Here is a 115,343-nt window from a genome sequence, read left to right on the forward strand (position 1 = left end):
AACATCATTGCCTTCTCGCAAGAGTCTTTCGCACAGGAACGATCCCAGAAACCCGGTACCGCCGGTTACCATAATTCGCTTGTGTCCGTGCATTGGTGTGCTCCGTTGTTGATGGTTGCCTCGCAGAACGAGGATGGTCAGTAAGCTCCCCTGCGTTTGAAGACTGCAGGGATTGTGCTGAGAAGAATTTGGCAGTCGAACCACAGGGACCGGTTGTCGATGTAGAACTCGTCGAGTTGTTGCTGCAGCTCGATATCCGCGTTGCTTCGTTCGGAGATCTGCCAAAGGCCCGTAAGCCCCGGCGTCACCGAGCGCCGCTTGTCGCGAAACTCGCCATCCATCGCCAGGAGGTGGTATTCCGGAAAGGGACGCGGTCCGACGATCGCCATCTCGCCTGCGATGATGTTCGCCAATTGGGGGAGTTCGTCGAAGCTCGAAGAGCGCAGGAGATGGCCGATAACCGGCAGAACGCGGGGATCGTTTTTGAGCTTGAAGTGGGCCAACCACTCGGCCCGCATAGCCGGGTTCTCCCGGAACAATGCTTCGAGGCGCTGTTCCGCATCTTGGTACATCGTCCTCAATTTCAGGACGTGCACCGGTTTGCCGGACAGACCTTCCCTAGCATGACGGAAGAAGACAGGGCCTGGATCGATGGCGTAGATCGCCGCGGCAGCAATCGCGATGAAGGGTGCAACAACGATGGTTGCAGGAATGGCGATCGCGAGATCGAGGATCCGGCGAACCAGGTCCGAATTGACCGAAGTCCCACCGCTGGTGAGACGAACTCCGATCTCTCCGCCGACATCCGCCGGTCGCAAGCCGTTTATCTTGAGGCTCGGCGTATCCGACAGAAGAATGACTTCGGAGAACTTTCGCCGCATCGCCGCCAGATCGGCAACAAGCGAGGAGGTGTCACCGGCAATCAGGGCAATGGATGGCGCGCCGTCAGGTGATACTTCCGACGTATCCGAGGAAAAAGGTTCCGGCCTTATGCCATACTGCCAGTGGTCTCTGAAATGCGCCATGAGTGCCGGGGTAAGATTGCGGCCCCCTATGATTACCGCACGCTCTCCCCAGATTCCAAGTCTCCAGCACAGGCCTCGAGCGAGCCAATGCATGACAGGCTGGACAATTAGCCCGAGGCCGAGGAAGCCGATGACGGCGAGCAGCAGTCGTTCCCCTTCCGGCAGGAGGATTGCTCCGAGCGCAGCAAGAACGGCCACCTTGAAGGCGCCGATCGTGCGACGCCGCAGATGTTCGTGGTCGTGAAGACGATAGCCAGGGTAGAGGCCGGCCGATGCATAGAGAACGATGGTTGCCAATGCCGCGACGGCGAAAGCACGCTCCAGTACCGTGCCCGCCGAACCATCGGGAAGGAAGGAAAGGAGAGCAAAATAGGCGGTCAGATAGGCGGCAATGTCGCCGGCAACCAAGACCGACGATGTTGCAAGCCGAGGAAACCGGCGCCGTAGCGCAACTGGCATATTCAGCCCCGCCTGCCTTAGCGGTTCGACGGTCTTGGCGGCCGTTATGGGGGGAACAGAGCCTACCGGCGCTGCTCGCGAGGACGCGTCATTTGTGTTGGCTACCTTCGACGGACCCGATGTCATTGCTGACGGCGCAAGTAAGGACATGGTGGGTTACTCCTCTACAGCCTTTGTCCCGACGCACTCGCTCCAGAAACCGCGTCTTCGATCGGAAATTTCCGAAGCCCCAGTCTCTGAAAGGCCGTCAGTGAGATGAAGGTCGGCACGACGAGCGCATAGCGCCGCCACAGCCGTTTCGGCTCGCATAAAAGACGAAACGCCCATTCGAAGCCGCTTCTTTGAATGACCCTTGGAGCCTGCCGCTTAAGGCCGGCGTGAAAGTCGAAGGCAGCTCCGACTCCGATGAGAACCGAAGCGTCCAGGCGGTCGCGCATGCGCGCCATCCAGTGTTCCTGCTTGGGACTGCTCAGTCCGACCCAGATGATATCCGCGCCTGACAGATTGATCTGGTCAGCAATATCCGTTTCCTCTTGCAGCGAGAGGTCACGAAAGGGCGGCGCATAGGAGCCGACGATCCGGGCTTCCGGGAATTTTGCGATAAGTCGAGCCTGTAGCTGCTCCAGCGTCTTGGCGGTTGCGCCGTAGAGGAAGTGACGCAAGCCTTTGGATCTGCCCGCCTCGAAAACTGATAACATTAGATCCGGTCCGTAGACCCTGTCGCTTTCCACATGGCCAGCATGTTTCAGCGCCCACACCAACGGCATGCCGTCGGGGGTCACGAGGAATGCACGGTTATGTATGGACCGAAGTTCGGGATCTTTTTGACACCGCACGATACCGTGCGCGTCGCGAACGCATACATATTCTTTCCTGCCGTCTTCAATCGCCTTTTCGATCAGTCCGGTCGCGCTTTTGAGATTGACTGCCGAAACTCGAACACCAAGAACATTCGTCCACTCCAGGGAGCCCTTTGGATCAAGGTCTGAAGTTTGGTTTCTGTCTGCCGATGAATTTCTCATGACCTACGCTTTTGCCAACTGAAACTGTTGTCAGAATATGCTGACAGGCCGATTGCCTCTAGACTTTCATCTCCAGCTATTGGACGTAGAAAGACTTCACATTTCTGCGTCCCGCATAGAAATGAATTACAATATTCGAAGTAAGGCAGTATCCCCCGGGTATGCCGCATTGCCCTTTTTGATAAGCGTTACCCCGAAAAGGCGGTTTGACCTTCGCGGAGTCGCAGAAGACATTCGCTTCAGCGCGACCAAAGCTGGGAGGTTTGAGCGCGATAAAGTGAGGGGAGAGACAATGGTGAATTCAACAGGGTGAATTCAATAAACGAATTGTCGGTGCCGGGGCCGCCATCGCCATCCCGGTGTTCGAGGCACGCTCAGCGCAGAGGTAATGGCGCAGCTCGCGGTCAACAACGTTGTCCCGCCCACTATCGGGGTCTCCGTATTGCACTGAACCGCCGGGCCGGGGAACGAGCGCATCGTCACCGGTTACCGCATGCCGGCGCGAGCCACAGCTCATGCGGCTCCGTTGCCGGTCATCCCGGCGATATCAATCATTGGGACGAGTGAAGACACTGTCCCTGTCCGCACCGGCTCTCTGAAGATCGGCCAGGCTGCCAAAAACACCCCACCGCATGATCGCCGGATCGATCCGGAAGCTCTTGTTGTTCAGATTGCCGCTGTAGCGGTTGCGCGCGAACTGCACGGATCCAGTCCCGTGATCGGGCGCGTAGACGAAGGCGGCGACCCCGTTGCTGTTATCGATCGAGACGATATTGTCCTCTATCCGGTTCGGGACGGCCCACGGTGGATGCCATCCCCAACCGGTGCCGTCGTCCACGCGGAAGGCCGCGCCCGAGCCGTTTGAGATGGTGTTTCCGGTCACCAGGTTATTCCAGCCGCCGTTGATCCCGATCGCACAGACATTGCCGGAAAGAGTGTTTCCTTTGATGCGCACCCCACTCGCCTTGCCATCAGTGTATATCGCCCAGCTGATCGGAGACGGCCATTCATTGATATTTTCGTATCCCAGAGGCCAGAAGGTGCCATCGGCCCTGTTCATGAGATGCCCTGTCCCGGTGACGAGATTATAGCGGATGGTGCTGTTCAGGAGGTCGGCCTGCTCGCCCATCATCTTGATGGCACCGCCGTCGGCCGTCTGCTGATTGGCGTTGCGCACGACATTGTGTTCGATGATCGCGTCGTGGACTGCGTCCTGGGCACCCCAAAGGGAGCCGCCGGCGATCCCGAATTGTGCGGTATTTTCGATCAGGTTATTGCCGATCCGCATACCGTCGCCTGCCTGGAACCATATGCCTGCCGTCTCGAAATAGACCTTTCCGATGTCATGGATATGGTTCGACAGAATTCTGACGCCGTTCGATTTGCCGAAACCACCATAGGTGGTGCCGACATAGATGCCGTTGCCGGCGATATCTCCGATCACATTGCCGGCGATCAGAACATCGCTGCTCTCAGTCACATGGATGCCGACGCCGACATTTTCGATGAGATTTCCGAGCAGCCTGACACCGTTGGCGTGTTCAAGCCGTATGGCGCCGAACCCTCTGGTGTCGGTATAGAATTTACCGCTGCCTTCAGGCGCTCCGTCACGAAACTGGAGCCCTGATACGACCATGTTATCGGCACCCTCCAGCCGGAAGAATGTCGGCAGCATACCGGCCACAACAGTAGAATTAGGTGACAGTCCCTCGGCCGGGATATAGTCGAGCTGGCCTGCTGCAACATTGTAGCGCCATTCTCCGGGCGCATCGAGAAACGCTGCTCCTGTCAGGAAATAGCGGCTGCCTTCTGCGGTGAAGAAATAGCTGGTGCCCTTGGTTTGAACGGTCCGCGTTGCAGCGTCGATCGAAACGACCGGCAGTGTGTCGCTGCCCCATTGGCTTCCAGGCTTGAAGCCACCGACAATGTTGACGACAAGCCCTGATGCGCCTTCAAGCGTCGGGACGTCGCCGGCATGATAGCAAAAGCGCGTATTGCCTTCCCATTGGTCAATCGCCGGATTGCATTTGGCGGCAAACAGCCATCCCTTGCGCGGATCTCCGTCGGAAGGAGCGTTCGGAAAGCGGGACAGGGCCTGGCGAACCCCGTTGACGAAGAGATCGCCGACGGCCTCGTCCGTCGGCAAGCGCAGTGGCGCCCTCCAGCGTCCGGCAGTCTGTGACACCCAGTTATTCACAAGCCGACCGCCATGCAAGACAGGTGTCTGGTTGCATCTCGCCGTGATGACCAGGCCCTTGTCTCTGGCATCAAAGACAACGGGGCGGGCTAGATAATAATCTCCACCCTCCATGGCAATCATGCTCTGGCCGCCTGCTTCCCGCGCAGCATCGCGCGCGCGCTCGATGCTGGCAAAGGGTCCGTCGGTGGCATTCGGCTCGGGATGACGGCCGCTCCAAGTGTCTTTGCCGGCAGGCGACACATAGAATATCGCGCGTCCCGCGGCTGTGCCGGTCACCGCATCGCCAGGGAGAATTCCGTTGAGTTCGTCGGATAATGCGCCTGGCGCGGCCTCGGCGCAGGTCGCTGCCTGGATTGCCTTATGCATGATGTCGGGCGCGTCTTTGTCCGAACTCACCGGCGCAGAATTGCCCAGGCGTGGTGAGAGCGCTGCAAGCAGTACGCAACAGGACAGTGTGAAACGAGGTCTCATGGGATTGATGGATCCGGCGCCGTCATGGGCATCCGCCACCCTTGATCGGCCTCTGCCGAAACGACGGGCACATGCAGCGAGAACATGATGATAGCCGTGCTGAACAGAATGAAAATGGCGTCATTCTGGATTAGAAAAATGCTCTCGGTCAGGTTCATCACCAAGATCATGACGGTGAAGACATTGAGCCAGAGCCAGCCATATTGCGGATCGCGGCATTGAAGAATCGCCCCCTGGCGCACTGCGCGCAAAAGCAGCAGAACAAAGAAGGCCGTGCCGATGATGCCGAAACTGAGCATCGCGTCGCGGTAACCATTATGGGCGTGAGGCGCCATCCACAGGATTTCGGACCAGATGGACCATGCTCCGGGGTTAGCTTCCGTCCAAAACGCCTGATAGCCGAAGCCGAACATCAAGTGGCTGGCAATCTGGCGGTCGACCAGCTCCCACAACGGCACGCGACCTGTCAAAGTGGCGTCCTTACCGAGCGCTTCGAGGAACGGAACCAGGAACTCGTGAAGCGAGATGAGAAGGCCAGCCGCGAGCTGAACGAACAGCAGGATGAGGAGGATGCGGCCGATGCCGCTGCTTCTCTGCAGGGCTGAATAGAATCCAATCAGGCAAAATGCCGAGGCGATCGCAATCGTCGCAGTCATCGATCCTGAAGCAACAAGACAAATCCCGCTCGCAGCCAGCAGGATAAATGCGGTTCGCCGCAAGCCGAGAGTGCCGTCGATCAGCACGACAGCCGCCGCCAGTATCATGATGCTCGAATACCAGCCGAGGCTGTTCTTGTTGATGAAGATGCCTCGCATCTCGCTGTCCATGGGCATACGGGCAAGATGAGGCGCCACCGCGAACATCGCCAGGCTCAGTACGATACACGTTCCCAAAGTCGCAAAGACCAGCAAAAGCAGCTGTCTCGGCGTGAAGCGCATTGCAAGCACGTAGGCAAGAAGCACGGTAAACAACAGGCCGATGGCGCGCCGCAGACTCAGCGATGGACTGATCGACCACAAGATGGACAAAAACGGCAACAAGATGATCAGCGGGAGCAGCAGATTGCGTCTCAGCGCCACGAGGAAGAGCGGTAAATTTCTTATCAGGATCAGTATTGTAAATGCATAGACGGGTAGGCTGACGAGGCGCAGCAGCGACTTGGAGTGATCGCTCAACCCTCCGTCCGGATCTGATAGCAAAAGCGGAAAAAGCGCACCCGTCTGCAGGAACAGGCATATACCGGCTCCCCAGCATTCTATGCTTCGCCAAGTGATGGCCGGCCCGCTTGTAGTTCTAAGACCGTATACGCTCATTGTCGGTCCTTGCCGAGCTGGCCAAAGGAGCGGCTGTTGATCGCGTCAGTCTGGAAAGGCATGTATCTCCTTTCACAGCTACGCTGCTACACACAAGAACAACCATCCAAACATCCGCGCAGTCAACTCACGCAAATGACGGCGCGGCTACGCCTAATGCAGACACCCATCACCCAAAGACGTGGTTACGCTTAAGCAGGCGTCTGGAACCTACCCCAAAGGATAGGCCCTAAGCCTGCGGGATTGCCCATAAGAGCAGATTTTACCCATCTCCATTCGCCGGTAGCTTGCAAAGGTGCGGACAGCAAAGCACGCCACGTTGCGCCACGGTTTTTTGGCGAATTGAGGGTTCCGACGCAGGCTGTCCGCAGCGATGCTTGGAAGGTTGGGATTGCTATGGTTTCGCGTTATGATCCTGGTTCGGCATGCTCCACGACGAGAGCTTCACCGGTCGCGGCGGCGTCAACGCCTGCCTCACTGTCTCTACCCCAAAAAAACCAGATTGGGCGCGTGAGCGCTCCTGATATAGCCATCCGCGAGGTTCCAGGTGCTGGGGGCAATGGCGGGGCCGGTCTCCCGGACGATAGCACGACCATGCTGCTGCGCAGCCTTGTCGTGCTGCAAGCCGCTTGAGGGCGTCATGGAGCAGTCAGGGATCAGCGTTCTCATCAACAATTACAACTATGGCCGTTTCGTCGGACGCGCGATCGACAGCGTCCTGAGCCAGGATATCCCCGACGTCGAGATCATCGTCGTCGATGATGGATCGAGCGACCAGTCGCGCTCCGTACTAGAAGCCTATGATGACAGGGTGAAGGTACTCTTCCAGGAAAATTCGGGACAGGCAGCCGCGATCAATGCTGCGGTAAAGCTCAGCAGCGGCGGTATCCTTTGTTTTCTGGACGCGGACGACTGGTGGGCTCCGGGCAAACTGTCGGCGACACGCGCTGCCTTTCAGTTGGATTCTGCGGTATCGCTTGTCTATCACCGACTTCAGCCGGTTTCGATCGATGGATCGTCAATCCTCAAGCCGATCCCCCGGACGCTATGTTCCGGAGATCTCTCGGCACTGCTGACCAGATCGGCCGGCTGGTGGCCCTTCCCGATGACCTCAGCCATCTCGGTTCGGCGCAGCGCGTGGGATGCTGCAGGACCGATCCCGGATCAGTTCCGTATTTCGGCCGATGCATGGCTCACGGGGATCTATCCGTTTCTCGGGGACGTCGCTTCTTTGCCGGATTCACTCGGCTTCTACCGGATCCACAACAACAACTGGTATCGGCCGGTCGATGATGCCGCGATGTTGCGACGGAGAATGGCCCATTGGCAGCGCACCGTCGAAGCGACAAACAGGTTTCTTTCAATCCACGAGATACCGGCACGGTTAAGCCTGACGGATCACTATCCCTACTGGGTGGCATCGGCGGAGCTGGCCGGCGCTGATGCGCGTACCCGCATCAAGCTTGCCTTCGAAGGGCTGTTATTCGCTGGCGAACCAAACGTGCTCAGACGCACACGCGACGCATTGCGTTCAGTCCGCAATCTCCCCCGGTTCGGCCGGGACATCGGCTTATCGGAGGCAGCGAAATGAAGGCGCTGCTGCTCGTTTCCGAACTGGAAGATTACACGATCGCCTTCGCCGGCGGTGTCGCGCGGCACCTTGATGTCGTTCTCGGCGTCCCGCGCCGACGCTACGCGCATCTTGCATCCTGGTTCGATCCGGCAATCGATTTGCACCTGCTGGACTGGCCGCGGCACCGTTCGCTCGCCAATCCCTGGTTCCTGCATCAGTTGACCCGACTCATCCGGAACGAAAAGCCGAACCTTATTCATCTTCTCAGCAATAGCACGCTCTGGCTGAATTTCGCCGCTCCGTTCTGGCGGCCGATCCCGCTCATCACGACCGTCCATGATGTCGATGTACATCCGGGAGATTCCGATACCCGCACCCTGCCCGGCTGGGCGCCGGAATTGATGGCAAGACAATCCGGACACCTCGTCGTTCATGGTGAAGAGCTGAAGCGGATGGCGCTCGATCGATATTCGAAATCTCCAGACTGCGTCCATGTCTTGTCGCACCCCGCCATACAGCGTTACGCGGAACTCGCCCGGCAGCAAAATCTGACGCGAGGCCAGGCCGATGGAACTCTGCGCGTCCTGCTTTTCGGACGGATCTTTGCTTACAAAGGCCTGGAACATTTGATCCGCGCCGAAGCGATGCTCAAGGATGCGCTTCCGAACCTGCGCATTACGGTCGCGGGCCGCGGTGACAACCCCTGGCTGTTCCAGCCGCTGATGGGGGACGCCGGTCGCTATGATATCCGCAACCGCTTCATCGAAGATGCTGAAGTTGCGCAGCTTTTCCTCGATGCCGATATCGTTGTGCTCCCCTATACGGAAGCTTCTCAAAGCGGGGTACTCAACCTTGCCGCTGCCTTCGGCAAACCTGTCATCGTCACCGACGTCGGCGAATTGCGCACGACAGTTCAGCCGAATGGGCTTGGAATGGTGGTCTCGCCCGGGGATGCGGAAGACCTCGCAAAGGCCATCCGCACATTGGCTGAAAACAGCGAACTCAGAAACAATCTCGGCGCCAACGCGCTTGCCTGGGCCAGGGGACCGAATTCACCCGAGCAGGTTGGAGCTCAGGCTGCAGCCGTCTATCGCGAGGTCGTCCGATCATGCTGATGAAGGCATCGGCGGAAAGAGCTCAAATGGCAAGTGTACGCCACTATGTCCCGGGCGGCTGCGAGAACGGCGGCGGGATCGGCAGGCTGGTCGGTTATATAACCAGCACAGCAAGGCAGGCCGGCGCAACGCACTTCGTCACCGACACCAGAGGGCCTCGATGGTCCGCGGCGACGTCGTCCCTGCGCCTGCTGGGCGCCATCCTGACGATGGCTAGGGATCGGGTCGTTGCTCCCACGCGTATTCACCATATCCATGTCGCAGGTCGCGGCAGCACATCACGAAAGCTGATCCTGACGGAGGCCGCCCGTGTGCTGGGCTGCTCTAACATATTGCACTTGCACGACTATGATTACGCCAGCGATTTTGCTGCCCGTTCTCCACGCCAACAAGCGCTCATCCGGCGGATGTTTCAAAATGCCGATTGCGTGGTGGCACTTGGCCAGCGTGATCACGTGACGCTGACGACGCTTCTCGGCGTAGACGGTCACCGCGTCGTCGTCGTCCACAATTGTGTCCCCGATCCCGGCGCGCGGCGCAGGCCTCCTGCTGGCCAGACGCCACTCATCGTCTTTCTCGGCCGTTTGAGCGAACGCAAGGGCGTGCCGGAGCTGTTGCTGGCGCTCAGCCATCCGATGATGAAAGAGTTACAGTGGCGAGCCGTGCTGGCAGGTGATGGGCCGGTCGAGGACTACCGCCGCCAAGCCGCCGCGATGGGGCTATCCGACCTGGTGGAGATGCCAGGTTGGCTTGGGGCCGACGAGATCAAGGACTTATGCGCCCGCGCCGATATTCTCGTCCTGCCTTCGCATGCCGAAGGCCTGGCCATGGCCGTCATTGAAGGACTGGCCCACGGCCTTGCCGTCGTCACCACGCGGGTTGGAGCGCATGAGGAGGTCATCTCCGACGGCAAAACCGGTGTCTTCGTCCCTGTCGGGGACCAGGATGCTCTGGCTGCGGCCCTGGCAAAGCTGGTTACGGACCCCGAAATGCGCGCTGAGCTCTCCATCAAAGGCCGCGTCCACTACCTCAACCATTTCAGTATGACAGCATATATGCGGTCGATCGAAAAACTCTACGAGGCCATCTCCACGCAACCTCAAGCAAGGGTTAGCGCATCATGACAATCTCGACTTTTCCGCCAGATCGGAATGTTCCTATCAGAACGATGCACTATGAACCCCGGTTTCAGGCAGAGACGAGATCGGATGATTTCGATCTGGCATCCGGTTTGCGCCTGCTCCGCCGCAGGATGGTGATGATTGCATGCCTGGTGGTTCTGACGATGACGGTTGCCACCGTGATGATCCTGGGAATGCAGCCGAGCTATCATGCCGAGTCCCGGCTTATGATCCACGCGCCGCTGGCAAAATCGGTGAACAGCGACGACAGCGGCAATGACCCCTTGAATGTCGCATCGGAGGCGGAGCGGCTGCGGTCCAGGAGCGTGGCGGAACGTGTCATTCACGATCTGCGGCTCGACGAGCGGGCGGAATTCAATCCGGCACTGCGTCAACCGTCTCTGATCAGCGAGATCAAGGCTAGTCTGCGGCAGTTGATCGACAGCGGTAAGCCGCCCGTGCCGCAGCAAGACAGGCTCGAGCCGGTTATCGAGGAATATTACAGGGCGCTCCAGGTGATCCGGGACGGCCCGGGCGGTGTTATCCGAATCGGATTCGATACGCATGATCCCGAATTGGCGGCCGCTGTGCCCAATCGCCTGATCGATATTTACCTTGAAGAGCGGGAAGAGAGTGCTCGCAATCGTCTGGATGCTGCAGAAGGGTGGCTTCGACAGCGCATAGCGGAGCAGCAGGGCCGCACCGATGCGGCGCGCAATGCCGCCGACGAATATCAAAAAACCACGGGTATCGTCCCGAATGACGATGCTCAGAGCGAACAGATCAAATCCATTATGGAACTGAGCGACCGGCAGGCAAAAATTGAAAAGGACCGCGTCGATATAAAAGCAGTAATCACCACCCTGGAGGCGGCCGGCGACGCCTCGCTCGCCACGCAGAATGACTCCATCCCCGACAGTATCAGCGCAATGGAACGTGACTTTCGGGCACAGCAGCAGGATCTCGAGCGTCTTCTCGACATATATGGTAGCGACGCCCAGCCAGTCGTCGATCTGCGTGCAAAGATTGTCAAATCGCGCGCCGATCTCGGCACTGCCGTCGATCGCTATGTTCAATCGCTGCGCGCCAAGCTTGCTGCGCTTGATCGTGAAGACAGCACAGTCCGATCCGCCCTGACGGCGGCTTACAATCTGCGGTCTCACTCCACACTTGATAAAATCGAGCTGGCGCGACTGGAGCGCGTCGCCGATAGGGAACAGACAGCCCTGGACAGGCTGGAGGAACAGCGTCGCGTATTTGCGGCACAAGCCATGCTGCCTGGCGCGGAAGTTGAAGTTCTGTCGCCGGCTGCGGTACCGCTCATGCCACAAGGACGGGGCCGGCTTTTCTATCTGATCGGTGCTCTTGTGGCTTCGTCCGCGATCGCTGCAACGGCCGCTTTCGCGGTAGAAATGATGGACAAATCTGTCCGCAGCTTCGACCAACTGATCGGGATGGGACGCTTCGTACCTGCCGGTTTCATACCGCGCCTGAGTCAGGCAACCCGGCGAAATCCGTCGGTCCTCTTTGGGCAAATTCAAGGCGGCATGTTCGATGAAGCAATTCGCACCGTCATGATTTCGCTCAAACAAACCAATGGCGGGAAGCTTCCAGCCAGCATTGTCGTCACGTCCGCCCATAGCGGCGAGGGCAAATCGCTTGTCGCCGGATCGCTGGCCATCGAACTCGCAGCCAACGGAACCCCCGTGCTGCTCGTCGATTGCGACCTTCGGCGCGGAAAACTCGACTCGCTTTTCAAGTCGGGACTCAAGCACGGACTGAACGATTTCATGTGCGGACAGGCTGAAATCGACGACATCATCTATCATCATCCAAGCGGTATCGACTTCATTCCCGCCGGCAACCCCAGCCACCTTCGGCATACCCGTCTGGCCGATCTTGCGGAACTCATCGAAATGGCCCGGGCAAATGGCCAGGTTGTGATCTTCGACAGTGCGCCCGTGCTTGCCTCTACCGATACAGTGCATCTGACAGCGATCGCGGAGAGGACGCTCATGGTTGTCAGATGGGCAAAAACCAGCCGCCGAGCCGTCGATTTTTGCCTTCAGCAGCTGAGGGCTTCTTCACGCAGCCCGGAGATTTCCATCGCGATAAACGGCGTAAAGCCAAGAAAGCACGCCCTTTATACGTTCGGCGATTCCGAGTTGTTCTCGAGATCGTTGATGAAATACTACAAAACGACGATCTAAAGCAGCGAAAGAACGTCGGATTGCCAGAGAAATTCATCGGCGTTCGCGCCTTTCCTACACTACCAGCATTCAAAGATAGCGTTAGTATTCGAGTTGGAGAGCGACCATGGATACCGGAATGAGAAATAACAGGAAAGTTGCGCTGATCACCGGCGTGACCGGACAGGACGGTGCATACCTGGCCGAATTGCTCTTGGACAAGGGCTATATCGTTCACGGCATCAAGCGGCGCTCGTCGTCCTTCAATACCAATCGTATCGAGCACCTCTACGAGGATCCGCATGTCGAGAGCCCTCGCTTTATCCTGCATTACGGGGATATGACCGATTCAACCAATCTCATCCGGGTCGTTCAGGAAACGCAGCCCGACGAGGTCTATAACCTTGCCGCACAAAGCCATGTCCAAGTCTCCTTCGAAACGCCGGAATATACGGCTAACGCGGATGGAACCGGAACGCTGCGGCTGCTCGAAGCAATTCGTCTTCTGGGCCTGACCAAGAAGACCCGCTTTTATCAGGCGTCCACCTCCGAGCTGTACGGCAAGGTGCAGGAAGTTCCCCAAAGCGAAACGACGCCTTTCTATCCCCGATCCCCCTACGCGGCTGCCAAGCTCTATGCCTATTGGATCGTGGTCAATTATCGCGAGGCATATGGCATGCATGCCTCGAATGGCATCCTGTTCAACCATGAAAGCCCGATCCGCGGCGAAACATTCGTGACCCGAAAGATCACCCGGGCGGCCGCTGCAATCCATCTTGGCCTGCAGGACCGGCTCTATCTCGGCAATCTGGACGCCAAGCGTGATTGGGGGCATGCACGAGAATATGTCCGCGGCATGTGGCTGATGCTGCAGCAGGACGAACCGGAGGACTATGTTCTTGCGACCGGCGAAACGCACTCGGTTCGCTCCTTTGTCGAAAAGGCCTTTGTCAGGGTGGGCATGCCGATCGATTGGCGTGGGGAGGGTGTCGAGGAAAAAGGATATGATACGATATCCGGCCGCTGTGTGGTGGAGATCGATCCGGCCTACTTCCGCCCTACAGAAGTCGATCTTCTGCTCGGCGATCCGACGAAGGCGCATACGAAGCTTGGCTGGAAACATGAGACCAGTCTTGATCAACTGGTTTCGGAGATGGTTCGCGAAGACCTGAAAGTCATGGCACGAAATGTTCCGACGGTCGGTGCGAACAAAGGCTTGGTCCATGCCTGAGGTGATCTACAGCCTTGCCGGAAAAAAGGTCTATGTCGCGGGCCACCGCGGCATGGTGGGCTCGGCGATCATGCGACGTCTTGCCTCCGAGGGCTGCGAGATTTTGACGGCCACGCGCGCCGAGGTCGACCTGAGACGACAGGAGCAGGTGGAGGCGTGGATGGGAAATAACCGTCCCGACGCCGTCTTCCTGGCGGCTGCGAAGGTCGGCGGCATTCTTGCCAATGATACCTATCCGGCCGACTTCCTCTACGACAACCTGATCCTCCAGGCTAACGTCATCCACGCAGCTCATAAGGTTCGCGTCGAAAAACTGATGTTTCTGGGTTCGTCCTGCATCTATCCGAAATTCGCCGATCAGCCGATCGTTGAGGAATCGCTTCTGAGCGGATCGCTCGAGCCCACGAACGAATGGTATGCGATCGCCAAAATTGCCGGATTGAAGCTTTGCGCTGCCTATCGAAAACAGCATGGCAGTGATTTCATCTCGGCCATGCCTACCAATCTTTATGGACCGGGCGACAATTTCGACCTCGATTCGAGCCATGTCGTGCCGGCGCTGATACGCAAGGCGCATGAGGCCAAGATGAGCGGTCAGAAAGACATGCGCATCTGGGGTACCGGAACGCCGCAGCGCGAATTCCTGCATGTCGACGATTGCGCCGACGCCTGCGTCCATCTCATGAAGACCTATTCCGCCGAAAGTCATGTGAATGTCGGCTCCGGCGAAGACATTACCATCCTCGAATTGGCCGCGCTCGTTGCGGAGGTCGTCGGCTTCGAAGGCGAGATCACGCGAGACCTCACCAAACCGGATGGCACTCCACGTAAGCTCATGAGTGCCGACAAGCTCCGTACTCTCGGCTGGACGCCGAAGATAGGGCTGAAGGAGGGTATCGCAGACGCCTATCGCTCCTTCCTGACTGGGCATTACCTCGAACGCAGCAACGAGGCTGCAGAGTAATGGCGGCACGACTGTTGTCGCAGTGATCGAGCTAGCTGGCGGTTCTGATGGTCAGCGCGTCATCAAGGCTACGGACCGCTAGCGTTTCAAGTTTTGACGGAAGACCAGATGCACCTGAAACGCGCGCACGTCATCCAGTCCAAGACGGTCTGGCGATCGCCCGAAATAGCGCGAGAACTTCGACATTGCATGTAAATACGATCGTTGCGTCGCTGGTGAAAGATTGCGGATCGTCATGTCATTGATCATGCGCCGGCGTAGCGGGCTCATCTCACTCATCGTCATCTCCTGTACAAAGGTTGGGCTAAAACAGCCCAATCCTTCAAATCAGAAGCGCATCATGCAAATTCCGCGCTCCAAATGCCGCGAAAGCGGCTTCGTTCAATCCCCCGCAGATTCACAAAAGACGCCCGGGACTCTAGCCGCTTGAATTGATCCATCACGACGACGCCAGCAGAGCTGGGTTCATCCAGTTCCCGAATGTCTAGGGGCCGGGTGGATGCAAACGCGTGTCAAGCGCAAACGCTTCCTGGAATCTGAGCACATAGGCGCCTGCCGGGCCGCCCGCTAGAAAGATCAGGTTCCAGCTGTGCGTCGATACCGCACTGGGGATGGCGACGAAGCGGTGTTGGCGCAGCAACTCGTCTCCGAAGGCCTGTTGCCCCGCGCCGGGAATGCCCGGCCGCAGCCAGTTCGGATTTGGCACGGTCGTCGGATCGACAACGTGGACATCGGCGGGAGCGGAAATGACGGCCGCTGTCATTATGTGCGCAACCGTATCGAGCGCCCGGAAGCCTTTGTGGACTGCCACCTCCAGGATCGCCGTCGCCGGATCGAGGGAGCAGTAGACCGCGCGAACGCCCTTGCTGTTCCAGCGTCCACCAACCCGATACGCGCCCTCGCCACTATCCCATGTCTGCGCATGGACCGTCTGATCGAGTCGCCATGCGACAAGCTCGGTCCCGCCGAGCGCAATCGGCAGAAGGTTCATGCATAGACGCCGTAATCGAGGCGGTCGAGATGATCCTCCACCAGCTCGACGCCGGCCGGAGTGCCGAGAAGGTCGATCGGGCGACGCTGATCAAGCCCGACTGCGGGACGTTCCAGCCATTGCTCGGCCTCGGCCTGTGAGCCGAAGACGTCCGTCGCCTTAGCGAGGATTTCGGCGAATTTCCAGGCCCGGCCGCTCTGTTCTTGGCTAAGCGGCTTGGACGGCGTGTCCCTCCGTCGCTGCCATGTGCGCAAGCTCATGCCGACCGCCTTTTCAAGCGACTCGTTCTTGCCGATGACGACGAGATTGCCGACAAGGTGATCCAGCGCCGAGGCCGGTAGGCCGTGCAACAGCAGCTCATGCGCATCGAGCGCGCTGGTCAGTCGGCGCGCAAGCACCCGCGAGCCACCCAGCAGAGCTTCGATCTTTTGCAATTCGCCACCGGCGACCAGTGAGGAAGGGGGTTTTGCTGCGAGGGCCATTACCATTCTCCGCGTCAAGTGTCGCGCCTAACATGTCATCTGTCGTGATAAATTTCAAGTGCAGTGATCGGCCCCCGAACCGGTTTTACGGCGGCGGGGCGGATCATGTCCCAGGGAGTGATGTAGGTGGCGGCTGGGTCGCCGCGTTCTCCGGCATGGGCCGGGATGATCAGCGCGCCACGGCTGGCAGGCTGATGAGCGGATCATCGCTCATCTGGCTGCTGGTTTCCAGCGTCATGTATCTGGCGCGCCGGACAGCCCATTCGTCGTTCTGTTCGAGCAGGATCGCGCCGACGAGGCGGACGATGGCGTCATCATTGGGGAAGATCCCGACGACCTCGGTTCTGCGCTTGATTTCGCCGTTGAGGCGCTCGATCGGGTTGGTGCTGTGCAGCTTGGCGCGGTGCTCCTTCGGGAAGGTCATATAGGCGAGAACGTCTTCTTCGGCATCATCCATGATGGCGGCACGCTTGGGCACCTTGCCCATGGCCTTGACCACGCGACAAACTGCGTTTGCGCTGAGATCGTCAACCGAGCGGGTCGACATTCCCTGCACGTAGGCTTCCTGGATGACCGCCGTCAGGACCTTCTCGGCCATGCGCCGCGGCTCCAGGAAGCCTGGAAAGTAAGAGCCCTTCCTGAGCCTCGGAATGCGCAGCTCGACGGTTCCGGCGCGCGTCTCCTAATCCCGCTCGCGGTCGCCGTTGCGCTGGGCCGTCCGCAGCGGGTTCCTCTCGCCATAACCGGCACCGGTGGCGGCGCCCACCTCCAGCTCCATCAGCCGCTCGGCGGCAAAACCGATCATCTCGCGCAAAAGATCGGCGTCGGGGGACTTCTCCACGAACGCACGCAGGTTCATCATGTCGTCGGTCATCGGTGGTTCCTTCGAATCAGGTTGGTGTCAGCAACCCGACGCTACCGGAGAACATCGATGACCACCGCTCCGCCGCCCGCTCACTACGGCGCTGTTGAGGGCACGCTCGCGAGCGGCTTCGCTACCGCCGAGCTACATCACCTGGCGGGACACGATCGCGCATTCATGCAAATCCCGCGCTCCAAATGCCGCGAAAGCGGCTTCGTTCAATCCCTGACGATTCCGATAAGCGATGAACGGCTCTAGGCCTTTTGTCCCGCCTTGCTTGCCAGAGCGAAAGTATCAGCGCGCAACGCTTCGGTTGTCCTGTCGCGGTCAACCGGACGGCCAAACAGATATCCCTGTACATAGGGGCATCCGAGGCGCCGAAGACGGTCCGCCTGATCTTCGGTTTCCACACCTTCGGCCACGATGCGGGTGCCGAGACCGATCGACATGTCGAGAAGGGCTTTGACGATGACTGCGCCGGGTCCGTCCGACATCCGGTCGATGAAGGTCTTGTCGATCTTGATGATGTCAACCGGAAAATTCAGCAGATGCGTGAGAGAGGCGTAACCCGTGCCGAAATCGTCGAGTGCCACAAGCAGCCCTTCCCTGCGAAGTTCCTCGATCGCCTGTGCGACCTTACCGTCCTTTTCGTCCATATAGACCGTTTCCGTCACCTCGAGCACAACGTGCTTGAGGGGCGTGCGGTGGTGGGCAAAAACGCTTTTGATACGCTCGCAGAGGTTTCCCTGATTGAAATCCGCCATCGACACGTTGACGCTGACATATTGAAACGACATCCCAAGATCGAGCCAGTATCTAATGTCGCGCGCGACCTGCTCCAGCATTCGATCCGTCAGGAGGTGGCCCATCGACAGATCCTGGAGCGCCTCGGCGAACGCGCCGGCTGAGAGGATCTGCCCTCCGTCCAGACGAATGCGGCAGAGCGCCTCAAGGCCGACAATTTCCTGCGTTGCGAGGCTGACGATCGGCTGATAGTGCGCCTCGATCCGATCTTCGGCCAAGGCGCTCGTCACGGTCTGCAGCACCCGGAACCGGTTTGCGATAGCCCCGGCAAGATCGTCGCTGTACAGCACGAACCCGCCTCTGGCTGTCCGCTTGGCGTGGTGGAGCGCGAGATTTGCGTGTTGCAGAAAAGTCGGAACGTCGGGCGGCTGGGACGGTTCGGAGATTGCGCCTCCGCAGGTGACCGAGACCGGCAGGAGATGTTCGTTGCGCCGTGGTGTCCGGTTCTCGATGGCGCGTAGAATTTCCGCCGAAACCGCGGACAATTCCGTCGAACGATTTTCGATCAATACCGCGAACTCATCGGCGTCCACCCTGAAAGTGGCCACCGGCGCTGCGATCCGTGCAACCGTTTGACCAACCTCCAGGATCAGCCTGTCGCCGGTCGCATGCCCGAAGGCGTCGTTGACCCGGCCGAGATGATCGATATCGATGAGCAGAACCGAAAGAGGGCCAGCGCCGCCGTCGATGGCTGCCTCCAACGTCTTGAGAAAATTGGCGCGATTGCCGAAGCCGGTGAGGTTGTCAAAGAAGGCCAGCCTTTGATTGTCGGCTTTCACCTCCTCGCGCTCGAGCACCAGTGAGCAAAGGTCGAGATACTCGGCGACGATCATTCGTTCTTCGGGGGTGGGGCCGCGATTGTCCTTGTAATAAAACCCAAACGCCCCAAGCACGCGGCCATCACTGCGCAGGATGGGGCTGGACCAGCACGCCTTGACGCCATGTTCCTTTGCAAGGATGTCGGCAAGCGACCGATAGGGGATCCAAAGCGGGTCAGCAAAGATATCGGTGACGGCGATCGGCCTGCGGAAATGGGCAGCCGTGCCGCAAGAGCCGACATCAGGTCCAATCGGTATTCCATCGAGGGCGTTCGAATAGGTCTTCGCTATCGTTGGCCCCGCCAGGGGATGCAGGAGACCGTCACGATCAACGGTCACAATTGAACAAAGGACGCCGGCCGCAAGCCGTTCAGCATGCTCACAAATGCGATCGCAGGCGTCCTCGAGGGAAGAACCCCGTGCCAGCATATCCAGAATTTCTTGCTGAAGCTGTCTTCGCATCCTGGCCTCGTCATGTTGCTTGCGCTCAAACGGCCTCAAAGCCTGTTCGACCGATTACGATCGAAAACTAGCAGGTATCATGTTACGGGTTTGGAAATATATCGTCTACAATTCGAGCCCAAGATTGGGGCGTGTTGTGGCTGCGGGTATCGCCATCGGCGAGCCCGACATTGAAAAAATGATAGGATCGATTGCGAAGGAGAGGCAGCGATGGCCAAGCTTGCAGACATGACGAAGCACCGCGGCTTTCCATCCGGCATGCCGGGGAGCGGCATTCAGTTCACCATCCGCCGCGCGAACCCCAGGGGTGTGACGCCGATCAAGCCCCTTCCTCGCCGTGCGCGGCCGGGCTCATCGGAACACCGGGTCGATGCTGCCTTCCTGCATGCGCTTTGGCACCATTTCGGAGCGGAGCCTTTTGAGCGCGGCAATCTGGACGCCGCCCGACTAAACCTGCTCTTTGGGCGGGAAGTGGTGGCAGCGGACAAGGATTTCGATCCAACATCCTATGAGGCGATGCTTGTGATCAACGAGAAGGTGGCGCGCCAGACTTTCCCGGAATCGTTTGAAGACGTGATGGAGGTTTGAAGGTCACCGGGCATTGGCTCCATGTTAGCTCGCTTGCGGGTCTTCTTCGCGACCAACCGACGCTCTTCTCGTCAATCCGCAATCGCTTCCCAGAATGAAACCGTAGACCGATTCGGGCTGTCCGGGCGCGGTCGCCCTCAAGACCGGTGGAGCGTTCACTGATGCTTCGGCGATATCAGCAAGCATCGCCGGCGACATTCCGAGTGCGTGCGAAAAGGCGTCATGCGGGACTTTAGACAGTTGACGAAACAGCCCGACGGCGCGGCCGGCATGACGCATCGCCGGTGCGCGTTTGCCTTCGCGGATCTTCACACCGGCGGCAGAGAGCAGGATCAGCCCCTTGAGCAACGTGCGCAGCACGCTGCCTCTTTCCGCGACCTGCCAGATCCCTTCCCAGGCTTCATGCGCTTCCCAGTAATAGCCATGGTTGAAAAGGTCCGCTCCCCACGCAAATTCATCGGAATCGAGTGTCGGAAGAACCGGCACAGGTGCGATCTGGTAACTATGCCCCGCCGGATCCCGTACGGGATGGGGCATCCGGCCGGGCAAATAGGCGTAGCGCGGAAAGCTTCTCTGCGGCAGTAAACGAGGACGTTGCATAACCTCAATAGGCATCATGCCGGTGACCATGATCGCAAGCGAAGCACTACGCAAGCCGGCCGACGATCGACCCACTATCGGATCGGATGACATGACATCGTGAACGTCCGCAGTCGTTTTACGAGAGCGCCTCGTCTACGGCGATTTTTGCCATCGCAAGGGCTGCCTCCCGGGTCTTGGCGGCCGCGACGAAGCGTCCCTTGTGGCAGAAGGTTGCTCCTTCGACACCACAGATGCGCTCAAGCTCATGACCGGTAAGACCCGCCCAGGATGCCGGCAGGTCGGCGCGCAGTTCGAAACCCTCGTCAGCACGGCGTATGCCCGTCAGGCACCAGTCGTTTTCCCTGGGGTGAACGACGAAAAGCAGATGGTCGGCCTTCGCCTTTACGATCGCCGCCCGAAAGGGCATTCCCATCGGCAGTTCGAGAACGTGCTCCTGTCCTGTCTCGTTAATTGCATTGAGAACAAGGGCTTCCGCGCGCAGCTTTGCATCCTGCGTCAAGACACCTGCCTCTACGAAACTTCGCGCGATGGAAAGGGCGGCATGGAACGCACGGTCATCGGCCTCGGGATCCTTGGCATCAAAAACCGGCTTCAGGGTTTCCAGCAGAGCCGGCAGCGTGAGGCCAGCCAACTCGCCCGCAATGGAAGGATCAAGCGCGCCATTATCGTTCAGATCGACCGGCAAGACGAACTTGGCGTCGAAGGACGCATGTATCGACGAAACATGCGCATCGGGCACGCCCAATGCTGAGAGATAGTCCGCCCCGTAATGTTTCCAGACCAAGCCGAAGGAACTGTAGGGCCGTCCGTCCTCTCGCACGGGCGCGCCGCGCTGATGGTGGTCGAAAATGCCTGCTGCGGGATCATATTGCCCGCCCACATCATAGATGACGCGATCAGTGCTAGGCGTGATCCATTCGACATTTCGGCTGCGAACGACCTTGGCCTGTGGGAACAGCCGAGTGAGGATGACGCTCGAAAGCAGCTCATCGGCGTGGAATCCGCCGGAATGCGTAACCAGGTATAACGGGGTCATTTTGAGATGCGCCTCGGAGCCAATAATATGTTGCCCGTCCTGATAGCCCGCGTCGGTCGCCAGCTCAACAGTGGGCACGAAAGGCAGCCGCACAAATCTTTCGATCTGGATCGGTTTGAAAGGCTGTTCGGACCTGATGCAGCCACAATGCTGCGGTAGCGACTTTAACATCCGAGGGCCTTGCATCCTCAACGAAGCAGGCATTCGTCGTCCGATTGCCGACGCACGTTTGCAATCTTCCCTTTAGTGATTTGTAATAGCCGCAGTTGAGGATTGCTTCTGCGCATGGATCCCCTGCAAACCAGATCAGAATGACCCTATCTGTTGGCGGCAACGCCGCTTGGCCGATCGCTGACGCACCCGGCTACAGCCTCCCAAGACAAGGCATCAGTTGCAAGCTGTTATGGCGGATCATCGCCGAACAGAGCGATCGAACAACTATTTTCAGACGATCAGGAGCGAACCCTCGCGGTTCGGATTTATCATGAGAAAACACCATTTCGCCCGAGCCGATAGAAATGCTACATCATCGCGGCAGCGCCTGCTGGATCGATACAAGCAGTACCTTCAGTTTGCCGAGCTGAAGTCTTTGGCCGGCGACCGGATCGGCGCAGAAAATGACTACCAGCATGCCGAACACTTCTTCCGCAGCGCTGCTGAACAGAAAGACGCCGACCGACTATGAACGCAACGATGACGGCCGGCCAAGACGCCGGTGCCGAAAAAGCCTGGCTCAAGATTCTCTCGAATTACCGAAAACCCAATACAGGCCGAAGCCTGTACGAACTGGCCGTGACGCTGATCCCGCTTATCCTTCTTTGGGCGGCAGCGTCGGTTGCGATCCACTTCGGCTATTGGTTCGGCTTAATCCTCGTCGTCCCTGCCGCCGGCTTCCTGTTGCGGCTCTTCATGCTGCAACATGATTGCGGGCATGGCTCGTTCTTCGGACGACGTCAGTGGGATGACTGGACGGGACGCGCGATCGGCATTCTCACGCTCACACCTTACGATTATTGGCGCCGCGCGCACGCGGAACATCATGCCTCAGCCGGCAACCTGGATGAGCGGGGGGTCGGTGATATCACCACGTTGACGGTCGAGGAATATCGCGCTCTGACGGGTCGAGGAAAGCTCGCCTATCGCCTATACCGGCATCCACTGGTCATGTTCGGCATTGGCCCTGCCTATCTTTTTCTCTTCAAGCAAAGATTGCCGTTCGGCATGATGCGCTCCGGGGCGTTGCCCTGGATTTCCACGATGGCGACCAACGCCGGCATCGCTGCGCTGGCTGTTCTCCTCATCTGGGCCGTCGGCATCGTTCCCTTTCTGCTGATCCATCTGCCAATCGTTCTGCTTGCCGGATCGGCTGGTGTCTGGCTGTTTTATGTTCAGCACCAATTCGAAGACACCCACTGGTCCAAGCCTCCGGAATGGACGTTTCCCTATTCCGCCATGCACGGTGCCTCGCATTATGATCTGCCGCGCCCTCTGCGGTGGATCACCGCCAATATCGGCATGCACCATGTCCACCATCTGTCGAGCCGAGTGCCGTTTTACAGGTTGCCGGAAGTGCTGCGTGACTATCCGGAACTGGCGAAGCTTGGGCGCATCAACATTCGTGACAGTCTCAGCTGCGTGAAACTCATCCTCTGGGACGAGACGGCACGACGGCTGATTTCGCTGCGTGAGGCAAAGGCGCGCGCCTAACAGCAGTCCCGGGGCGTGTAGCCATCGGTCAGCTCAGATTCTTCAGATAGAGCGAGAGCAGCTGCGTCTGCGAGGAGATGCCGAGCTTGCGGTAGACGTTGCGACGGTGGACCTTCACCGTCCCCGTCGAAATATTGAGCTTCAGGCCGATCGATTCCGACGAATGGCCCTGCAGCACCAGTTCGACGATTGCCGTTTCGCGGCCCGTGAGATTGAGGTCATGCCAGACAGTATCAGCGCGCGGGATGCTCTCGCTTTTGCGGCGGCTTTTGCCTCTGGCCGCGAGCTGCACATCGAAACGCGGCGAGAGCCCGGCCCAATAATGTTTCACCATGCTGGCCACGAGCGGCTCGACCTTCTTCAGCGTGGCGAATTCGGCGGGTGGGAAAGCGCCGGTCTTTTCGCGCCGCATCAGCGACAGCACCACCGTGATATCGCCATCGACAGGTACGAAGAAGCCGATTTCCTCGGCAAGTCCGGTCTGGACGTAATAGGTGCGATAATATTCGCTGGAAAAGAACCGGTCCGGCGCCAGTTCACGCATCCGGAAGACGCCTTCGCGCCTCTCGCGAGCAGTGTGGTAGAAGGGATCAAGCAGGTACGGACCGGCCTGATAGAGCGTCACAAAAACGACGTGCTCTTCGCGATCGAAGGTGCTGTAGAGATCGATCGGCCGCTCTTTTCCGCGATAGGCGAAGACGACAACATAATCGAAGCGCACGAGTGCGGCCATCATCTGGCGGAATGTATCGCCGAAGCCCGCATCCGTCATGGCTGACTTGCCGACAGTAGCGTTGAAAGCAGCAAACAGCGTCTCCAGGTCGATACTCACTAGCCCTTCCCCTGTGCCATGCCGGGCAATTGCGCGCAGCCCGGATATACACCTTCCACGAAACGATGTGTGCCTAAATACCTCTCTCGGGGTATATACCGTGCAGGAAGCTCAGGCTTACTCTTTCCTTAACGACGGTGGCAATAAGGCAGCGACAGACTGCCATTCCAACCAACCGCAGGGAACAGACGTGGCATCCGCTTCGACGAACGATATCGAATTCCGTTCGGTCACAAAGAACTATGGCGCCGTGACCGCTGTAACGGACATCAACCTTACTGTGCCAAAGGGCGCGTTCCTGGCACTGCTCGGGCCTTCGGGCTGCGGCAAGACGACGTGCCTGCGCATGATCGGCGGTTTTGAACAGCCGAGCGAAGGCACGGTGCTGATCGACGGGGACGAGATGAATGGCGTTCCGGCCTATCGCCGCCCCGTCAACATGGTCTTCCAGCACTATGCGCTGTTTCCGCATTTCAACGTCGAGCAGAACGTCGCCTATGGGCTGAAGCAGATGCGCCCAAAGATCGCGGCGAAGGAGATCGACCGGCGTGTCGCCGAAGCGCTCGAGATGGTTCGGCTTGGCGGCTTTGCCAAGCGGCGGATCCATGAAATGTCGGGAGGCCAGCAGCAGCGTGTGGCGCTCGCCCGCGCCATCGTCAACCGCCCTTCCGTGCTGCTGCTCGACGAACCTCTGGCAGCACTCGACAAGAAGCTGCGCTCGGCGATGCAGATCGAGCTGCAAACCCTGCAGCGAGAACTCGGCATCACCTTCGTCCTCGTCACCCACGATCAGGAAGAGGCGCTTTCGATGGCTGATGTGGTCTGCGTCATGAGTGCCGGCCGCATCCGTCAACTCGGCAGCCCGCAGGAAGTCTATGACCGCCCGGCCGATCTTTTCGTCGCCGATTTCGTCGGCAAGACGAACCGTATCACCGCTGCGATGGAAGCCGACGGCACGACATTGCGGCTTGCGGACGGGTCGGCAATCCCCTCAGGCAAGCAGCTGGCGTCGGGCGACGTCATCGCTGCACTCCGCCCCGAGGCGATCCATCTGACACGCAAAGCGGCGTCATCAGGCACGTCGTTCAGGGGGACCGTGACGCACCGCATCTTCCTCGGCTCGTCCGCCGAATATGCCGTCAGCGTGCCGGGGCTCGGCGACTTCCTGATCACGGCCGACCGCCGCAGCATGAACGAGAGCGATCTCGTGGAACCTGGCGAAGAGGTTTTCCTCGGTTTCGACCCCGCCGCCATCCATGTCTTTCCAGCATCGAATGCATAAACCAAAACAAGGGAACAGCATCATGAGCAAGGATTATAAAGACAATCTGCCCATTTCTGCCGAAGGTTTTATGGACGAGTTCATGCGCCTGAAGCGCGGTTCCGTCAGCCGCCGGCACTTCCTCGGCATTACCGGCCTCGGTCTTGCGACCGCCGTGCTGTCGCGTTTCCCGGGTGCGCTGTCGACATCAGCCTATGCGGCAGAAGATCTCGGCACGCAGATGTCGATCGCCACATGGCCGAACTACCATGACCCGGCGACCTTCGAGAATTTCAAGGCGGCAACCGGCGTTGCCGTCGAGGTCAACGTCTTCGGTTCGAATGAGGAAATGCTCGCCAAGCTGCAGGCCGGTGCCTCCGGCTGGTCGCTCTTCGTGCCGACCAACTACACGATCTCGACCCACCACAAGCTTGGCCTCATCGACGAGCTCGACCTTTCGAAGATCCCGAACTTCAGCCAGGCAAGCGAAAGCCCACGCTTCACCAAGGAAGGCCAGATCGATGGCAAGACCTATGCCGTGCCAAAGAACTGGGGCACGACCGGCTTCTCCGTCAATACGTCCAAGATCAAGACCAAGCTTTCGAGCTGGAAGGACTTTTTCGAGATCGCCCAGACGGAAGCTGACGGTCGCGCCATGGTGCATGACTATCAGCTGACGACGATCGGCAGTGCGCTTGTTTCGCTCGGCTACGACTTCAATTCGATCAAGGCCGACGAACTTGCCAAGGCGGAAGAGCTGCTAATCAAGGTCAAGCCGCATCTCTTCGCCATCAACTCCGACTATCAGCCGTCGATGCGCTCGACCGATGCGTGGCTCACCATGTGCTGGACCAATGACGGCGCGCAGCTCAACCGCGACATGCCGGAGCTTGCCTATATCCTCGGCACCGACGGCGGCGAGATCTGGACTGACTATTACGCGATCCCGAAGGATGCGCCGAACAAGGCCGCCGGTTACGCGCTGCTCAACTACCTGATGGACCCGCAGAATGCGGTGAAGGAGCACATTGCCAACGGTGCGCCGACCACAGACAGCCGCGTCATCGCGCTGCTGCCGAAGGAGGTCACCTCCAACAAGATCGTCTATCCGGACGAAGCAGCACTGACACCGCTCGAGTTCGGTGCCGCCGTGACACTCACCGATCCGGGCCGCGCCGAACTGATGGCGCGCTTCAAGTCGGCATAAGACCATCTTGCATCCCGGCTTCCCCCGCCCTGCAGCGGGGAAGCCGGTTCAGCTTCCTGATCCGGTGGATGAAGATCAAGCCATGCCCCTGCCCCACGCCACCAAACGGCGCCTGATCACCGCGGCCCTGGTCGGCCCGGCCAGTGTCTGGCTGTTCGTCTTCCTGGTGCTGCCCTTCATCGCGATCATCGTCTTTGCCTTCGGCGAACGGGCGCCGGAAGGCGGCTATCAGGCGGCTTTCACCTTTGAACAGTTCGCCAATCTCGGGGCTCGCTCGGCAGCCTTCGTCAATACACTGATCCTGGCGCCAATCGGGGCGGCTGCCTGCCTCATCGTCGCCTATCCGGTCGCCTATTATCTGGCGGTCAAGGCGAGCCCGCAGCGCCGGTTGCTGCTTGTCTCGCTTGTCGTGGTACCCTTCTGGACCAGCCTGCTGGTGCGCACCTATGCCTGGATGTATCTGCTTGGCGCGCGGGGCATTCCGCACCTGCTTGAATTCGTCGGCATCGAAAATGTCAGGCTGATCAATACGCCGGGTGCGGTGCTGCTCGGCATCGTCTACGGCTACCTGCCGCTGATGATCATGCCGATCTATGTCAACCTCGAAAAGCTGGATCGCCGGCTGCTCGAAGCTTCGGCCGACCTTGGTGCAAAGCCTATCTCGACCTTCTTCGGTATTACCCTGCCCCTGTCGCTGCCGGGCGTGATGACCGGCGTTGCGCTGGTGACGATCCTGCTTCTCGGTGAGTACCTGATCCCGCAGCTTCTCGGCGGCGGCAAGGTGTTCTTCATCGGCAATGCGCTTGTCGATCTCTTCCTGCAATCACGCAACTGGCCGTTCGGATCGGCGATTGCCGTCACGCTGGTTGCCGTTGTCGTCATCGTGCTGCTTGTCGCCATGCGTATCGCCTGGCGCGTCGCCGGTACCCGGCAGGTGGACCTCATCTGATGCGCGCACTCGTCACCTTCGTCTACCTGTTCCTCTACACGCCGATCGCGCTCGTCGTGCTGTTCTCCTTCAATGCCGGCCGCAATGCCAGCGAGTTCACCGGCTTCTCCACGCAATGGTATGGGCGGGCGCTTTCGAACACTTTCCTGATGGAAGCGCTGCGCAACAGCCTGATCATAGCCTTTACCAGCGCTGCACTTGCAGCGATTTTCGGCACCATGGCCGCGATCGGCATGGAGCGGCTCGGTGCCCGGACGCGTGCGGTTTTCGACGCGCTCTTTGCGGCAGCAATCGTCGTGCCCGGTGTCGTCATCGGCATCGCAACGCTGGTTGCCCTCGTCGAGGTCTTCGGCTTCGTCAATCCTGTTATCGCCGCCCTCTGGCCGGGCGATCAACCGCCGAAGCTGGCACTCGGTTACGGCTCGATCATTGCCGCCCACGGGCTTTTCACCATGGCGCTGGTGACGATGATCGTGAAAGCGCGCATCGCGAGCCTCGGGCGCGATATCGTCGAGGCCTCCAGCGATCTCTATGCGACACCGTTCACCACCTTCCGGCAGATCGTGCTGCCGCAAATCATGCCGTCGATCCTGGCGGGTTTTCTGCTCGCCTTCACCTTTTCCTTCGACGATTTCATCATCGCCTTCTTCGTGGCCGGCTCGAATACGACGCTGCCGATCTATGTCTTCGCCTCCATTCGCCGCGGCGTAACGCCTGAGATCAATGCGGTCGCAACGATGGTGCTGATCGCCTCGCTTGCCCTCATTTTCATCGCGCGCTTCCTGATGCGTGAAAAGACAACGACAAACTGACCGGGGAAATGCATGATATTGAGAGATCGCGTTGCAATCGTTACGGGCGCAGGCTCGGGCATCGGTCGGGCCGGCGCACAGATCATGGCGCGCGAAGGCGCCCATGTCGTCGTTGCCGATATCAACTTCGCGAATGCCGAAGAGACTGTCGAGCTGATTGCTGAGGCCGGCGGCAGCGCCGAAAGCCTGGTGGTCGATGTGACCGACGACAGGGCGCTTGAAACCGGCATAACCGCTACTGCCGTACGCCATGGCCGGATCGACATTTTGCACAATCACGCGGGTGCTCAGGTCGCCGGAGATCTGGAGCAGGTCGCCGTGGAAGGCTTCGACAAGTCCTGGAGCCTGAATGTGCGGGCGCATTTCATGGCAGCGCGTTTCGTTATGCCGATCATGAAAAACGCCGGCAAAGGCGTTATCCTCAATACATCCTCCTCGTCGGGCGTGCTCTACGACCGCGAAATGATCGCCTATACGACCACCAAACATGCTGTCATCGCCATGACCCGGCAGATGGCGGGCGACTATGCAAAATTCGGCGTTCGCGTGAACGCACTCTGTCCCGGATGGGTCGACACGCCGTTCAATGAACCATTCATCGCGCAAATGGGTGGACGCGGTGCGATCGAAGGCTACATCGCCGAGAAGGTGCCGCTCGGCCGCTGGGCGGATGTGTCGGAAATCGCCGAGCCGATCCTGTTTCTCGTTTCGGACCGCTCCTCTTACATGACGGGGCAGATCCTCGTCGTCGATGGTGGCGAAACCATCGTTTAGGGCGAGTGGAAGGTCAATTGCACCTTGCAGGCCAGCGAACGGTCGCCGGCAATTTCGAAGGCTGAAACGGCGTCTTCGAGCGGCATTCTGTGGCTGATGATCGGCCGCACATCGATCTTCCGGCGCGAGATCAGGTCGACGGCGGTCGCGAACTCCTCATGAAAGCGCTGTGTTCCGTGGATGTGCAGTTCCTTGCCGACGATGGCGTTGAGAGGCACCGGTACGTCGCCTGAGACGCCCACCTGGACGATGGTGCCGCGCGGCCGGGCCGCCGCAATAGCGCTATGGATGGCTGGGGCGGCGGCGGAACATTCGAACACGAGATCGAAATAGCCTTTTCCTGACTGGAATTCGGCAAATGACTCTGCATCCCGGACCGCGTTGATCGTGCGGCTGGCGCCGATGGCTTTCGCCCGCGCGAGCGCCGCATCGGCAAGATCCGTGACGACAATCTCTGCCGCCTCATAATGACTGACAACGGCAACCATCAGGGAACCGATCGGTCCGGCACCTGTTACCAGGACTTTTTTGCCGGCAATGCCTGGCGCACGCGATGCGGCATGCAGGCAGACGGACAGAGGCTCGCTGCAGGCCGCTTCCGCAGCCGTTATCGAGGCTCCAACCTCAATGCATTGTTGGGCCGGCACCACCAGCCATTCCCGGAACATGCCCTGCTCATGCGGCAGGCGCATCGCACTGCCCATGAAGCGCATTTCCAGGCAGTGGATCGGCAAGCCTATGTTGCAATATTCGCAAGCACCGCAGGGCTGGCTCGGATTGACCGCGACCAGCGTGCCGGCCTTCAAGGTTACACCTTCACCTGCCTGCTCTACGGTTCCGGCGGCCTCGTGACCGGGTATCATCGGCTCGCGAATCCGGACCGGTCCGAAACCGCCATCCTGGTAATAATGCAGGTCAGAGCCGCAGATGCCTGCGGCTGCCATCTTCAAAAGCACCTCACCGGGGCCGGGGGCTGCGACCGGAGCGGTCTCGATCCGCAAATCGCCCTTCGCATAAAGCCGTGCCAGACGGGTCTGCATCGCACTCCCCTACTTCAGAAGCCCGAGCTGCTGTGGCAGCCACAGGGATACGGAGGGAACAAAGGTGATCAGGATCAAGGCGATGAAAAGCGGCGCAAGCCAAGGCAGGATCGCCATAGTCGTGCGCTCTACGGATAGTTTTGCCACCCGCGACAGTACGAAAAGTACCATGCCGAGCGGTGGATGCAAAAGGCCGATCATCAGGTTCAGGGTCATGATGAGGCCGAACTGGACCGGGTCGATGCCGAATTTCGCAACGATCGGCAGTAGGATCGGCACGAGGATGGTAATGGCCGCGATCGTGTCCAGGAAGCAGCCGACGAAGAGCATCAGCAGGTTCACGAGAATCAGGAACACCCATTTGTTGTCGGTGATCGACAGGATCGCGTCAGACAGAAGCTGTGCCGCCTGGCTCACCGTCAGCAACCATGCGAAGACCGAAGCGGCAGTGACGATGAAGAGAACGGAAGCCGTCGTCTCGATCGTGTCGAAACTCGCCTTGGCAAGAGTCGAGAGCGTCATCGTGCGGTAGCGCACAAGGCCGAGAAACAGCGACCAGAGCACAGCGGCGACGGCCGCTTCCGTCGGCGTGAACCAGCCCATGGTCATGCCGCCGATCAGGATGACCGGCGTCATCAGCGCCATGACGGCAGAAAAGCGAAAATACCAGTCGAGCGCCAGAAGCACGACAAGGGCAATGCCCGCCGCGGCGTTCATTGATACGCCTGATCGCATCATCACGTAAATCGACAACGGGACGAGCAGGACGACGACGATCTCCAAACCTGCGGAAAGGAGTTGCTTGACGTCGAATGGCGCATCGGAACCCCAGCGCTTCACGTAGGCAAAAGCTGCGACGGTGATCATCATCAGCAACGTCATGACGACGCCCGGCAGGATGCCGGCCATGAAAAGAGCTCCGATCGAGACATTGGCCATCATACCGTAGATTACGAAGGGCAAGGACGGCGGGAAGATCGGCCCGAGCGTGGCGGAAGCCGCTGTTACCCCGACTGCTGCCTCGACCGGATAGCCGTGATCCTTCATGGCCTTGATCTCGATCGTCCCGATGCCTGCCGCATCGGCGAGCGCAGTGCCCGACATGCCCGAGAAGATGACGGAACCGATGATATTGACCTGCGCGAGACCACCCTTCATCCAGCCGACGAGCGCGACGGCGAAGGAATAGATGCGGCCGGTGACACCAGCCGAATTCATGAGATTGCCGGCAAGGATGAAGAAGGGAACAGCGAGAAGCGGGAAACTTTCTACACCCGCGATCATTCGCTGGGCGACGATGATGTCAGGCGCAACGCCGTAGAGGACAATGTAGAGAACGGATGCGACGGCCATCGAGATTGCGACGGGCACGCCGATCAGCATCAGCAGCAGAAACGAGCCAAGCAAGAGCAGCATCAGGTCATCCTTCGACAGCGTGGAATTCTTCGGGGCGCTCCAGAACGGAATAGCCGCGGCGCATATTGGCGATGAAGACGATCACCGCGCGGATCAGCATCAGCACGAAGGCAGCAAGCACGCTGTAGAAGACGATGTTGCGCGGCAAATCGACGGTGACCATCTGCTCGTCGGCGACGATCTGCACGTAACGCCACATCAGATAGCAGCCGTAAGCGAAGAAACCGATGCGGACGATATCGACGAACGTTGCGAGAACGCGCGCGAGGCCTGCCGGCATGTAATGGTAGAAGACGTCCACCTGGATGTGGCGCGACGTGCGCACACACATGACGGCGCCCAAGAAAACGACGCCGATCAGGCAGTTCACGGCGATCTCCTCGGTCCAGGCATAGCTGTTGTTCAACACATAGCGGGTGAAGAACTGCAGGAAAACGCAGCCGGCCATCAGCCAGAAGACGATCAGCGTAATCCAGTCTTCGATGGCGTAGTCCGAGACATTGGCGGTGGGCGCATGCCCTTCGAACTCGTGGCCGATCTCCTCGGCGGTGATTTGCGTGTGGACTTCTTGAGACATGATCGGCCTTATTCCGATTGGGGAAGAAGGGCGCGCAGCGCTCCCGCGCGCCCCCGGGCTCTTACTGGATCGCGCGGATCGCTTCCCAATCGGCTTTCTCGTAGCCGAAGTCCTCGAACTTGACCTTTTCCGCAACCGTCTTCTCGAAGTCGGCCTTGTCGACCTCGGTGACGCTCAGACCCTTCTCCTTGAAGGTAGTGATCAGGCCGTTTTCCTTGCCCTCGATGGTCTTGGTCGTGCGCTGGGCCGCTTCCTGCATGACATCGCCGAAGATCTTCTTGTCCTCGTCGGAAAGGCTCGACCAGAGCGTCTTCGAGATCACCGTATTCAGGTGGTCGACGATATGACCGGTCAGAATGATATTCTTCTGGACCTCATAGAACTTCTTGGCCTCAATCGTCGTCAGAGGGTTTTCCTGGGCTTCGACCGTGCCGTTCTGCAAAGCGAGATAGACCTCGGCAAAAGCGATCGGCGTTGTGTTGGCGCCGCAGGCGCGCGGCATGGCGAGGTAGGCCGGAACGTCAGGCACGCGGATCTTCAGGCCCTGCATGTCGGCGCATTTGGCGATCGGCTTATTGGCTGTCGTTTGGCGTGTGCCGTAATAGCTGACGGCGGCGATGTGGTTGCCGGTCTTGTCTTCATAGCCCTTGGCGAGGCGCTTGAAGACGTCGCTCTTTGTATAGGCGATCAGGTGTTCCGGACTGCGGAAGATGTAGGGGAAATAGGTGACGCCGATCGGCTTGTAGTCGCGGGCAGCAAAGCTTGATCCGGAAATGATGATATCGACCGTTCCGAGCTTGAGGCCCTGGTTGATATCCGCTTCCTTGCCGAGCTGCGAGGCCGGATAGACTTCGATCTTGTAGCGGCCGTTGGTGCGCTTATTGATCTCTTCCGCGGCCCAGACGGAATCCGTGTGGAAGGGTTCCGAGGTCTCGTAGACATGCGCCCATTTCAGCACGGTCTGGGCATGGGCGATCGCCGTTGTCGCCATGATAGCGGCGGCGGTGCAGAGTATCGTTGTCAGTTTCAACTTCATCGCTCTCTCCTCCTGAGCTCTGGTTAGATGATTACTTTTCCCTTGTTTGGCCCGGCCACACGGCCGCGCCCCTCCTCGCCCGAGAACTCCTCCCCGAAGCTTTCGGAAAACCTCTTCTGCGAATTCGTCAGATGCGTGCGCATGGCGGCCTTCGCCCCCGCTGCATCGCCTGCGGCGATCGCGTCGCGGATGGCCCGGTGCTCTTCCAGCGCGCTGCGCCACGACACCGGTCCTTCGAAATGGCTGGCAAGCCTCTCGAAATATGGTGTCATCCGCATGTCGAACATTTCGCCGGTGACCCGGATCAAGGTCGCGTTGCCGATGATTGCGGCAATGCCGGTATGAAAGGCGCGGTCGGCGACAAGCACGGCCCGTGCATCATCCACGACACCACTCATCGCACTCAGCGCCTCATCGAGAACGGCAATGTCTTCCGGTCGGGCGCTCTTTGCGGCTTCCTCTGATATTGCGCATTCGATGATGGCGCGTGCCTGCAGCAGCTCGAAAGGCCCTTCGACAGGTTCGAGCTCGTTGCCAGTCCCTTCGGCCGCATGTTTACGCGTGACGTAGATGCCGGAGCCCATGCGGATATTGATGTAGCCCTCAACTTCCAGCACGATCAGCGCCTCGCGCAGCGTGGGGCGCGAAACCGAAAGTTGCTCCGCGAGCTCGCGCTCAGCCGGCAACCTCTGACCGACGGCGAGTTCGCCTCGGATAATCATCATACGAATCTGATCCGCCACCTGCCTGTAAAGGCGGCGTGATTCAACTGCCGAAAACATCGTGGCCTCCCCGGCGCGCTTCTCCTCAAGCGCACAACTGGTCAACTGGCCTGACCAATTAACTCAAGCTATCATCGGGAAAGTTGCGCGTCAATCCGCCGCACTCATTCAGGCCGGGCTGACCAGTCGATAACGGGAGGCAAGCGTTCTGAAGGCGTCGACCGTCGCCGGGTCCAGCGTGACGCCATGTTTTTCCCGCTCGGCGGCGACAGCCCATTCCCGGTCACCGGGCGCGAGCACCTTGAAGCCTTTCCGCGCAGGGGAAGCCCTCAAGGTTTCGACGTAGCGTTTCATGGCAGCATCGAAGGTTTCAATGTCGAGGAAGGCTGCTGGATTGAGGGCGATGACGAAGGCGCCGAGCCCACGCGGGGTCGAGAAATCCGGGCCAGGCATCGGAGCGATATCGAAACTCAGCTTCATGCCTGTAAGCACCGCGCTCAGGATCTCGGGAATGCCGGCAAGCCCCGCGCCCTTGAAGCCGAATTCGCCGCCGAGAGGCGCCAGCATGTCGGCCACATCGGGATCGGTCGTATCGTAACCCCGTTCATCCGACGCGACACCTTCCGGCAGTTGTCGGCCGAGGCTGCGATAGAGCTGCACGCGGTTATAGGGTACAGCGCTTGTCGCCATGTCGAAGAGCCAGGGATTGTCTCCCTTGACCGGCACGGCACAGGCAATCGGATTGGTGCCATGGAAGCGCATGGCGCCGTCATGCAGGCGAACGAAGCTATCGGAATTGCAGAAGGCGAAACCGATGAAACCACGTTCAGCGGCGTCGAGCGCATAGGCGCCTGCCGGACCAAAATGCGAGGAATTGCGGATGGCGACGGCGCCAATCCCGAACTCACCGGCCAAGCGCGTCGCACGCTCCATGGCCGTATAAGTCGCAAGGGCGCCGTGGGCATTATCCGCATCAAGCGAAGCGACCGCGCCGAACATGTTGGAGACGGAGAGCTTTGGGCTTGGATTGAGACGTCCCTGCGTCAATCCCTTCACATAATGCGTAAGCAGACGCACACCGTGGCTGTCGATGCCGTAGCGTGTGCCGTGCAGCATTCCCCGTGTCGCAGCGTCGGCTGTCGGCTCGTCAGCGCCGGCTGCAAGCAGGACCTGTCGGCAAAAATCCTCGATGACAGCCAAGGGCACCAGAGCGCCGGAAGGGTTGGTGCTATCACTTGCCATAGGTTCAATCCATTTCGCTCTATCGCTAGCAGGTCCAAGCATTCTATCCCTCATAGCTTAGCGCGCTGGCCGGGGGATTCGATAGCTGTCTCGCGCCCAGACCTGGTGCCCTGTCACGGCTTACCCAGCGACAGGCGGAATTGCCGGGGCGTGGTGCCGGTCCGCTGCTTGAAGATATCGTAGAACCGGCTGCTGGAGCCGAAGCCACAGTCCAGAGCAATTTCCAGGATCGAGTCTTCGGTTTCAGCCAGCCGCTGCATTGCTCTCGCAAGGCGATATCGCGTCAGATATTCCATCACGGAAATACCGAGCACATCGCGAAACGCCCGGTTGGCGGTGGTCGGATGAACATTGGCGCGCCTTCCCAGCAGCTCCAGGCTGAGCTGCTCGGAAAAATGTCTGTTTATCAGATCGGTCAGCACCTCGGAGTGGCGGATCGCAGGGCTTATAGGCGTCGCGGCCACCGCCACCGAAGAGCCCTCACCGTCGGCGTGATCGAGAATAAGCCGGCGCAATCGGAGCTTGGCCTCCTCGGCAATCAGCTGACGCCGCACCGGATCACCCCTGCCCCATTCCTCGACCCATGCAGAGACGGTTAGCGGTGTCGTCTCACGGCGGTGGGGCTCGACCACGAAGGCGCCTTGCATGATCGCCTGCCTCGCCTTCTTGTCTATGGACAGAGCAAGAAAATCGACGAGCGGAAGATAGAGGCAGATGAGCGGCGCTTCCTGCGTCACCAGAATCGTCTGATGAGGAATGGCCGCCCAGAACAGGACAAGGCGGCCGGCCTCGACCTGCTCTTGCCGGCCATTGAAGAGATAGGTCATAGCTCCGTCGAGAAGCAGGTTGATTTCGACATGGTCGTGCCAATGTGCAGCGCTCATGGCATCTGCCGTGTGACGCTCGATCAGAAAGCCGCGTGGCGATCCCGTCCATTCGCCACTTGTGTCGGAATGATCGTCTTTCATGTCACTCTCGCGCTTCGATCCGGGAATATTAACGCCATTAAGCGGAAGAAATTCTGATTTGGAAGAGGCAAAGACAAGGCAACCTTGATTGGCGGGAGATCAAAATGCCGAAGATTTGCCTCGTGGGTGCGGGCAGCACCGTTTTTGCGCAGAATATTCTGGGGGATGTGCTGTCGACGCCTTCCGGCAGCAACTATGTCATCAGCCTCTTCGACATCGATCCCGAGCGGCTGAAGACATCCGAGATTGTCGCAAGGCGCATCTGCGAGGCGCTCAATCTGCGCAAGGTGAAGATCGAAGCCACCCTCGATCGTCGCGAAGCGCTGCGCGGATCAGATTTCGTCATCCTGATGATGCAGGTCGGCGGCTATAGGCCGGCGACGGTTACGGACTTCGATGTGCCGAAGAAATATGGCCTGCGGCAGACCATCGCCGACACGCTCGGCATCGGCGGAATCTTCCGCGGGCTTCGCACCATACCGGTACTGGAAGCGATCTGTCGCGATATGGAAGAGGTCTGCCCCGGCGCATTGCTCATGCAATATGTGAACCCGATGGCGATCAATTGCTGGGCCATCAAGGAGCTGGCGCCGTCCATCCGTACGGTCGGCCTTTGCCACAGCGTCCAGCATACAGCCGCTCATCTCGCGACATGCCTTAGCGAAGACATCGCCGACATCAACTATATTTCGGCGGGCATCAACCACATCGCCTTCTTCCTGAAATACGAGAAGCTGCACGCCGATGGCAGACGCGAGGATCTCTATCCCCGCCTGACGGCGCTTGCCGGTGAGGGTCGCGTACCAACCGACGACCGGGTCCGCTTTGACGTGCTGAAGCGGCTCGGCCATTTCGTGACGGAATCGAGCGAACATTTCTCGGAATATACGTCCTGGTACATCAAGGACCGCCGCCCCGAACTCATCGACAAGCTCAATATCCCGCTCGACGAATATATCAGCCGCTGCGAGAGGCAGATCTCCGAATGGCATGCGCTGCGCCGGGATCTCGAGGGCGACAAGCCGATCGACGTCTGCCGCAGCAACGAATATGCCGCCGGCATCATTCACGCTGTCGTCACCGGCAAGCCGGCGCTGATCTACGGCAATGTTCCGAACGACGGCCTGATCGAGAACCTCCCGCCCGAATGTGTCGTGGAAGTGCCCTGCCATGTCGACAGAAATGGCATCCAGCCAACCCGTATCGGCAGGATCCCGTCACAGCTTGCGGCAGTTATGAAGCTCAGCATTTCGGTTCAGGAGCTCACCGTCGAGGCAGCGTTGACGCGGAAGCGCGACCGCATCTACCAGGCCGCCCTGCTCGATCCGCACACATCGGCCGAACTGTCTCCGGACGAGATCTGGAGCCTCGTCGACGACCTGATCGAGGCGCATGGCGACCTTCTGCCTGGATATCACTAAGCTCGTTCCCACGCGGGTTCTTTCATAGACAACACTCTCCAGCAGGCGCGCCGTCCTCCGGGATGGTGCGCCTTTGTTTTTTGATCATGAACAAGCAATTGGCTAGCTGAAAAAGATCACAAACAATCATAATTGTGATTGACATTGATCGAATTGGGTGGGAACTTTGACGCAAGCAGACAAGATTGCAGCAGGGGGATAGTCGATGAACCAGAGTGGCGGGGTGAAGACCGATCGGCTCGATGCCATCAGAAGCCATCTCTATGCGAACGGTTTCTCGACCATTCAGGATCTCGCCGATGCCGTCGGCGCTTCGCTCGCGACCGTGCGGCGTGATCTGCAGGTCCTCGAACAGGACGGCGCAATCGATCGGGTTCATGGCGGCGCTCGCATCGCCGAGGGTTCTTCGGTCGAGCTCGCCTTCCAGGAGCGTGAAAAGCGTCATCTTTCGGCAAAGCGCGCTATCGCCAATGCGGCCTATGAGATGCTCCTGCCCCGCACGGCGATCTTCCTCGACGCCGGCACGACGGTTCTTCAGCTCGCCCGGCTGATCCGCATCAATCCGATGCCGCTGCGGATTTTCACCAACGGCCTGATCGTCGCTCAGGAATTTCTCAATATTCCAAATCTCGAGGTCGTTCTTCTCGGCGGCCAGCTGCGCAGTGAAAACGCCTCGCTCGTCGGCCCGCAGGCCGAGGCGATGCTGGAAACGATCTGGTTCGATCAGCTGTTTCTGGGTGCCAGCGCCATCAGCCCTGATGGTGCGATCTATAGCGTGGACAGCGCGGAAGCGAGCCTGAACCGGCGCATGCTGTCACGTTCGGCCAACGGCTATGTGCTCGCAGATTCCTCGAAATTCGGGACGATGGCAACCTACAAGGTCGCGCCTTTGAATGCCGCAAAGCTCATCACCGATAAGGGCCTGACGCCGCAATGGCGCGCCGAGCTCGCCAACTTCGGCGTCGATACGACCTTCGCCGAACTCGGAGCAAAAGAATGAGCGAAGAGCTGATCCTCGGCATCGATGGCGGCGGAAGCAAGGTGTTCGTTACATTGGCCAATAGAGATGGCCATATTCTGCGCACCGCGCTCGGCGGCGGCGTCAATCCCATGGACAATCCGGACTGGCGCCACGAACTGGAGCGACATATCGAACCGTTCCGCAACGAGCCGGGGCTGACTGCCGTCGGCGCGGCCTTGCCGGCCTATGGTGAAGTCGCGCATCTCTCCGCTCTCCAGAAGCAATGCATCGACGAAGCCTTTCCGGACATCCGCAAAGCCGTGCTCAACGATGTCGACGCCGCCCATCTTGGCGCATTTGCCGGTCGTCCAGGCATCCTCGTCCTGTCGGGAACCGGCTCCATGTCCTGGGCGCGCAATGGCGCTGGGCTGTCAACCCGTGCAGGCGGCTGGGGCGATGTGATCGGCGACGAAGGCAGCAGCTACTGGATCGGTCGCGAAGCGCTCCATCTCATCAGCCAAAGCCTCGATGGACGTGCCAAGCCGACGGCACTGACGAAGGCAATTTATGATGATCTCCAGCTCGACATCTCCGATCCGATCAATGCTCTCGGCGGTTGGATCAACGGGCTTGCGCGACCACGCGCGGATATTGCCGCGCTCTCCATCCTTGTCGACCGAACCGCCCAGCAAGGCGACGAAACGTCGATCAGCCTGATCGAAAAGGCGGCCGACGAGCTTGCCAAGCATCATTGGGCGATATCAGGCCATTGCGAGGCCGGCGCCAACTGGACTTATGCGGGCGGCACCTTTTCCAGCCGTCTCCTGCTTGAAGCCGTCGAACGGCGGATCGGCCGGCAGGCGATTTTACCTGTACTTCCTCCCATTGGCGGCGCGCTTCTGGCCGCCGCCCAACTTCTCGACTGGCCGCTGGACGAAGGCTGGTTCGGGCAAATTGCGGTCGAAGCTGAAGCTGCGATCGCGCGATCAAGACAATGAGTGTCAACGATAACGAAGGATGGGAACATGCGTAAATTCATATTGCCTTTGCTTGCCTCAGCCGCGCTTGTGATTGCCCTGCCTGCCATGGCAGACGACGCCAAGCCGCTTGCCGGCCAGTCGATCACGGTCCTGATGCCATCGCCGCAGGGAGCCACGGTCGCTGCTGATTTTGAAGCCGAAACCGGCATTCATGTCGATCTTCAGACCCTGTCATGGGACGACATCCGCCCGAAACTCGTAACGGCGCTGGTTGCCGGCACGGCACCGGCCGATGTCACCGAATTCGACTGGTCCTGGACCGGTCAATTCAGCGCCGCCGGCTGGTACATGCCACTGAATGACGTGATCGATAAAGACGCCGTCGAGGATATCGGTGTTGCCAAGATCTTCACCGTCGATGGTCAGTTGCTCGGCGTACCCTACACCAACGACTTCCGCGTGATGCTGGTCAACAAGAAGCACTTCACGGATGCCGGCGTTACCGAGATGCCGAAGACACTTGATGCGCTGGTCGCCGCGGCCAGGAAGATCAAGGAGAAGGGCATCTCCACCTATCCGATCGGCCTGCCGCTCTCGGCAACGGAGGGTGCTTCGACAAGCTGGTATCTGCTGACCAAGGCCTTCGGTGGCGAGCTCTTCGACAAGGATTTCAAGCCGCTTTTCCTCACGCCGGATTCCGCCGGCTACAAGGCGCTCGCCTTCGAACTGTCGCTGCTGAAGGACGGACTGGTCGACCCGGCCTCTACGGGCCTCAAGGACAGCCAGATCAACGAGAGCATGTTTGCCCAGGGACTGACCAGCATCATGATCTCGGGCGAGCCCGGCCGCCTGGGTCAGATGAACGATCCGAAGCAATCCAAGGTCGCCGGCCAGGTGGAAGCGATCCTAGTGCCGACCGCAAGCGGTCAGACGCGGAGCTTCGGCCTTCCGGAAGCGCTCGCCATACCGAACGTGTCGCAGAACAAGGAAGCGGCAGTCGCATTCGTCAAGTGGTTCACCAGCAGGGAGTTCCAGAAGAAGAATGCGGCGAACGGCTTCCTGCCGACACGCACCTCGGCTCTTTCCGAACTCAATACGGAAGGCAAGCTGACCAGCGGCGACGCACTTGTCGCGCAGTCGAAGACCGTCGAGCCATTGTTCCAGCAGGGAACGCCGCCGTGGTACCCGCAGTTTTCAAGCGCGGTAAATACGGCGATCAACAGTGCGGCGAAGGACCAGATGACGGTTGATCAGGCCATGCAGGCCATCGCTGATGCCGCCAAGCAGGCGATGGCCCAATGACAACAGTCACCGCTGAAGGTGTCGCAGCCAAGCGTAGTGTCGGCCTCAACGCCGACACCATGCTCGGACTGTTGCTGGTGCTGCCGATCCTTGTGACGATGGCAGCACTGGTCTTCTACCCGATGGGACGAACGGTTTGGGACTCGCTGCACCGGGTCAATCCAATGCAGGCGGGAACACCTTTCGTTGGCTTGGAAAATTACATCCGCATGCTGTCGGACGGACAGCTGGCGACGACCTGGACGAATACGCTCATCTATGTCGTTCTCGCCGTCGCTGCCGAAACCGTCTTTGGCGTGCTCGCCGCAGCGCTCATCAATCAGGTGAAAGTCGGGCGCCAATGGGTGCTTGCGGCCGTCATCCTGCCCTGGGCGCTTCCCGGCGTCGTCAACTCCGTCATCTGGCTGTGGATCTACCAGCCCGGCGCCGGCCTCTTGAACGGCATCCTCGTCGCACTTGGCCTGCCCTTCGAAAATCACGTCTGGTTCAACGACCGGACGAGCGCGATCATCGCAGTCACCGTCGTGCATGTCTGGCGCATGATGCCGCTGACGATCGTCATCGTGCTCGCCGCCATGCAGAGCATCCCGGCGCATCTCTACGAGGCCGCCCGCATCGACGGCGCGACTCGAGTGCAGATGTTCAGCTTGGTGACGCTTCCGCTCGTGCGCAGCGCCATTGCCGTTGCCATGACGAACGCGACCGTCAACGCCTTCAACCTCTTCGACGAGGCCTGGGTACTGGCCGGGTCGAGCCTCGAAACGCGGCCGATCCTCGTCCAGATCTATCTCGAGACATTTCAGAACCTGCGCTTCTCCTACGGCATGGCGCTTTCGGTCGTCATCACGCTGATCTCGCTGCTCGTCTCGCTCGTCTACGTCCTTCGCGTTTATCGCAACACACGGTTCGACTGATGAAACCAAGCTTTCTCCATCGCCTGATGATTTGGGCCGGTCTTGCCGTGCTGCTGATCTGGTCGCTCGGCCCGATCTACTGGACGCTTGCAAGCTCCGTGACGCCGACGGAGGATTTTTCCACGCGGCCGATCCGCTTTTTCCCGCAGCATTTCACGCTCGACCATTATTCGCGCCTACTCGGAATCAACATTGCGCGGATCGGCGGGGTGGAAGTATGGAAGCAGTTCCGTGCAGCGCTGCTCAACAGCGTGATCACGTCTGCCGCCGCCACGGCTCTCTGCGTCGCGATCTCGGCACTCGGCGCCTATGCATTCACCCGAATACGCTTTCCCGGGCGTCAGCTTCTGTTTGGCGCTGTCGTCGCGACACTGGCCATCCCTGCCTATGCGGTGCTGATCCCGCTCTATCAGATCATGATCAAGATGCACCTGGTTGATACCTATACCGGGGTCTCGCTGATCTATGTCTCGGCCTATCTGCCGCTCTCGCTATGGCTATTGCGCAGCGTCTTCGAGCAGCTTCCGATCGCGCTCGAAGAGGCGGCACAGCTTGATGGCGCGGGTCGCCTCTTCATCTTCTTCCACATCGTGCTGCCGCTTGCCGGCCCCGGCCTGACGGCGGCTGCCATCCTGACCTTCCTGGGGGCCTGGGGCCAGTATCTCGTCCCCCTCATCTTCTCGCCGCAGGCGACAAAACCCCTGACGGTTCTCATTCCCGAATTCGTCACCAAGAACTTCATCGACTACGGGCTGATCACTGCAAGCGGATCGATTGCGATCGTCATCCCTGCCCTCGTCGTCATCTTCCTCAACCGTTACCTCGTCAGCGGTCTGCTGGCTGGTTCGGTCAAATAATCGGAGACATCATGAACACGACCGAAAAGGTAATCTTCGAGCAGTTCCCTTATTGGGAAAAGGCTATCGGCTCGAATGCTGCCAGCGGCAAGACAGACGATCTCCTCGTCTTTGTCGGTTGCGGCACCTCTTTCAACCTCGCCTTGTCTCTCGCCGCCTATGCCAATAGCCTCAAGCGCAAGGCGATCGCAGTTCCCGGCGCGGAGTGGCTGAACCGACCCTCATCCTTCTGGCCGGAATGGCAAAAGACGCATGTGGTTGCGCTCTCGCGAAGCGGCGAAACGACGGAAACGGTTGCCGCCGCCACGGCGAGCCGCGCCGCAGGCGCCTTCGTGACTGGCGTGACGGTCGAGCCCGAAAGCACGCTTGCGAAAAACTGCGACCAGCTGATCTGCTCTCCGACCCATCCCGACGAAGGCATCGTCATGACGGTTTCAGCAAGCCTCATGGTGTTGCTGAGCCTGCAGATGATCGGCCAGACCGTCCCGGCCTCGGTCGTCGCATCGGCTCAAAAGCTGGCGAACGCGCTCGATGCCGCGCTACCGGATATCATCAGGGATCGCTCGCACTTCGTCTTCCTGGGCGGCGGGCCGCTTTTCGGCATCGCCCTCGAAGGCGCCCTCAAGCTGATGGAAATGAGCCAACTGATGACTCAGGCCTTTCATCCGCTCGAATATCGCCACGGACCGATCAGCCTCGTCGACGAAAAGACGGCAGCCGTCATGCTTTACAGCTCGGACCAGAGACAAGCCGAGGCCAAGCTTGTCGGCGAACTGCGCGAGAAGGGGGCTGTCGTCATCGGTCTCGGCGGCCCCGGCGATCTGGAGCTTCCCGTCGATGTCGACCTGTCGCTCGCCGGTCTCGTCGTCCTGCCGGCCCTGCAGATCCTCGGCGAACGCGCCGCGCAGGCGCGCCACATCGACACCGTTTCGCCACGCCACCTCACCAAGGTCGTGACACTGGTATGAGCACCGCAATCGACCAGAACCGCCGGATCGCCCTGGCAAAACTTTTCGGCGGAAGGGAGCTGCCCCTGCCGCGCGGCATCACAGCGGTGTGCTCCGCCCATTCGCTTGTGATCGAAGCGACGTTGCGATGTGCGGCCCTGCAGGGAGAAGCGGTCCTCATCGAGGCGACCTGCAACCAGGTCAATCAGGAAGGCGGCTATACCGGCATGACGCCGGCGGACTTCCGGGCTTTCATCGAGCAGATTGCAGGGAGTATCGGTTTTCCCACCAGTCGCATCATACTCGGCGGCGACCATCTCGGCCCGAACCCGTGGAGAAAGCTCGGCGCCGAGGATGCCATGGCGCGAGCCGAAGCCATGGTGACGGCCTATGTCGAGGCCGGTTTCGAAAAGCTGCATCTCGATACGTCGATGGGATGCGCCGGTGAGCCGGTCGCACTTGCCGACGAGCTGACTGCCGCAAGGGCAGCGCGCCTGGCGAGGGCGGCGGAAGATGCTGCCAACCGCATCGGTGCTCGCTTACCGGTCTATGTCGTCGGTACCGAAGTGCCGCCGCCGGGCGGCGCAACGCATGCTTTGGACGAACTCGAGGTCACGCGACCGGAAGCCGCTTTGAGCACGCTTGATGTTCATCGCCAGGCATTTACGAAAGCCGGCGTCGGTGCGGCACTGGAGCGCGTTATCGCCATCGTCGTCCAGCCGGGCGTCGAATTCGGCAACGCCAATGTCGCGCTCTACAAGCCGGATCGTGCACAGATGCTGATCTCGGCACTCGATGAGATGAAGGGTCTGCTGTTCGAAGCCCATTCCACTGACTATCAACCGGCCGCTTCGCTTTCGGCGCTCGTCGATGGCGGATTTGCGATCCTTAAAGTCGGCCCTGGGCTCACTTTCGCATTGCGCGAAGCCCTCTATGGCCTCGACGCGATCGCTGCCATTCTAGCCGGAGACAGGGGCGCTGGTGGGCTGAAAGCGACTATGGAAGAGATCATGCTCGCCGAGCCCGGCCACTGGGCCGGCCACTACGGCGGTACGGCCGAGGAACAGCGCCTGCAGCGGCATTTCAGCTATAGTGACCGCATCCGCTATTACTGGCCCGATGCGCGTGCGGCAGCGGCGGTCGAACGCCTGTTTGCCCTGCTTCCCGACACTATCCCGGAAACGCTGATCAGCCAGCATCTTGCTCGCCTCTATCCCGACGTGGTGGAGAAACGCATCGCACCGAATGCTCGCGAACTCTGCCTCGCCGCTATCGATGCAGCGCTGGCGCCTTACGCTGCCGCAACGGCGCCCCGATAGCAGGCGCGTTCATCACCGCATATCGCTCCGGGTGAGCGAGTGCAGATCGATATCAGTTTTCTAGCCGGAGACAGTTATGGCGTCCGTAAACGTGGCGAATGTCCGCAAGAGCTATGGTCACTTCGAGGTATTGCATGGGGTCGACATCGACATCCGCGACGGGGAATTCGTCATCCTCGTCGGCCCTTCCGGCTGCGGCAAGTCAACCTTGCTGCGCATGATCGCGGGGCTTGAAGAGATTTCTGGCGGCAAGGTGTCGATCGGCGGCCGCGTCGTCAATAACGTGGCGCCGAAGGAGCGCGACATCGCCATGGTCTTTCAGTCCTATGCGCTTTATCCGCATATGACCGTCGAGGCGAATATGGGATTTTCGCTGCGACTGGCGAAGGCGCCGAAGGGTGAGATCCGAGGTCGCGTCCGTGACGCCGCGCAGATCCTCGGTCTCGAACATTTGCTCGACCGCTACCCGAGAAATCTCTCCGGCGGCCAGCGTCAGCGCGTCGCCATGGGCCGCGCGATCGTCCGCCAGCCGCAAGTCTTCCTCTTCGATGAGCCGCTGTCCAATCTCGATGCGAAGCTTCGCGTGCAGATGCGCTCGGAAATCAAGCAGTTGCACCAGCGACTGCAAACGACAACGGTCTACGTCACGCACGATCAGATCGAAGCCATGACGATGGCGGACCGGATCGTGGTGATGCGCGACGGCTACGTCGAACAGATCGGCTCACCGCTCGATCTCTACGACCGGCCGGCCAATCTCTTCGTCGCCGGCTTCATCGGCTCACCGGGCATGAATGTCATCAAGGGCAAGATCAGCAATTCGGGACCGTTGGAATTCATTGCCGATGGTGGCGCGCGCCTGCCGCTGCCGGAAAGTGCTTCGTCAGCGCGAGGCTCGGAGGTGATCTATGGCATTCGCCCGGAACATCTATCCGTCAATCCGGACGGCGTGAGCGTCGAGGTGGCGGTGATCGAGCCCACCGGAGCCGAAACCCAGATTAATGCCAGGCTTGGATCGGATCCGGTTGTCGCCACGGTGCGGGAGCGCCTTTCCCTGCAGGCCGGCGACACCGTCAGGATGATGCCGGATCTCAGCAAACTGCATCTCTTCGACGCCAAGACCGAAAAGCGCCTGTCTTGAGAGGAAAACTTGTTTTTTACTTAATTTTGAATGGTCAACATTATGCATGCGATCCGCAGGCAAGTATCGTCGCCAGTGTTAGCAAGCTGGGCTTTATCTCGCATAGATTGCGTCCATTTCCATCGCTTGGTCGACTTCGAAACCAGCTCCCTGTAAATGGATGAGCTCAGCAAGGCGCCGAAGACATCCTGAGGCGGGTGACGGTCCTTCCATCAACAGATACGAATACTTGGCGCTGCCGAGCATTTCTGGCAGCTCCAGGGCTCATATGGCAAAGCGTCTATCCAAGACAGGTGTGCGATCTCAAGCGGCATTTGTGCGGCTGATGGCTTGCGTCCCTGCATGGCCTGGCAGAGTCCGCAAATCCCTTAGAAACCAGTTAAGGTTGTTGTTGCGGTAATCGCCAACAAGATATATCTCGGAAATGCCACTCGAAATTGTCCTTTTCGCCGTCGTTGCGACTGAGGTCCAACTCCCGAACCGATCACATCCCGGAGCGATCGAATGCACATCCAGCCGCAACACCGGATCTATGTCTGCTTCTTTCTCTTCGCCATATCGATGGGAGCATTGCTCTCGCGATTGCCTGACCTTCAAGATGCGCTGGGCGTCAACAAGTCCGAACTCGGCCTCACGCTGATCGGTGCGGCGATCGGTGCGCTGATTTCCCTGACCTTCGCGTCCCCGCTCATTGCACAGTTCGGTGCGCGCAAGACGGCGTTTCTGACGGTGCTCGGTACGTCCGCTCTGCTGGCAACCATCCCCTGGGCCAACGCCGCCTGGTTGGTTTTCTTCATTCTTCTCTGCGAAGGCCTGCTGGCAGGCGCGTTGGAGATCAATCTCAATGTCGAGATCGATCGTATCGAAGCCCAGCTCGATCGCGGCGTGATGAACAGGGCGCATGGCTTCTGGAGCCTTGGCTTCTTCCTGACCGCGCTCGTTGGCTCGGCCGTTCGTCAAGCGGGCGTGCCCATGCATCTCCACCTCGCACTGACATTCACCTTCGTTCTGATCGTCGGCACTATCGTTATTTCGGGCATCAAGAATGCGCCGGCTCGTGACGAGGGTGAACATGTAGAAGGTCCGAGCATCGCGCTGCCGACATGGGGGCTGATGCCGCTCTGCGTGATCGGCATTGCCGCCTTTCTCGTGGAAGGCGCTGGCATCGACTGGTCAGCCATTTATATGCGCGATGCCTTCGCAGCCGAGCCCTTTATCGGCGGCCTTGGGCTGACGCTGTTTACATTCTTCATGGCCGTGGCGCGGCTGTTCGTCGATCCGCTGGTCGATCGATTTGGCGCGCGTGCTGTCGCGACCTTTCTGCTGATTCTCTCCGTGGGGGGCCTCTGCGCCGTCTGGCTCGCGCCACACCCTTATGTTGCGCTGCTCGGCTTCGCGCTCATGGGCGGCGGCTGCAGCGCAGTCTACCCTCTGGCGGTTTCCGCGGCAGCCCAGCGGACCGATCGTCCGGCCCATCTGAATGTCGCGGCCCTCGGGCAGATGTCCTTCGTCGTCTTCTTTCTGGCACCCCCGCTGCTCGGGTTTGTCGCTGAACACGCGGGCATCAGGGTCGCTTATCTCGTCTGCTTGCCAGTTATCATTGCGGCCTTATGTCTGACGAAAGCGCTGAAGTCGCGCGGAACTGACAACAGAGCCGGGATCAAGAGCGAGACCAATCAGGCAGCGCGCGTATAGATGATCGGCCAGAACTGGCTGACCTCAGGCCTGGCCGGGTTGGCCAGCGGAACGGCGAATGACAAGTGTACAGGGCAATCTCTCAACACCGGGTGCGACCGTCTCGCCTTTCGATAGGCCCAGGATCGCAAGTCCCGCCCGGTGACCGAGCTCCTTGAGCTCCATATCGACCGTCGTCAAAGGCGGACGCGTCTGCCGTGAGACGACCTCCCAATTATCGAAACCGACGACCGCGATATCGTCGGGGATGGAGATGTTTCTGTCGCGCAACGCATCAATGACGCCGCGGGCAATCTCGTCGCTGCCGCAGAAGATCGCGTCCGGTTTTGCACCGGATCGCGAGAAGACAGTCTCGATCGCCGCATGTCCCCATTCTTCCGACCAGTCGCCGAACATGACCTCGGCCGTCGGCCCGGCGAGCTCCCGGTAGGCCTCGGCGCGAATGCAGGCGGCGCGATAATTCTGCTCGCCGGTGATGTGAAGGATGCGCGAGCGGCCGAGGCGCTGGAGATGTTCGACCGCAAGCCGCGCGCCCTGGGCATCATCGGGATGGAAGCTGACGCTGTCCGACGGCCCCTGCGCGAAAACATAGACGACCGGGATACGCAGCTTGGTCAGTTCCGGCGGCGGCTCGAGGTCGATACGCGTCGCGGTGAAAATGATCCCGTCGACCTGCCGGTCGAGCAGCGCTTCGAGGTGTAGTTTCGCAAGCCTCGGATTGTTATTGGTGGCGCAGAGGAAGAGCGAGACACCATGGTCGACCAGCACTTCCGACACGCCTGATGCCATCGGTAGTGTCAGACGTCCATAGGTATCGTTGGTCAGCATGCCGATCGCGTGGCTGCGCTTGGTCAACAACCCACGCGCGAGAGCATTCGGACGGAATCCGATCTCCTCGGCGATCCTTCTCACCTTTTCGCGCGTCTCAGCATTGGTCCGCCCGGTACCGTTCAGCGCGTTCGAGGCCGTTGAAATACTCACGCCCGCAGCCTTCGCCACGTCACGGATCGTATGCCGGCCGCCGCTTGATTCCTTCAAAATCCCACCCGTTCAACTGGCTTGTTAAAACCTTTTAGCAGAAATAATTTAGTTGCTAAAAGGTTTTAACAAAAACATGGCCTTTTCATGCATACAGCCTGTCGACATAAAAAATTTTCTCCTTTAACGTCGTCTTTGTCTCGAGGCAGAGGAGCCTCGCATAAGAGAAGGGGAACCCGCATGTTACATTTGAAAACCACCATTGCCGCCGTTGCGCTGCTGGCGAGCTCTTCTCTCGCCAGCGCCGAAGAAATCACGCTATGGGTGCGGACGTCTTCGGGCGCCGTGCTTCAGGGCCTGGCTGAAAAATACAACGCCTCGCATTCCGACAAGGTTAACGTCACCCAGATCACCGCCGAGCAGATGGTTCCGAAGCTCGGTGCCGCGATTGCCGGTGGCGCAGCACCTGATGGCGCGGTCCTCGACCTGATCTACCTGCCGACTTTCGCGGCCAATGACAGCCTTGAAGACATCAGCGATTTCGTCAAGAGCCTGCCGTATTCGGCGGCGCTGAGCCCGTCGCATATCCGCCTCGCCACTTATGACGGCAAGGTCTACGGCGTACCGGCGCTGCCCGATGCCTCGATCATCGCCTACAATACCGACCTCTTCAAGAAGGCCGGCCTCGATCCGGAGAAGGCGCCAGCCTCGCTCGAAGAGATCGCTACCGACGCAAAGAAGATCCATGCGCTCGACAAGGAAACCTACGGCTTCTACTTCGTCGCCAATTCCGGCAGCTGGCTGATCTACGACTTCCTGCCGCATCTCTGGGCCGCCAATGCCGACGTGCTCTCCGATGACGGCCGCACCGCCACGGTCGACACGCCGGCGATGCGCGACACCATCGCCGCCTATCGCGACATGTGGAAGGAAGGCGCCATCCATCCGACCTCGCGTTCGGGCAATGGTAACAACGCCGTCGAAGCCTTCGCCTCCGGCAAGGTCGGCATCCTCATGACCGGCTCCTACATCGTCAACCTGCTGACCAGCAAATATCCCGACGTCAAGTTCGCGGTCGCCCCGATCCCAGGCCCGAAGGGCGGCGCATCGAGCTTTGCCGGCGGCGATACGGTGGCGCTCATCAAGGGCATCAGCGAGGGGAAGAAGAAGGTCGCGCTCGACTTCGTCAAATTCTACATGGAACCCGAGCAGCAGGTCTACATTACCCAGGAATCCGGCATGCCGTCGCGCACGGACCTGGCCAAGGAAGCCTATGCCAAGTTCGATCAGCGCAATCTCATCGCCTACGACATCCTGGCCAAGGCACGTACGCCCTACACGTTCTCCTCGGATGAGCTGTTCGTGAGCCGCACCGGCCCGTTCCTCAACCTGATCCAGGGCACGATCTTCGGCGACGACGTCGATGGTTCGATCAAGAAGGCGCAGAGCGACTTCACCAAGATCCTCGACCGCACCAATCCGTAATTGTACCGAAGCGGGGCGGCCATCCGCCCCGCTTCCTCCCGGATTGCCGACATGCGGGTTTGAAATCTTCGAGGAAAAATAGTGGTCGACACACCGACAACTGGTATCAAACAGCCGATCTCCGGGGAGCCGGAGCCGAAGGGCTGGCTGGGGCTGGCCTTCATCCTGCCCGGCTTCCTCTTCATCCTGGTGCTGTTTCTTATTCCGCTCGCCATGACGATATGGATGAGCTTCTACAACTGGCCGCTGCTCGGGCGGAAGAAATTCATCGGCCTCGCCAATTACAGCGAGCTCCTGGGCGACATGCAACTCTGGCATTCGCTGGGCTTCACGATGCTCTACACCGCGCTCGTAACGGCGGCGATTTTCGTGGTGGCCTTTCCGCTGGCACTGCTCGTCGATCGCCCGCTGCGCTCGGCCGGCTTCTTTCGCACGATTTTCTTCATGCCTGTCGTCATCGGCTTCGGGGCAGCTTCCACCCTTTGGATGTGGTTGCTCAATCCTGACAGCGGCGTCTTCGCGCAGGTTCTGCGCGGTATTGGGCTGATCAGCTCGGCACCGCGACCACTCGAAAGCTTCTGGCCGGCGATGGCCGTGGTCGTCCTGATGGTCGTCTGGAAGACCGCCGGCTTCACCATGGTCATCCTGCTGACCGGCCTGCAGGGCATTTCCAACGATGTCATCGAGGCCGCTAAGATCGATGGCGCCAGCGTCTTTAACCGCTTTCGCCGCATTACCCTGCCGCTGATGCGCAATTCGCTGGTGCTGGCGCTGGTGCTCAACGTCACCTCCTCCATGCTTGCCTTCGACCAGTTCTTCATCATCACCCAGGGTGGGCCGGAAAACAGCACGATCTCTGCGGTATTTTCGATCTACCTGGCGTCCTTCTCGTCCTATCGGCTTGGCTACGGTTCGGCGCTCTCCTTTGCGCTGCTGATCGTGCTGGTCGCCATCAGCGCCATTCAATTCGTGCTGTTGCGCGAGCGCCCGGAGGAAGGCTAATGACCTCGACCCAATCCAATACAAATAATAATCCGCGTGACGGCCAGGCCGGCTACCTGCTCTTCCTGCTCGTATCGATCCTGCTCGCGATCTTCTTCATCATGCCGATCGTCTGGTCGCTAGCGAATTCCTTCAAGCCGGCAGCCGAGGCGCTCGCCAATCCGGCTGCGCTGTTTTCCAAGACCTTCTCGCTGGAGAATTACCGGCGGCTCGAGAATGTCGGCGCCGGCTGGTATGTCTACGCCGCCAATTCGGTGATGATCGCCATCGGCACGGTCGTGCTGACGGTCGTCGTCTCAGTGCCGGCCGGCTATGGCTTCTCCAAATTCAGGTTTCCCGGTCAGTCGATCCTCTTCGTGCTGATCATGGCAACGATGATGATCCCGTTCCAGTCGATCCTGACGCCGCTGTTCCTGATCCTGAAGCTGCTCGGCCTGCAGAACAACCTGTTCGGCCTGGTGCTGATCTATGTCACCTTCCAGCTGCCGTTCTCCGTCTTCATGATGCGCAATGCCTTCGATGCCGTACCAAAGGCGCTGATCGAAGCGGCCCGCATCGACGGCGCCTCGCAGGCGACAATCCTGCGCCGCATCATGCTGCCGATTGCGCTGCCCGGTGTCGCGACGGTGGCGATGTTTGCCTTCCTCAATTCGTGGAACGAGTTCCTGGCGGCGCTCATCTTCCTGTCGGACCAGAACAAGTTCACGCTGCCGATCATGCTGGTGAACGTGTCTTCGGGCCTCTACGGCATCATCGACTGGGGTGCGCTGCAGGCGGGTATCGCGGTCACCATGATCCCCTGCATCATCCTCTTCCTTCTTCTTCAACGCTACTACGTGCGCGGCCTGACGGCCGGCGCCGTGAAATGAAAAGCGGCCCGCCCGCTCAAGGAGTTCCCATGCCCATCGCCCAGAAATCCCCGTCACGATCCCCGATCGACCGATACGTGCCGGCCGACCACACCCGCGTCGCCTTCAATGGCGGCTTCTGGAAGAGCTGGACGGAGACTGTCCGCGACGTGACCATTCCAACCCAGCATATGCGGCTCGATGAGGAAGGCTTCCTCGAAGTGCTCGACTTCGACAAGCCGGCCGGCCCGCTGGCGCGGCCCATCCAGCCGAGTGGCCTGTCGATGCAGCATTTCTTCGATTCCGATTTCGGCAAATGGATCGAGGCAGCGAGCTACACGCTGAAGAACAGTCCGAACCCTGACATCGAGGCGAAGATCGACGCGATCGTCGAAAAGCTCGAATACGGCCAGATGGCCGACGGTTACCTCAACAGCTGGTTCATCCGCCGCGAGCCGGAAAAGCGCTGGACCAACCTGCGCGACCTGCATGAAATGTATTCGATGGGACATCTGCTGGAAGGCGCCGTCGCCTATTTCGAGGCGACAGGCAAGCGTCGCTTCCTTGACGTGATGATCCGCGCCGTCGATCACATCATCGACACCTTCGGCCGCGAGCCGGGCAAGCTGCGCGGCTATGATGCGCATGAGGAAATCGAGCTGGCGCTGGTCAAGCTCTACCGCGTGACGAGGGATCCCCGGCATCTAAAGCTTGCCACCTATTTCGTCGACGAGCGCGGTCAGATGCCCTCCTATTACGACGAAGAGGCGCGCAAGCGCGGCGAAGACCCGGCCAGCTACGTCTTTCAGACCTATGCCTACAGCCAGGCCCATATGCCGGTGCGCGAGCAGACGCAGGTCGTCGGCCACGCCGTGCGCGCCATGTACCTGTTCTCCGCCATGGCCGACCTTGCCTTCGAAAACGACGACGAGAGCCTGAAAAGCGCCTGCGACCGGCTGTTCGACAATCTGGTGGGACGTCAGCTCTATGTCACCGGCGGCCTCGGCCCCTCGGCTTCGAACGAGGGCTTTACCCGCGAATACGATCTGCCGAACGAAACGGCCTATGCCGAAACCTGCGCTGCCGTTGCGCTCGGTTTCTTCAGCCATCGCATGGCGCAGGTCGAGCTCGACAGCAAATTTACCGACAAGCTCGAAACCGTGCTCTACAACGGCGCACTGTCAGGCATTTCGCGCGACGGCGAGCATTATTTCTATGAGAACGTGCTCGAAAGCCACGGCCAGAACCGCCGCTGGAAGTGGCACTACTGCCCATGCTGCCCGACCAATATCGCCCGCTTCATCACCTCGCTCGGCCAGTACTTCTACTCGACCAAAGCTGATGAGGTGGCAATCCATCTCTACGGCGAAAACGCCGCCGAACTCTCGGTCGGCAATACTTTCCTGCGCCTGACGCAGAAGACGGAATATCCGTGGAATGGCGACGTCAGGATCTCGCTCGGCCTCGAACAGCCGAAGCGTTTCACGCTGCGCCTGCGCATTCCCGGCTGGTGCCGCGATGCCGAGGCCTTCGTCAATGGCGGGGCGATCAAGCTCGATATCAGCAAGGGCTATGCGGCAATCGAACGCGAATGGAAGGATGGCGACGAGGTTCGCCTCTCCTTCGATATGCCTGTCGACCGGCTTTATGCCCATCCGGCCGCAACCGAAGACAATGGCCGTTTTGCGCTACGGCGCGGCCCGGTGATCTTCTGCGTCGAGGAAGCCGATCTCGGCACGGAGCCGCAACGGCTGAGGCTGCCCTCGCAGGGCGAGATTGTCGCAATCTTCGACGACACGCTTCTCGGCGGGGCCACGGTTCTTGAAGGCGATGCGCTGGAAGCCGATGCATCCGACTGGCGGGAAACACTCTATCGCACAGAGCCGCCGGCGCTGAAGCCGAGACGTTTCAGGGCAATCCCCTATCATCTTTGGGCAAACAGAGAGCCGGGCGCGATGGCCGTCTGGCTGCACGAGAAGTAGGGAGATCGCAATGGCACGCCTTGAACTGCGCAACGTGGTCAAATCCTACGGCATCTACGAAGCCGTGCGCGGCATCAACCTCAATATCGAGGACAACGAATTCGTCGTCTTCGTCGGCCCGTCCGGCTGCGGCAAATCGACGACGCTGCGCATGATCGCTGGACTGGAGCATATCACCGGCGGTGATATCGTCATCGGCGATCAGGTCGTCAACCGGCTTGGCCCCGGCAAGCGCGACATTGCTATGGTGTTCCAGAACTACGCGCTCTATCCGCACATGAGTGTCAGGGAAAACATCTCCTTCTGCCTCGAACAGCAGAAGCTGCCGAAAACGGAGATCGACGAGCGCATCAGCCGTGCCGCTGAGACGCTGCATATTACCGAACTCCTGTCTCGGCGCCCCGGCCAACTGTCGGGCGGGCAGCGCCAACGCGTCGCGATGGGCCGCGCCATCGTACGCAATCCCAAGGTCTTCCTGTTCGACGAACCGCTTTCCAACCTCGATGCCAAGCTGCGGGTGCAGATGCGTACCGAGATCAAGCGCCTGCACCAATTGTTGCCGACCACGACCGTCTATGTCACCCACGATCAGGTCGAGGCGATGACCATGGCCGATCGCGTCGTCGTCATGAATGGCGGCATTATCGAGCAGGCCGGTCCGCCGCAGGAACTCTACCATAATCCTGTCAGTCAGTTCGTGGCCGGTTTCATCGGCTCGCCGTCGATGAACTTCCTCAACGCATCGCTCGAGGCCGACGGCAATGGACTGGTCGTCATCCTGGAAGACGGCAGCCGGCTTGCGGTTCCAGTGACGCGGGCTCAGGAATACCTGGCGCATGCCGGCAAGCCGGTCATCTTCGGAATCCGGCCTGAATCGATATCAAGCCTGGCGCAGAAACCCGGCTTTGAAACCATCGAGGCTGATATCGATCTGGTGGAGCCGCTGGGGCCGGAAACAATGATCTATTTCGACATCGGTTCGGTCGGCATATGCGCTAATGTCGATCCGGAGAGCGATCCGCGTCCGCGCACGAAAATGCCGCTCTCCTTCAACATGAACCGTATGCACCTCTTCGATCCCATCGGCGGCAGGTCGCTTTCGGCCTGACGTCTGGCAGGCCCGCGAGCACACCCGAGATGAAGGCCCCTCGGATTATCCGAGGGGACCGCCGCGATCACGCACCATCTGCCTGAGACGTGTGAAGACGGCTGGCGACTGGCGCACGCCGTCATGTTCGAATTCATTCGTGACCCAGGTCCTGACATTGCCGACGTCACGGGCGGTTGCGAGCGACAGCTCGGCATCGACATACATATCGTCGAAATAGACCGCCGCAGCGACCGGGATCTCGCTCGATGACAGCCGCGCAGTATCGTAGAGCGGCTCGAACCCGTCGCAACGCGCCAGCGCCTCCATGGCATCGCGGAACGGCCGCAACGAGCGGATTTCCTCAAACATCCACGGATACATCATCTCGCCGGTCAGATAGAGCGGCCGGCTCTCTTCACCGAATTCGACAAATTCCGATCGGATGCGCTCCGCGGCCCAACCCGTTGCAGTCTTACCCTGCCCGTAAATGCTTTCCTGCAGCACCGCGAACATTGGATTTCCGTCATAAGAGGTCAGCGACATGACCGAGGCCAGGAAGGCATCTGAAAAGCGTGTCTCCTCCTGATCGGAGAAGGCCTCGTCCACCAGCCAGTGCACATTCTCGTAACCCGGCGCCATGCCGAAATCGATGCCGATCGTCTGCAGCCGGCGCACCGTCAGGCGATCACCATCCGGAAGCCTGACATCATCGGCGGCAATGCGCTCGGCGATACGGGCGATGCGATCGCGATCAGCCGGATACCGCCGATAATATTCCCGGTTCTTGGCCGCGACGCGCGGATAGGTGCGGCGATAGACGTCATCGGCTGTTGCGGAAAGCCCGGCCAGTCCGCCGGTGACATAACAGGCGGCCAGTCCCTCCGGGGCCTGCGACAGATAGGTCAACGTCAGAAAGCCGCCATAACTCTGGCCAAGCGTCTCCCAGCGTACCCCGCCAAACACGCTCTTCCGGATATGCTCGCAATCGGCAATAATGTTGTCTGCACGGAAACGGCTGAGATAATCGGCCCCTGCCTTCCCATCCGCAAAGGCGGCCATCGTGGCGCTCTCGATGCGGGTGCTTCGTCCGGTGCCGCGCTGATCGAGCAGCACGACGCGGTAATTCTTCAGCGCTTCGCCAAGCCACGAGGGGCCGCCGCCGACCGGACGCGGTGATTTGCCGCCAGGACCACCCTGCAGGAACAGCAGGACGGGCAGTTTTTCCTGTTTACGCGTGGGATCGCAGACCTCGCGCGCAAAGACCTTGATCGATACGCCATCCGGCTTTTTCCAGTCGAGCGGCACGTCGACGAGATGGTCGCGGACATGGACGCCGGGGATCGTGTATTCGCTGACGAGCATGGTCAAATCCTGTAGATTGTTTGTCGACACAGTGCCTACAATTGCCCTATGCTGGAATCAAGCATCTAATTTCGGCAAAAATCACGGATATATAGCGTGTCTCTCCAAGCCTGGTCCCATCCCGTCGCAGCCATCACAGATGAAGAAAGGCAGAGCCGCCTGTCGCGCCTGCGCGAACGCATGCAGGCGCAAGGCATCGCTGCCACCTTGCTCGGCCCGACTGAGAGCTTACGCTATTTCACCGGCCTCGTCTGGCACCTGAGCGAACGCCTGCTCGGCGCGCTCATGACTGACGATAAGCTGATTTATATCGTGCCCGGTTTCGAGCGCAGCCGTGTCGAAATGCTCCCGCATCTGCCGGGTGAGATCGCCGTCTGGGAAGAAGAGGAAAGCCCGGCGGCGCTCGTCTCGCGGCTAGCCGGGCCAACAGGCAAACTCGCCCTCGACGACGCACTGCCGCTTGCCTTCTACCATGCCTTCACCGAACAGATAGGCGCTGCGCGTCTCATCGACGGCGGACCTCTCATCCGCGCGCTGCGTGCCATCAAATCGCCGGCGGAAATCGCGCTCATCCAGCATGCGATGGGCATCACGCTGGATATTCACCGCAAGGTCCGCGATACGCTCGCACCCGGCACCGCGGCTTCGGAGGTGGTTCGCTTCATCGATCAGCAGCATCGGGCGGCAGGCGCCGACGGCGGCTCGACCTTCTGCATCGTCTCCTTCGGTGAGGCAACCGCGCTGCCGCATGGTGCAGATGGTGAACAGATCCTGAAGTCGGGCGATGTCATTCTCGTCGACACCGGCTGCCGCCTCGACGGCTATCATTCGGATCTGACGCGCACCTATATGCTCAACGAAGGCAATGGCGAATTCGAACGCGCCTGGGCGATCGAGCGCGAAGGCCAGCAGGTCGTTTTCGATGCGGCAAAACTCGGCGCGCCATGCGAAAGCCTTGATATGGCCGCCCGCAACAAGTTTGCACACCATGGCCTCGGTCCGGACTACTGCCTGCCCGGCCTACCGCATCGCGCCGGTCATGGTCTCGGCCTCGAAATCCACGAGGCGCCCTATATCGTCCGAGGCAACGGAACGCCGCTGGCCCCAGGCATGTGCTTTTCGAACGAGCCGATGATTGTCTTCCCCAGCAGATTCGGCATTCGCCTCGAAGATCACATCTATATGGCAGAAGACGGCGCGCATTGGTTCACGACTCCGGCTGCAAATCCTTACGCGGTCTGAGTTCCATTGCGCAGACGTGCGAAAAGCCTGTTCGTGCCGGTCACAGCCGCCGCGACTTGCAGCCACGTCAAACTGAGCCGACATCCGCAATAGCAGCCCGCAGAAGGAGCGCACGTTAGCGATCATGGATGGTCCACTCTGACCTGCATAGGATGCATAATCTGCATAGGTTTTTTTATTGATCACGTGGGAAATGTCAGATGGTGACATGACAGTCACTAATCTGACATTTCCTAGAGAGCGGTAGAAACTGCCCCTGCATCTCCTGCACCCTATGCGGCACTCGATTAGACGAAAGCGCTTGCCGGTAACCGGTCGTTTTCGACGAGGCGCCTGCGGATCAATGATCTTGCTGACATGTTTCGTCATCGCAGCAGCGTAACAGGCTAGGTCGTCGCATCGGCAGATCCGACAGATCTAGGATGGATGGAGCGGAGAATGTGGCTAAGTGATTTCGAAATCGTGCTGCGCGATAGGGTTATACCTCGCGGCGCAGTCAGGATCGAAGGCGGCCTGATCGCGGAAATCAGGGAAGACCCTGCGGCTTCTGCCGACATCAATGGCAGCGGCAGGCTGCTGCTTCCCGGTTTTATCGACATGCATGGAGACATGATCGAGCGCGAGATCGAGCCGCGTCTGAATGTGCGCTTTCCTTTGGAGCTCGGCCTCTTCGAACTCGACAAGAAACTCGCCGGCAATGGCATCACCACCGCCTTTGCGGCGCTTTCTTTCCACGGTAATACCGGCTACGGCAACGTCCGATCGGAAGAACATTCGCGTTCGATTATCCAGACCCTGATTCAGCTCCGAAAAAGTGATCTTCTTGTCGACCACAGGGTCCATGCGCGCTTCGAAATCACCTTCACTCATGCCCGCGCCGTGATCGAAGATCTGCTGCGGGCCGGCGCCCTCGACCTCGTGTCGCTGATGGACCACACGCCAGGACAGGGCCAGTATCGCGATGTCGAGCGGCATATCGAGACGATTGCCCGCAACAACAAAATCACGCTTGAACAGGCTGCCCGTCGCGTGCGAGAGCGCATCGAATACCGAGCCCAAAACAATGATGCAGTCGACAATCTGGAGGCAATCGCTGCCACCGCGCGCGATCATGGCGTCATCATCGCCTCCCACGACGATGACAGCATCGAAAAGGTTGCGATCGTCGAGGGACTGGGTGCACGCATCAGCGAATTTCCAGTGACGATGGCGGCGGCGCAGGAAGCCCGCAAACTTGGACTGGCAACAGCAATGGGGGCGCCGAACGCGCTTCGCGGCTTGTCCTATTCGGGAAATCTCTCTGCCCGAGAGGCCTACGAGTACGGCGTCCTCGACATTCTGGCGAGCGATTACCACCCCGCCACCGTACTGCCGGCCGCCATCGCGCTTGCAGAAGCTGGATCGGGCGGGCTGCCGGCATCTGTGGCGCTCGTCAGCGCTAACCCAGCGACGGCGCTCGGGCTTACAGATCGTGGCGCGATCGAAGTTGGCCTGCGTTCCGATCTTGTCATCGCTGAACGCGGTCGTCTTCCACGGCTGAGGGCAACCTTCTGCCGCGGAAAACTGGTCTACTCAGATGGAACGGTTCCGGGATTGTCGGCACCATACGCGGTCTCATGCTGAGCCCCAACGCCTTTCGCGGAGCATTGCGGCGCGTCTCTTGAAAGATAAGCCCGCAAGCCTCACCTGATATCTCCATTGTTCACCTGTCGAACTGACAGCCCTTTGCCATCAGCAGTCGCTGCCGTTCCTCAACGTCGACGCTTCACGCGTCGGAGGAGATTTCATGGGATTCATTGATCGTGACATTCAGCCGTCGTCCGATGCCGGGCTGCTGGATGCCTATTCTGAAACGGTGTCAAACGCCGTCGACACGGTCGGTCCGGCTGTCAGCCGGATCGAACGCGTCGGTGGACGGGCCGGCCACGGTTCCGGCTTCGCCATCTCTCCTGATGGTCTCGTCGTCACCAACAACCACGTGGTCGGCGATGCAAAAGCCGTCACCATCAAGACGCCCGAGGGTACGGTTGTCGAAGGCAGGGTCCTCGGCCGGGATGAAGACACCGACCTCGCTCTTATCAGGGCCAATGATTGGTCCGGAGCCTGGGCACAGCTTGCGGATTCCAAAAAGCTGAAGCGCGGACACATCGCGATCGCCATCGGCAATCCGCTCGGCTTCGAATGGACTGTCACGGCCGGCGTCGTTTCTGCGCTCGGGCGTTCGATGCGAGCGTCCAGCGGACGCTTGATGGAGGATATCATCCAGACCGACGCTGCCCTTAACCCCGGAAATTCGGGTGGCCCGCTGGTTTCTTCCCTGGGCGAGGTAATCGGCGTCAACACCGCCGTCATCCAGGGTGCGCAAAGCATTGCTTTTGCCGTTGCATCGAATACCGCCAAGCACGTGGTATCGGACATTCTGCGCTTCGGAGAAGTCAGGCGCGGATATATCGGCATTGCGGCCGATACGGTCGATCTGCATCGGCGCATTGCGCTTGAAGCGGGCGTTCCGCAGCGGACGACGGTGCGCCTGCGCCGTGTCGAAGATGGCGGCCCCGCCGCAAGGGCCGGCCTTCGCGAAGGTGACTACCTGCTCGCAATCGGCGGTCAGCCGGTGTCGGGAATAGATGACGTCGTCCGGCTTTTGGATGGAACAACAATCGACGCCGAAGTCGATGTGCTGATTTTTTCCGTCGCTGGCCGGATCGAACAGCGCACCGTCCGTCCAACGAAACGGGCGAATTAGCTGGTCACGTGATGAGCGTGCCTGGAAATCAGCCATTCAAGTAACAAGGCACCCGTCTTTCGGAGGGCGCCTTGTCTGTTTGCCTTTCGCGACATGAAATCGCGATGATTATAAGGATCCGGGCGCAACAGCGGCTGCGGCAAGCAAACCAAGCAAAGGCGATGGTTCGTTAGAGAACACGTCGTAGATGCAAGGTGCTGCAAAAACGGTTACGGCCAGAATACCGATGACGATCCTTTTCATTGAAGCCTCCGGGGACGCAACAAGTCTGCATCCGATTTATCCTTGATGCCTTAGACGAGGTTCAGCTCGACATTGATATTGCCGCGCGTCGCCTTCGAATAGGGGCAAGTCTGATGAGCTTCCTCGACGAGGGCGCGGGCCACTTCCGGTTCCAGACCCGGCAGGCTGATGTTCAGGCGCGCCTGCAGGAAATAGGCGTCGCCGGTCATACCGAGATCGACTTCGGCATCGACAGCAGTATCAGCGGGGAGCCTTAGCTTGCGCTTGCCGGCGGCCAGGCCCATCGCGCCGATGAAGCAGGCCGACCAGCCGGCTGCGAAGAGCTGTTCGGGATTGGTGCCGGCCTGGGCGCTGCCCGGAGGCGAAAGCTTGATGTCGAGCTGCGCATCGCTGCTGCGGGCCGAACCGTCGCGGCCGCCGGTGGTATGGGTCTTACCGGTGTAGAGAACCTTTTCAATCGTCGTCATGTGAGCACTCCTTCGTTTCCTGTCGCTGCTCGCGACATCTGGTGACGGAGTGGTTTTGACGATCTGACGTATCCCGTATGTTTCTCAAATCGGCCGAAATGTATCAAAGCGTAGCACCGGCCGATCCAGACATTTTCATATACAAATCAGTGAAAAAGCTCAGTTGGCGCGGATGATGATTTCGGCCGCCAGCCCGCCACCTTCGCGATTATAGAGCCGCACCGATCCGCCGATCGCTGTGGCCAGCTGCTGAGCGATGGCAAGGCCGAGCCCGGTGCCGCCGGTCTCGCGGTTGCGCGACTGCTCCAGCCGGAAGAACGGCTGCATGGCGGCTTCGAGCATGGCATCCGGAATGCCCGGGCCACGATCCATCACCGTGATGGCGATAGCCCCCTCGTCTTTCCGCTCGACGCCGATTTCGGCGGCACCGGCAAATTTCAGAGCATTGTCGATGAAGTTCGTCAGAATGCGTCGAAGCGCATGGGGTTTTGTCGATGCGACACCCTGCACGAGGCCTATAACGGCGACGGCGTTATCCATGTCCTGATAATCATAGGCGATGCTGTCGATGAAGGATGAGAGGTCGATGCGCGAAAACTTCTCGCCATTGCCATGGGCGCTGCGGGCATAGGCAATCCCGTCCTGCACCAGCCGCTCGATCTCGCCGAGATCACGCACCAGCTTGTCCTTCTCGAGGGAATCGTCGGCCATATCGGCGCGCAGGCGCATGCGGGTGATCGGCGTCTGCAGGTCATGGGAAATAGCCGCCAGGATCTGCACGCGCTCCTCGAGATAATGCGCAATTCGTTCCCGCATGGCGTTGAAGGCGCGCGCCGCATGCGCAACCTCGCTCGGGCCGTGCTCGCTGAGCGGTGGCCCTTTCTTGTTGGGATCGAGCGCATCGGCCGCGGCAGCTAGCGCGCCGAGCGGACGGATCGCCTGACGGACGGCAAACCATGTGCAAAGCACGAGCAGCACCATCTGTATGGCGAGTACATAGGGCAGCCATGCCGCAATCGGCATGGGAGGTCGCGGCGTGATGTCGATCGTCAGGGGGCTTCCGTCGCTCAGCGTCAAATGCGCCTGCAACCGGCTGATATCGCCGGGAATGGATTCCATTCGGATCGGATAGGTGCCGCCGATCGCTTCTTCGATCCTGCTGCCGATTTCCCTGCCCTTGCTGGAATTGTCGGGCACGCCGGGAAGACCTGGTCCGAGTACGAAGCGATAATTGCCACGGCTCAAGCGGTCGAGCAAGCCGGCTCGCTGGTCTGCCGGCAGACGGTCGAGAACAGCGATCGAGGTCGCGACGTCACTTTCCAGCGTACCAAGCATGATGGCCTTGGCGGACATGGACCGCTCGACGAAGAGCACGGTGAACGACAGGCCATAGGCAATAGCCAGACCCAACAGGAGGATAAGGAAAAGTCGAGCCCTGAGGGTGTTCGGCCAAAATCTGGAGCGAATAACAGCTCCCACACTCATGACCTGGCCTCTTCAATCTCCACTGGAACGGAAAAGACGTAACCTTCGCTGCGCACCGTCTTGATATAGGTCGGCTCGCGGGCATCATCCCCCAACCGCTGGCGCACGCGGCTGACAAGAAGGTCTATCGAGCGGTCGAAGAGTTCCGCATCACGGCCCTGCGTCAGGTTCAGAAGCTGGTCGCGGTTGAGCACCCGCTGCGGATGGTCGATGAACACGCGCAGCAGGCGGTATTCCGCACCACTCAGCGCAATCTCTGTTCCTTGCCTGTCGAGGAGGTGCCTGCCGACCGTATCGAGGCGCCAGTCGCCGAAGCGCAGCCACTGCCCGGCCTCGGATATCTGCAGGTTCGGCGGCAGGGCACGGGCGCGGCGCAAGACGGCCTTGATGCGCGCCAGAAGTTCGCGGGCGGCAAAGGGTTTCGGCAGATAGTCGTCGGCGCCCATTTCGAGCCCGATAATACGGTCCATCTCGTCGCTGCGGGCCGTCAGCATCAGGATCGGTGTCGCCTTGTGTTTTCCGGCGCGCAGCTCACGGCAGAGTACAAGCCCGTCATCGCCGGGCATCATGACATCGAGCACGATGAGGTCGACCGTATTGGCCTCGAGAAAGCTGCGCATCTGGCGGCCATCGGCAGCAACACTCGTGCGGAGACCGTTCTTCGTCAGATAGCTCGAAACCAGCTCTCGGATTTCACGATCGTCATCGACGATCAGGATATGGTCGACATGCTCCATCTCTAGACTTTCGGATCCTCTATCGGTCGGTGCAAAGCAGGCTCGCTGCTCCCGGGGACAGACTCGCTATTCCCCTTTTTGACTCTGAATTGGCTGCCGCGAAACAGGAATTCTGGTCGCGGCAGCGACAGTCGGTTTCAGAAGCGATCGACATCCAGGATGGCCTGGGCGAAAGCCTGCGGTGCCTCCTGCGGCAGGTTGTGCCCAATGCCGCCGGTGATGGTGCGGTGTTCGTATTTTCCGGTGAACTTTTTGGCATAAGCCGAAGGCTCCGGATGCGGGGCGCCATTGGCATCGCCTTCCATAGTGATGGTCGGCACGGTGATGACTGGGAAGGCGGCGAGCTTCTTTTCCAGCGCATCATACTTCTTTTCGCCCTTGGCAAGGTCAAGCCGCCAGCGGTAGTTGTGGATAGTAATGGCCACGTGGTCGGGGTTTTCAAAAGCCTTGGCCGAGCGGTCGAAGGTCGCGTCGTCGAAATTCCATTGCGGCGAGGCGAGCTTCCAGATCAGCTTGGCGAAATCGTGCCGGTTGGCTTCATAGCCGGCGCGGCCGCGCTCGGTGGCGAAATAGAACTGATACCACCAGGACAACTCGGCCTGCGGCGGAAGGGGCTTCCTGTTGGCTTCCTGGCTACCGATCAGATAGCCGCTGACGGAGACCAGGCCCTTGCAGCGTTCCGGCCAGACAGCTGCCATGATATCTGCAGTGCGACCGCCCCAATCGTAGCCGCCGATAACGGCGCGCTCGATGTCAAGAGCGTCCATGAAGTCGATCATATCGGTCGCGATGGCGGCCTGCTGGCCGTTGCGAGGGGTCTTTGCAGAGAGAAACTCGGTCGTGCCATAGCCGCGTAGATAGGGGATGATGACGCGATATCCGGCATCGGCAAGGATAGGCGCGACGTCGACGAAGCTGTAGATGTCGTAGGGCCAACCATGCAGCAGAAGCACAACCGGGCCGTCTGCCGGACCGGCTTCGGCGTAGCCAACGTTGAGCACGCCAGCCTTGACCTGCTTCAGCGCCTGAAACGAAGTATGTGTCCCAGCCTTAACAGTCGGCGCGGCAGCCTGCATCGATTGGGCACCGGCGGCGCTGGTCAGGCCGAATTCGGCCGCTGCCATCGTGATGGCAGCTACACCGAGGAAATGACGGCGCTGAAGGTTGATTTCATTGGACATTGGCTCTCTCCGTTTTCAAGTTGATGACAGAAAAAAACAGCCGGCATGTATCCCCGATATTTCGGGCATCCGGTTCTAATGCATGCGGATGTAGCATCCGGCCTGTTGGATACGTTCTGATACAATTCTCCGCCGCCTCACTCGGACTGGCGGTGCATAAGGAAATCACGAAGCACGACGGCATTGTTGTGCTCGTCATCGTGAGCGGCATAGAGCAGCGTAACGGGGCCTTTCTTCGCGAAATCGGCCACGAGCTTCACTTCCTCTTCCTTGTCCTGAAGCTCCTCCGTGTAGCGCCTGCGGAACTCCTCCCAGCGATCCGGTTCATGATTGAACCAGTGGCGGAGCTCTGTGCTTGGGGCCACATCCTTCAGCCAGGCATCGAGTGCAGCGCGCTCCTTGCTGAGGCCGCGCGGCCAGATGCGATCGACCAGCAATCGGGCGCCATCCGTAGCAGCCTTGGCCGTATAAGCGCGCTTCAGCTTTATGGCTTCCGCTTTGACCATCTTGACATCCTCCGTGCTGGGCCGACCGTCTCTGCCGGCAATATCCCGGCGATATGGGGCAGGTATGGAGAGAAGATAGCGCAGCCGTGATCCGCGCGCTTCCTACACTTCGGTACATATTGCCACCGAACCGGACACATCCGAGATACATCGCCTCGACCAGATTGGCCCCGTTGCTGGTCGAGCCGCATCGCCGTCCAGAGCCCGTAACCCGGTTTCAAAGGAAACGATGATGACCCTTCTTGTCATTGCCTATCTCGGAGGGGCGCTGACCATATTCAGTCCATGCATCCTCCCCATCCTTCCCTTCGTCTTTGCCCGCGCCGGACAGCCTTTCCTACGCAGCACGCTGCCGATGCTGATCGGCATGGCCGCCACCTTCGCGCTTGTGGCGACGCTTGCTGCCGTCGGCGGAAGCTGGGCGATCAATGCCAATGAATATGGCCGCCTTGCCGCACTGGCCCTGCTTGCCGTCTTCGGCGTCAGCCTGATTTCGCTGCGCATCGCTGCTTTCATCACTCAGCCGGTCGTCGATTTCGGCAACCGCCTGCTGAATGCGTCCGGCAAGACCGGTTCTGCCCCGACAGCGGCAAACGCGCTCATTCTGGGCATCGCGACCGGTCTGCTCTGGGCGCCCTGCGCCGGGCCTATCCTGGGTCTGGTACTGACAGGGGCAGCCCTCCAGGGCGCCAATCTGCAGACGACCCTCCTGCTGCTTGCCTATGCTGCAGGTGCCGCCACTTCGCTCGCGACGGCCCTTTCCGTCGGTGGAAAGATTTTTGCCGGCATGAAGAAGTCGCTTGGCGTCAGCGAGCGGATTCGCCAGGGGCTGGGAGCCGCCGTGCTTGCAGGTGTCGTCGTCATCGCACTCGGTCTCGACACTGGTCTGCTGTCGCAGCTTTCCTATGCCAGCACGGCGTCCTTCGAACAGGCCGTGCTCGACAAACTTAACGTGAAGCGAACCGACGGCGTGCCGTCCGAGGTTGCAAGCAATGACAAGATGATCGGCCTTGCCGATGCCAAGACACCTTTCCACAGCGACCTTCCGGTCGAAGGCTCTGCTCCGCCGCTCGATGGCGCCGTCGAATGGCTGAATTCGCAGCCACTGACCATGGAACAGCTCCGCGGCAAGGTCGTGCTCGTCGATTTCTGGACCTATTCCTGCATCAACTGCATCCGCACCATCCCTTACGTCCGTGCCTGGGCCGAAAAGTACAAGGACCAGGGCCTGGTGGTGATCGGCGTGCATGCCCCGGAATTCGCCTTCGAGAAGAAGATCGATAATGTCAAAAAGGCCGTTGGCGACTTCAAGATCGGCTATCCTGTCGCAATCGATAACGACTACAAGATCTGGCGTGCCTTCGATAACAGCTACTGGCCGGCCCATTACCTGATCGACGCCAAGGGCCAGATCCGCGAACATCACTTCGGCGAAGGCAACTACCGTCAGACCGAACAGGCGATCCAGGCTCTGCTGCGCGAAGCCGGCAGTGAAATGGCCGAAAGCGCGCCGGTGACACCGGATGCAAAGGGCGCCGAGGCAGGCCCGGACCTGAAGCATATCGGCTCAGGCGAAACCTATATCGGCTATCGGCAGGCCACCAGTTTTGCCTCCAACGAGAGCATGCGCGCCGATGCCGCCAGAGACTATTCGGTCAAGCAGCCGGGTCTCAACCAGTGGGGTCTTTCGGGCAAATGGACCGTCGGCGCCGAAGAGGCCACGCTCGATCAGGCGGGCGGCAGCATTGCCTATCGCTTCAGTGCTCGCGACCTGCACCTCGTCCTCGGTCCCGATGCAGCCGGCAAGCCCGTGCGCTTCCAGGTGACGATCGACGGCAAGGCACCTGGTGCCGATCACGGAAGCGATATCGATGCCGATGGAAACGGCACGGTGACTTCGACGAAGCTCTACCAACTGGTGCGCCAGTCCGGCGACATCGAAGCCCGCAACTTCGAGATCCGCTTCTTCGATCCCGGTGTCCAGGCCTACGCCTTCACATTCGGCTGACACTCATTCTCATATTATACTTGAACAACAGGAGCAATAACCATGAAATACAAGTATTTTTCCACCATCGCCCTTGCCTTTGCCACCAGTGTCATCGCTTTTGCTGCCCAGGCGGCCGAGGTGAAAAACATTGTCATCGTACACGGTGCGCTCGCCGATGGCTCCGGTTGGCGCAAGGCAAGCGATATCCTCGAACGCCGTGGCTTCAACGTCACCATCGTCCAGGAGCCGATCACCTCGCTTGCCGATGATGTCGCCGCAACCAACCGGGTTCTTGACCTGCAGGATGGCCCGACTCTACTGGTCGGCCACAGCTACGGCGGCATGGTGATCACCGAAGCGGGCAACAGCGCGAATGTCGCGGGCCTGGTCTATGTCGCGGCCTTCCAACCGGACAAGGGTGAAAGCCTCATCAGCCTTGCAAGCTCGAAGCCGGCCGGCGGCATGAATATCCGCGAGACGAAGGACGGAAAATACCTCTATCTCGACCCTGCCGCCTTCGCGAACGACTTTGCCGCCGACCTGCCGAAAGATGAGGCCGCGTTCCTAGCAAAGTCGCAGGTCCTCGCGTCCAAGGAGGCCTTCTCTGCGAAAGCCGGCGCCCCCGCCTGGAAGACAAAGAAGAGCTGGACGATTGTCGCCACGGAAGACCGGTCGATTAATCCCGACCTCGAACGAGACATGGCAAAGCGGGCGGGAAGCGATGTCACCGAGATCAAGGCAAGCCATGCGGTCTTCGCCTCGCAGCCGGAAAAGGTCGCGGACGTCATCGAGAAGGCTGCCGAAGCAGCAGGCAAATAATCGAGTCGTTAGGGTCGGCGGATCATTCCGCCGGCTCATTTTCTGTGAACGTGTCCCTCATCGCCTTTATGATGAGGACCGCCGACGCCGCACCCGGGTCGATATGGCCGAGCGATCGTTCGCCAAGGCGGGCGGCGCGGCCGCGGGTGGCGACCATGGAGCGTGTCGACCGTGCGCCGGCATCAGCGGCGTCGACAATCTCGGCCCACATGGCCGAAACGCTCGCCTGCCGGTCGCGTGCGGCGGCTGCCGCTTCGGTTGCCGGGATCCAGGCATCCAGCATCGTCTTGTCGCCGCGCTGTCCCTTGCCACGTTCCCTGATACCTGATGTCATCGCCTCGACGATCACCGCCTGGCCGGCAGCCGAGAGCGCTTCGTCCTGCTTCAGGGCCTGCGCCGCCTTACGGAAGGCCGTGGCATAAAGTGGTCCGGTCGACGCACCGACGGCATCGAGAAAGGCCGAGGCGGCAACCGAAAACACCTCTGACGGCAGAATCTCATCGAGATCGCGCTTTGCCAGTTCGCCATTTACCGCCTGGAAACCGAGTGCCATTGTGATGCCATGGTCGGCATCGCCGATCGCGCCATCCAGATCGGAGAGATGGTCCTTCTCAGCCGAAATCGCGACCGAGATCCGGTGAAACATCCTGCTGAGGCGGCGGGCCGCGTTTGCTGACATGCGTATCCTCCCAATTCATGCAGCCCAGCCCCTGGGATGCTGTCTTCTCTTTTTCAGTCTACGACCCTGAGGAATGCCGTATCGCAAGGATGATGTAGCATATCCGTCAGTTCCCGATCGAGATGCAGGACCGATATGGACGCGCCGACCATGTCGAGCGATGTGCAATAATGCCCCACCCAATTCGCCTCGATCTTGATGCCCTTTGCGCTCAGCCGCTGTTCCACGCGCCTGAAGAGAATATAGAGTTCCATCAGCGGCGTGCCGCCGAAGGAATTGACCAGCACGGCGACACGATCTCCCGACACGGCTTTCATCTCCGAGAAAATCCTGTCCATGACGACATCGACGACGGCATCGGCGCTCATCATCCTCTCGCGCATCACGCCGGGCTCGCCATGGATACCCATACCGATCTCGATGTCATCGGGTCCGATCTCGAAATTATGGCGACGCGTCTGCGGCAGCGAACTGGGTTCAAGCGCGACACCCATGGTGAAGGTCCGTGCATTGGCCTTACGGGTTACGGCTTCGCAGGCATCGAGCGACAGGCCGCGGTCGCAGGCTGCACCGGCGATCTTGAAGATGAAGAAATTGCCGGCAACGCCGCGGCGACCATCCCGGTCCTCCAAGGGCGAGGAGGAGATATCGTCGGTCGTTACGACCGTGCGGACCTCGATATTGTCCTCCGCGGCCATCTCGGCGGCCATCTCGAAATTCATCACGTCGCCGGCGTAATTGCCATAGACGAAGAGTACCCCCGCTCCACCCGATGCCGCCTTGGCGCATTGCAGGATCGGCCCCGGCGGAGGCGAGGAGAAGATATTGCCGACCGCGACCGCATCGGCGAGCCCCTTGCCGACATAGCCGAGAAAGGCGGGTTCATGCCCCGTACCACCCCCGACGACCAGACCGACCTTGCCGGCTCGCGGACCCGAACGGGCAACGAGCGCGCGGTGGGAACTGTCGACCGGGCGAAGGTAGCGCGCATGCGCCTTGACGACGCCATCGAGCATTTCTTCCACGACATCGTCGGGGTTGTTCAGGAACTTCTTGATATGAGTGCGGAAGCCAGTCGGCGGTGTGGTGATCTCGCTGTCCACCTTCGGGCGCTGCGAGAGCTTCTGATCGACCTCCGTCACGCCATCGGCATTGAGAATGCCGCGGCCGGTCGCGGCATCGGTGATGAGCACATTGACATAGCCACCGCGCAGCGCAGCAAGAATGGCCGGCACCTTGTCGAAACCGCCTGCAACGGCGATGCGCGTGTTGATCTTCTTCAACAGATCGAGCGATATGCCGACCGTGCGGTCGTCCAGCGGTCCCGCGACAGGGCGTCCGTGACCGTCGATAAAACGGCCCGCCACCACGCCGGTCGCGTCCTTGGCCAGATAGTCCTGCAGCGATACGGAATCGAAAAAACCGCTTGTATGGATGGTGGAATTCGGCCGCATGGAGGCGATGCCGAAGATCACCTTGTTCGCCCGTGAAAGCGCCTCGAACTGCCCGTCGATCAGCGGCTCGCGCAGGAACACATCGCGGACCGCGGAGCTGGAGACGATGGCAGGTGTTGCAATATTGATGAGCTTGGCATCGACCGCATCGGCAAAAGCCGCGGCACAGAGTTCCGGCGTATAGGCGAAAGTCGCGCTCGTTCCGCCCGTCGCCTGCACGACGGTCATATCCTGAAGCCCCGGAATGGAGGCTTGCTCGCCGACCGCCATGATCGTGCGCCCCCAGACAACCGCCAGCGTGTCGCCGGATTTGAGGATCTTCTGCAGGGCCTGGGCGCCTGCAGAGCCGAGCCGCTCGATCAATGGACGGGTGTTGTCGTCGCTCGGCACGACAAGACAGTCGTGCAGGCCGAAATGCCGCTTCAGCTCCTGGGCGATGGTCAGTGAGCTTAACCGCGCGGGTTCGATGGAAATGTTGACGATGCCGCGGGCACGCGCATCGGCGAGGTAGCTGTTCACCGTCGCGCGCGAAATGCCCATCGTTTCAGCGATATCGCCCTGGGTCATGCCGTCTTCGTAGTAGAGCCAGCACGCCCATACATAGGGATCGTCCCCGTAACGCAACGGAATGGGCTCGGCCGCGATATCAGCCGTACCATTCTTTCGTGCCGATGATGTCTTAGCGGTCATCCTGCCTGGTTTCCCTCATCCAAATCGATGGCGAAGATGAGCGTAAAAGCTGCAGTTTTCAACGTGCCCTCGCCTGATTGTTCCCGGCCGCCGCAGCGGCCGGGATGGTAATGCAAGGGAGGATCACGGGCTCTCACCAAAGCCCGGTCTGTCAGGCGGGCTGCAGCCTTGTCTCTACGCCATCGGCCAGCGACTTCAGGATCAATGCGCAAGAGGTTGCGCCCGCATCAAGCACGCCGAGCGACCGTTCGCCAAGGCGGCTGGCGCGACCGATCTTGGCGACGAGATCCCGCGTGCTGTCGCGTCCGGCTTCGGCGGCCGCAACGAGGGCCGCAAGCGCAGCGCCAAAGGATTTGCCGCTGCCGACCGCCGTATCGAATGCCGCGATTGCTGGCACGAGCGTATCGAGCAGTGTCTTGTCGCCGACCTTGGCCGAGCCGATCGCCTTGATACCGTCGAGGCCATTGTGCAGCATGGCGCTGAAGGTCGCGGCGTCGATCGCATCAGACTTTTCAATGGTTTCGGCGAATTGGGTGAACATCACGCCATAGAGCGGCCCCATCGAACCGCCGATCTCCGTCATCAGGACCGTGCCGAGCGTGTCGAAGGCTTGTGCCAGCGACATATCCGCCCCCTTGATGCGTTCGGCCGCCATGCCGAACCCCTTGGCCATGTTGACGCCGTGGTCACCATCGCCGATCTTGCCGTCGATTTCGCTCAGATAGGCACGATTTTCGATGATCTTGTCGGCCAGCGAGAGAACGATAGCGCCCGACCCGGCATTCTCAAATTGCTGCATTCCGCCTGCCTCCCTTCAGAGCATCGCCGGGCATTGGACGTCGATATCCAGAAGCCGTTTCAGCTCGTCGTCCAGTGCCATCACGGTCAGCGTTGCACCGACCATTTCCAACGATGTGAAATAATTGCCGATATAGACCTTGTGGATCTTCAGTCCGCGTCCGGTGATCTCGGATTCGATCGTATCATGAAGAATGTAGAGCTCGTTGAGCGGCGTGGCGCCGAGACCCGAGACGATGACGGCAACTTCGGTCCCGGCTGCAAGCTGGTGATCGTCGAGAACGATCTTCGCCATCTCCTCGGCGACTTCCTTGGCCGATTTCAGCGGTTCGACACGCACGCCGGGCTCGCCATGATGACCGATACCGACCTCCATCGTACCCGGTTCGATGGCGAAATTCGGATGGCCAACGGAGGGCAACGTGCAGGGGCCGAGGCCAACACCGATCGAGCGGCAATTGTCGATCGCCTTCTGGGCGGTCGCACGGACTTCCTCGAGGCTCGCGCCCTCGGCAGCCTTGGCCGAGCCGCACTTCCACATGAAGATCTCGCCGGCAACGCCGCGGCGCTTTTCGCGTTCCTCGGGACCTGCCGAACATACATCGTCATTGGCAACGACGGTGGCGATCTCGATGCCTTCCTTCGCCGCAAGCTTGATCGCCATTTTTACATTCATGTTGTCGCCGGCGTAATTGCCGTAGAGGCAGACGACACCCTTGCCGCCATTGGCCGTGCGCGCCGCATCCAGGAAGCTTTTTGCGGTTGGCGAAGAGAAGAGTTCTCCGACAGCGACAGCATCCAGCATGTTGCGGCCGGTATAGCCGATGAAGGCGGGCTCATGCCCCGAACCACCGCCGGTTATGACGCCGACCTTGCCGGAGACCGGCGCGTGACGGGCGGCGATGACACGGGGATTTTCCGAAGACAGCCTGACGATGTCGGCGTGGGCTTTGACGAAGCCCTTCACGGTATCCTCGACGACTTCATCCGGATTGTTGATAAATCGCTGCATTATAACTCCTATCTACCGCGCGTCAGATAATGGTGTAGCCACCGTCGACCAGAAGGTCCGCGCCATTGATCATATCGGCGCCGTTGGAAGCGAGGAACACCGCCGCCGCCGCGATCTCCTCTGGAAATGCAAAACGGCCGGATGGGATGCGCTGTTTCAGCGCCTCACCGCGCGGGCCGTCCCATGCCTTTCTGCCGAGATCGGTCAGGACGACAGTTGGGGAGATCGTGTTGACGTTGATGCCGTGCTTTCCCCATTCGGCAGCAAGCGTCTTGGAAAGACCGATGACGCCAAACTTCGATGCACAGTAGGCAACATGCTGATCGATGGCGACAGTGCCGGCCTGAGAAGCCATGTTGATGATCTTGCCGCCCCTGCCCGCCTTGATCATGGCGCGGCCGGCAGCCTGGGACACTAGGAACGTGCCCTTCAGGTTGATGGCAATGGTCTTGTCCCATGCATCTAGGCTGAGTTCCTCTGCAGGGGCGAGCATGACGACACCGGCGCTGTTGACGGCGATATCGATATGGCCGAACGCAGTCTCGACATCGGCAACCACTTTTTCGACGGACTGCGGATCGGACACGTCGCAGACGAAGGATTTCGCGCCATTGCCGAGTTCTTCAGCTTTGGCCCGTGCCACCGATTCATTGATGTCGATGACGGCAACGACGGCGCCTTTGGCAGCCATGGCGGATGCAATGGCGCTGCCGATACCGGATGCGCCGCCCGTGACCAGAGCGACCTTGCCGCTCAGCGAAAAGTTCAGGTCAACCTGTTTGGAGTCAGTCATGGCTCTGTTCTCGATCTGTCTGGGATATGGGGCGGGATCTTCATCCCGCCCCAGGGAGGATTATTTGCGCGTGGAGAGCAGCTTGTCGACGTTTTCAGCCGTCACCGGGGTCCACGGAACATTATAGGTCTTATCCTTGCCGTCGTTCCAAGGCATATCCTTGTAAGTGGTCCAGATATCGGATTCCGGCTTGTAGTTGCCTTTCTTGGCATTGAAGATCGCGAGATCCAAAGCACCTTGCGCCTGGGCGCGGGCATCCTGAAGGATCGAGGTCATCTCGCCGGCCTTGGCCGCACGCAGCGCATCGGTGACGCCGTCGATACCGGCAATGGCAAAGCTCTTGACGTCGAGGCCGGCGGCCTTGATCGCCTCGATGGCGCCAAGCGCCATTTCATCGTTCTGGCCGATAATGCCGTTGATCTGGTTCGGGTGAGCCGTCAGCCAGTTCTCCATCAGCGTCTGGGCCTCCGCGCGCGACCAGTTCGCTGTCTGGTCTTCGAGAACCTTCACATCTGGGCACTCGGCAAGCGCCTTCTTGTTGCCTTGCAGGCGCTGGATCTGCGCAGACTGGCCGACCGGACCTTCGATGATGACGACATTTCCCTTGCAACCGATCTTGTCCAGAACGCTCTTGGCTTCCAGATAGCCGGACACGGTATCGTCGGATCCGACATAGGAGGTCAGCTGGTCGGAATTGACGCGGGTGTTGGAGCCGATGACCGGAATGCCGGCATCGACCGCGGACTGAACGGCAGATGCACCAGCATCGACGTCGATCGGTGCGAAGATGATGGCATTATATTTCTGGGTGATCATGGTCTTGAACTGATCCTGCTGGACCAGTGCGTCATAGCGGCCATCGAAAACCGTCAGTTCGACTTCACCGCTCTTGACAGCCGGGTGATCCTGCAAGGCTGCTGTCCAGATCTGCATGAACTCCGCGTTCAAGCCGTAGGGGGCTGCGCCGATCTTGATCTTTTCCTGGGCTGCGGCCGACGTCGCCAGCAGCGCCGTTGCCGAAGCAAGCGCAATCAGAAGATTTTTCATTTTCAGTTTCCTCCACTTGGGTTTAGGCTGCCGGCATGGCTTGCCTGTCGGACGGGGCGAACGAGCCGCCTGCCCCGAATTTCTGCTGATGAGCTCAGGCTCCGAAATTTCGTTTCTGGTCGAGCATGACGGCGCCGACGATGAGGGCACCCTTCAGGACCTGCTGGTAGTAGGACTGGATACCCATCAGATCGAGACCGTTGTTCATGACGCCAATGATGAGGGCGCCGATCAACGTTCCCGTTACGCGGCCGACGCCTCCGGAAAGGCTCGTACCGCCGATGACGACTGCCGCGATCGCATCCAGTTCATACGCGACGCCAGCCTGCGGCAGACCCGAACCGGTGCGGGCGCTGAGCAGGATGCCTGCCAGCCCTGCCAGGCCGCCGGAGATGACATAGACGGTGAAGCGGATTCGGTCGGTGTTGATGCCTGAGGTCTTGGCCGCATGCGGATTGCCGCCGACGGCGTAGATATAGCGGCCGAACCGCGTACGGTTGAGGATCCACCAGGAGACCGCAAAGACGACCGCGAGCACGATGACCGGCGCGGGAATGCCGAACACATCACCAGTGCCGATCCAGCGGAAGGCGGGTGTAAGCGCGGGAACCGGACGGCCGCCGCCATAGATCAGCGTCATGCCGCGAGCAGCCGAGAGCATGCCGAGCGTGGCGACGAAGGCAGGTACCGAGAAGCGAGAGACGATCGCGCCGGAGATCGAGCCGCAGATGATGCCGACGAGCACGCCGACCAGCAGGCCGATGGCGACCGGATAGGGCGAACCGATGACACCGGCCGTTTCCGAAGTGGTGGCAAAACTGGCGCTGACGATGCCGGCGAGCGCCACGACCGAGCCGACCGAGAGGTCGATGCCACGTGTGAGAATCACGAAGGTCATGCCGATCGCCAGCACGCCGTTGATGGACGTCTGCAGCAGCACGTTGGAAATATTGCCGCCGGTCAGGAAGAACTCGTTCGAGAACGACAGGATAACGACCAGGAGCAGAAAAGCAAGAAAGATGCCGTATTCCTGCAAGATCAGACGCCGCTGCTCCGTCTTGAACCAACCGCCCACACTCTTGTTCTCACTCACTGACACTGCCTGCTCCTCTGCCGCCGGACGAATGCGCTGACCTTGGTCAGGTTGATAGGTGGACGAGTGATTGGGCATTCGTCTCCTCCCGGCTGTATATTCCGGCGCTCCTGCCGCCGCGCATCACCATGATGCGGTCCGACATGCCGAGAACTTCGTCGATTTCCGATGAGATCATCACCACGGTACCGCCGCCTTCGGCGAAGTCGCAGATGATGCGATAGATTTCCCGCTTGGCGCCGACATCGACACCGCGTGTCGGCTCATCCAACAGCAGGACCTTAGGGTTGCGCAGGAACCATTTGCCGAGAACGACCTTCTGCTGGTTGCCGCCGGAAAGGCCAGACACCGGCATGGTGTCACGCGCTGCCTTGATCTGAAACTGCTCGCGCATGCGCCTACTGGCATCCACTTCCTTTGCATGATCCATGGAAAAGGCTGGGCTCAGCTCAGGCAGGCTCGCCATGCAGATATTGGCGCGAACGGAATCCGAGAGATTGAGGCCCGTCTGCTTGCGGTCTTCAGTAACCAGCGCCAGACCATGGGCCATCGCATCCGATGGCTTTGCAACCGAGATCGCCGCACCATCGACCGAGATGCGCCCTGCAGACGGTTTGTCGAGGCCAAAGAGGCAGTTGAAAATCTCGGTGCGGCCAGAGCCCATGAGCCCGTAAATGCCGAAGATCTCGCCCTTATGGGCGGCAAAGGAAATATCCTCGATCTTGTTCGGGCAGGAGAGCGCATTGACCTCGAGACCAATATCCGACGTCGGTGTATTAGTCTTGATATATTCTTCGGCAAGTTCCCGTCCGACGATCATGCGGATCAGGCTCGGCCGGTCGATTTCCGACAAGGCGCCAGCACCGACGAAGGAGCCGTCGCGGAAGACCGTGTAGGAATCGGCGATCTGGAAAATTTCCGAGAGGCGATGGGAAACGTAGACGATGCCGCGTCCCTGCGCCTGCAGGCGGCGGATCGCCGCGAAGAGTTGCTGGGCTTCACGCTCGCCGATGGCCGATGTCGGCTCGTCCATGAAGATGACTTCGGCATCGTGGCTGAGCGCCTTGGTGATCTCCACCAGTTGCATCTGCGCGACCGAAAGGTTCATCATGTATTGGGTGGCGCGGATATCGAATTCCAGCTCGTCGAGCAGCTTCTGCGCCGCCCGGTTCATGCTGCGAAAATCGATGCCGCCGAAACGAGCTGACGGTTCTCGGCCGAGATAGATGTTCTCGGCGACGGTCATATGTGGAACCGGGCTCAGCTCCTGCTCGATGATGGCAATACCGGAGGCAAGCGCGTCTGCAGGACTCGAAAAATCCACCTCCTGGCCACGACGGCGGATCGAGCCGGCATCACACTTGTGAATGCCCATCAGGATCTTGAGGAAGGTCGACTTGCCGGCGCCATTGCCGCCGCACAGCGCATGGACCGAGCCGGCGCGAAGCTGAAAGCGGCCGTCACGCAGGGCTGCGACACCGCCAAAGGACTTCTTGAGCCCCTCCACTTCCAGCAGAAATTCCACGTCCGTCTCCTCCACGCATGCACTTGGCGAGCGCCATACAGCGCGCCAATCGACACCTGAAAACCTCCGCCCGATGTCGATGCTGACAATATTCGATTCTCATTCGACAAATGTCAAGTAACGCCTAATCATATAAATGGCAGGGCACATCGAGAGCCGGAACGACACCGAAAAAGGCCGTTTTTACAGGCTCAAGGCGACATAGCCGCATGAATGAGGGCCGACAGAAAATCGAAGAGCCGAAAGGAAACACGCACTGAAAACAGCATCAGGACCGACAGCACCGGCAAACCGCTGGTCGATGTCATCACCTCTCACCTGACCGGAAGCAAGCATCACGGTCACGGATCTGAGCGAGCCGGGCTTCTATGCCGACGCGTCGCAGAAGATTGTCCGGAAGGTTGTAATGGCGAATATGGGCGCGCGGTCGGCCCCGAACGCTCCAACGCGATCGTCGACACCTACCTTGCCTCCAGCTTCTATCCGAACGGGCCTTTGGCCGAAAACGTCAAGGCAATCAGTCGCCTGGACGAAGCCAAAAGTTGAGTTTCGTCACGAGACCTTTTGCCGCCCGTAAAGCAGCAGCATACCGATGATGACAGCACCATAGATCAGCTGGCGACCAGCCTCTTCGATCTGCATGACTGAGAGGATCGACTGCAGCAGCGTGATCAGGATGACGCCGGCGACGGTTCCGAGATAGGAGCCCTTGCCGCCAAGAACATGGGTGCCACCGAGCACCACGGCGGCGATTGAGGGTAGGAGATATGCGTCGCCCATGGACTGGGAGGCTTTCGAAGCATAACCGGCAAGAAGCACACCGCCGAGTGCACTAAGGCCGCCTGAAATGATGAAGGCCAGAAGGGTGATCCTGCGCGTATTGATGCCGGACATGTAGGCGGCGCGTTCGCGGTTGCCGATCGCATAGAGCGCCCGGCCGAAGGTCGTGCGCGTCAAAAGGAACACGGCGAACAGACCGACGAGGAGCCACACCAGAACTCCGTTCGGAAGCCCCGGTATGGTGTAGCCCGTTGCCAGGAAGCGCATGGCAGCGGAAGCCGAATCCTGCGGCGAGAAGCCGCCCGTATAGACCACCATCAGGCCTTGAGCGACCGCATTGGTAGCGAGCGTGATGATCATCGAGGGGATGCGCAGATAGGCAACTGCAATGCCGTTGATGAGGCCGATTGCAGCACCACAGAGAATGCCGAAGGGAATTGCGAGAACCGCGCCTGTCGTCCCATAAGCGGTGGCGGCGCATGCCATCATCGCCCCCGTTGTCACCACCCAGGGCACCGACAGGTCGATCTGTCCAAGCAGGATGACCGCCATCATGCCGGTGGCAATGACGCCGAGGAAAGAGGCAACCTTCAACTGCTGCATCAGGTAATCCGGGGACAGAAAATTGGGGGAATAGAGCGAGCCGCCGAAAAGCAGCAGGATGATGCAGCCGAAGGCGATCGCTACCGCCGGGTCGATACCGCGCAGCCGGGTGGGTAAGGGAATTTGCCGCATGGCGGAAGCATCCTCACTCATTGGAACCACTCCAGACGATTGCGAACCCGTGATAGGCCGATGCAGCCGACGCTGACTGCCAGCATCAGCACCACACCCTGGAAGAGCGGCTGCCAGAGCGGATCGAGATCGAAGACGAACAGAAGGTCGCCGATGGTGCGGAAGGCCAGTGCGCCGAAAACTGCGCCGACAGCGCTTCCCTTACCGCCCGCCAGAGAAACGCCGCCGAGCACCACCGCCGCAATCGAATAGAGCGTATAGGCATTGCCGCTCGCAAAGGCCGCCTCACCCGTATAGGAGAAGAAGGTCAGATAAAGCCCGCCGATCGCTGACAGCAGGCCAGCCAGCGCGTAAGCCGCAAGCTTTGCACGCTTCACCGGCATGGCCGACATATAGGCGGCATTTTCTGCCGATCCGACGGCATAGGCGGTGCGGCCGAGCACCGATCGGCTGAAGGGTATCCAAATCACCAGGACGACGAGAGCGAGCACCACGAGGCTTGCCGGTATCAGACCGAAGAACTTCGAGGTGAAAGCATCGGCGAGATCCTCATTCACCGAGCCGCCGGGCGTTGGCCTCAGCAACAACGCCAGACCGTAGAAAACCGCGCTTGTCGCGATCGTGGTGACGATCGGTTGCAACCTGCCGAAGATGATGACGAGCCCATTCAGCAGACCGCAGGCGAGCCCCGTCAGCAACACGGCAATTATGCCAAGCCCGGTCTGCAGCGGCGTGCCGACCACAAGCCATGAGGCGAGGCAATTGCACAGGACGAGGATCATGCCGACCGACAGATCGATGCCTGATGTAATGACCACGAAACACTGCGCCATCGCCACGAAAGCGAGTAGCGTCGCCTTGTTGGCGGCCGTCTGAACCACATTGGGCGTAAAGCCGGCCGGATGGTTCGAGACATAGAGAATGAACATCAGGATGAAGAGAAGCGCCGCAAAGAGCGTACCCTTCTGCTGAACGTATCGGTAGCGCCATTCACCAGTCACCTGCCTGCTCATTGGGCCATCCTTTGCTGCGCCTCTGCGGCGCCGATGTTGAGGGCGGCGCTCACCAGCTCGCGCTCGTTGATCTCGTCTCCTTCAAGAATGCGGATGATACTGCCATCATACATGACCAACACACGGTCGCAGCAGCCGACCAATTCATCATAGTCGGTCGAATAGAAGATGATGGCCGCACCCGCGTCGGCAAGCTTGCGCAGCAAAGCGTAGATCTCCTGCTTGGTACCGACATCGATGCCGCGGGTCGGATCGTTGAGCAGAATGATGCGTGGGCGGTTCATCAGCCATTTGGCGATCACGACTTTCTGCTGGTTGCCGCCGGACAATGAGGCGACGGGCATGTCGATCGTCGCAGCCTTGATGGCCAGCAGCTTCAGAAGTTCGTCGATTTCCCGAAGCTCGGCTGCGCGGTCGATCACGCCGTTGCGCGAAACGCGATCAAGGGCTGCGATCGACAGGTTTTCGCGCACCGTCATCGGCAGCATCAACCCCTCGGTCTTGCGGTCCTCCGGGATCAGCGCCATGGAGATCTCGCCGGATTTTGCCGCGCCGGGGCTCTTCAACCTTACCGGCCGGCCATCGACTGCCACTTCGCCCTTCAGGTCACGCAGCACGCCGAAAAGCGCCAGGAGCAATTCGCGCTGCCCCTGCCCGTCCAGCCCACCGAAACCGATGATTTCACCAGGCCGGACATCGAAATCGATTCCGGAAAGCCGGTCTCCCCAGGAGAGGTCGCGGCAGGACAGAACCGGCGCGTCTGCCTTCGATCGCAGCGGCTTGGGTGGAAAGACATGGGTATATTCGCGTCCGATCATCAGCTCCACGACCTGCTGATCAGTCTTGGTGCCGGCGGGATAGGATTCGATGCTGCGGCCATTTCGGAAAACCGTGCAGTCATCAGCCAGTTGCGCGATCTCATGCATGCGATGGGAAATATAGATCAGCGCCATGCCCTCGGCACGCAGCTGTTTCAGCACCCCGAAAACCTTCTCGACATCCGATTGGGTGAGCGCCGAGGTCGCCTCATCGAGGATCATCAGCCGCGGTTTGCGGGCAAGCGCCTTGGCGATCTCCACCATCTGCCGGCGGGAAAGCGGCAGGTCCTTGACGAGGGACGACGGATGGATATCGGCTGCTCCAGCGCGGGCAAGTGCCGCCTCGGCAATCTGGCGCTGTCTTTTGCGATCGATCATGCCGAAACGCAGCGGCGGATTGCTGATGACGATGTTGTCGGCCACCGAAAGATCGGGAATGAGCGACAGCTCCTGGAAAACACAGACAATACCGGCGGCATTGGCGGCAGCCGGCGAGGCGAAGGAGACTTCATTTCCGTCCAGCAGCATGCGCCCTTCATCTGGCGTCACCACACCGGCCATGATCTTGATGAGGGTCGATTTTCCCGCGCCGTTTTCACCGAGCACGGCGTGGATCGCGCCCGGTCGAACAGCGATATTGGCTTCCTTCAGCGCAATCGCGCCACCATAACGCTTCGATATGCCTTCCAGGCGCAGAAGCGGTTCGGAAAGGGTCATGCATCCAGCCTCCGTTCGGTCGCGTCGAGATCGAGGCTGCGGGCACGAGCGCCCGCAGTCAGGTCCGGATGGTGGTGCTTACTGGTTTTCCTTGGTCTGCCCCATGATTTCCTGTGCGGAGAAGTTGATGCCGCAGGTCGGGAAGGAGTTGCCAACGAAGAAGTTGTCGGATTCCTTGGGGTAATAATCCTCGCCCGCCTTGAAATCGGGATCGGAAACGAGTGCCGTCGGCAGCTTGACGGCCTGAGGCACGACCTGACCTTCGAGAGCCGCGATGGCCGTCTTGATGGCAACAGCAACCTGGGCCGGGCCAGTGCCTGCCGACGAGCATTTCAGACCATCGGCCGCATGGGCGGCACAGAATTTGCGGAAGCCGTTCTCCGTCTCACCGCCGAAGGGCACGAACGGATGCTTCGCGTCGATCATCGCCTGCACGACGCCGGTGTCACCGCCCTGCGCGGTAATGCCATCGAAGGGGCCATTAGTGGCAATCGCATCGGCCGTTGCCTTCTGCGCTACGCCATCATCCCATTTGCCGACGACTTCAGTGACGGTGAACTTCTTGCCGGAAGCATCCAGAGCCTCATGGATGCCATTATGGCGATCCGTATCGACGGAGGTGCCGGCAACGCCGCGCACTTCCAGGATCTTACCGCCCTGCGGCAGGTGCTTCACCAGCCAGTTGGCCCAGATGACGCCAAGGCCTTTCTGGTCGACATTGACGTTGATCGCATCCTTGGTATCGAGGATATTGTCGAAGGCGACGAGAACGACGCCGGCTTCCTTGGCGCGCTTGATGACCGGACCGAAGGCTGTCGGGTTCTGAGCGTTGACGACGATGGCATCATAGCCGGCATCGATGAAATTGTTGATCGCCGAAATCTGGGCCGGAACGTCCTCGCCGGTCGACACGACCTTGAATTCTTTCAGCTTGGCGGCGACATCCGGCTGAGCGGCATAGGCCTTTGCCGTCTGCACCATCTGGATGCGCCAGGTATTGGCAATATAGCCGTTCGCAAGCGCGATGCGATAAGGACCATCCTTCTTCGGATATTGCAGGAATTGGGTTTCGGCCGACCACGGCACCATGCAATTCGGGTCGGCGGCGGGACCGGACACGACCTTTGGCTCCGCCATGGCCGTGCTGCAGAGCAGAGCAAACGCCGACGCGGAAAACGCGGCGATACGGGCCATCTTCGCTTTCTTCACCTTGAGCATTGAATGTCTCCTCCTCAGGCGGACCAGGCCGCCCCTCCATAAATTCTGATTGGCATGCTGATCCCGGAAGGCTCCATCCCATCCTTTTCCGGTGCACTTTGAGCCTAACATAGTTGACAGCGCTGTCAAATCGGATTTGCTAGCGCTGTCAACTGTAAGTACCGAGAAGAAATATTTCGCACTTGCGAGATAAATTACGGATCGGTATGACTTTGTGGTATAAAGCGAGACGGCAATGCGTAGAATAACTTTGGATGACGTGGCAAATCTGGCCGGCGTCAGCCCGATTACAGTATCACGCGTACTTCGCAAGCCCGATGCGGTCTCGGAGGCGCTGCGGCGGCGTGTCAATGCTGCCGTTCAGGAACTCGGCTATGTGCCGAACATCGCGGCCAGCCGCCTTGCCTCTTCGCGTACGCATGCGATCGGCGTCATCGTGCCGACCCTCTATAACGTCATCTTTGCCGAATATCTCTTCGCACTGCACGACGTGCTCGTCGGGGCGGGCTTTCAGGTCATCGTCGTCAACAGCCGGTATTCCGAGCAGGAAGAGGAAAACGCCATCAAGGTGTTGCTCGGCCAACGGGTCGAAGCGATCATCATCGCCGGCATCCATCATACGCCGCTTTCCCATCACCTTCTGACGCGGGCACACCTGCCAGTTGTCGAGACATTCGAGTTGTCGCCAGATCCGATCGACCTCAATATCGGCATGCTGCAAGACCGCGCCGGGCAGGCGGCGACGCAACATCTCATCGACCGTGGCTTCCATCGTATCGCCTTCCTGGCTGGCAACCTCGACCATCGTTCCCAGTCTCGCTTCGACGGCTATCGCCTGGCGATGCAGGAAGCAGGCCTGGAGAACCTTGAGATCGTCACCCAGCGGCCGCGGCACAGCTCGGTTGCGCTCGGTTCCGATCTCCTAGCCCTGATGCATGAACGCGGCGACCGCCCCGAGGCGATTTTCTGCACCGACGACAACGTGGCGCTCGGCGCCATGCAAGAGTGCCGCAAGCGCGGCATCCGCGTGCCAGACGATATCGCCATCATTGGTTTTCATGATCTGGAATTTTCCGCCTGTGCGTCACCGTCCCTCTCATCGATCATGACGAGACGTTTCGAGACGGGCAAGCTTGCCGCCGAAAAGGTGCTGGCAGCCCTCAATTCGGCGAGCCGCCAGCCACCGAACCAGATCGACCTCGGCTTCGAGGTCATCGCCCGCGAAAGTACGGGCGTGACCGTCGCGGCTTCCAGCTAAGCCGCAGCCTGAACCTCGCTCTTGGCGATCGTGACGGGAACGCCTTTGTAGCTCGGTGTGCCTGACTTGCGATCATAGTGACCGAGCGCGATCACCGCATTCATTTCCGGATAATAGCCCGCCACCGAACCGACGGGGATACTATATTCGACCGCCGTGAAACCGATGACGGTTTTCCCGCCGCCGTTGCCAGTGGCTGAACGGATATCGATCCGGTCTCCATCACGCAGGCCTCGTTCAGCAAGATCCTGACTGCTCATGAAGATGACGTCACGGCGGCCGAAGATACCGCGATAGCGATCATCGAGACCATAGACGGTCGTGTTATACTGATCGTGGCTTCGCAGCGTCGTCAGCACCAATGTCGTCGGGTCCTTCAGGCGGGGATCTTCGTCGAGACCGGGCGCGACAAGGAAATTCGCCTTTCCGCTTGCCGTCTTCCAGACGCGATAGGAGGCCGGAACATCGAGCCGGAAGCCGCCGCGAACACGGACGCGACTGTTGAACTCATGAAAATCCGGAAAGACCACTTCGATCTTGTCGCGTATCCGGTCGTAATTGGCGACCAGCCCGGGCCAGTCGATGCCATATTTTGTACCCAGCGTTGCCATCGCAATACCTGCGATGATGGCAGGCTCGGACTTCAGCAACTCGCTCGGCGGCTTCAGGAAGCCGCGCGATGCATGCACCATCGACATGGAATCTTCCACCGTCACCGCCTGCGGGCCTGATGCCTGGGTGTCGAGGTCGGTCCGCCCGAGGCAGGGAAGAATGATCGAGGTCTTTGCCGTCAGCAGATGTGAGCGATTGAGCTTGGTCGCAATATGGACGGCAAGATCGAGCTTGCGCATCGCTTCGAAAGTGACATCCGGATCGGACATGGCAACGGCCAGATTCCCGCCGAGGCAGATCAGGGCTTTAGACCGACCGGCAGCGATCGCTTCGATGGATTCGATTGCATTGTGCCCTTTTCTGTCGGAAGGCCGGAAACCAAAGGCACGTTCCATACCGTCGATCAGCGCCGTGTTCGGAATTTCGGTGATACCGACGGTTCTGTCGCCCTGCACGTTGGAATGACCGCGCAGCGGGCACAGGCCGGCGCCCGGGCGGCCAATATTGCCGCGCAGCATCAGAAAATTGGCAAGCTGCTGGACATTGGCCGTACCGTTGGCATGCTGGGTAATGCCCATGCCGTAGCAGAGGATGACGTTTCGGGCGTTGAGGTAGACATCGACGGCGCTCGCCAGCGCTTCCATTGTCAGGCCGGAGACGCTGAGAATATGGCTCCAGCTGGTATTGGCGAGATCAACCTTCAGATCCTCGATACCGGCGGTATGTTCGGCAATGAAGGCCCGGTCGAGAACGCCCTCGCCGCCAGCAGCGGTATCAGCCTCGTCACGCTCGAAAATCAGCTTCATGAGACCCTTGAGGGCGGCGAGATCGCCGCCGGTGCGGAGCTGGTGATAGGCTGATGCGATCGGCGTCGAGGAGAAGGTCACCATCTCCACCGGGTTCTGCGGCGCGGCAAAACGCTCCAGCGCCCGCTCCTTCAGCGGATTAAAGACGATGATCGGAACGCCGCGCCGGGACGCCTCATGCAATGTCGTCATCATGCGCGGATGGTTGGTGCCGGGATTGTGGCCGAAGCTGAAAATGGCATCGGCATGATCGAAATCCTCAAGCGTCACCGTACCCTTGCCAACGCCGAGAGACAACGGCAGGCCGACGCTGGTCGCTTCGTGGCACATGTTCGAGCAATCGGGGAAATTGTTCGTGCCATAGGCGCGCACGAAAAGCTGATAAAGAAAAGCCGCCTCGTTTGAAGCACGGCCGGATGTGTAAAATTCGGCCTCATCCGGGCTTGCAAGCTTGTTGAGCTCGGCGCCAATCAGGCTGAAAGCGTCGTCCCAGTCGATAGCCTCATATTTGTCGGTGACGCCGTTGTATTTCAGCGGATGCGTCAGGCGACCCTGATCCTCGAGCTTGTGATCGATCCATCCCCAAAGTTCGGAGACGGTATGCTCGGCAAAGAATTCCGGCGGGACGCGACGAGCGGTCGATTCCCAGGTGATCGCCTTTGCGCCGTTTTCGCAAAATTCAAACGAAGATGTGTGCTTGGGATCGGGCCAGGCGCAGCCCGGGCAATCAAAACCTTCCGGCTGGTTTGCCTTGAGCAGGGTGGCGCTGCCCTGCGCGACAATCTGCTGATGCTTCAGCGTCTTCGCCACCGCCTTCAGCGCGTCCCATCCCCCTGCGGGACGCCCGTATTCCTCAACACCAACAGGACGTTCATCGCTCATGTCAGCTCTCCGTCTTCAAGATCGCCCGACGATAACAGCGATGGATCGGGCCGTGCATTATACTGAGGCATAGGTCGCGCAGTGTCCGACAAGGGTGTGGACGCTACGGCCTCTTTTCGAAAGGCCATACGCGGATCATACGCTGCACACACATGAAGCAAAATGATCATTTTTTTATCATTTTGCATTTATGCCTAAAATTTTGCCTTTATAGCTTGTGCGCCTTGCTGCGCTGCGTCATAAATGCGCAATGAGCCGGCTCGATCTGACCATTCTAGTGATCGATGAAAATACCATTCGCGCCTCCATCATCGAAGAGGGGCTGCGGGAGGCTGGCCATGCGCGCGTGACTGTCATTCACGAAGTTCAGGGCGTGGCGCGCATCATCGATACGCTACGGCCCGATGTCATCATCATCGATATCGAGAACCCCAATCGCGACATGATGGAGCATCTGTTCCAGCTCACCCGCACCGTCGGCCGGCCGATCGCCATGTTCGTCGACCGTTCCGACACGGCCTCCATCGAGGCCGCAGTGGATGCGGGCGTTTCGGCCTACATCGTCGACGGGTTGAAGAAGGAGCGTGTCAAACCCATTCTTGATATGGCGGTCAGCCGCTTCAATGCCTTCAGCCGACTGCAGCGCGAACTTGCCGACGCCAAATCGGCGCTCGAAGAACGCAAAGTGGTGGAACGCGCCAAGGGCATATTGATGAAGATGCGTGGACTGTCGGAGGAAGAGGCATTCGCACTGCTTCGCCAGACGGCCATGAACGAGAAGAAGAAAATGTCCGACATCGCCCAGAGCGTCGTCACGGCGGCGGGGCTTTTGATGTGATGGCGGCTCCGTGTGCTGATGTCCGGAGGAAGCCGGAGTGAATATGATGACGACAAATCTCGGCCCCGGCGCCGGCCTGCCCGCCCCCGCACGGCTTAATGGCGAAGGCGACAGAACATTGAGAGCCGGGTTCATCCCGCTTGTCGATGCCTCCGTACTGGTCGCCGCCTCCGAATTCGGTTTTGCCCGGAAGGAAGGCCTGACGCTCGATCTCGTCAAGGACGTCTCCTGGGCCAATGTCCGTGATCGCCTTGCCTTCCGGCAGTTCGATATTGCTCACATGCTCTCGCCAATGCCCGTTGCCTCCATGCTCGGCCTCGGCTCCAACCCATCCCCGACGATCACGCCTTTCTCCCTTGGGCGCGGCGGCAATGCGATCACGCTTTCGACCCGCCTGTTCGACAGGATGCGGAATGCGGCCGGGCTTTCCGAAACTGCCAGTGCACTGGAAAACGCCAAGGCGCTCTCAACGATGCTGGCAGAAATGAAGGCAAGCGGCGAGCCGCTGCCGACCTTCGGTGTCACCTACCCCTTTTCCTCGCATAATTACGAATTCCGTTACTGGCTCGCCGCCGGCGGCATCGATCCGGACAAGGACGTCAAACTCGTCGTCGTGCCGCCCCCGTTGACCCCGGATGCACTGGCTGCCGGCGCGATCGACGGTTTTTGCGTCGGCGCACCCTGGAACATGGTGGCGTCAGAGCGCGGTGCCGGGCGTATCGTCGCTGCCAAACAGGATATCTGGCCATCTGCGCCGGAAAAGGTGATCGGCATGCGCCCGGAATGGGCGGACAGCCATCCGGAAACGGTCTCCCGGCTGATCGTCGCTCTCGACGCAGCGGCACGCTGGTGCGACAGACCGGAAAACCACGATGCGCTTGCCGAGGCCCTCGCGGATGCCCGCTATATCGCAGCGCCGGTTCACATCATCCGTCATGTACTGGCCGGCGAGTTCAGCCTCGATGCGAGGGGCAACCGGCGCATCATCGATAATTACTTCATGTTCCATGCGGGTTTTGCCAACTATCCTCGCACGAGCCAAGCGCTCTGGATCTACAGCCAGATGATCCGTTGGGGCCAGGCCGAACTCGGACTCAACCCCGCACGCGCAGCCGCTTCCGCCTATCGCCCGGACCTTTATCGCGCAGCCCTTGGCGAGGCCAGCGCGCCCATCGATGCCGACGTGCGCATCGAAGGCGCCGACGAAAACGACCGCTTCATGGACGGTCACGTTTTCGATCCATCGAAACTGCCGGATTATATTGCGGGCTTTGAGGTGAAGAGCGATCTGCCCTTCATTCCGCAGTCTGATGAGACCTGAAAAGGTTGCTGCATTGCATAAATCGCTTGCAGCATTTTCGATCTGCGACTGAGCAATCGCACAAAAGTTTTGCAGAGCGATTTCGTGCTTCAAAAAACAGCGGCAGCTTTAATCCGAAACAATCTCCTTTAATTTCAATAGGCTGCAGAAACACCAACAAACTGGCACGCTGCTTGCAGGGCTAAAACCGTACCGGTCAACGGCGACCGGGCGCAGGATGGGTGCGTAATAAGCGCTCACAAAAGACATCGACGTCGCAAGGTTTTTGCTGCCCGGGACTTCTCCCTTCCCGAGGACGCAATCTCCGAGCGGCGTTTTTTTTATTTCGAAAATTCCGGCAGCACCCAGAGGAGCCCGCGCATGACCAAGATTTTCACGACCGCGATCAGCCGTCGCAGCATGCTGAAGACCACCGCAGCAGCAGCCCTCGTGAGCGCTGTTCGGACGGCATTTCCTTCTGGCGCCTTCGCCGCTGCAGCCGCACCCGAAGTGACCGGCGTCAAGCTTGGTTTCATCGCCCTGACAGATGCAGCGCCACTTATCGTCGCCAAAGAAAAGGGTCTGTTCGAAAAACACGGCCTTCCTGAAGTCGATGTGGCGAAGCAGGCCTCCTGGGGGGCAACGCGTGACAATCTGGTTCTCGGCGGCGCGGCCAACGGCATCGATGGCGCCCATATCCTCTCGCCGCTGCCCTATCTCATGCACACCGGCAAGGTGACCCAGAACAACCAGCCGGTGCCGATGGCATTGCTGGCACGTCTGAACTACGACAGCCAGGGCATCTCGGTCGCCAAGGAATATGCCGATACCGGCGTCCAGCTCGACTCCTCCAAGCTGAAGGCCGCCTTCGAAAAGAAGAAGGCCGATGGCAAGGAGGTGAAAGCCGCCATGACCTTCCCCGGTGGCACCCATGATCTCTGGATCCGCTACTGGCTCGCCGCTGGCGGCATCGATCCGGACAAGGACGTCTCGACCGTCGTCGTGCCGCCCCCGCAGATGGTGGCGAACATGAAGGTCGGCAACATGGACGTCTTCTGTGTCGGCGAACCTTGGAACGAGCAACTCGTCAACCAGGGCATCGGCTTCACAGCGGCAACGACCGGCGAATTGTGGAAAGGCCATCCGGAAAAGGCCCTCGGCATGCGCGCCGACTGGGTGGAAAAGAACCCGAATGCCGCCAAGGCCCTGCTGATGGCCATTATGGAAGCCCAACAATGGTGCGACAGCATGGACAACAAGGAGGAAATGGCGACCATCCTCGGCAAGCGGCAATGGTTCAACGTACCGCCAAAGGATGTGCTTGGCCGCCTGAAGGGCGACATCAACTACGGCAATGGCCGAGTCGCCCATGGCACGGACCTCTACATGAAGTTCTGGGCTGGCGGCGTCTCCTATCCCTTCAAGAGCCACGATACCTGGTTCATGGCGGAGAACGTCCGCTGGGGCAAACTCGCGCCCGATACGGACATCAAGGCGCTGGTCGACAAGGTGAACCGCGAGGACATCTGGCGCGACGCCGCAAAGGACCTCGGCGTTGCTGCAGCCGATATTCCGGCCTCGCCGTCGCGCGGCAAGGAGACCTTCTTCGACGGCAAGGTCTTCGATCCGGAAAACCCGTCTGCCTATCTCGACAGCCTTTCCATCAAGGCCGCTTCGTAATCCCCGCCTCCGGCGCGTGGGGCGCGCGCCGGCCTTTTATTCCATCAAGGAGCGAACGCATGTCAGCGCTTGCAAAGAATGAAACCATCAAGACGATTGTTGCGCCGAAAACGGCCAATGTCGTCCATCTCGCAAAGAAGCCGGCGCGCAAGATCGATCTGCAGCTTCTTTCGATCGCCGTCGCCCGCAATATCGTGCCGCCGCTGATCGTTCTCGCGATCATTCTCGGCCTCTGGCAGATCCTCTGTTCTTCGCCGAACGCCTCGCTGCCATCGCCGCACCAGGTCTGGCAGGAAAGCTATGATCTCATCGCCTATCCCTTCTTCAACTACGGCTCGCAGGATATCGGTCTCGGCTGGCGCGTGCTGGTTTCGCTGCAGCGGGTTGCCTATGGCTTCGGCCTTGCAGCCATAGCCGGCATCGTCATCGGCGCGATTATCGGCCAGTCGGTCTGGGCGATGCGCGGCCTCGATCCGATCTTCCAGGTGCTGCGTACAGTGCCGCCGCTTGCCTGGCTGCCGCTGTCGCTCGCGGCCTTCCAGGACAGCAATCCTTCGGCGATCTTCGTGATCTTCATCACCTCGATCTGGCCGGTCATCATCAATACCGCCGTCGGCGTGCGCAATATCCCGCAGGACTATCGCAATGTCGCCGAGGTGCTGCGGCTCAACCAGTTCGAGTTCTTCTTCAAGATCATGCTGCCCTCGGCAGCCCCCTACATCTTCACTGGTCTGCGCATCGGCGTCGGCCTGTCATGGCTGGCGATCGTCGCCGCCGAGATGCTGACCGGTGGTGTCGGCATCGGCTTCTTCATCTGGGATGCGTGGAACTCCTCCCGCCTGCCCGACATCATCGTGGCCCTGGCCTATATCGGCGTCGTCGGCTTCGCCCTCGACAAGCTCGTGGCAGCCATCGGCAAACTCGTCACGCGCGGCGCCTCGGCCAATTGAGGGGATCGACCATGAACGCCTATCTGAAGCTCGACCATATCGACAAGCATTTCGACCGGGCCGGCGCCCGTACAGAGGTCCTGAAGGACATCAATCTCGTCATCGACAAGGGCGAATTCGTCTCGATCATCGGCCATTCCGGCTGCGGCAAGTCCACTCTTCTCAACCTGATCGCCGGCCTGACGCCTGTCTCGAAGGGAGCCGTGCTGCTCGAAAACCGTGAGGTCAACGAGCCCGGCCCCGAACGTGCCGTCGTCTTCCAGAACCATTCGCTGCTGCCCTGGCTGACGGTCTATGAAAACGTCAATCTCGCCGTCTCGAAGGTCTTCAGCAATAAGAAGAGCAAGGCCGAGCGCCACGACTGGGTCATGGCCAATCTCGACCTCGTGCAGATGGCTCATGCGAAAGACAGACGCCCCTCCGAAATATCAGGCGGCATGAAGCAGCGCGTCGGCATCGCCCGGGCACTCTCGATGGAACCGAAGATCCTGCTGCTCGACGAGCCGTTCGGCGCGCTCGATGCACTGACCCGTGCGCATCTGCAGGATGCTGTCATGGAGATCCACGCCCGGCTCGGCAATACGATGGTCATGATCACCCATGACGTCGACGAAGCCGTGCTGCTCTCCGACCGCATCGTGATGATGACGAATGGGCCGGCAGCCCGCATCGGCGAAGTGCTCGACGTGCCGATCGCCCGTCCTCGCAACCGGATCGAGCTCGCCTCCGACCGAACCTACCTCAAATGCCGCGAAGCCGTGCTGAAGTTCCTCTACGAACGTCACCGCTTCGTCGAAGCCGCGGAGTAAACCATGACCGAAAAACTCGTCATTATCGGTAACGGCATGGCGCCTGGGCGCATGCTGGAACACCTCTTCGAACAGGCACCGGGCCGCTACCAGGTCACGATCTTCAACGCCGAGCCGCGCGTCAATTACGATCGCATCATGCTCTCGCCGGTCCTCTCGGGCGAAAAGACCTACGAGCAGATCGTCATTCACGGCGACGGCTGGTACATCGACCATGGCATCACCCTCTACAAGGGCCACAAGATCGTTTCGATAGACCGCGACAGGAAGACGGTCACGTCGGATCACGGCGTGACCGAGAGCTACGACAAGCTCGTCATCGCCACGGGCTCCGTTCCCTTCATCATTCCCGTTCCCGGCAAGGATCTGCCCGGCGTCATCACTTATCGCGATCTCGACGACGTGCAGGCCATGCTGCTCGCCGCCCAGTCGCGGCAAAAGGCCATCGTCATCGGCGGCGGCCTGCTCGGGTTGGAAGCGGCCGCCGGCCTTGCACAACGCGGCATGGATGTCACCGTGCTGCACGTCATGCCGACGCTGATGGAGCGCCAGCTCGATCCCGCCGCAGGCTACCTCTTACAGAAGGCGGTCGAGGACCGCGGCATCAAGGTCATCTGCAAGGCCAACACCAAGCAGATCATCGGCAACGGCAAAGTGGAAGGCGTCGAGCTCGACAACGGCACGATCATTCCGGCCACGCTCGTCGTCATGGCGGTCGGCATTCGGCCGAACGTCAATCTCGCCAAGGACGCCGGGCTTGCCGTCAATCGTGGCATCGTCGTCGATGCCGGCATGCAGACCTCCGATGGTGACATCTACTCCCTCGGCGAGTGCGCCGAAGTCGGCGGCATGGTCTACGGTCTTGTCGCACCGCTCTACGAGATGGCCCGCGTGGCAGCCGCCCATCTCGCGGGCGATACCAAGCCGGGCTTCGTGCATTCCGACACGCCGACCAAGCTCAAGGTCACCGGCATCGAGCTCTATTCTCTGGGTGATTTCGCCGACGGTGATGACCGGCAGGAAATCGTGCTGCGTGATGCGACCGCGGGCGTCTACAAGCGCTTGGTGCTAAAGGACAACCGCATTATCGGCACGGTGCTTTACGGCGAAACCTCCGACGGCGCCTGGTTCAACGATCTCAAGAAAAAGGCGGTCGACATCTCTGAGATGCGCGACACCTTGATCTTCGGCCAGGCCTATCAGGGAGGGTCCCCGCTGGACCCTATGGCGGCCGTTGCAGCCTTGCCGGATGATGCGGAAATCTGCGGCTGCAACGGCGTATGCAAGGGCAAGATCACGTCCACGATCACGGCCAAGGGGCTGACATCGCTCGATGACGTGCGTGCCCATACAAAGGCATCCGCCTCCTGCGGCTCCTGCACCGGCCTTGTCGAGCAGCTCATGTCGCTGACGCTCGGCGACGCCTATAATCCGAAGGCCGTCCAGCCGATGTGCACCTGCACCGAGCTCGGCCATGACGATGTGCGCCGCCTCATCAAGGCAAAGAAGCTGAAAACCATTCCCGCCGTCATGCAGGAACTGGAATGGAAGACATCCGGCGGCTGTGCCAAATGTCGTCCGGCGCTGAACTATTACCTCGTTTGCGACTGGCCGGACGAATATGCCGACGACTACCAGTCGCGCTTCATCAACGAGCGCGTCCACGCCAATATCCAGAAGGACGGCACCTACTCCGTCGTGCCGCGCATGTGGGGCGGAGTGACCAATTCCGGCGAACTACGCGCCATCGCCGACGTGGTCGACAAGTTCGCGATCCCGATGGTCAAAGTGACCGGCGGGCAGCGCATCGACCTGCTCGGCGTCGAGAAGGAAGACCTGCCGGCCGTCTGGGCCGATCTCGGCAAAGCCGGCTTCGTCTCCGGCCAGGCCTATGCCAAGGGCCTGCGCACGGTAAAGACCTGCGTCGGCTCCGACTGGTGCCGCTTCGGCACGCAGGATTCCACCGGTCTCGGCATCCGCATCGAGAAATTCATGTGGGGCTCCTGGACGCCGGCCAAACTGAAGATGGCAGTCTCCGGATGTCCGCGAAACTGTGCCGAGGCGACCTGCAAGGATATCGGCGTCATCTGCGTAGACTCCGGTTTCGAGATCCATTTCGCTGGCGCCGCAGGTCTCGATATCAAGGGCACCGAGGTGCTCGGCCTCGTGAAGACCGAGGACGAAGCGCTCGAACATATCGTGGCGTTGACACAGATGTACCGAGAGCAAGGCCGCTATCTCGAACGCATCTACAAATGGGCCAAGCGCATCGGCCTCGACGAGATCCGCCGGCAGATCATGGAGGACCATGACAAGCGCCAGGCCTATTACGAGCGCTTCGTCTTTTCCCAGAAATTTGCGCAGGTCGACCCTTGGTCGGAGCGTGTCTCCGGCAAGGACAAGCATGAGTTCCGGCCGATGGCGACCATCGGTTTCAGTCAGGCAGCCGAGTGAGGAGAACCATCATGAACTGGCACCCGATCGGCGATATCTCCGATATTCCGCTGCGCGGCTCGCGCTGCGTGAAGACCCCGCATATGAACATCGCCGTCTTCCGCACCAGCGAGGAAGAAGTCTATGCAATCGAAAACCGCTGCCCACACAAGGGCGGGCCGCTTTCCGAAGGCATTGTGCATGGCAATGCCGTCACCTGCCCGCTGCACAATTGGGTGATCTCGCTGGAGACCGGCAAAGCCCTCGGGGCCGATGACGGCGCGGTGCGCACGATCCCCCTCAAGAACGAGGGCGGCACGCTCTATATCGCGCTCGAAAGCCTTGTCATGGCGGCCGAATGATGGGAGCGGAGGTCAAGACCACCTGTCCCTATTGCGGCGTCGGCTGCGGTGTGATCGCCCGTGTGGACGAGGCAGGTACGGTGACCGTGAAGGGAGATCCGGAACATCCGGCCAATTTCGGCCGGCTCTGTTCGAAGGGTTCGGCGCTTGCCGAAACGATCGATCTCGATGGCCGCCTCCTCCACCCTGAGATCAATGGCAGACAGGCAAGCTGGGATGAGGCGCTCGATCTCGTCGCCAGCAGGTTTTCCGAGACCATTGCCGAACACGGCCCTGAGGCCGTCGCTTTTTATGTCTCGGGTCAGCTTCTGACCGAGGATTACTACGTCGCCAACAAGCTGATGAAAGGCTTCATCGGCTCGGCCAATATAGACACGAATTCCCGTCTCTGCATGTCTTCCTCAGTCGCCGGTCACCGGCGCGCTTTCGGTTCGGATACGGTGCCGGGCCTCTATGAAGATATTGAACTTGCCGATCTCGTCATACTGACCGGCTCCAACCTTGCCTGGTGCCATCCCGTCATCTACCAGCGGCTCGCTGCCGCCAAGGCAGCCCGGCCGGGCCTGAAGATCGTCGTCATCGATCCGCGCCGGACGATGACGTGCGATATCGCCGACCTGCATCTCGCCATCCGGCCCGATGGCGACGTGGCGCTCTTCATGGGGCTGCTCGCCCATCTCGCGGCAGGCCCCGCGATCGACCAGAACTATATCGGCGCCTATACGGAAGGTTTTGGTACAGCCTTTGCCGCTGCCGCCGCGCTGACTTTAGACGACCTGCTTGAGCGCACCGGTCTGCCGGCCATGCAGGTGAGGGAATTCTTCCGGCTGTTCGAGACGACGGAGAAGGTCGTTACCTGCTACAGCCAGGGCGTCAATCAGTCCGTTTCCGGCACCGACAAGGTCAACGCCATCATCAATTGCCACCTGGCGACGGGGCGCATCGGCCGACCCGGCATGGGGCCGTTTTCGCTGACGGGCCAGCCGAATGCCATGGGCGGGCGCGAGGTCGGCGGGCTCGCGAATATGCTGGCCGCTCACATGGCGATCGAAAGCGCTGATGATCGCGACCGGGTGCAGCGCTTCTGGAATGCGCCCGACATTGCCGCAAGGCCCGGCCTCAAAGCCGTCGACTTGTTCCGCGCCGTCGAGGAGGGACGCGTCAAGGCACTCTGGATCATGGCGACCAATCCCGTCGTTTCCCTGCCCGATACCACCAGGGTCGAGGCGGCGATTGCTGCCTGCCCCTTCGTCGTCGTGTCCGACATCCTGCACAAGACGGATACGACACGGCACGCACATGTGCTCCTGCCATCGCTCGGCTGGGGCGAGAAGGATGGTACGGTCACCAATTCGGAGCGTCGCATATCCAGGCAGCGCCCCTTTCTCGATTTGCCGGGAGAAGCACGTGCCGACTGGTGGCAGTTGGCAGAAGTCGGACGCAGGATGGGTTTTGCCGACGCCTTCGATTATCCATCGCCGGCGGACATCTTTGCCGAACACGCGGCCCTTTCCGCCTTCGAGAATGACGGCAGCCGCGACTTCGATATCGGCGCCTACGCCGAAACGCGTACTCCGGCATATGACGCGTTGAAACCGTTCCAGTGGCCTCAGCCTTCCGGGACGGACAGCCAAGAAACGCGGTTCTTCGCCGAAGGTGGTTTTTTCCATCCCGATCGCAAGGCGCGCTTCATAGCCGTTGAGGCGCCGGCAACCGACAAAACAGATGGCGCCTATCCCTTTACGCTGAACACCGGCCGTATCCGCGACCAGTGGCACACAATGACGCGCACGGGGAAGAGCGCGCGGCTATCATCCCACATTGCCGAACCCTTCGCGGAAATCCATCCGCGCGATGCGATGGAACTCGGCATAGCCGATGCCGCCTTGGTCCAGGTCGAAAGCGCCTACGGAAAGGCCGTCATCCGCGCACTTGTAACTGACCGGCAGGCACGCGGCAGCGTCTTCGTGCCGATGCACTGGAGCGACCAGAATTCCGCAAAGGGACGCATCGGCGCTGTCGTAAAGCCGGCGACCGATACCGTTTCGGGTCAGCCCGCCTCCAAGAATGTCGCCGTCGCTGTCAGCCGTTATCGCGCAGACTATTATGGCTTTGCCGTTAGCATGGCGAGGCCCGAGGCTCCCGATGCGGACTATTGGGCACTTGCAAAGGCGGATGGTGGCTGGAGGCTGGAACTCGCTTTCAACAACAAACTCGAAGATTGGACGGCATGGTGCCGCCAGACCTTCGCCATCCCTGACCATGTCGAACCAATAGGTTATGCCGACCGTCAATCCGGTGACCGGCGCCTTGCCTTCTTCGATGGAGGGAAGCTGCTTGCCGCGCTCTTCCTTGCGAGAGAACCGGTTGCCGTCGCCCGCAATTGGGCGGTGTCGCAGCTGACCGCCGACCACCGCAACCTGCGCCGCCGCTTTGCGATCATCGCCGGCCGCCCGGGTGCTGACATGCCGGATCCGGGCGCGACGGTCTGTTCCTGCTTCAGCGTCGGCGTCAACCAGATCGTTGCCGCCGTGCGCTCCGGCTGCCGCAGCGTCGAGGCGATCGGCAGCGAAATCAAGGCCGGTACCAATTGCGGTTCCTGCCGCGCCGAAATCAGGGGGATCATCAATGCCTGTGTTGCAGACGCTGCCGAATGAGATTGCCGAGCGGACGCCGGCCCGCATGGCACCGCTCGCCAAACTGCCGGTTTTCTGGTCGCTCGCCGGACAGCGGGTCATTGTCGCCGGCGGCTCGGACGCCTGCGCCTGGAAAGCGGAACTGCTCGCTGCCTGCGGCGCGAAGGTCGAGATCTATGCTGAACAGCTCGGCGAGGCCTGTGCGGCTCTCGTCGAACAAGGATCCGCGCATCCGAAAGGCGCACTCATCCATCGCCCCGCAGCATGGCACGAGGATGCATTTGCGGGGGCAGCCATTGCCGTGGCCGACTGCGATGACGAGACCGAGGCCAGGCTATTTTTCGAGGCCGCGCAGCGGGCCGGGGTTCCGGTCAACGTGATCGACAAGCCGGCTTTCTGCCAGTTCCAGTTCGGCTCCATCGTCAACCGCTCGCCCGTCGTGGTATCGATCTCGACGGATGGCGCAGCCCCCATCCTCGCGCAGGCCATTCGCCGCCGCATCGAAACGCTGCTGCCGGCATCGCTCAAATCCTGGGCGGCCCTCGCCCAATCGCTGCGTGAGGAGATTGCCCTTCGTCTCAAACCCGGAGCAGAGCGTCGCGCCTTCTGGGAGCATTTCGTCGATCGTGCCTTTGCAACTGCGCCGACTGAAGCGTGCGTACGCGATCTGCTTGTCGATATGAAACGGCCAGCTCCGACACGCCCCGTTGGACGAGTAACGCTCGTCGGCGCCGGTCCCGGCGATGCGGAATATCTGACGCTGAAGGCAGTGCGGGCATTACAGGCGGCCGATGTCATCCTGTTCGATGATCTCGTGTCGGACGAGGTTCTCGAACTTGCGCGGCGCGAGGCAAAACGTCTGCTCGTCGGCAAGCGCGGCGGCCGAACAAGTTGCCGGCAGGAGGATATCAACGAAATGATGCTCACCTTCGCCAAGGCCGGCAAGAATGTCGCGCGGCTGAAATCCGGCGATCCGATGATCTTTGGCCGCGCCGGAGAGGAAATCGCCTATCTGAAGCAGCATAATATCCCGGTCGAAGTCATACCCGGCATCACGGCCGCAAGCGCCATGGCGTCACGGCTCGGCGTTTCGCTTACCCATCGCGATCACGCGCAAGCCGTACAGTTCGTCACCGGCCATTCGCGTCATGGCAACCTGCCCGAGACGATCGATTGGCAGGCTATCGCAGACACAAGAAAAACGACGATCTTCTACATGGGTGGACGGACAGCCGGAGCAATCCAGAACAGGCTGATCGAGGCTGGTCTCGATGCACGAACGCCTGTTGTGATCGTCAGTTCTGTTGCCAATGCCGACGAGCGGCGCTGGGCCGGCAGTTTGGACGGCCTTTCTTCGGCCATGGCGGAAATCGGCCTCGACCGGCCCGTACTGATTGGCGTGGGGGAGGTTTTTGCCGCTTGCCACCTGATGGCTGAAGCCAATCTGCCGTTGTTTGCCCGGGCTTAAGGAAGCGCCGGGACGATGAACAAAAGCTTGTCTTGTCAAATTCACGCAGCGGTTACGCCATTTTCCAGCAACGCCTTGAGATCACGAACGGGCGGTGCCCCAAACTGGCGGGCATATTCCCTGGTGAACTGCGTGACGCTCTCATAGCCGACGGAATACGCAGCCGAGCTGGCCGGAACGCCTTCCGAGATCATCTGCCTTCGCGCCTCGATCAGGCGCAACTGCTTCTGGAACTGAAGTGGTGACAATGTGGTCACTGTGCGGAAATGCTGATGAAATGACGAAAGGCTCATGCCCGCCGTCTCGGCAAGTTCATTCACTCGTAAGGGACGAGCGAAATCTTCGCGGATGACGGCAACGGCACGCCCAATTCTCTCCGCGTGGCCATCTGTCTGACCGAGCGCCCGGATTGAGGCGCCGTGCTTGCCGGTCATCAGCCAGAAGTGCATCTCCCTTAGATGCTGCCTCGCCAGGATCGGCATGACTGAGGGCCGATCGATGAGGCCCATGAGCTTGGCGGCGATGTCCGCGACCTCAGTTTCCGTCGGGTCTACGTTAACGGGTTTCGAGGTCGAAACTGTCATTGGGCCAATTTCCGAACCCAGTTCGCGGATCAGGGCGAGGTCGAGTTCGAGAACGAGAGAATAATAGGGAGCAATGCGGCGTGCCGTTGTGATCTGGCTCACCGTGGGGACGTCAGCGGTGATCAGGAGGCTATCACCTGCGCCGAAGTCGAACGTTTCCGGCCCGATGCTCACTCTCTTTCGCCCCTGTAGAACCAGTGCAACCAGAGGCCTGTTGATCGCAAACTGGATTTCGCTTGGGTTCAGGGCGCGGATAGCCGTCAGACCGGGGATCGGAGTTGCTGCCAGTCCGAAGCGATCGACGTTGATGTCTGCATGACGGCGGACGATCTCCAGCAAACTCATCAGAACTCCTACAGCAATGGAGAAAAAGGCAAGTTGAGATTGTCTGCCTGCCTTGAATGACGCCAGATTAGCAAGCATTTGAGCCATATCGCAAGCGCGCAGGACGATGCGACGCTTCGGTTTCGGATAAATAGGCAATTCGTTTGGAGAAATAGGCAGCAGTTCGCATTGGCCTGGGGGCATTGTGTTGATTAGCAATCAGCACAAAAGGAGTTGACCTATGACGACAATCTCAATCGTAACCGGCGGAAGCCGCGGCCTTGGACGCAATACCGCCATCAGCATCGCCAAGCATGGTGGCGATGTCATTTTGACCTACCGAAATGGCGCAGAAGAAGCCAAGGCTGTCGTGGCCGAAATAGAAGCTCTCGGCCGCAAGGCAGTGGCGCTGCAGCTCGACGTCGGTACCACGTCGGCGTTCCCGGCCTTCGCGGAAGCCGTTCGATCCGCTCTGACGGTGACATGGTCGCGCACCAACTTCGATCACCTCATCAACAATGCCGGTCATGGTGAGATGGCGGGTTTCGCGGAGACTACGGAAGCGCAGTTCGACAATCTCTTCAATGTCCACGTCAAGGGCGTCTTCTTCCTGACTCAGACCCTGCTCCCGCTCCTTGTCGATGGCGGCCGTATCGTCAATTTCTCGTCCGGCCTCACCCGCGTTTCCTATCCGGGATTTTCCGCCTATTCCGCAGCTAAGGGAGCGGTCGAAATCCTCACGCTCTACCTGGCGAAAGAGCTCGGAAGTCGCGGTATTACAGCGAATACGGTCGCTCCAGGTGCGATTGCGACAGATTTCCTGGGCGGCGCGGTTCGCGATACGCCAGCCTATAACGAGGCATTCGCCAACATGATCGCCCTCGGCCGCGTCGGGTTGCCAGACGATATCGGCCCGATGATCGCCAGCCTGATTGGCCCTGACAACGGCTGGGTCACGGCACAGCGCATTGAAGTGTCTGGCGGTCAGAATATCTAATCAACAAGGGCCGGTTCGGCGTTACGCTGGACCGGCCTCGGATGTCTTCGATGCATCTGCCCTCCCCGAGAAAATCTTGTTCCTCGACGCTGGGAAGGTGATGCGCTTCAAGACTCGCGTCGTCGAGGCGCCGAGGCGAATTGGTTCTGCTGTCCTCGATTTTGAGCCAATGTTTATTGCGCTCCAGGGAAAGTTCGTCAGCACGTCACTGATCTAACTCAGTGACAACGGGTATTATTTGGCTCAAACATTTTTGCGTCATTCTCCGATTCCCTGTTAGGCGACACGAGATCTCACATGTCTTCGAGACTGAATCGCAAATTGCAGATGCCCCGCCGCGACGACCTTGGCCTTCTGACAATCGCCAATGGCTCCGGCCTCTCCATATCCGCACTGCCGAACGGCGCGCTCTTTTCCATCGACTATGTCGATGGCCTCGGATCGGCGCAGATCAACCAGATCCAGGGATCGCCGCTTTCCGGCGGCGTCGGGCGTCTTTACCTGCGGATCGGCGGCATGAAGCCCGCCCTTGCAGAGATCGTCGGGCCTCGGGCGCGAGGTCGCTTCGGGCACGGTGAGACAGGCTTTTTCTGGAGCGGCGATGTCGGAGATGTCCACTATCAGGTGAGCCTCGTGCTTACTCCCTCCGAGACGACGTGGTTCTGGCGGGTTACGCTGACGCATACCGGTAAGGAGACGCTGCCGGCCGATCTCGTGCTGGTTCAGGATATCGGCCTTGGCGATCGTGGCTTCCTGATGAACAGCGAAGCCTATGCCTCGCAATATGTCGACCACCATATTGCCGAGCATCCGGCATTCGGTTTTGTCCTGATGAACAGGCAGAACCTCAAGCAAGGTGGCGGACGCAATCCATGGCTCGCGCAGGGCTGCCTCGAAGGCGTCGCCGCCTATGCCACCGACGCAATCCAGCTCGTGCAATCGGCCGCCCGGGGCGACGATCTGCTGGTTGGCCCCTTCGGCACGGACCTGCCGTGCCAGCGCCGTCAGCATGAAATGGCCTGCCCTGCACTTCAATCAAAGCCGCTCTCCGTATCTGCCGAGGGCGTGACGGCGACTTTCTTCGGCTTGTTCCTTAATGATCATCAGGCGGCATCTGATGATGCCGATCTTTCCCGCCTCGACCATCTGAGCACGATCGAAAAGAACGGTTCCGGACCGGCAGAGCGAACGCCGCCGCGCAGCATCCTGCAGGATGCCGCGCTTCTTGATGTCGACGCACTCGACGACAAGGCAATCGCCCGCCTCTATCCCGAGCGCATGCTCGAAGAGCGTGTGGATGGAAAGCTCCTCTCCTTTTTCGTACCCGAGGGTGCACTCAACCGCCACGTCGTCCTTCAGGAGAAAGAACTGCTGATCGCACGCCGCCACGGCGCGATCGTGCGCAGCGGACAGAATATGCTGCTCGACGACGCGACACTGGCCTCTACCTGCTGGATGCAGGGTATCTTCGCGGCACAGTTGACGATCGGCAATACCTCCTTCCATAAGCTGTTTTCCGTCTCTCGCGATCCCTATAACCTGACGCGGACCACCGGATTGCGCATCCTGACCGACGCAGGCCAGGGCTGGCAGCTTCTCGCTGTTCCCTCCGCCTTCGAGATAGGCCTCAGCGACTGCCGCTGGATCTATCGTCTTGCCGATCGCACCATCACCGTGACAGCCGCGGCGTCCGGGGAGGATGCCGCGATGCAATGGGCGGTCTCGGTTGAGGGCAAGCCCTGCCGGTTCCTCGTCTTCGGCCATCTCGTTCTCGGAGAGCGGGAATATGATGCGAGCGGCCATGTCGAATTCGACAATGATGCCAAACGCATTCTCTTCCGTCCGGATCCGCACTGGCTCTGGGGCGAACGCTATCCCGATGCCAGCTACTGGCTGGTGAGCCCGACACCCGATGTCCTGGAGGCAATCGGCGGAGACGAGCTTCTCTATGAGGATGGCATTGCCCGCAACGGCGCTTTCATCGCCCTGCGGTCGAAGGAAACACAATCGTTTTCCTTCGCTGTCGTCGGCTCGATGACGGATAAGGCGGAGGCTGAGCGCCTGGCCGAACGCTACGCAAGCGGCGTAACGCAGGAAGCGATGCTGACACCGGCGTCGCACTTCTGGCAGCACACCATCCGCGGCCTGACGCTGGACAAGCCCAAAGCTGACGTTCAGGCGCATGCGGCGATGCTGCCATGGCTGGCGCATGATGCGATCGTGCATCTGAGTGTGCCGCATGGGCTCGAACAATATACGGGCGCCGCCTGGGGTACGCGTGACGCCTGCCAGGGACCGATTGAATTCCTGCTTGCCTATGAGCACGATAGCGAAGCCAAGGAAGTGGTGAAGACGGTCTTCAGCGAGCAGTATCTCGAAAAGGGCGACTGGCCGCAATGGTTCATGCTGGAGCCCTATTCCAACATCCGCTCCGGCGACAGCCATGGCGATATCGTCGTCTGGCCGCTGAAGGCGCTCTGCGACTATATCGAGGCGACCGGAGACTTTACCATCCTCGATGAAAAGGTGGCCTGGCGCGATGACAAGACCATGGGCAAGGCACCGGCCGATACGATCGCCGTGCATGTCGACAAGCTACTCGATACCGTGCGCGAGCGCTTCATCCCCGGCACGCATCTGATCCGCTACGGCGAGGGCGACTGGAACGATTCCCTGCAGCCGGCCGATCCGCATCTGCGCGACTGGATGGTGAGCAGCTGGACCGTTTCCCTGCTCTACGAGCAGCTCGTGCGCTACTCCGCCATTCTGCGCCGTATCGGCCAGGGCGCGAACGCAACCGGCTTGCGCAAGATCGCCACCGCCATGCGGCGCGACTTCAACAGGCACCTGATCCGCGACGGCGTTGTCGCCGGCTACGGCATCTTCGATCCCGCCCACGATGGCGTCGAACTGTTGCTGCATCCTGACGACCAACGCACGGGGCTGCACTACTCGCTGATCTCGATGACGCAGGCGATGCTCGGCAAGCTCTTCACGCCGGAGCAGCGGCAACAGCACATGAAGCTGATTGAAAAACACCTGCTCTTCCCCGACGGCGTACGCCTGATGGAGAAGCCCGCGACCTATGCCGGCGGCCCCGAAACGCTGTTCCGGCGCGCGGAATCCTCGTCCTTCTTCGGCCGCGAGATCGGCCTCATGTATGTGCATGCGCATCTGCGCTACTGCGAAACGCTTGCCATCGCCGAGGATGCAAAGGCCCTCTGGAAGACGATCGGCGTCGCCAACCCGATCGCTGTCACGGACGCCCTGGCGCATGCGTCACTGCGCCAGCGCAATACCTATTTCAGCAGCAGCGACGCCGCTTTCCCTGATCGTTATCAGGCGATGAGCGACTGGGATCAGGTCAAGAAGGGCAAGATCGACGTCGATGGCGGCTGGCGCATTTACTCCAGCGGCCCAGGCCTCTTTACCCGGAGCTTCGTCGAAAACATCCTCGGCTTCAAACGCCACTTCGGACGCCGCAAGCGTGTACCGCTGCTGCCGCCTTCCGCATCGATCACGATCCAGACGGATCATGCACCCTGGCGCCGGCTGAAGGCTCCGTCGAAGGCACCGAAGCAAAAGGGCTAGGAGACGGCTTCCCACACCGGTAGCGGGATCGGATTGGGAGTGGCCAAATGGCAGGCGGCCATCTGGCCGCTCGCGACTTCCCGCAATGCCGGCCGCTCGACCTTGCAGATGTCCTGGGCTATCGGGCAGCGCGTATGGAAGCTGCAGCCAGATGGAATGCGCGATGGGCTCGGCACATCGCCCTCGAGTACGATACGGCGACTTTTGCGATCAGGATCGGATTCGGGTGCAGCGGGGCGGAATAGACCTTTCGCTTGTCGCCGATCTCCACGATCCTGCCGAGATACATCACAGCCACACGATCGGCGATGCGCCGCACGACGGCGAGGTCATGGGCGATGAAGAGGAAGGAGAAACCCTTCTTCTCCTGCAGGTCTTGCAATGCCGCAAAAGATAATCATCAACTCCCGATTTTATTGTTTGTTCCCAATACGTTAGACTCATAGTTGTTTATTATCGATAAAAACACTTGCGGCACACAATATAGATGATAACGTTTCAACTAAATTGAATGCATGACGGTAACAGTCAACGTTTGGGAGGACGTGGCATGACCAGCAGCAGTAAATTTAATCCCGAAATTCGTCGCCGCACGCTGCTCGCCGGAGCAGGAAGCACCGCCTTATTGGCCATGACCGGTGCGACACGGGCACAGGACGCAGTGAGTGGTGAACTTGTCGTTCTCAACTGGCTCGGCGGCTCCGAACTCGACATGATGCATTCAATCCAGAAGGCCTTTCTGGCGAAATATCCCAATGTGACGATCCGCGAAGTCGTCGTCACCGGCCAAGGCGACATGCGCGGCGGCATCCGTACCGCACTGATGGGCGGCGAAGTCGTCGACGTGCTCTTCAACACATGGCCGGCCTTCCGTAAGGAACTTGCCGATGCCGGCATGCTGCGGCCCATCGACGACCAGTGGAAATCCTTCGGCTGGGACAAGCTCATCAGCCAGTCCTGGAAGGATCTCGGCGCCATCGACGGCAAGACTTACGGCCTGACCTATACGTTCGGCGACCGCTCCGGCATCTGGTACAAGAAGGAGCACCTCGCCAAGGCTGGCATTGCCGAGCCGCCGAAGACCTGGGACGAGTTTGTCGGGTCCTTCGCAAAGCTCACCCAAGCCGGCTATGCAGCGCCGGTCGCGATCCCCGGCAAATACTGGGCACATGCCGAGTGGTTTGAAACCCTATTGCTCAGAACCGCAGGCATCGAGACGACGACAAAGCTTGCCACCCATGAAATTCCGTGGACTGATCCGGCTGTGAAGACGGCGCTTACCAAATACGCGCAGATGCTCACATCCGGCTGCTGCGGCGCGCCGAATACGATGCTCGCCAATGACTGGGACGGCGAAGCCGATCAGATCTTTCAGGCCAATGCCAAGAACTATCTGCTGATCGGCATGTGGATGAACAACCGCGCCAAGAACGACTACAAACTCACCGAAGGAAAGGATTACGGTCTCTTCCAGTTCCCGTCTCTCGGCATGGGCCATGACGATACGTCAAGCGTCGACGCCAAGGAATTGCTGGTGACGACGAACGGCCCCAATCCGAAGGCGGCAGACGCCTTCCTCGATTTCTGGACGAGTGCCGAGGCCGCCAACATTCTCGCCAAGGCCGGCTACGCTTCACCGAGCAGCAACGTCGATGCTTCGCTCTATGGCGAAGTACAGAAAGTGGCGACGCAGGCCGTCGCGAACTCGAAGCTGCAATTCGTGCTCGGCGACCTTCTGCCGGGCGATCTCGTCGACGAGTATCGCGTGCAGCTGCAGAAATTCCTGCAGGATCCGTCCGATGCCAATATCGACACGGTTCTTGCCGCTATCGAAACCAAGGCCCAGGGTTCCTACTGATGGCTGACACCTCCGCTTCCCCGGTGCGGGAAGCGGCGGGCGTGATGCAGGGTTCTCCGCTGGCGGCTGGCATCCAGGGCCGTCGGCGTCTGCTCAAGGACACGCCCGCCGCACTGATCCTGATTGCGCCTGTTATCGTGCTGTTTGCGATTGCCGTGATCTACCCGCTTGTGGAGACGATCCGGCTGAGCTTCTGGGATATCCAGGGGCTGAGAAAGCCTGTTTTCATCGGCTTCGGCAATTATGTGCGGCTCTTTGCCGACGCGGCATTTCGCAACACGCTGCTGACGACCTTGATCTTCACCATCGGCACGACTGTCATCTCAGTGGCGATCGGCTGGGCTCTGGCGATGCTGTGTGCTTTTGCGCCGCAGCAGACTCTGCCCTTCCGGGTGATGATCTTCGCGGCCTTCGGCATTTCGGAGGCGGTTTCCGGCTATATGTGGATCGGCATTTATCGGGCGGATGCCGGCGGCCTGCTCAATTCGCTGATCCAGCTCCTGGGCTTTCCGGGCTTTGCGCATGCCTGGTTGGGGGATGCCAACACGGCCCTCTGGGCTCTGATCGTCGCGGCTTCCTGGAGCGGTGTCGGCCTGCCCCTGATGCTGATCTTCGCCGCCATTCAGGCAATACCGAAATCCGTGCTCGAAGCCGCCTACATGGATGGCGCCAAACCGGTTTCGACCATGCGACATATCATGATGCCGCTGTCGATGCCGGGTGTCCGCGTCGCCGTCTTCATCAACCTTCTGACGGCACTGCGCGCCTTCGATATCATCTATATTCTCACCGGCGGCGGGCCGGTGCGCTCCACGGAAACCGTCGGCTATTTCATGTACCGGGAATCCATGACCCAGTTCAAACTGGGCTACGGAGCGGCGGCCACCGTTATCCTGCTCCTTGCGGTTCTCATCGTTTCGATCCCGGCCATCATCCAGCGAACGGCAGGTGCGAAATGATCGGAAAGGCTCCTCGCTGGATTATCGTCGTCGTCGGCATCGTCGCTTTCATCTGGGTGATCCCGATCATCGGCATCGTCGTCACGTCACTGCGCCCGCCGGAGGGCGTGTCGCTCGGCTGGTGGCGCTTCGACCATTTCGATCTTACGCTGGATGCCTGGCGCCGCGTCTGGGACAAATATCCGCTCGCAGACTCCATGTGGGTGACGATGAAGACGGCTGGCATTGCGACGGCGCTGACCATGCTGCTGACGCCGGCCGCCGCCTATGCCTTCCACTTCCTGACATTTCCCTTCCGCCGGGTGCTGCTGATCATCATCATCAACGCATTCGTGCTGCCGCAGCAGGTCGTCATCATTCCGCTCTTCACGCTCTGGCGCGATATGGGGCTGATCGACAATATCCTCTCTGTGCTCATCCCCTATGTCGGACTGTCATTCGCCTGGTCGATCTTCCTCGTCAAAAACTTCTTCGAAGATTTCCCTAGGGAATTGGTGGAAGCCGCCAAGATTGACGGTTGCGGACCGCTCGCGACCTTCCGCCATGTGGTGTTGCCGAACAGCCTATCACCGATCTTCGCCGTCGGCATCTTGCAGTTCCTGTGGACATGGAATGCGCTCTTGCTGCCCATGCTCTTTTTGCGCAGCGATGTACCTCTTCCCGTACTGCTCGCCCGCATTTCCGGCAGCTACGAGATCAACTGGGACCTGAGATCGGTGGCGGCCATGATTACCACCATCGTACCACTGCTTGTCTTCCTCATTTTCCAACGTCAGTTCGCCGCCGGCTCGCAGACACGCACCGGCGCAAAGGAATAGGACCATGCCCAAGACCACGAACAAGCCGCTGCGCTACCGCCAGATCCATCTCGACTTCCATACGTCGGAACATATTCCGGGCATCGGCGCCGATTTCGATCCGGATGCTTTCGTCTCGACGCTGAAGGGAGCCCATGTCGATTCCATTACCATTTTCGCCAAGTGCCATCACGGCTGGTCCTATTATCCGACCAAGGTCGGCAAGCCGCATCCGAAGCTTGCCCGCCCGGACCTGCTCGGCGACATGGTGAAGGCGCTGGCGGCGGCTGATATCGAAAGCCCGATCTACATTTCCGTGCAGTGGGACGAGCTGACGGCCCGCGAACATCCCGAATGGCGCGCCATGAGCGCCTCGAACCGCTACCACCACGACCGGCCGGCAGATCCCTCCGCCGGCAAGCAGCTTAGCCCCGCCTGGCATACGCTCTGCCTCAACCATGCGGGCCTGCGGCACTATATTCTCGAACAGGCGCGCGAGGTGGCGCAGAGCTATCCGACACAGGGGCTCTTCTTCGATATCATTCTGACACCTGACTGCGTCTGCCCCGCCTGCGTCGAACGCATGCTGTGCGAGGGCCTCGACCCGGAAAATCCGGCCGACCGCCTGAAGAATGACGAGGCCGTCAACGAGCAGTTCCGTCGCGAGACCAGCGAGGCGCTGTTTGCGGAATTTCCAGGCCTGCGCGTCTTCTACAATTGTGGCCACATCCACAAGCAGGGGCCGGAACGCTTCTCGACCTATTCGCATCTCGAGCTCGAAAGCCTGCCGACCGGCGGCTGGGGTTACGACCACTTCCCTTCGAGCGCGCGCTACGCGGCCACATTGGGCATGGATTTCCTCGCCCATACCGGCAAATTCCATACGTCCTGGGGCGAATTTGGCGGCTTCAAACATCCGGATGCGCTGGAATATGAATGCGCCCAGATGATTGCGCTCGGCTCCAAATGCCTGGTCGGCGACCAGTTGCATCCGAATGGCGCGATCAATCCCGATACCTATGCGTCGATCGCACCGGCCTATCATCGCGTCAAAAAGCTCGAACCCTTCCTGGAAGGAGCAAAACAAATCTCCGAGATCGCCATCCTTTCGGCGGAACATATGAACCCCGGGGGAGCACGCAATCATCCAAGCGATGATGGTGCGGCACAGGTGCTGCAGGAATTGAAACGCCCCTTCGATGTCCTCGATATATCGGGCCGCTTTGAACAATATCGCCTGCTTATCCTGCCCGACGAGATCCCCGTCGATGCGGCGCTCGCCGTACGTCTGAAGTCGTATTTAGCCGGTGGCGGCAAGATCATCGCCTCCTGGCATTCGGGCCTCGACGAGAACGGTAAATTCGCTGTTGATTTCGGCATCGAAAGAGGCGCGGCACCCGTCGCTTTCAGGCCGAGCTACGTAAAGGCGGGCAAAGACCTCGACGCCTCCATGCCGGAAACGGCTTTCGTCTTTTATGACGACGCGGAAACCGTCCGGTCGGTCGGTGCGACTGTTCTGGCAGGTATCTTTCCATCCTACTTCAATCGCTCCTACAAACATTTCTGCTCGCACCAGCATGCGCCCGACGACACAGATGCCGAGATGGTCGGTGCTGCGGTGACCGTACATAAGGGTGCGGCCTACATTGCCTACCCGATTTTCCGGCTTTACCGGGCGATGGGCCAGCCGCTCTACAAATACGTCGTTCGCGGGCTACTCGACCGTCTCGTTCCCAACCCGGCAATGGCGACCGACCTGCCGTCGTCCGGTCGAGCAACGCTGACGCGCCAGATCGAACATGACCGTCATATTCTGCATCTGCTCTATGGTCCGCCGCAGATCCGCGGCAAGGACGTGCGCGGCGATGACGGCTCGACCCGCGTGATGGAGATGATCGAGGACATTCCGGCGATCGGCCCGGTCAATGCCACAGTGCGCCTGCCGGCAAAACCGAAGCGCGTCTTCGATGCGATGACGGGTGAGGATCTAGCCTGGAATGCCGGCGACGACGGCGCCATCAGCATCACGGTGCCGCGGCTGCGCATCCATAGCGCCGTCGTCTTCGAAGGCGCCTGATGCAGATCGAGGTCAGGGAGCCGTCGGACTTTGCACATACTGCCCGCAATACTGGTGGGCGGCGGAGTGCTGGGCTATACGACGGAAAGGCGCCTGATCGGGCGCCATTTCCCGGGAATAAGTGCAGGAGCCTGCTCGAAATGCGACAAACGGACCAGACGGCCGGAAGGAGGCGCGGAGCCACGATCATCGACGTTGCCAAGGTGGCAAATGTCGCTGTTGGTACCGTGTCCCGCTATCTCAACGGCCAGACGATCCGCCGCTCCAACCGGGAGCAAATCGAGAGGGCCATCCAGGACCTCGGTTACCGGCGCAACGCCGCTGCCGCCTCGATCCGCACCGACCTTACCCATATGATCGGCTTCCTGGTGCCGACCTTCGACGAATTCCATGCTCGCATGCTGGAGCATCTCGCCCATTCAGTGCGCCAGACCGGCCGAGCACTTCTGACCTACTGCCATGGTGGCGATCCGCGTGTGGTTGCGGAAGCCCTGGATTTCTTCGCCGCGCAGCGCGTCGATGCGCTGGTGATGGACGGTACAGCGGAAGTCTACGACCGCGTTGACGACCTGATCCACCATGACATTCCGATCATCTTCTACAACAACGACGTCCGTGGGCTGGCGGCAGACCGGGTGATGGTGGAGAACCATCGCGCGAGCTACCGCATCGTCAGCCACCTCATCGATCTCGGTCACACCCGCATCGGAATCCTGACGGGCGATCCGCGCAATTCCTCCGGCATCGAGCGGCTGGCAGGTTATGAACAGGCGCTGCGTGACCGGGGCATAACGATCGATCCGACACTGGCTGCCCGCGGCAACTGGCGTATGGATGGCGGTTATGAGGCGACCAAACGGTTGATGTCGCTCGAAAATCCGCCCACCGCGATCTTTTCGGCCAACTACGGCATGGCAGTCGGAGGACTGAGTTGGCTGAAGGAGAACGGCCGGCATGTGCCCGAGGATATTTCGCTTGCGAGCTTCGACGATGTGGCGATCTTCCGGCTCTATGAAGCCGGCATCACCGCCGTCGCCCAACCGGTGGCAAGCATTGCAGAAACCATCACAGACATTCTTGTGGAACGCCTGACGGAACCGTCGGGAGGGGCGACGCGCAGCGTCGTACTCGAATGCGACATCATTTTGCGGGGCTCGACGCGGCGGATCACCTGACGCGTTCTGCCTGCCAGGCGGTTAAAGGGAGGAAGCTTTGGCCAGCGTAGAATTGCATGATATCGACAAGTCCTACGGCAGCTTTCAGGCGATCGAGGGGCTTAACCTGAGCGTGGACGATGGTTCATTCACGGTCTTCGTCGGCCCCTCCGGCTGCGGAAAATCGACGCTTCTACGCATGATCGCCGGTCTGGAAAAGATCACCGCCGGCAACCTCACGATCGGCGGACGACGCATGAACGAAGCCGATCCGATCGAACGCGGCGTCGCCATGGTCTTCCAGAACTATGCGCTCTATCCGCATATGACAGTCGAACAGAATATCGGCTTTTCGCTGCGCATGGCCGGCATGGGCAAGGCCGATATCGACAAGAGCGTTGCCGCCGCTGCCGCGACCTTGCAGATCGAGCCGCTGCTCAAGCGCAAGCCCGCTCAACTCTCCGGCGGCCAGCGCCAGCGCGTTGCGATCGGCCGGGCGATCGTCCGCAACCCCGCCGTTTTCCTGTTTGACGAACCGCTGTCGAACCTCGACGCCGAACTCCGCGTCTCCATGCGCGTCGAGATCGCCAAGCTGCATCGGCGCATCGGCGCGACGATGATCTATGTTACCCACGACCAGACCGAAGCGATGACACTTGCCGACAAGATCGTCGTCATGCGCGCCGGCAAGATCGAACAGGCCGGCACGCCAGATGCACTCTATAACGATCCGGACAATTTCTTCGTCGCCGGGTTCATCGGCTCGCCGCGCATGAATTTCCTCGATGGCAAGCTCGGTGCGGATGGGGTGATCAAACTCGATTGCGGCACAGCTTTTCGAGCCGGCATTGTCAGCGCGGGTAAGGAGATGCCGGTCAAAGTGGGCATCCGCCCGGAACATTTCACCGGACAGGACGAGGGTGGCGGCGCGATCGACGTCAAGGTCGACGTGGTGGAAAACCTCGGCGGAACCCGTTTCATCTACGGCACGCTCACCTCAGGCCAATCGGTAATCGTCGAAGACCGCTCGGAGAGGGCTCTGCGCCCCGGCGAAACGGTAAGCGCCGGCTTTCCGGCCAGGAAGGCACTGCTCTTCAGCGTCGACGGCATGCGCGTGCGCGATATCAGGCCTGCCAACAGCATTCCCGCAGAATGACCATGGTGGACAATCTTCTCTGGTACGATGCGCCAGCCCGGCTCTGGACAGACGCGCTGCCGCTCGGCAATGGCCGGCTCGGCGCGATGGTGTTTGGCGATCCGGTTTCAGAAAGGCTGCAGATCAATGAATCCACATTCTGGGCAGGTGGCCCTTACCGGCCGGTCAATCCCGATGCCTACAGCCATCTCGGAAAAGTACGTGAGCTGATATTCGCCGGGCACTATGCGCAAGCGGAAGCAATGGCCGAGGAGCATCTTATGGCCCGGCCGATCAAGCAGATGTCCTACCAGCCGATCGGCGATCTCCATATCGACTTCCTGCATTCGCATACCGCGATGAGCTATCGCCGCACGCTCGATCTCGACACCGCAATCACAACGACCTCTTATGTCGCCGATGGCACGACCTTTTTTCGCGAAGCCTTCATTTCCGCCGTCGACGGCGTGCTTGTGTTGCGCCTTTCGGCCGATCGACCCCGCTCCATAAAATGCCGGATATCGCTCGACAGCCCGCAACAAGGTCAACTGGTCGCAGGACAAGCCTCGCAACTGACCTTTTCCGGCACCGGCAAGGCCGAGTGGGGCATTGCCGGCGCCCTGCGCTTCGCCTTTGGCATCCGAGTGATCAACAAGGGAGGAATGCTGAGTTTCTCCAATGGCATCTCCGTAGACGATGCCGACGAGCTTGTGATCCTGCTCGATGCAGCGACGAGCTTCCGGCGTTATGACGATGTCTCCGGCGATCCGGACGGCACCATCTCGGCGCGTCTTTCAAAGGCCTCTGCCCGCAGCTACGAGATTATGCGCCGGGACCATATGGCCGAACATCAAAAGCTTTTCGGTTCCTTTGCCATCGATCTCGGCACGACGCCGGCCGCCGTCGAGACCACCGATCGCCGCATTGCGGGTTATGCCGGGGGACATGATCCCGCACTTGCCGCCCTCTATGTGCAGTTCGGCCGCTATCTGATGATCGCCTCTTCGCGCCCCGACACACAGCCGGCCAACCTGCAGGGCATCTGGAACGATGAAACCGATCCGCCCTGGGGCAGCAAATATACGGCCAACATCAATCTGCAGATGAACTACTGGCTGCCGGCTCCGGCCAATCTGCCGGAATGCATCGAACCGCTTGTCGCAATGGCGGAAGAGCTTGCCGAAACTGGCCGCGAGACGGCGCAGGTGCATTATCGCGCCCGTGGCTGGGTTATGCACCACAACACTGATCTCTGGCGCGCGACCGGACCGATCGACGGTGCCAAATGGGGCCTGTGGCCGACCGGCGGCGCCTGGCTCATGTCGCAACTGCTCGATCTTGCGGACTATCTTGATGATGCCGATGGCCTGCGCCGGCGGCTCTTTCCGCTTGCCAAGGGGGCTGCAGAGTTTGTCTTCGATGTACTTGTGCCGCTTCCGGGCACGAACCATCTGGTGACGAACCCCTCGCTTTCACCTGAGAATGTCCACCCGCACGGCGCCTCGCTCTGTGCGGGGCCGGCCATGGATAGCCAGATCATCCGGGATTTTCTCAATCTGCTTCGGCCCGTCGCCACCTCCATCGGCGGCGAGGATGCGCTCGTCTCGGAGATCGACCGCATCCTGCCGCGCCTGCCGCCCGACAGGATCGGATCTGCAGGCCAGTTGCAGGAATGGCTGGAAGACTGGGACCTGCAGGCGCCGGAGATGCATCACCGCCACGTCTCGCATCTCTACGGCCTCTATCCGAGCTGGCAGATCGACATGGACAAGACCCCGGAGCTTGCCGCGGCCGCCCGCCGTTCGCTGGAAATCCGCGGTGACGATGCGACGGGCTGGGGTATCGGCTGGCGCATCAATCTCTGGGCGCGGCTACGCGACGGCGATCATGCGCTCGATGTGATCAAGCTGCTCATCAGCCCCGAGCGAACCTACACCAATCTCTTCGACGCCCACCCGCCCTTCCAGATCGATGGCAATTTCGGTGGGGCCGCCGGCATCCTGGAAATGCTGGCGCAGTCGCGCCCAGGCGAAATTCACCTGCTCCCGGCTTTGCCCAAGGCATGGCCGCGCGGCTCATTGCGCGGTTTGCGGGCACGCGGCGGTGTGCTTCTCGACCTCGATTGGGAGAATGGCCGGCCGGTGAAGATCAAGCTCACAGCATCGCGAGATGTAAGCACGGTCCTTCGCTTCGGCGAAACACGATGCAAGATCGATCTCGCCGCCGGAGAGAGTTTCACCAGTGCGAGCTGATCGCCTGCATCAAGGCACAGGATGTCGAAGGTGCCGCTCAGGCCATCGCCAAACATGTCGGCGGCTCCGGCCATCACATCATCGAGCGTATGCGCGTGTCGCGCCACGCCATGCCTGGATTAGGCTAATATATTGGCTGATTTCCAGGGCTAGTTGAGTGCAGTCGTTGATCTTGCCCGACTGCCCAGAATTCGCTTGAGGCGCGCTTGACAAAACAGGAGTGCCTGTATTTTATTCAAGCCCGCGGATTAGGCAGAGAACCCCGCATTTTTACATGACTTCGATAGTCGCTGGGCAGTTTCGCCCCATGACGGCCCCGTCGCTGACGGGATGCCCTCATGGGGTTTTTGGTTTTTTGGCTTACAAATGAATGATGCTTTGAAAATCGGCATTCTTTACTCGACCACGGGTCCCTACGGCTCGATGGGGCGTGACGCACGCGACGGCGCGGAATTCGCAATCGCCGAATTTGCCGCAGCGAGCAGTTGTCCGGTCGAACCGGTTTTCTTCGATCCGCAGGCCGATCTTGCTGCCTATCTCGACGGCGCCCGGCATCTATTACGCGACGGCTGCCGCCACATCGTCGGCACGATCACCTCCGCCGCGCGCAAGGAGGTCATCCCGGTCATCGAGAAGCATGACGGTTTGCTGTGGTACATGTGCCCCTACGAAGGTTTCGAGGCGAACGAGAACGTCATCTATGTCGGTGGCTGCCCCAACCAGCATCTGCTGCCGCTCTTCGAGCATCTGATTCCGCGTTATGGCAACCGTCCCTATCTCGTCGGCGCCAACTATGTCTGGGGCTGGGAGATGAACCGGCTCGCCCGCGAACTGATCGCCAATGCGGGCGGAGAAGTGCTCGGCGAACGCTACCTGCCGCTCGAAGAGACCGCGGTCGAGCGCATCGTCGCCGATATCGAGCAGCGCCGCCCGAGTTTTATCCTCAACAATCTGATCGGCCCATCGAGTTACGCCTTCCATGAGGCAATCCGTCGGCTTGCCGATCGAGACGCCGCCTTCCGGCCCGAAAACTGCCCTGTCGTCAGCTGCGACCTGATGGAATGTGAGCTTGACGATATCGCGCCGGGCGCTGCGATCGGCCAGCTTTGTGCAGCCTCCTACTTTGACAGCGTCGCGACCTCCGAGAATATCGATTTCAAGCAGCGTATCGTCGCTCATTATGGCGCGCCTCGCCGCGTCTCGAGCGTCTTTGCCAGCGCCTACACGGCTATGCGCCTTTGCGTCGATGCGATTGTGGCTGCGGGTGGGGACGAGCCCTCCGCCGTGCGTCGGGAACTCCATGGCAAGAGCTGGGCGACACCCTTCGGCGCGCTCAACATCGACCAGGAAACGAACCATGCCGCCCTGCCCTTCCATCTCGGCCGTATCAATACCCAGAACGGTTTCGATGTGATCGCATCCCGCCCGCCGCTTGCCGCAGATCCCTATTTGACCGGCCGCAATAAGCCGGCTTTGCCGAAATTGCGGGTAGTATCATGAAGGAGACACCCAATTTCACCGGTTGGCATGCCGTCGTCCTGCATCGTGAGGACGGCAATACGGAAAAACTGATACGCCAGCTCCGGCTTCTCGGCCTCTCAGCCACCTTGCAATGGGCGCCGCTTTCTGCAGCAAGC

The 115,343-nt window shown here is 60.1% G+C and carries 100 protein-coding genes and 1 pseudogene (2 of these 101 cut by a window edge); 57 read left to right on the plus strand and 44 right to left on the minus strand.

Annotated elements, in window-relative coordinates; genetic code table 11:
• The 5 genes from FHT82_RS16710 to FHT82_RS16730 all read right to left on the minus strand — a co-directional run.
• A protein-coding gene (locus tag FHT82_RS16710) for a UDP-glucuronic acid decarboxylase family protein (protein WP_183732965.1) crosses the window boundary here: on the minus strand, positions 1 to 93 show its beginning. 951 nt of this gene lie to the left of the window's left edge; only the first 93 of its 1,044 coding nucleotides appear in the window; it begins with the start codon at positions 91 to 93; the stop codon falls past the left edge of the window.
• A 44-nt stretch (positions 94 to 137) separates the two neighbouring features.
• Positions 138 to 1,634 (minus strand): sugar transferase, encoded by a 1,497-nt coding sequence (locus FHT82_RS16715; RefSeq protein WP_183732967.1) that lies wholly within the window; start codon positions 1,632 to 1,634, stop codon positions 138 to 140.
• 14 nt (positions 1,635 to 1,648) lie between these two features.
• A complete protein-coding gene (locus tag FHT82_RS16720; RefSeq protein ID WP_183732969.1) occupies positions 1,649 to 2,506 on the minus strand; it encodes a WecB/TagA/CpsF family glycosyltransferase in 858 nt (285 codons plus the stop codon).
• Between the two features lie 547 nt (positions 2,507 to 3,053).
• Positions 3,054 to 5,177 carry a right-handed parallel beta-helix repeat-containing protein gene (locus FHT82_RS16725; protein WP_183732971.1) on the minus strand — a complete coding sequence of 708 codons (2,124 nt, stop codon included), beginning with the start codon at positions 5,175 to 5,177 and terminating at the stop codon, positions 3,054 to 3,056.
• Positions 5,174 to 6,490, minus strand: coding sequence for an O-antigen ligase family protein (locus FHT82_RS16730; RefSeq protein WP_183732974.1), 1,317 nt, complete (start codon positions 6,488 to 6,490; stop codon positions 5,174 to 5,176). The genes FHT82_RS16725 and FHT82_RS16730 overlap by 4 nt, the downstream gene beginning before the upstream one ends.
• 640 nt (positions 6,491 to 7,130) lie before the next feature.
• Between FHT82_RS16730 and FHT82_RS16735 the strand changes: the two genes are divergently transcribed.
• The 6 genes from FHT82_RS16735 to FHT82_RS16760 all read left to right on the plus strand — a co-directional run bounded on the left by FHT82_RS16735 (position 7,131) and on the right by FHT82_RS16760 (position 14,683).
• Complete coding sequence (locus FHT82_RS16735) at positions 7,131 to 8,081, plus strand: glycosyltransferase (protein WP_183732977.1); 951 nt, start codon at positions 7,131 to 7,133, stop codon at positions 8,079 to 8,081.
• On the plus strand, positions 8,078 to 9,178 hold the full coding sequence (locus tag FHT82_RS16740) for a glycosyltransferase family 4 protein (RefSeq protein ID WP_183732980.1): 1,101 nt from the start codon (positions 8,078 to 8,080) through the stop codon (positions 9,176 to 9,178). Before FHT82_RS16735 ends, FHT82_RS16740 begins: the two co-directional genes overlap by 4 nt.
• Complete coding sequence (locus FHT82_RS16745) at positions 9,172 to 10,302, plus strand: glycosyltransferase family 4 protein (RefSeq protein WP_183732983.1); 1,131 nt, start codon at positions 9,172 to 9,174, stop codon at positions 10,300 to 10,302. The genes FHT82_RS16740 and FHT82_RS16745 overlap by 7 nt, the downstream gene beginning before the upstream one ends.
• Positions 10,299 to 12,509, plus strand: coding sequence for a polysaccharide biosynthesis tyrosine autokinase (locus FHT82_RS16750; RefSeq protein WP_183732986.1), 2,211 nt, complete (start codon positions 10,299 to 10,301; stop codon positions 12,507 to 12,509). Before FHT82_RS16745 ends, FHT82_RS16750 begins: the two co-directional genes overlap by 4 nt.
• A gap of 106 nt (positions 12,510 to 12,615) precedes the next feature.
• Positions 12,616 to 13,719 carry a GDP-mannose 4,6-dehydratase gene (gmd, locus tag FHT82_RS16755; RefSeq protein ID WP_183732990.1) on the plus strand — a complete coding sequence of 368 codons (1,104 nt, stop codon included), beginning with the start codon at positions 12,616 to 12,618 and terminating at the stop codon, positions 13,717 to 13,719.
• A complete protein-coding gene (locus FHT82_RS16760) occupies positions 13,712 to 14,683 on the plus strand; it encodes a GDP-L-fucose synthase (protein WP_183732993.1) in 972 nt (323 codons plus the stop codon). Before gmd ends, FHT82_RS16760 begins: the two co-directional genes overlap by 8 nt.
• A 78-nt stretch (positions 14,684 to 14,761) precedes the next feature.
• Here FHT82_RS16760 and FHT82_RS16765 read toward each other — a convergent pair whose 3' ends face one another.
• From FHT82_RS16765 to FHT82_RS16780, 4 genes and pseudogenes are all read right to left on the minus strand, one after another.
• Positions 14,762 to 14,962 carry a phage integrase N-terminal SAM-like domain-containing protein gene (locus FHT82_RS16765; RefSeq protein ID WP_183732996.1) on the minus strand — a complete coding sequence of 67 codons (201 nt, stop codon included), beginning with the start codon at positions 14,960 to 14,962 and terminating at the stop codon, positions 14,762 to 14,764.
• A gap of 205 nt (positions 14,963 to 15,167) precedes the next feature.
• Positions 15,168 to 15,674: an RES family NAD+ phosphorylase gene (locus FHT82_RS16770; protein WP_183732999.1), complete on the minus strand. Its 507-nt coding sequence runs from the start codon at positions 15,672 to 15,674 to the stop codon at positions 15,168 to 15,170.
• On the minus strand, positions 15,671 to 16,156 hold the full coding sequence (locus FHT82_RS16775) for a DUF2384 domain-containing protein (protein ID WP_183733002.1): 486 nt from the start codon (positions 16,154 to 16,156) through the stop codon (positions 15,671 to 15,673). The genes FHT82_RS16770 and FHT82_RS16775 overlap by 4 nt, the downstream gene beginning before the upstream one ends.
• A gap of 169 nt (positions 16,157 to 16,325) precedes the next feature.
• Positions 16,326 to 17,030: pseudogene (locus FHT82_RS16780) on the minus strand (transposase).
• A gap of 57 nt (positions 17,031 to 17,087) precedes the next feature.
• Here FHT82_RS16780 and FHT82_RS30385 point away from each other — a divergent pair.
• Positions 17,088 to 17,276, plus strand: a complete 189-nt coding sequence (locus FHT82_RS30385; protein ID WP_183734217.1) for a hypothetical protein — start codon at positions 17,088 to 17,090, stop codon at positions 17,274 to 17,276.
• Here the strand turns inward: FHT82_RS30385 and FHT82_RS16790 are convergent.
• Entirely contained in the window at positions 17,273 to 19,102 is a 1,830-nt protein-coding gene (locus tag FHT82_RS16790; RefSeq protein ID WP_183733005.1) for an EAL domain-containing protein, read from the minus strand. The genes FHT82_RS30385 and FHT82_RS16790 overlap by 4 nt on opposite strands.
• A gap of 210 nt (positions 19,103 to 19,312) precedes the next feature.
• On the opposite strand from FHT82_RS16790, the gene FHT82_RS16795 reads away from it, so the two are divergent.
• Positions 19,313 to 19,690: a hypothetical protein gene (locus FHT82_RS16795; RefSeq protein WP_183733008.1), complete on the plus strand. Its 378-nt coding sequence runs from the start codon at positions 19,313 to 19,315 to the stop codon at positions 19,688 to 19,690.
• A gap of 24 nt (positions 19,691 to 19,714) precedes the next feature.
• Here FHT82_RS16795 and FHT82_RS16800 read toward each other — a convergent pair whose 3' ends face one another.
• Positions 19,715 to 20,383: a DUF309 domain-containing protein gene (locus tag FHT82_RS16800; protein ID WP_246698153.1), complete on the minus strand. Its 669-nt coding sequence runs from the start codon at positions 20,381 to 20,383 to the stop codon at positions 19,715 to 19,717.
• Between the two features lie 25 nt (positions 20,384 to 20,408).
• Entirely contained in the window at positions 20,409 to 21,329 is a 921-nt protein-coding gene (locus FHT82_RS16805; protein ID WP_183733011.1) for an MYG1 family protein, read from the minus strand.
• Between the two features lie 484 nt (positions 21,330 to 21,813).
• Here FHT82_RS16805 and FHT82_RS16810 point away from each other — a divergent pair, with 484 nt between their 5' ends.
• Both FHT82_RS16810 and FHT82_RS16815 read left to right on the plus strand, forming a co-directional pair.
• A complete protein-coding gene (locus tag FHT82_RS16810) occupies positions 21,814 to 22,014 on the plus strand; it encodes a DUF4167 domain-containing protein (RefSeq protein ID WP_183733014.1) in 201 nt (66 codons plus the stop codon).
• Positions 22,011 to 23,036, plus strand: coding sequence for a fatty acid desaturase (locus FHT82_RS16815; protein WP_183733017.1), 1,026 nt, complete (start codon positions 22,011 to 22,013; stop codon positions 23,034 to 23,036). The genes FHT82_RS16810 and FHT82_RS16815 overlap by 4 nt, the downstream gene beginning before the upstream one ends.
• A 28-nt stretch (positions 23,037 to 23,064) precedes the next feature.
• Here FHT82_RS16815 and FHT82_RS16820 read toward each other — a convergent pair whose 3' ends face one another.
• Positions 23,065 to 23,868, minus strand: coding sequence for a LuxR C-terminal-related transcriptional regulator (locus tag FHT82_RS16820; RefSeq protein WP_183733020.1), 804 nt, complete (start codon positions 23,866 to 23,868; stop codon positions 23,065 to 23,067).
• Positions 23,869 to 24,058: 190 nt separating this feature from the next.
• Here FHT82_RS16820 and FHT82_RS16825 point away from each other — a divergent pair, with 190 nt between their 5' ends.
• From FHT82_RS16825 to FHT82_RS16845, 5 genes are all read left to right on the plus strand, one after another.
• Positions 24,059 to 25,150, plus strand: coding sequence for an ABC transporter ATP-binding protein (locus FHT82_RS16825; protein WP_183733023.1), 1,092 nt, complete (start codon positions 24,059 to 24,061; stop codon positions 25,148 to 25,150).
• A 22-nt stretch (positions 25,151 to 25,172) separates the two neighbouring features.
• Positions 25,173 to 26,336: a spermidine/putrescine ABC transporter substrate-binding protein gene (locus FHT82_RS16830; RefSeq protein WP_183733026.1), complete on the plus strand. Its 1,164-nt coding sequence runs from the start codon at positions 25,173 to 25,175 to the stop codon at positions 26,334 to 26,336.
• A gap of 82 nt (positions 26,337 to 26,418) precedes the next feature.
• The gene (locus FHT82_RS16835) at positions 26,419 to 27,285 is read left to right on the plus strand and encodes an ABC transporter permease (protein WP_183733030.1); all 867 of its coding nucleotides are present in this window, start codon (positions 26,419 to 26,421) and stop codon (positions 27,283 to 27,285) included.
• The gene (locus FHT82_RS16840; protein WP_183733033.1) at positions 27,285 to 28,097 is read left to right on the plus strand and encodes an ABC transporter permease; all 813 of its coding nucleotides are present in this window, start codon (positions 27,285 to 27,287) and stop codon (positions 28,095 to 28,097) included. Before FHT82_RS16835 ends, FHT82_RS16840 begins: the two co-directional genes overlap by 1 nt.
• A 12-nt stretch (positions 28,098 to 28,109) precedes the next feature.
• Positions 28,110 to 28,871, plus strand: coding sequence for an SDR family oxidoreductase (locus FHT82_RS16845; RefSeq protein WP_183733036.1), 762 nt, complete (start codon positions 28,110 to 28,112; stop codon positions 28,869 to 28,871).
• On the opposite strand, the gene FHT82_RS16850 is transcribed toward FHT82_RS16845, so the two are convergent.
• The 7 genes from FHT82_RS16850 to FHT82_RS16880 form a co-directional block, all read right to left on the minus strand.
• Complete coding sequence (locus FHT82_RS16850; RefSeq protein WP_183733039.1) at positions 28,868 to 29,911, minus strand: L-idonate 5-dehydrogenase; 1,044 nt, start codon at positions 29,909 to 29,911, stop codon at positions 28,868 to 28,870. The two genes, FHT82_RS16845 and FHT82_RS16850, sit on opposite strands and share 4 nt — an antisense overlap.
• A gap of 9 nt (positions 29,912 to 29,920) precedes the next feature.
• The gene (locus FHT82_RS16855) at positions 29,921 to 31,327 is read right to left on the minus strand and encodes a TRAP transporter large permease (RefSeq protein WP_183733042.1); all 1,407 of its coding nucleotides are present in this window, start codon (positions 31,325 to 31,327) and stop codon (positions 29,921 to 29,923) included.
• 4 nt (positions 31,328 to 31,331) lie between these two features.
• The gene (locus tag FHT82_RS16860; protein WP_183733045.1) at positions 31,332 to 31,904 is read right to left on the minus strand and encodes a TRAP transporter small permease; all 573 of its coding nucleotides are present in this window, start codon (positions 31,902 to 31,904) and stop codon (positions 31,332 to 31,334) included.
• Positions 31,905 to 31,965: 61 nt separating this feature from the next.
• Positions 31,966 to 32,940 carry a sialic acid TRAP transporter substrate-binding protein SiaP gene (locus tag FHT82_RS16865; protein ID WP_183733048.1) on the minus strand — a complete coding sequence of 325 codons (975 nt, stop codon included), beginning with the start codon at positions 32,938 to 32,940 and terminating at the stop codon, positions 31,966 to 31,968.
• Positions 32,941 to 32,963: 23 nt separating this feature from the next.
• Entirely contained in the window at positions 32,964 to 33,722 is a 759-nt protein-coding gene (locus FHT82_RS16870; RefSeq protein WP_183733051.1) for a FadR/GntR family transcriptional regulator, read from the minus strand.
• A gap of 108 nt (positions 33,723 to 33,830) precedes the next feature.
• Entirely contained in the window at positions 33,831 to 34,904 is a 1,074-nt protein-coding gene (locus FHT82_RS16875; RefSeq protein WP_183733054.1) for an Ldh family oxidoreductase, read from the minus strand.
• A 113-nt stretch (positions 34,905 to 35,017) separates the two neighbouring features.
• Positions 35,018 to 35,872: a helix-turn-helix domain-containing protein gene (locus FHT82_RS16880; RefSeq protein ID WP_183733057.1), complete on the minus strand. Its 855-nt coding sequence runs from the start codon at positions 35,870 to 35,872 to the stop codon at positions 35,018 to 35,020.
• A gap of 104 nt (positions 35,873 to 35,976) precedes the next feature.
• On the opposite strand from FHT82_RS16880, the gene FHT82_RS16885 reads away from it, so the two are divergent.
• The 10 genes from FHT82_RS16885 (at position 35,977) to FHT82_RS16930 (ending at position 47,409) form a co-directional block, all read left to right on the plus strand.
• Positions 35,977 to 37,293: an alpha-glucosidase/alpha-galactosidase gene (locus FHT82_RS16885; RefSeq protein WP_183733060.1), complete on the plus strand. Its 1,317-nt coding sequence runs from the start codon at positions 35,977 to 35,979 to the stop codon at positions 37,291 to 37,293.
• A 205-nt stretch (positions 37,294 to 37,498) separates the two neighbouring features.
• Positions 37,499 to 38,293, plus strand: a complete 795-nt coding sequence (locus FHT82_RS16890) for a DeoR/GlpR family DNA-binding transcription regulator (RefSeq protein WP_183733063.1) — start codon at positions 37,499 to 37,501, stop codon at positions 38,291 to 38,293.
• Positions 38,290 to 39,252 (plus strand): BadF/BadG/BcrA/BcrD ATPase family protein, encoded by a 963-nt coding sequence (locus FHT82_RS16895; protein ID WP_183733066.1) that lies wholly within the window; start codon positions 38,290 to 38,292, stop codon positions 39,250 to 39,252. The genes FHT82_RS16890 and FHT82_RS16895 overlap by 4 nt, the downstream gene beginning before the upstream one ends.
• A gap of 27 nt (positions 39,253 to 39,279) precedes the next feature.
• Positions 39,280 to 40,536, plus strand: a complete 1,257-nt coding sequence (locus tag FHT82_RS16900; RefSeq protein WP_183733069.1) for a sugar ABC transporter substrate-binding protein — start codon at positions 39,280 to 39,282, stop codon at positions 40,534 to 40,536.
• Positions 40,533 to 41,450 (plus strand): sugar ABC transporter permease, encoded by a 918-nt coding sequence (locus FHT82_RS16905; RefSeq protein WP_183733072.1) that lies wholly within the window; start codon positions 40,533 to 40,535, stop codon positions 41,448 to 41,450. The genes FHT82_RS16900 and FHT82_RS16905 overlap by 4 nt, the downstream gene beginning before the upstream one ends.
• Positions 41,450 to 42,307, plus strand: coding sequence for a carbohydrate ABC transporter permease (locus tag FHT82_RS16910; protein ID WP_183733075.1), 858 nt, complete (start codon positions 41,450 to 41,452; stop codon positions 42,305 to 42,307). Before FHT82_RS16905 ends, FHT82_RS16910 begins: the two co-directional genes overlap by 1 nt.
• Before the next feature lie 11 nt (positions 42,308 to 42,318).
• Complete coding sequence (locus tag FHT82_RS16915) at positions 42,319 to 43,275, plus strand: SIS domain-containing protein (RefSeq protein ID WP_183733078.1); 957 nt, start codon at positions 42,319 to 42,321, stop codon at positions 43,273 to 43,275.
• Complete coding sequence (locus FHT82_RS16920; RefSeq protein WP_183733081.1) at positions 43,272 to 44,573, plus strand: D-tagatose-bisphosphate aldolase, class II, non-catalytic subunit; 1,302 nt, start codon at positions 43,272 to 43,274, stop codon at positions 44,571 to 44,573. The genes FHT82_RS16915 and FHT82_RS16920 overlap by 4 nt, the downstream gene beginning before the upstream one ends.
• Positions 44,574 to 44,649: 76 nt before the next feature.
• The gene (gene ugpC, locus FHT82_RS16925; RefSeq protein WP_183733085.1) at positions 44,650 to 45,714 is read left to right on the plus strand and encodes a sn-glycerol-3-phosphate ABC transporter ATP-binding protein UgpC; all 1,065 of its coding nucleotides are present in this window, start codon (positions 44,650 to 44,652) and stop codon (positions 45,712 to 45,714) included.
• Between the two features lie 504 nt (positions 45,715 to 46,218).
• Entirely contained in the window at positions 46,219 to 47,409 is a 1,191-nt protein-coding gene (locus FHT82_RS16930; RefSeq protein WP_183733088.1) for an MFS transporter, read from the plus strand.
• A 24-nt stretch (positions 47,410 to 47,433) separates the two neighbouring features.
• On the opposite strand, the gene FHT82_RS16935 is transcribed toward FHT82_RS16930, so the two are convergent.
• Positions 47,434 to 48,447, minus strand: a complete 1,014-nt coding sequence (locus FHT82_RS16935; protein WP_183733091.1) for a LacI family DNA-binding transcriptional regulator — start codon at positions 48,445 to 48,447, stop codon at positions 47,434 to 47,436.
• A 180-nt stretch (positions 48,448 to 48,627) separates the two neighbouring features.
• On the opposite strand from FHT82_RS16935, the gene FHT82_RS16940 reads away from it, so the two are divergent.
• The 5 genes from FHT82_RS16940 (at position 48,628) to ugpC (FHT82_RS16960) (ending at position 54,812) form a co-directional block, all read left to right on the plus strand.
• Positions 48,628 to 49,872 (plus strand): sugar ABC transporter substrate-binding protein, encoded by a 1,245-nt coding sequence (locus tag FHT82_RS16940; protein ID WP_183733094.1) that lies wholly within the window; start codon positions 48,628 to 48,630, stop codon positions 49,870 to 49,872.
• A gap of 81 nt (positions 49,873 to 49,953) precedes the next feature.
• Entirely contained in the window at positions 49,954 to 50,874 is a 921-nt protein-coding gene (locus FHT82_RS16945) for a sugar ABC transporter permease (RefSeq protein ID WP_183733098.1), read from the plus strand.
• The gene (locus tag FHT82_RS16950; RefSeq protein WP_183733101.1) at positions 50,874 to 51,743 is read left to right on the plus strand and encodes a carbohydrate ABC transporter permease; all 870 of its coding nucleotides are present in this window, start codon (positions 50,874 to 50,876) and stop codon (positions 51,741 to 51,743) included. Before FHT82_RS16945 ends, FHT82_RS16950 begins: the two co-directional genes overlap by 1 nt.
• A 29-nt stretch (positions 51,744 to 51,772) precedes the next feature.
• Positions 51,773 to 53,704, plus strand: a complete 1,932-nt coding sequence (locus FHT82_RS16955; protein ID WP_183733104.1) for a beta-L-arabinofuranosidase domain-containing protein — start codon at positions 51,773 to 51,775, stop codon at positions 53,702 to 53,704.
• A gap of 10 nt (positions 53,705 to 53,714) precedes the next feature.
• On the plus strand, positions 53,715 to 54,812 hold the full coding sequence (gene ugpC, locus FHT82_RS16960) for a sn-glycerol-3-phosphate ABC transporter ATP-binding protein UgpC (RefSeq protein ID WP_183733107.1): 1,098 nt from the start codon (positions 53,715 to 53,717) through the stop codon (positions 54,810 to 54,812).
• Positions 54,813 to 54,857: 45 nt separating this feature from the next.
• Here ugpC (FHT82_RS16960) and FHT82_RS16965 read toward each other — a convergent pair whose 3' ends face one another.
• Complete coding sequence (locus FHT82_RS16965) at positions 54,858 to 56,156, minus strand: alpha/beta fold hydrolase (protein ID WP_183733110.1); 1,299 nt, start codon at positions 56,154 to 56,156, stop codon at positions 54,858 to 54,860.
• Positions 56,157 to 56,252: 96 nt separating this feature from the next.
• Between FHT82_RS16965 and FHT82_RS16970 the strand changes: the two genes are divergently transcribed.
• The 3 genes from FHT82_RS16970 to FHT82_RS16980 all read left to right on the plus strand — a co-directional run bounded on the left by FHT82_RS16970 (position 56,253) and on the right by FHT82_RS16980 (position 60,144).
• Positions 56,253 to 57,398, plus strand: a complete 1,146-nt coding sequence (locus tag FHT82_RS16970; RefSeq protein ID WP_183733113.1) for a Xaa-Pro peptidase family protein — start codon at positions 56,253 to 56,255, stop codon at positions 57,396 to 57,398.
• Between the two features lie 438 nt (positions 57,399 to 57,836).
• Entirely contained in the window at positions 57,837 to 59,021 is a 1,185-nt protein-coding gene (locus tag FHT82_RS16975) for an alpha-D-ribose 1-methylphosphonate 5-triphosphate diphosphatase (RefSeq protein ID WP_183733116.1), read from the plus strand.
• A gap of 163 nt (positions 59,022 to 59,184) precedes the next feature.
• Positions 59,185 to 60,144, plus strand: coding sequence for a trypsin-like peptidase domain-containing protein (locus tag FHT82_RS16980; RefSeq protein WP_183733119.1), 960 nt, complete (start codon positions 59,185 to 59,187; stop codon positions 60,142 to 60,144).
• A gap of 108 nt (positions 60,145 to 60,252) precedes the next feature.
• Here the strand turns inward: FHT82_RS16980 and FHT82_RS30565 are convergent, their stop codons facing one another.
• From FHT82_RS30565 to FHT82_RS17005, 6 genes are all read right to left on the minus strand, one after another.
• Positions 60,253 to 60,387: a hypothetical protein gene (locus FHT82_RS30565; RefSeq protein WP_281412293.1), complete on the minus strand. Its 135-nt coding sequence runs from the start codon at positions 60,385 to 60,387 to the stop codon at positions 60,253 to 60,255.
• A gap of 50 nt (positions 60,388 to 60,437) precedes the next feature.
• Complete coding sequence (locus FHT82_RS16985; RefSeq protein WP_183733122.1) at positions 60,438 to 60,854, minus strand: organic hydroperoxide resistance protein; 417 nt, start codon at positions 60,852 to 60,854, stop codon at positions 60,438 to 60,440.
• 159 nt (positions 60,855 to 61,013) lie between these two features.
• Complete coding sequence (locus FHT82_RS16990) at positions 61,014 to 62,339, minus strand: ATP-binding protein (RefSeq protein WP_183733125.1); 1,326 nt, start codon at positions 62,337 to 62,339, stop codon at positions 61,014 to 61,016.
• On the minus strand, positions 62,336 to 63,076 hold the full coding sequence (locus FHT82_RS16995; RefSeq protein WP_183733128.1) for a response regulator: 741 nt from the start codon (positions 63,074 to 63,076) through the stop codon (positions 62,336 to 62,338). The genes FHT82_RS16990 and FHT82_RS16995 overlap by 4 nt, the downstream gene beginning before the upstream one ends.
• 137 nt (positions 63,077 to 63,213) lie before the next feature.
• Positions 63,214 to 64,257: an alpha/beta hydrolase gene (locus tag FHT82_RS17000; protein ID WP_183733131.1), complete on the minus strand. Its 1,044-nt coding sequence runs from the start codon at positions 64,255 to 64,257 to the stop codon at positions 63,214 to 63,216.
• 137 nt (positions 64,258 to 64,394) lie between these two features.
• On the minus strand, positions 64,395 to 64,763 hold the full coding sequence (locus FHT82_RS17005) for a DUF488 family protein (RefSeq protein WP_183733134.1): 369 nt from the start codon (positions 64,761 to 64,763) through the stop codon (positions 64,395 to 64,397).
• A gap of 232 nt (positions 64,764 to 64,995) precedes the next feature.
• Here FHT82_RS17005 and FHT82_RS17010 point away from each other — a divergent pair, with 232 nt between their 5' ends.
• Positions 64,996 to 66,771, plus strand: a complete 1,776-nt coding sequence (locus FHT82_RS17010; protein WP_183734175.1) for a cytochrome c biogenesis protein DipZ — start codon at positions 64,996 to 64,998, stop codon at positions 66,769 to 66,771.
• 42 nt (positions 66,772 to 66,813) lie between these two features.
• Positions 66,814 to 67,572: an alpha/beta hydrolase gene (locus FHT82_RS17015; RefSeq protein WP_183733136.1), complete on the plus strand. Its 759-nt coding sequence runs from the start codon at positions 66,814 to 66,816 to the stop codon at positions 67,570 to 67,572.
• Positions 67,573 to 67,594: 22 nt separating this feature from the next.
• Here the strand turns inward: FHT82_RS17015 and dhaL (FHT82_RS17020) are convergent, their stop codons facing one another.
• The 12 genes from dhaL (FHT82_RS17020) to FHT82_RS17075 all read right to left on the minus strand — a co-directional run bounded on the left by dhaL (FHT82_RS17020) (position 67,595) and on the right by FHT82_RS17075 (position 81,944).
• The gene (gene dhaL, locus FHT82_RS17020) at positions 67,595 to 68,251 is read right to left on the minus strand and encodes a dihydroxyacetone kinase subunit DhaL (RefSeq protein ID WP_183733139.1); all 657 of its coding nucleotides are present in this window, start codon (positions 68,249 to 68,251) and stop codon (positions 67,595 to 67,597) included.
• 53 nt (positions 68,252 to 68,304) lie between these two features.
• The gene (locus FHT82_RS17025; RefSeq protein ID WP_183733142.1) at positions 68,305 to 70,395 is read right to left on the minus strand and encodes a bifunctional sugar-binding transcriptional regulator/dihydroxyacetone kinase subunit DhaK; all 2,091 of its coding nucleotides are present in this window, start codon (positions 70,393 to 70,395) and stop codon (positions 68,305 to 68,307) included.
• A 151-nt stretch (positions 70,396 to 70,546) separates the two neighbouring features.
• Positions 70,547 to 71,194 carry a dihydroxyacetone kinase subunit DhaL gene (dhaL, locus tag FHT82_RS17030; RefSeq protein ID WP_183733145.1) on the minus strand — a complete coding sequence of 216 codons (648 nt, stop codon included), beginning with the start codon at positions 71,192 to 71,194 and terminating at the stop codon, positions 70,547 to 70,549.
• Between the two features lie 15 nt (positions 71,195 to 71,209).
• A complete protein-coding gene (locus FHT82_RS17035) occupies positions 71,210 to 72,205 on the minus strand; it encodes a dihydroxyacetone kinase subunit DhaK (RefSeq protein ID WP_183733147.1) in 996 nt (331 codons plus the stop codon).
• A gap of 22 nt (positions 72,206 to 72,227) precedes the next feature.
• Positions 72,228 to 72,998, minus strand: a complete 771-nt coding sequence (locus FHT82_RS17040) for an SDR family oxidoreductase (protein ID WP_183733150.1) — start codon at positions 72,996 to 72,998, stop codon at positions 72,228 to 72,230.
• A gap of 60 nt (positions 72,999 to 73,058) precedes the next feature.
• Positions 73,059 to 74,045, minus strand: coding sequence for a substrate-binding domain-containing protein (locus FHT82_RS17045; protein ID WP_183733153.1), 987 nt, complete (start codon positions 74,043 to 74,045; stop codon positions 73,059 to 73,061).
• A 94-nt stretch (positions 74,046 to 74,139) separates the two neighbouring features.
• Positions 74,140 to 75,144: an ABC transporter permease gene (locus tag FHT82_RS17050; RefSeq protein ID WP_183733156.1), complete on the minus strand. Its 1,005-nt coding sequence runs from the start codon at positions 75,142 to 75,144 to the stop codon at positions 74,140 to 74,142.
• Between the two features lie 40 nt (positions 75,145 to 75,184).
• A complete protein-coding gene (locus tag FHT82_RS17055) occupies positions 75,185 to 76,663 on the minus strand; it encodes a sugar ABC transporter ATP-binding protein (RefSeq protein ID WP_183733160.1) in 1,479 nt (492 codons plus the stop codon).
• A 552-nt stretch (positions 76,664 to 77,215) separates the two neighbouring features.
• Positions 77,216 to 78,199 carry an ABC transporter permease gene (locus FHT82_RS17060; protein ID WP_183733162.1) on the minus strand — a complete coding sequence of 328 codons (984 nt, stop codon included), beginning with the start codon at positions 78,197 to 78,199 and terminating at the stop codon, positions 77,216 to 77,218.
• Complete coding sequence (locus FHT82_RS17065; protein ID WP_183733165.1) at positions 78,196 to 79,191, minus strand: ABC transporter permease; 996 nt, start codon at positions 79,189 to 79,191, stop codon at positions 78,196 to 78,198. Before FHT82_RS17065 ends, FHT82_RS17060 begins: the two co-directional genes overlap by 4 nt.
• Complete coding sequence (locus FHT82_RS17070; RefSeq protein WP_183733168.1) at positions 79,188 to 80,726, minus strand: sugar ABC transporter ATP-binding protein; 1,539 nt, start codon at positions 80,724 to 80,726, stop codon at positions 79,188 to 79,190. The genes FHT82_RS17065 and FHT82_RS17070 overlap by 4 nt, the downstream gene beginning before the upstream one ends.
• Positions 80,727 to 80,804: 78 nt before the next feature.
• Complete coding sequence (locus tag FHT82_RS17075) at positions 80,805 to 81,944, minus strand: sugar ABC transporter substrate-binding protein (protein WP_183733171.1); 1,140 nt, start codon at positions 81,942 to 81,944, stop codon at positions 80,805 to 80,807.
• Between the two features lie 235 nt (positions 81,945 to 82,179).
• On the opposite strand from FHT82_RS17075, the gene FHT82_RS17080 reads away from it, so the two are divergent.
• Positions 82,180 to 83,202: a LacI family DNA-binding transcriptional regulator gene (locus FHT82_RS17080; protein ID WP_183733174.1), complete on the plus strand. Its 1,023-nt coding sequence runs from the start codon at positions 82,180 to 82,182 to the stop codon at positions 83,200 to 83,202.
• Here FHT82_RS17080 and FHT82_RS17085 read toward each other — a convergent pair.
• The gene (locus tag FHT82_RS17085) at positions 83,199 to 85,502 is read right to left on the minus strand and encodes an FdhF/YdeP family oxidoreductase (RefSeq protein ID WP_183733177.1); all 2,304 of its coding nucleotides are present in this window, start codon (positions 85,500 to 85,502) and stop codon (positions 83,199 to 83,201) included. The genes FHT82_RS17080 and FHT82_RS17085 overlap by 4 nt on opposite strands.
• Before the next feature lie 250 nt (positions 85,503 to 85,752).
• Between FHT82_RS17085 and FHT82_RS17090 the strand changes: the two genes are divergently transcribed.
• From FHT82_RS17090 to cysG, 9 genes are all read left to right on the plus strand, one after another.
• Positions 85,753 to 86,340, plus strand: coding sequence for an ANTAR domain-containing response regulator (locus FHT82_RS17090; RefSeq protein ID WP_007816832.1), 588 nt, complete (start codon positions 85,753 to 85,755; stop codon positions 86,338 to 86,340).
• A gap of 46 nt (positions 86,341 to 86,386) precedes the next feature.
• Positions 86,387 to 87,661, plus strand: coding sequence for a CmpA/NrtA family ABC transporter substrate-binding protein (locus tag FHT82_RS17095; protein ID WP_183734177.1), 1,275 nt, complete (start codon positions 86,387 to 86,389; stop codon positions 87,659 to 87,661).
• Between the two features lie 360 nt (positions 87,662 to 88,021).
• A complete protein-coding gene (locus FHT82_RS17100; RefSeq protein ID WP_183733180.1) occupies positions 88,022 to 89,320 on the plus strand; it encodes a CmpA/NrtA family ABC transporter substrate-binding protein in 1,299 nt (432 codons plus the stop codon).
• A 59-nt stretch (positions 89,321 to 89,379) separates the two neighbouring features.
• Positions 89,380 to 90,270 carry a nitrate ABC transporter permease gene (ntrB, locus tag FHT82_RS17105; protein ID WP_183733183.1) on the plus strand — a complete coding sequence of 297 codons (891 nt, stop codon included), beginning with the start codon at positions 89,380 to 89,382 and terminating at the stop codon, positions 90,268 to 90,270.
• An 11-nt stretch (positions 90,271 to 90,281) separates the two neighbouring features.
• The gene (locus FHT82_RS17110) at positions 90,282 to 91,079 is read left to right on the plus strand and encodes an ABC transporter ATP-binding protein (RefSeq protein WP_007816841.1); all 798 of its coding nucleotides are present in this window, start codon (positions 90,282 to 90,284) and stop codon (positions 91,077 to 91,079) included.
• A gap of 3 nt (positions 91,080 to 91,082) precedes the next feature.
• Positions 91,083 to 93,533, plus strand: coding sequence for a nitrite reductase large subunit NirB (nirB, locus tag FHT82_RS17115; RefSeq protein ID WP_183733186.1), 2,451 nt, complete (start codon positions 91,083 to 91,085; stop codon positions 93,531 to 93,533).
• A gap of 11 nt (positions 93,534 to 93,544) precedes the next feature.
• Positions 93,545 to 93,874 carry a nitrite reductase small subunit NirD gene (gene nirD, locus FHT82_RS17120; RefSeq protein WP_183733189.1) on the plus strand — a complete coding sequence of 110 codons (330 nt, stop codon included), beginning with the start codon at positions 93,545 to 93,547 and terminating at the stop codon, positions 93,872 to 93,874.
• Complete coding sequence (locus FHT82_RS17125; RefSeq protein ID WP_183734179.1) at positions 93,874 to 96,531, plus strand: nitrate reductase; 2,658 nt, start codon at positions 93,874 to 93,876, stop codon at positions 96,529 to 96,531. Before nirD ends, FHT82_RS17125 begins: the two co-directional genes overlap by 1 nt.
• Positions 96,503 to 97,978, plus strand: a complete 1,476-nt coding sequence (gene cysG, locus FHT82_RS17130) for a siroheme synthase CysG (protein WP_183733192.1) — start codon at positions 96,503 to 96,505, stop codon at positions 97,976 to 97,978. Before FHT82_RS17125 ends, cysG begins: the two co-directional genes overlap by 29 nt.
• Before the next feature lie 41 nt (positions 97,979 to 98,019).
• Here cysG and FHT82_RS17135 read toward each other — a convergent pair whose 3' ends face one another.
• On the minus strand, positions 98,020 to 98,910 hold the full coding sequence (locus FHT82_RS17135) for an AraC family transcriptional regulator (protein ID WP_210276816.1): 891 nt from the start codon (positions 98,908 to 98,910) through the stop codon (positions 98,020 to 98,022).
• Between the two features lie 217 nt (positions 98,911 to 99,127).
• Here FHT82_RS17135 and FHT82_RS17140 point away from each other — a divergent pair, with 217 nt between their 5' ends.
• On the plus strand, positions 99,128 to 99,883 hold the full coding sequence (locus FHT82_RS17140) for an SDR family oxidoreductase (RefSeq protein ID WP_183733195.1): 756 nt from the start codon (positions 99,128 to 99,130) through the stop codon (positions 99,881 to 99,883).
• Positions 99,884 to 100,180: 297 nt separating this feature from the next.
• Positions 100,181 to 103,474: a cellobiose phosphorylase gene (locus tag FHT82_RS17145; RefSeq protein ID WP_183733197.1), complete on the plus strand. Its 3,294-nt coding sequence runs from the start codon at positions 100,181 to 100,183 to the stop codon at positions 103,472 to 103,474.
• Here FHT82_RS17145 and FHT82_RS30390 read toward each other — a convergent pair.
• Both FHT82_RS30390 and FHT82_RS17150 read right to left on the minus strand, forming a co-directional pair.
• Positions 103,471 to 103,650 carry an oligopeptide/dipeptide ABC transporter ATP-binding protein gene (locus tag FHT82_RS30390; protein ID WP_348647630.1) on the minus strand — a complete coding sequence of 60 codons (180 nt, stop codon included), beginning with the start codon at positions 103,648 to 103,650 and terminating at the stop codon, positions 103,471 to 103,473. The genes FHT82_RS17145 and FHT82_RS30390 overlap by 4 nt on opposite strands.
• Positions 103,593 to 103,856, minus strand: a complete 264-nt coding sequence (locus FHT82_RS17150) for a hypothetical protein (RefSeq protein WP_246698178.1) — start codon at positions 103,854 to 103,856, stop codon at positions 103,593 to 103,595. Before FHT82_RS17150 ends, FHT82_RS30390 begins: the two co-directional genes overlap by 58 nt.
• A gap of 168 nt (positions 103,857 to 104,024) precedes the next feature.
• On the opposite strand from FHT82_RS17150, the gene FHT82_RS17155 reads away from it, so the two are divergent.
• From FHT82_RS17155 to FHT82_RS17200, 10 genes are all read left to right on the plus strand, one after another.
• Positions 104,025 to 105,332 carry an extracellular solute-binding protein gene (locus FHT82_RS17155; RefSeq protein WP_183733200.1) on the plus strand — a complete coding sequence of 436 codons (1,308 nt, stop codon included), beginning with the start codon at positions 104,025 to 104,027 and terminating at the stop codon, positions 105,330 to 105,332.
• Positions 105,332 to 106,291 (plus strand): sugar ABC transporter permease, encoded by a 960-nt coding sequence (locus FHT82_RS17160; RefSeq protein ID WP_183733203.1) that lies wholly within the window; start codon positions 105,332 to 105,334, stop codon positions 106,289 to 106,291. The genes FHT82_RS17155 and FHT82_RS17160 overlap by 1 nt, the downstream gene beginning before the upstream one ends.
• Positions 106,288 to 107,109: a carbohydrate ABC transporter permease gene (locus FHT82_RS17165; protein ID WP_183733205.1), complete on the plus strand. Its 822-nt coding sequence runs from the start codon at positions 106,288 to 106,290 to the stop codon at positions 107,107 to 107,109. Before FHT82_RS17160 ends, FHT82_RS17165 begins: the two co-directional genes overlap by 4 nt.
• A gap of 4 nt (positions 107,110 to 107,113) precedes the next feature.
• A complete protein-coding gene (locus FHT82_RS17170) occupies positions 107,114 to 109,165 on the plus strand; it encodes an alpha-L-fucosidase (RefSeq protein ID WP_183733208.1) in 2,052 nt (683 codons plus the stop codon).
• 140 nt (positions 109,166 to 109,305) lie between these two features.
• Entirely contained in the window at positions 109,306 to 110,340 is a 1,035-nt protein-coding gene (locus FHT82_RS17175; protein WP_183733210.1) for a LacI family DNA-binding transcriptional regulator, read from the plus strand.
• 37 nt (positions 110,341 to 110,377) lie between these two features.
• Positions 110,378 to 111,475, plus strand: coding sequence for a sn-glycerol-3-phosphate ABC transporter ATP-binding protein UgpC (ugpC, locus tag FHT82_RS17180; protein ID WP_183733213.1), 1,098 nt, complete (start codon positions 110,378 to 110,380; stop codon positions 111,473 to 111,475).
• A 2-nt stretch (positions 111,476 to 111,477) separates the two neighbouring features.
• Entirely contained in the window at positions 111,478 to 113,706 is a 2,229-nt protein-coding gene (locus tag FHT82_RS17185; RefSeq protein WP_183733216.1) for a glycoside hydrolase family 95 protein, read from the plus strand.
• Positions 113,658 to 113,834 carry a hypothetical protein gene (locus FHT82_RS17190; RefSeq protein ID WP_246698155.1) on the plus strand — a complete coding sequence of 59 codons (177 nt, stop codon included), beginning with the start codon at positions 113,658 to 113,660 and terminating at the stop codon, positions 113,832 to 113,834. Before FHT82_RS17185 ends, FHT82_RS17190 begins: the two co-directional genes overlap by 49 nt.
• A gap of 238 nt (positions 113,835 to 114,072) precedes the next feature.
• Positions 114,073 to 115,206 carry a transporter substrate-binding protein gene (locus tag FHT82_RS17195; protein ID WP_183733225.1) on the plus strand — a complete coding sequence of 378 codons (1,134 nt, stop codon included), beginning with the start codon at positions 114,073 to 114,075 and terminating at the stop codon, positions 115,204 to 115,206.
• Positions 115,203 to 115,343, plus strand: the 5' portion of a protein-coding gene (locus FHT82_RS17200; protein WP_183733228.1) for an ANTAR domain-containing protein. 441 nt of this gene lie beyond the right edge of the window; only the first 141 of its 582 coding nucleotides appear in the window; its start codon is at positions 115,203 to 115,205; its stop codon lies off the right edge, out of view. Before FHT82_RS17195 ends, FHT82_RS17200 begins: the two co-directional genes overlap by 4 nt.

The organism is Rhizobium sp. BK275 (assembly GCF_014193555.1).
GTDB lineage: Bacteria > Pseudomonadota > Alphaproteobacteria > Rhizobiales > Rhizobiaceae > Rhizobium.

Coding starts and splice junctions, on each gene's coding strand:
- FHT82_RS16715 (WP_183732967.1), bottom strand. CDS start 1,634: ATGTCCTTACTTGCGCCGTCAGCAATGACATCGGGTCCGTCGAAGGTA.
- FHT82_RS16720 (WP_183732969.1), bottom strand. CDS start 2,506: ATGAGAAATTCATCGGCAGACAGAAACCAAACTTCAGACCTTGATCCA.
- FHT82_RS16725 (WP_183732971.1), bottom strand. CDS start 5,177: ATGAGACCTCGTTTCACACTGTCCTGTTGCGTACTGCTTGCAGCGCTC.
- FHT82_RS16730 (WP_183732974.1), bottom strand. CDS start 6,490: ATGAGCGTATACGGTCTTAGAACTACAAGCGGGCCGGCCATCACTTGG.
- FHT82_RS16735 (WP_183732977.1), top strand. CDS start 7,131: ATGGAGCAGTCAGGGATCAGCGTTCTCATCAACAATTACAACTATGGC.
- FHT82_RS16740 (WP_183732980.1), top strand. CDS start 8,078: ATGAAGGCGCTGCTGCTCGTTTCCGAACTGGAAGATTACACGATCGCC.
- FHT82_RS16745 (WP_183732983.1), top strand. CDS start 9,172: ATGCTGATGAAGGCATCGGCGGAAAGAGCTCAAATGGCAAGTGTACGC.
- FHT82_RS16750 (WP_183732986.1), top strand. CDS start 10,299: ATGACAATCTCGACTTTTCCGCCAGATCGGAATGTTCCTATCAGAACG.
- gmd (WP_183732990.1), top strand. CDS start 12,616: ATGGATACCGGAATGAGAAATAACAGGAAAGTTGCGCTGATCACCGGC.
- FHT82_RS16760 (WP_183732993.1), top strand. CDS start 13,712: ATGCCTGAGGTGATCTACAGCCTTGCCGGAAAAAAGGTCTATGTCGCG.
- FHT82_RS16765 (WP_183732996.1), bottom strand. CDS start 14,962: ATGAGTGAGATGAGCCCGCTACGCCGGCGCATGATCAATGACATGACG.
- FHT82_RS16770 (WP_183732999.1), bottom strand. CDS start 15,674: ATGAACCTTCTGCCGATTGCGCTCGGCGGGACCGAGCTTGTCGCATGG.
- FHT82_RS16775 (WP_183733002.1), bottom strand. CDS start 16,156: ATGGCCCTCGCAGCAAAACCCCCTTCCTCACTGGTCGCCGGTGGCGAA.
- FHT82_RS30385 (WP_183734217.1), top strand. CDS start 17,088: ATGACCACCGCTCCGCCGCCCGCTCACTACGGCGCTGTTGAGGGCACG.
- FHT82_RS16790 (WP_183733005.1), bottom strand. CDS start 19,102: ATGCGAAGACAGCTTCAGCAAGAAATTCTGGATATGCTGGCACGGGGT.
- FHT82_RS16795 (WP_183733008.1), top strand. CDS start 19,313: ATGGCCAAGCTTGCAGACATGACGAAGCACCGCGGCTTTCCATCCGGC.
- FHT82_RS16800 (WP_246698153.1), bottom strand. CDS start 20,383: ATGTCATCCGATCCGATAGTGGGTCGATCGTCGGCCGGCTTGCGTAGT.
- FHT82_RS16805 (WP_183733011.1), bottom strand. CDS start 21,329: ATGACCCCGTTATACCTGGTTACGCATTCCGGCGGATTCCACGCCGAT.
- FHT82_RS16810 (WP_183733014.1), top strand. CDS start 21,814: ATGAGAAAACACCATTTCGCCCGAGCCGATAGAAATGCTACATCATCG.
- FHT82_RS16815 (WP_183733017.1), top strand. CDS start 22,011: ATGAACGCAACGATGACGGCCGGCCAAGACGCCGGTGCCGAAAAAGCC.
- FHT82_RS16830 (WP_183733026.1), top strand. CDS start 25,173: ATGAGCAAGGATTATAAAGACAATCTGCCCATTTCTGCCGAAGGTTTT.
- FHT82_RS16835 (WP_183733030.1), top strand. CDS start 26,419: ATGCCCCTGCCCCACGCCACCAAACGGCGCCTGATCACCGCGGCCCTG.
- FHT82_RS16840 (WP_183733033.1), top strand. CDS start 27,285: ATGCGCGCACTCGTCACCTTCGTCTACCTGTTCCTCTACACGCCGATC.
- FHT82_RS16845 (WP_183733036.1), top strand. CDS start 28,110: ATGATATTGAGAGATCGCGTTGCAATCGTTACGGGCGCAGGCTCGGGC.
- FHT82_RS16850 (WP_183733039.1), bottom strand. CDS start 29,911: ATGCAGACCCGTCTGGCACGGCTTTATGCGAAGGGCGATTTGCGGATC.
- FHT82_RS16855 (WP_183733042.1), bottom strand. CDS start 31,327: ATGCTGCTCTTGCTTGGCTCGTTTCTGCTGCTGATGCTGATCGGCGTG.
- FHT82_RS16860 (WP_183733045.1), bottom strand. CDS start 31,904: ATGTCTCAAGAAGTCCACACGCAAATCACCGCCGAGGAGATCGGCCAC.
- FHT82_RS16865 (WP_183733048.1), bottom strand. CDS start 32,940: ATGAAGTTGAAACTGACAACGATACTCTGCACCGCCGCCGCTATCATG.
- FHT82_RS16870 (WP_183733051.1), bottom strand. CDS start 33,722: ATGTTTTCGGCAGTTGAATCACGCCGCCTTTACAGGCAGGTGGCGGAT.
- FHT82_RS16875 (WP_183733054.1), bottom strand. CDS start 34,904: ATGGCAAGTGATAGCACCAACCCTTCCGGCGCTCTGGTGCCCTTGGCT.
- FHT82_RS16880 (WP_183733057.1), bottom strand. CDS start 35,872: ATGAAAGACGATCATTCCGACACAAGTGGCGAATGGACGGGATCGCCA.
- FHT82_RS16885 (WP_183733060.1), top strand. CDS start 35,977: ATGCCGAAGATTTGCCTCGTGGGTGCGGGCAGCACCGTTTTTGCGCAG.
- FHT82_RS16890 (WP_183733063.1), top strand. CDS start 37,499: ATGAACCAGAGTGGCGGGGTGAAGACCGATCGGCTCGATGCCATCAGA.
- FHT82_RS16895 (WP_183733066.1), top strand. CDS start 38,290: ATGAGCGAAGAGCTGATCCTCGGCATCGATGGCGGCGGAAGCAAGGTG.
- FHT82_RS16900 (WP_183733069.1), top strand. CDS start 39,280: ATGCGTAAATTCATATTGCCTTTGCTTGCCTCAGCCGCGCTTGTGATT.
- FHT82_RS16905 (WP_183733072.1), top strand. CDS start 40,533: ATGACAACAGTCACCGCTGAAGGTGTCGCAGCCAAGCGTAGTGTCGGC.
- FHT82_RS16910 (WP_183733075.1), top strand. CDS start 41,450: ATGAAACCAAGCTTTCTCCATCGCCTGATGATTTGGGCCGGTCTTGCC.
- FHT82_RS16915 (WP_183733078.1), top strand. CDS start 42,319: ATGAACACGACCGAAAAGGTAATCTTCGAGCAGTTCCCTTATTGGGAA.
- FHT82_RS16920 (WP_183733081.1), top strand. CDS start 43,272: ATGAGCACCGCAATCGACCAGAACCGCCGGATCGCCCTGGCAAAACTT.
- ugpC (WP_183733085.1), top strand. CDS start 44,650: ATGGCGTCCGTAAACGTGGCGAATGTCCGCAAGAGCTATGGTCACTTC.
- FHT82_RS16930 (WP_183733088.1), top strand. CDS start 46,219: ATGCACATCCAGCCGCAACACCGGATCTATGTCTGCTTCTTTCTCTTC.
- FHT82_RS16940 (WP_183733094.1), top strand. CDS start 48,628: ATGTTACATTTGAAAACCACCATTGCCGCCGTTGCGCTGCTGGCGAGC.
- FHT82_RS16950 (WP_183733101.1), top strand. CDS start 50,874: ATGACCTCGACCCAATCCAATACAAATAATAATCCGCGTGACGGCCAG.
- FHT82_RS16955 (WP_183733104.1), top strand. CDS start 51,773: ATGCCCATCGCCCAGAAATCCCCGTCACGATCCCCGATCGACCGATAC.
- ugpC (WP_183733107.1), top strand. CDS start 53,715: ATGGCACGCCTTGAACTGCGCAACGTGGTCAAATCCTACGGCATCTAC.
- FHT82_RS16965 (WP_183733110.1), bottom strand. CDS start 56,156: ATGCTCGTCAGCGAATACACGATCCCCGGCGTCCATGTCCGCGACCAT.
- FHT82_RS16975 (WP_183733116.1), top strand. CDS start 57,837: ATGTGGCTAAGTGATTTCGAAATCGTGCTGCGCGATAGGGTTATACCT.
- FHT82_RS16980 (WP_183733119.1), top strand. CDS start 59,185: ATGGGATTCATTGATCGTGACATTCAGCCGTCGTCCGATGCCGGGCTG.
- FHT82_RS30565 (WP_281412293.1), bottom strand. CDS start 60,387: ATGAAAAGGATCGTCATCGGTATTCTGGCCGTAACCGTTTTTGCAGCA.
- FHT82_RS16985 (WP_183733122.1), bottom strand. CDS start 60,854: ATGACGACGATTGAAAAGGTTCTCTACACCGGTAAGACCCATACCACC.
- FHT82_RS16990 (WP_183733125.1), bottom strand. CDS start 62,339: ATGAGTGTGGGAGCTGTTATTCGCTCCAGATTTTGGCCGAACACCCTC.
- FHT82_RS16995 (WP_183733128.1), bottom strand. CDS start 63,076: ATGGAGCATGTCGACCATATCCTGATCGTCGATGACGATCGTGAAATC.
- FHT82_RS17000 (WP_183733131.1), bottom strand. CDS start 64,257: ATGTCCAATGAAATCAACCTTCAGCGCCGTCATTTCCTCGGTGTAGCT.
- FHT82_RS17005 (WP_183733134.1), bottom strand. CDS start 64,763: ATGGTCAAAGCGGAAGCCATAAAGCTGAAGCGCGCTTATACGGCCAAG.
- FHT82_RS17010 (WP_183734175.1), top strand. CDS start 64,996: ATGACCCTTCTTGTCATTGCCTATCTCGGAGGGGCGCTGACCATATTC.
- FHT82_RS17015 (WP_183733136.1), top strand. CDS start 66,814: ATGAAATACAAGTATTTTTCCACCATCGCCCTTGCCTTTGCCACCAGT.
- dhaL (WP_183733139.1), bottom strand. CDS start 68,251: ATGTCAGCAAACGCGGCCCGCCGCCTCAGCAGGATGTTTCACCGGATC.
- FHT82_RS17025 (WP_183733142.1), bottom strand. CDS start 70,395: ATGACCGCTAAGACATCATCGGCACGAAAGAATGGTACGGCTGATATC.
- dhaL (WP_183733145.1), bottom strand. CDS start 71,194: ATGCAGCAATTTGAGAATGCCGGGTCGGGCGCTATCGTTCTCTCGCTG.
- FHT82_RS17035 (WP_183733147.1), bottom strand. CDS start 72,205: ATGCAGCGATTTATCAACAATCCGGATGAAGTCGTCGAGGATACCGTG.
- FHT82_RS17040 (WP_183733150.1), bottom strand. CDS start 72,998: ATGACTGACTCCAAACAGGTTGACCTGAACTTTTCGCTGAGCGGCAAG.
- FHT82_RS17045 (WP_183733153.1), bottom strand. CDS start 74,045: ATGAAAAATCTTCTGATTGCGCTTGCTTCGGCAACGGCGCTGCTGGCG.
- FHT82_RS17060 (WP_183733162.1), bottom strand. CDS start 78,199: ATGAGTGAGGATGCTTCCGCCATGCGGCAAATTCCCTTACCCACCCGG.
- FHT82_RS17065 (WP_183733165.1), bottom strand. CDS start 79,191: ATGAGCAGGCAGGTGACTGGTGAATGGCGCTACCGATACGTTCAGCAG.
- FHT82_RS17070 (WP_183733168.1), bottom strand. CDS start 80,726: ATGACCCTTTCCGAACCGCTTCTGCGCCTGGAAGGCATATCGAAGCGT.
- FHT82_RS17075 (WP_183733171.1), bottom strand. CDS start 81,944: ATGCTCAAGGTGAAGAAAGCGAAGATGGCCCGTATCGCCGCGTTTTCC.
- FHT82_RS17080 (WP_183733174.1), top strand. CDS start 82,180: ATGCGTAGAATAACTTTGGATGACGTGGCAAATCTGGCCGGCGTCAGC.
- FHT82_RS17085 (WP_183733177.1), bottom strand. CDS start 85,502: ATGAGCGATGAACGTCCTGTTGGTGTTGAGGAATACGGGCGTCCCGCA.
- FHT82_RS17090 (WP_007816832.1), top strand. CDS start 85,753: ATGAGCCGGCTCGATCTGACCATTCTAGTGATCGATGAAAATACCATT.
- FHT82_RS17095 (WP_183734177.1), top strand. CDS start 86,387: ATGACGACAAATCTCGGCCCCGGCGCCGGCCTGCCCGCCCCCGCACGG.
- FHT82_RS17100 (WP_183733180.1), top strand. CDS start 88,022: ATGACCAAGATTTTCACGACCGCGATCAGCCGTCGCAGCATGCTGAAG.
- ntrB (WP_183733183.1), top strand. CDS start 89,380: ATGTCAGCGCTTGCAAAGAATGAAACCATCAAGACGATTGTTGCGCCG.
- FHT82_RS17110 (WP_007816841.1), top strand. CDS start 90,282: ATGAACGCCTATCTGAAGCTCGACCATATCGACAAGCATTTCGACCGG.
- nirB (WP_183733186.1), top strand. CDS start 91,083: ATGACCGAAAAACTCGTCATTATCGGTAACGGCATGGCGCCTGGGCGC.
- nirD (WP_183733189.1), top strand. CDS start 93,545: ATGAACTGGCACCCGATCGGCGATATCTCCGATATTCCGCTGCGCGGC.
- FHT82_RS17125 (WP_183734179.1), top strand. CDS start 93,874: ATGGGAGCGGAGGTCAAGACCACCTGTCCCTATTGCGGCGTCGGCTGC.
- cysG (WP_183733192.1), top strand. CDS start 96,503: ATGCCTGTGTTGCAGACGCTGCCGAATGAGATTGCCGAGCGGACGCCG.
- FHT82_RS17140 (WP_183733195.1), top strand. CDS start 99,128: ATGACGACAATCTCAATCGTAACCGGCGGAAGCCGCGGCCTTGGACGC.
- FHT82_RS17145 (WP_183733197.1), top strand. CDS start 100,181: ATGTCTTCGAGACTGAATCGCAAATTGCAGATGCCCCGCCGCGACGAC.
- FHT82_RS17155 (WP_183733200.1), top strand. CDS start 104,025: ATGACCAGCAGCAGTAAATTTAATCCCGAAATTCGTCGCCGCACGCTG.
- FHT82_RS17160 (WP_183733203.1), top strand. CDS start 105,332: ATGGCTGACACCTCCGCTTCCCCGGTGCGGGAAGCGGCGGGCGTGATG.
- FHT82_RS17165 (WP_183733205.1), top strand. CDS start 106,288: ATGATCGGAAAGGCTCCTCGCTGGATTATCGTCGTCGTCGGCATCGTC.
- FHT82_RS17170 (WP_183733208.1), top strand. CDS start 107,114: ATGCCCAAGACCACGAACAAGCCGCTGCGCTACCGCCAGATCCATCTC.
- FHT82_RS17175 (WP_183733210.1), top strand. CDS start 109,306: ATGCGACAAACGGACCAGACGGCCGGAAGGAGGCGCGGAGCCACGATC.
- FHT82_RS17185 (WP_183733216.1), top strand. CDS start 111,478: ATGGTGGACAATCTTCTCTGGTACGATGCGCCAGCCCGGCTCTGGACA.
- FHT82_RS17190 (WP_246698155.1), top strand. CDS start 113,658: ATGCAAGATCGATCTCGCCGCCGGAGAGAGTTTCACCAGTGCGAGCTG.
- FHT82_RS17195 (WP_183733225.1), top strand. CDS start 114,073: ATGAATGATGCTTTGAAAATCGGCATTCTTTACTCGACCACGGGTCCC.